The following is a 115,343-nucleotide window of genomic DNA, read 5'->3' as shown; positions in this document are numbered from 1 at the left end:
AGGTTTCATGAGAACCTCCCCGCTTTCACTTTTTGAATGGGATTCTATTTCTGTTTCAGTTCACCTGCCGCTCTGTCCAAGGCTTGTTTAGGCGTTTTTTGCTGAGATTTAAGTGCGTCGAACAACACGCTTCTGTTGACAAGGTCTGAAGCCTTGGCAAAATCCTCATGTAAATAAATCGGATTGATTTCATCCTTGATATCGAGCAGCACAGAAAAAATGCCTGTTCCGTTTTGGAAGTAATCCGTGTATTTGTTTTTCTCTTTCAATTCCTTGGAGCTCCAGACATCCCAGCGAAGCGGGTCAAACCCAAGTACGCTCCAGAGCTTTTTGTTTCCTTCTTTAGAGCCCTTCGCAAAGGCTAAAAACTCTTTTGCTAACTCAACATGCTTGGCTTGCTTCGGCACAACGGTTGCCGTACCGCCCAAACCTGCCGAGCGGTCGCCTCCCTCTTTCCATGCCGGGAGCGGCCTGATGGCAATCTTCCCTTTCAGATCAGGCATATAATCGATAAATCTTCCCATATACCAAATCGGCATGAGGACTGAAGCAGCTCCTCCTTGGTTCATAAAGCCGTAGTATTCTTCACTGTGATGCCCGCCGCCCGGCGCAGGAATCATCGTTTTATCATTGATCATGTCTTTTAAATATTGGAGTGTTTTTACGTTGGTGTCATTATTGAGGATCAGCTTGCCGTTTTTATCAAAATAGCCTGAGTTTTGCTGTGAAATCATAGATAAGAACGTTGCGGAATCATTTGTTTCCACCGTTCCCATCGGCTTCCCGGTCACTTTGCGCACTTTCTGTCCGGCTTTATGGTAATCATCCCATGTTTTAATATCGTCAGGATTGACGCCGGCTTTTTTCATCACATCCATGTTATAAAACATGACCGTTGTCCCTACATGTGTATCGAGTCCGTAAAGCTTTCCGTTTTTGCTGTACAGGGTCAGCCGCGCCTCAACGAATTTATCGCGGTCCTTTTCAATCAGCGGAGTCAAGTCGGCAAGCGGTATGTCAGAGCCCTTCAAAAAGTTTGAAAAACGGGCCAATTCGACATCGGCAATATCAGGGACGCCTTCTCCTGCAATTAAGGAGATAGACAAGTTATCGTGCATTTGTCCATACGGATAAACGACTGTATTCAGCTTAATTTTGCGGTCAGGATATTTTTCATTCCATTCCTTCACCATTTCTACATAGAACTGCTCATGAAGTCCGTTAAATGTCCAAAAGGTCAGCTCGGTTTCACCCGACTTCCCGGATGATCTTTCTGCTGAACACCCGGCAATGACTAATGTCAGCAGCATCATGAGCACAAGAAAACAGACAGTCATTTTTTTCATCTGCGTTACCCCTTCCATTCGAGGTGCGGGCTATTCATATAGACCATGGTTGATCAGCGTTTTGTTTTCATTAATGATTCTTAATCCGGTGCAGCGGTCTCTTAAGGTGTGCGCATGTCTGAAGGCCTTCTTGACGGAATCCTGCCCGACACCGATTTCGTCAAAATACGCAGGGCCTCCGGCTGATCTCAGCCAATCAGCCAGCACTTCTCCTTCCGGGAGAGTTTGATAAGCCGATTGGATGGCTTGCTGCCGGCTCGGTGAAAATTCGTTCAGCCCGTCATCCTGAGCGAGCTTTCTGTATGTGTCAGTTAATAAAACAGCTGCACAGCCCACCTTTGCCCCATGAAGAATCTGTGGCCGTTTTTTCTCCATTAATTCCATCTCAATCCAATGTGAAATATGATGCTCTCCGCCTGATGCCGGGCGGGAATGATCTAATGCCAGCATGACAAGCCCCGATACAAGTAAAGACTCCATCAAAACCCGTATGCCTGTTTCCGTTTTCATCGCAATGTCTTCTGTGTGTTCAATGCAGGCAGCAAGCGCCTCCTGAACGATCTTAGCTCCTGCAGGCGAATAAGGCTCACCGGCAAGATGCCGGGATATTTCCCAATCTGCTAAAGACGTGATTTTACCGAGCATGTCACCAAAGCCAGCCGCCACCATTGACTGCGGTGCCGCTTTTAATAGATCCAGATCAGCGAACAGCGCAGATGGGGCCTTCGTTTGAATGGTTGTTTTCGTGCCGTATAAAATAATCGGCGCCCCTGCTGATGTAAAACCGTCTACAGATGGAGCAGTCGGATAAGAAATAAACGGCAAATCTCTTTGAAACGCCGCAAAGCGGACGATATCATGAATCGTGCCCGAACCGACTGCGATCATGACATCCGTTGGTTGTTTCGTATGGACCAGCACATGAATGAGCGATCGTTCATCAGCTGTCACATCTCCGGCTTCATTTTCTGGAATGATTAGGCACTCGGCCTGAAATCCTGCTTGATTCAGTCGGTTTTCTAAATCAATTCCTACAATGCGGTGTGTATTCGCGTCGCAGACAAGGACAATATGTTGATTGTTTTTTCGTTTTACATAATCCAAAAGCGAATCAGCTGCTTGCTTACCGAGAACAATTTCTTCAACTTTTATAGGCAACGTCTTTTCTCCGGCGTGTTCAAAAGCACGCTGAACGTCAGCTGCGATACGATTCATATCAGAATCCCCTCCTCAGCCAATTTGGTTACATCCTTAATAGAATCCAGCACATAATCCGGCGTGTACAAACGCTGTTCACCCTGTTTCGCAGAACCAGTTAGCACTAAGGCGCTTTTCATGCCATAAAGCTTCCCCATCGCAATGTCAGATTCAATGCTGTCTCCTATAATCATGCATTCATGTGCGGACAGCCTCATTGCTGTACAGGCAGCCTCCGCCATCAGCCACGACGGTTTTCCGACAACAAGTTCAGTCTTCGCTTGTGCGGAAGCCTCTATCGCCCCAATCATTCCAGCCACATCAATGGCATTTCCGTCTTCGTTCGGAAAAGAGCGGTCTTTGTTTGTAGCGATGATACGAGCGCCGCCGGCAGCCGCTTGAAAGGCTTGATTTAAATCGTCGTACGTGAGCGTTTCATGAAGGGAGATCACGAGCCAATCCGCTTCCTTCGGTTCGTTCGCGTTCTGCACACCGGCCAGCCTAAGCTCGTCAACCAAGCCTTGCTCCCCAAGCACCCATACCTTTGAAAAACGATAATGTTTTTTCAGAAAAGCCGCTGTCACGCTTGATGACAGAACAATGTCGTTTACGTCCGTTTCAATCCCCGCGCCAAGAAGTTTTTTTCTGCACATGGCACGGGAGATATTCCCCCGGTTGCTTAAAAAGGCGATTTTCTTTCCCATTCTCCTAAGCGTTTTGATCGCTTCTCTTGCTCCTTCGATCAACTCATTTCCTCTGAATACAGTACCGTCCAAGTCAATCAGAATGCCAGCCGGTGACACAGGCGTATCATGACTGGCCATAATACGCATTTGCTCCGTGTTTTCGATAAAAATGCTTTTCATGCAGGACTGTATTGATTGGGGTTACATCCTTATTCAGCATAATGGAGTGATAGGCCATTTCGGCAACCGTTTCTAATACAACTGCGTTATGAATGGCATTTAAGGCGTCAGTGCCCCAGCAGAACGGTCCGTGATTATTCACGAGCACACCCGGCACCTGTTCGTAGTTATGATGCTGAAAGGTTTCCGCTATGACTTTTCCTGTATTCAGTTCGTAGTCATGAATGATTTCTTCATCATACATTTCTCGAGTACATGGAATCGCACTGTCAAAATAATCAGCATGGGTCGTGCCTAACGGAGGGATGTCTCTGCCCGATTGCGCCCAGCTTGTCGCCCATTGAGAATGGGTATGGACAATTCCCCCGATATTCGGAAAGGCTTTATATAAATAAACATGGGTAGGTGTATCTGAAGAAGGCTTAAGCGAGCCTTCGACGACCTCTCCATCAAGGTTCAAAACAACCAAGTCATCGGCTGTTAGGTCACTGTATTCGACTCCGCTAGGTTTGATGACAATTCTTTCTTTTTCACGGTCAATGCCGCTGACATTTCCCCACGTAAAGGTTACCAGCTGATGCTCTTGAAGCTTCAGGTTGGCAGCCAGCACTTCTTTTTTTAATGTTTCAAGCATGCTCCATCACCCTTTATCAATTCTTTTTGGCGGCAGATGAAAATTGAAGATTTTTGATCGTTTTCAGACGCTTCATGACATGGTTTTCTTTTCCGAAATAATGAACCAGCTCTTTATATTCAGCGTACAATTTTTCATAAACCGCGGCGTTTTCGGCATTTGGCGTATAAGTTATATCTTTCAGTTTTCCCATGTTCGCCGCTGCCTCTTTGATGTCATCGTAGCCGCCTTTTTCTTTGCCTGCTGCAAGCGCGCCGAAAATGGCAGATCCTAAGGCTGGTGCTTGCGGTGAACCAGAGATTTTAATGTCCATGTTTGTCACATCCGCATAAATCTGCATGACAAACGGGTTTTTCTCAGCTATTCCGCCGGCTGCGTATAGTTCCTCAATCGGAACACCGCTTTCTTTGAATGTTTCGATAATCATCCGGGTTCCGTAAGCTGTCGCTTCAACTAACGCTCTATAAATCTCTTCAGGCTTCGTCAGCAGGGTCATGCCAAGCAGCATCCCTGTTAAATCCGCATCGACAAGAGTTGAACGGTTTCCATTCCACCAATCTAAAGCAAGCAGGCCGCTTTCACCTGGTGCTTGATGGTTTGCTTTCTCACTCAGCAGCTCATGAACGCCAATGTTTTTTTCCTTTGCTTCCTCTTGATACGCTGGCGGGACACATGTTTTCACAAACCAGTCAAAATGATCGCCAACACAGGACTGCCCGGCTTCATATCCCGCATAGCCCGGGAGAATTCCGTTGTCCACAACGCCGCACATACCTGGAACGATATGCACCTCTTCACCAAGAAGAACATGGCACGTTGAAGTTCCCATAATCATCAGCATTTTCCCTGGCTCTGTAATGCCGACCGCCGGTACGGAAACATGAGCGTCCACATTGGCAACCGCAACAGCCGTTCCCGGGAGAAGCCCTGTCAGCTTTGCCATTTTTTCAGTCAGACTGCCGGCTTTTTCTCCTACTGAATGAATAGAACCTGACAATTTGTCCTTTGTAATCGTTTTCATTGAAGGGTTTAATTTCTCAAAAAAATCATCTGACGGATACCCCGCTTTTTCACTCCACATCGCTTTATACCCTGCGGTACAGTTGCTTCGCTTGAGCGAGCCGCACAGCTGGTACACGATCCAGTCCGCAGCCTCGATGATCCGGTCAGCCGCTTCATAAATGTGAGGCGCTTCCTCGGCAATTTGCATGACCTTTGGAATCATCCATTCTGATGAAATTTTTCCTCCGTACCGCTGTAAAAAAGCCTCTCCTTCTTCTTCCGCGATTTGATTGAGCCGATCAGCATGTTTTTGGGCCGCATGATGCTTCCAGAGCTTCACATAGCTGTGCGGCTCCTCTTCATATTCAGGCAGCATGCATAACGGCTGCCCGCTGCTGTCAATAGGAAGGATCGTACATGCCGTGAAATCAATTCCAATCCCGATAATGTCTTTCGGTTCAACGCCCGTCTGTTCGAGTAAAGACGGAATGGTTGTTTCCAAGACTTCGAGGTAATCAGCAGGGTGCTGCAGCGCCCAGTCACGCGGCAGCTTTTGACCCGTTTTTGGAAGGACGGTATCAATGACAGCATGCCTGTATTCTTTTACAGCAGCCGCAAGTTCCTCCCCTGTTTGGACATGAACGAGCACCGCTCTTCCTGATAAAGTTCCAAAATCAACCCCTATTGTGTAAGCCATGTGACATCCCCCTCTACTTTTGAAGCCGGTAAAGCGCCTCGTTCCATTTTAACTCGTGTTTCAGTTTATGAATTGTCGTATCACGGGAAATGAGAACACTTTCGATCCCCGCCATTTCCGCCCAATCAAGCATTTGCTCCGCTGTCAGTTCATAAGACAGGCAGGTATGGTGTGCACCGCCGGCTAAAATCCATGCCTCCGCTGCTGTTTTCAATGACGGCTCCGGCTTCCAGAGAACACGGGCAACCGGTAAATTCGGCATGTCTTTTTCAATTTCCTGGCCGTTGACTTCATTCAGCACAAGGCGGAAACGCCCGCCAATATCAACAATGCTAGCTTGAATGGCAGAACCGCTGATGCCGTTAAATACAAAACGCGCAGGGTCTTCTTTGCCGCCAATCGAAAGCGGATGAACCTCGATTTTCGGCTGATCCAAAGCGACAGTCGGACACACTTCAAGCATGTGAGAGCCCAGAATCATTTCATTTCCCGGTTCAAAATGGTACGTGTAATCTTCCATGAAGGAAGTTCTTTTTCCTTCAGCCATGATTTTCATCATCCGTACAAGGGCCGCTGTCTTCCAATCTCCTTCACCGGCAAACCCGTAGCCTTTCTCCATCAGGCGCTGAACGGCAAGTCCCGGCAGCTGTTTCATTCCGTGCAGCACTTCAAACGATGTCGTAAACGCTGTGTATCCGCCTTGCTCAAGAAAAGCGGTTAAGCCAAGTTCAATTTTCGCCTGTTCTTTAATGGACGCTACCTTTGCTTCGTCACGTTTTGTTTCCTCACTGATCACATATAGTCTGTCATACTCCGCATAAAGCGTGTCAACCTCGTCGTCCGTAATGCGATCCATCACTTCAACAAGATCCCCGATGCCATATCCGTCAACCTGCCAGCCAAATTGAATATGCGCTCCCACCTTGTCTCCGTCCGTTACCGCGACATGACGCATATTATCTCCAAATCTGGCAACCTTAATATGTCTGCTTTCATTTAATGCAGCCGCCGTATCCATCCACTGGGACATTTCTTTTTTCACTTCTTCATCATCCCAATAGCCGGCAATGACTTTTCGGCTAAGCCCCATTCTCGAGTTGATGTAACCGTACTCTCGATCGCCATGTGCGGATTGGTTGCTGTTCATAAAATCCATGTCAATCGTACTCCACGGGATATCGCGATTATATTGGGTATGCAAATGCATAAGCGGTTTTTGATAAGAGGAAAGGCCTTCTATCCACATTTTTGCAGGGGAAAATGTGTGCATCCATGTAATGATGCCAGCGCATGTCTCACTGTACTCCGCTTCTCTTAACAGCTCTCTGATGGTTTCCGGTGAAGTGACGACGGGCTTATGAGTGATTTTATATCTGGAAGAAACCCCGCTGAGCCCCTCACAAATGCTTTTAGCATGCTGATCTACCAGTTCCAGCGTCTCTTCCCCGTATAGGTGCTGGCTTCCTGTCACAAACCAGAATTCATAATCCTTTGTCTGAAGCATGTAAACTGCCCCTTTCTCATAAAATAAAACGCTTTCAATTATAAAAGATACGTACTAATAATAGATAATAAACCCATATTAAATATTTGTACGAACAATTTCATTATAGTAATTGACTATTATACTGTCAATCTTTTCTTTTAAAAAAAGCCGGGCTCTCCCCCCCGGCTTTTTGATTCAATAGGACGGCCAGCCCGAGCTCCAGTTCAAATCATTGATAAGAAGCTTCGGAATGCCGTTGTTATTGGCATCATAGGCATGGCGAACAAGAACGTTTCCATTTACAATATCCTGGCCTCCAGGTCCTTTCCATTGGTCATTGCCCGAATCCAAAATGGTGCCTCCGCCTTCGAGCATGCTTTTTCCGCTTTTATCAAGATAAGGGCCTGTAATGTTTTTAGATCTTCCGTAAGCAATTTTGTACGTACTGTTTACTCCAGCACAGCATTTATCAAATGAAACCATTAAATAGTAGTAACCATTTTGATACGTAAGAGTAGGAGCTTCTAAGGCATCGCCATTATTCGGTCTGGCTGCAATCGAATAGAGCGAGCCAGTAGGCTTCATCGTATTCTTATCAAGCTTGGTCAGCTTAATGCCGGTCCAAAACGAGCCGAACGCAAGCCACGGGTTGCCATCCTTGTCGAATGTCAGCTCCGGATCAATGGCGTTATAATTATTTGAGCTTGTCGAACGAATCACCAAGCCCTCGTCCTTCCAGCTCCCCGAACTAATGCTTGTGGAAGATGCCAGGCCAATGGCAGATGTATTGCTTCCAAAAGTAGAAACAGAATAATACAGCCAGTACTTTCCGTTATAGTATTGGATGTCCGGCGCCCATTGGTTTGGCTCGTAATTCGGCACATAATTGGACCACCACGATAGCGGTGTGCTAAAAATGGATTTTTGTACGGTCCAATTTTTAGCGTCTGAAGACTTCAACACCCGCAGTCCCCGTTCTTCCGTAAGCCCTGTTCCGAGCGCATACCATGAGCTCCCCTCTTTAATCATAGTCGGATCATGAAGGAGCTCATTGGATGCACCCCAAAATGCTGCCTCTGCAGGAGCAGCGGAAGTGAATATCAAACCTGCAGCCAGAGCAGCACTCGAAAAATGTAAGAAGCGTTTCCATGTTTTTTTCTTTTTCAATTTTGTTTAACCTCCTTTATATTAGAAAGCGCTTACAAATTAGATTGTTTATCCTCCCTTCCTGTCAAATCGAGCTGCGTGTCGTATATCGTCATGTTCAGGAAATTTTCGGTATCAACTTTATTGTAGTCACTATGTTGTAATTTGTACAGACAAAAAATAGAATCCGCCTCAATAGGCGGATTCTTCCGTATCTTTATTGGTACGTAATTTCGTCAACCATTTTTCGGTCTAACTTCTTAATGACTTCTGTAATTAACTTTACCGCGTTTTCATAATCATCACGATGCAGCATGGCCGCGTGCGTATGAATGTAGCGGGTTGCAATGGTAATGGACAGCGCAGGAACGCCATTTGCCGTCAAATGGATGGCACCCGAATCAGTTCCGCCGCCGGCAATGGCATCAAATTGGTACGGAATGCCGGCTTCCTCTGCAGTTGCTACAACTGCATCGCGCAAACCTTTGTGAGAGACCATAGATGCATCGTAAACGATAATCTGCGGGCCTTTGCCCATTTTGCTCTGCGCTTCCTTCTCAGAAATGCCAGGCGTGTCTCCTGCTATTCCTACATCAACACCAAACGCAATATCAGGCTGAATGGTGTGCGCAGCCGTTTTCGCTCCCCTCAGGCCGACTTCCTCCTGCACAGTTCCGACGCCATACACTATATTTGGATGATCTGTGTTTTGTAAGTTTCTTAACACATCAATTGCAATCGCACAGCCAATGCGGTTGTCCCACGCCTTTGCGAGTAGGAATTTTTCATTGTTCATGACCGTAAATTCAAAATGCGGAACGATCATATCTCCCGGGAGTACACCCCACTCCAAGGCTTCTTCCCGGCTTGAAGCTCCAATATCAATAAACATGTCTTTTATTTCCACTGATTTTTTTCTTGCTTCAGGAGACAAAATATGAGGCGGCTTAGATCCGATAACCCCTGTGATTTCTCCTTTTTTTGTGACAATGGTGACGCGCTGGGCAAGCATAACCTGAGCCCACCAGCCGCCAACGGTTTGAAAACGGATAAAGCCTTTATCTGTGATTTGTGTCACCATAAAGCCGACTTCATCCAAATGTCCGGCGATCATAATTTTCGGGCCGTTTTCTGCACCAGTTTTTTTGGCAATTAAACTGCCCAGGCGATCTGTTGTCACCTCATCAGCAAATGGTTCTATGTATGATTTCATCACTTGCCTTACTTCTCTTTCATTGCCCGGTATGCCTTTTGCATCTGTTAAATCTTTCAGCATGGTCAATGTTTCATCTAATTTTGCCATGTTCCAAACCCTCCTTCATCAGTCCTGCATTCTTATTATACAAAACATGGCGCTAACCATACGACTATTTCACTTGAAAATCGGGTATATGTTTTTACAGCTTTCTTTTAGAAAAAGTGAAACCTTTTTCTATGCTTTTCGTATTACATCAGATCATCACAATAAGGGAGGTGCCTTCACACAATGTTTGTCATGGTTCTAAGGATTATTTTGCTTGCACTTTTTGCTTATTGTATTTATGCCGTGGTCAAATATGTCGCGAATCCTAAGAGAAGGCTTAAGCTGGCCCAATCAAAAGAACATTTTTATATTATTGATGAACAAAACAATACCCGGAAGAATTTTCAGCTGACGTATAAAGGCGTGCTTTTTGAGGGAGAAAAACATATTCCTTCCAAGGATCATCCGCTGTTTATTCACACGATCTTTGTCTGGACAGAATCTCCTGAGAAGCTGAAACATTTCTCTGCAAAAGATTTTGAGAACATTGAAGAAAAAGTGCTGGAACGATATCCAAATTGTAAGATTGACTGGGACCAGCCCATTAAACTCGCAAAAAAAGCAGAAGAGCGTTAAACGCTTTTCTGCTTTTTATAAATCAAACGGGCTGTAGTAAATAGCGATGAGAATCGCTTCAATTACCAGAAGAAGCGGTACTCCATACTTAAAAGAAGCGTGTTTCGTTTTATGTCTGAAGGTTTGCATGCCAAGCCAGACACCGAGCGCTCCAAATACGATGGCTATCAGCCACAGCCGGTCTTCAGAAATTCTCCACTTGTGCTGCTGCGCTTTACGTTTGTCAAAGCCCATCACCCAAAAACCGCACAGATTAATCAACACCAAATAAGCAGCAATAATCATGTTGCCTCATCCTTTATATAGAAAAAGCCGCTCTGCTGGAGAGCGGCTCTATATGATTACTTGTTTAATTGAGCTTTAGCAGCATCAGCAAGCTGATTGAATGCAGTAAGATCGTTTACAGCAAGATCAGCAAGCATTTTACGGTTTACTTCGATACCAGAAAGCTTAAGACCGTGCATTAAACGGCTGTAAGAAAGGCCGTTCATGCGAGCAGCTGCGTTGATACGAGTGATCCAAAGTTTACGGAAATCACGTTTTTTCTGACGACGGTCACGGAAAGCATAGTTTCCAGATTTCATGACCTGCTGGTTAGCTACTTTGTATAATGTATGTTTTGAACCGAAATAACCTTTTGCTAATTTAAGAACCTTTTTACGACGCTTACGTGTAACAGTTCCGCCTTTTACTCTTGGCATTGAATTTCCCTCCTAATTGTTCCTTATCCGATTACTTGATGTTAGCAAGCATTTGTTTGATACGTTTGAAGTCTCCTGCGCTTACAACAGCACTCTTGCGAAGCTTACGCTTTTGCTTTTGAGATTTGTTGGCGAATAAGTGACTTGTGTACGCGTGAGAACGTTTTAACTTCCCAGAACCTGTCTTTTTAAAACGTTTAGCAGATCCGCGGTGAGTTTTCATTTTTGGCATGGGATTTCCTCCTTATTGCTTTTCGTTTTTCGGTGCGAGCATTAAGAACATGCTGCGGCCGTCCATTTTTGGTTTTGTTTCGACTGTCGCAACCTCAGCACATGCTTCGGAGAAACGGTCTAATACACGCTGACCGATTTCTTTATGAGTGATTGCGCGTCCTTTAAAGCGGATAGAAGCTTTCACTTTATCGCCTTTTTCAAGGAATTTAATCGCATTGCGCAATTTCGTGTTAAAGTCATGCTCATCGATTGTCGGACTTAACCGAACTTCTTTTAAGTTAATGATTTTTTGATTCTTGCGTGCTTCTTTTTCCTTTTTCTGCTGCTCAAATCGGAACTTACCGTAGTCCATGATTCGGCAGACAGGCGGTTTTGCATTCGCTGCAACTAACACAAGGTCAAGATTTGCGCGGCCGGCGATTTCAAGTGCTTCCTGACGGGACTTGATTCCAAGCTGGTCGCCATTTTGTCCGATTAAACGGACCTCACGTGCACGGATACCCTCATTAACCAATTGATCTTTGCTAATAATGAGCCACCTCCATAGTTTCTTCGAATTGATTCACAACTCATTTTGAATGCATTTTGCAGGCAAACAAAAAGTGTGGGCATTATAAAACACCCACACTACGAACATCTGTATCAATAAAAATGTACGGTCAACCTGCCAACTACATGCATGTGTCAATCAGGTGAGAAGCGGGTGCTTCTGCTTGTGATTTATATTCAATTCAATAACTATTCTACACAATACCGGATCTTTAGTCAAGGACGACTTATCCGGAACAACTTTTACATTGTAACATGGGTTTTCTATGAGCGCAAGAGAGAAAAAGAAAATCTTTCATCCCCACCCAGAATGCAAAGAACCAACCATTCCCCCTGATTTCGCAATTTACAACAAAACCACCGAAAGGAAGAAATGTAAAACAAAGTTAATCTCTGACCGATATAAGAAGCAGAAGGGAGCCTGACACATGAACAAACTGATACAGCTTGCTTTATTTTTTACATTGATATTAACCGGTTGCTCGAATAGCAGCACATCTTCCGAATCAAAAGTCGAAACTGTTAAGACAACTGCAGCATTTCCTCAAAAGGAGCTGGAGAAAGAGCTAAAAAAACTAAAACCCGTTTCATTAGACATGAAGTTCGAGAGTCCACTCGCTACTGAGTTAGGAAAGCGGAAGGCAAAAGAAGAAGCTGAAAAGCAAAGACAAATCGCCGCTGAGAAAAAGCTTGAAAAAGAGCGGGAGGCGAAACGAAAGAAACAGCAGGAGGAAAAAGCGGAGAGACAGCGATTAGCAGAGCAGCAGGCGGCAGAGAATCAGCGATTAGCGGAAGCAAAAAGACAAGCTGAACTTGAAAGACAGCGGCAGGCAGCAATCCAAAAAGAGCAGAAAGCGAATGCTGAGAAAAAGCGGCAGTCACAGGCACAACGGCAGCAGACTGAGGCACCCTCATCTAATAGTCAAGATCCACCATCTTCCTCGAGTCAGACAGATAAAACCATTCAACAGCCAGCTTCAGAGCTTCCTGATGACGATGGTTATGGTTATGAAGAACGAAAAAAGTGGCATGACGATCAAGTAGAATGGGGCATTAAACAAGGGTATATCGATCCCGAAGACGCACCATAAAATAAAAAAAGCCAAGGCATTCAGCCTTGGCTTATCCTCCGATCAGCTGCACAAACACAGGGATGACCAGAACCGTTACCACTCCTACTACGACAACAGCAATACTTGCCATCGCAGCTTCAACTTCTCCCATCTCAATCCCGACCGCTACACCAAGTGCATGTCCGGATGTTCCAAGAGCCAATCCTTTAGAAATCGGATTTTTCACTTTAAACACCTTCAAGAACAATGCTCCAAGCGCATATACGATGACAGCGTTAAAGATAACCGCAAAGGCTGTGATGTCGCTGATGCCCCCGATGCCTTTTGATAAAGGAAGCGCAATTGCCGTTGTAGCCGCCTGCGGAAGCATGCTTTTCATTACGGCCGAATCGAGATGAATGCCTTTAGCGAGCAAATAAACAATCGTGACAGAGCAGATAGAGCCGGCAATAATGGAGGCCATGATTTGCCACCAGTACTTTTTAAGCTTATCTCTTTGTTTGTACAAAGGAATTGCAAATGCGATCGTTGCCGGTTCAAGAAAAAACTTAATGATCTCTCCCCCGTTATTATAATCCGCGTAGGAAAAACCGCCGATTTTTAAAAATGCGATCCCCAGCACCATGGCAACAAACAAAGGAGTGAAAAGGAAGAAGCCTTTCGTTTTCTTAAATAAAAAGGTGCCGATGCCGAATGCAGCAAGTGATACGACAATCCCAAAATAAGGACTCATTGTGCTTTCCATGTGAAGAACCTCCTGTTTCCCTTAATGGTGAACGAGTTCGTTATTGTTCTGCGGGCTTTGCACTGTTTTTGTTTTCATGTCCGCTGCGGTTTTGCGTTTTCCGCTCAGCGACAGAATCAGCTGAGAAAACAATCCCGTAGCCCCCAGCAAAATAATCGTTGCGAGCAGAATGACAAGAACAATTTGCAGGCCGTATTGCTGCATCACACCAAGCGAATTCATAACAGATATACCTGATGGAACAAATAAAAATCCGATCAGAGAGGTCAAAGACGTTCCGAGCGTTTCCACTTGTTCCAGTTTAATGACTTTCAAACATAATAGGAGAAATAATAAGACCAACCCTACAACCGATGCCGGGATAGGTATTGGGACAATAGCGGCAATCATATTTGAAACCAGCATAATGACGGCAAAAATAAATGCTTGTGTTAAAAACCCGTACACTTTTTTAGCACTCATTTTCTTCACCTCTTTCTCTTTGGTACCCTCATTATAAATAAGAATCCCCTGTTATAAAGCGCTTACAAGATAACATGCCGTATAGCGGGTCTGAGTTGCAGAATCAAATGGCTGAAATGCAAAAAGCCGCCCATCAAATATGGAGCAGCTTTTTCAATTCCTTCGCATATGTCCGGCTGACCGGTATTTTCGATCCGTCTTTCATGATCAGATTATACGTTGAATTAAACCATGGCTGAATTTCTTTAATATATTCGGTATTCACGACAAAGCTCCGATGGACGCGGATAAAATCAGAATCCGGCAGCTTTTTCTCAATCACAACGAGTGTATCGCTGACCGTATAAGAATGATCGAAGGTTTTTACATTGACATGACCATCTTCTGTTCCGGCATAGATAATGTCCTTCGTATCCACAATCACAATCGATTCCCCCACAGATAGCGCGAGCTTGTGCTGGCCGGCATGGCTGTTTTGCTCTGTTTCTACAATATCCCGATTGACTTTTTTATATTTTTTCAGCGTTTGCTGAATTCTTTCTTCATCGAATGGCTTGGTTAAATAATCAAGAGCATCCACCTCAAACGCTTTGAGTGCATACTGGTCATACGCTGTCGCAAACACAACAGCAGGAGGATGCTTCATTTTCTTCAATCGCTTTGCGATATCAAAACCGTTTTCTCCGGATAAATCAACGTCTAGAAACAGCAAATCAGGTTTTTGATCCATCATTTGGTCAAAAGCGGATTCAATATTTTCCGCTTCATTGATTTCCATTTCCTCATTGGTCCGCTTAAGCAAGTAAGCCAGTTCATCCCTTGCCAGCATCTCATCATCAACTATTAACACCCTGAGCATGTTCTTCTCCCTCTTTCGTCTGTTGCATTGGCACTTGAAAGGAAACCTCTGTCCCTTTATGAACCTCACTGCTGATATGCAGTGCAGCCTGCTGTCCGAATAAACCGATCAGCCGCTGATTTAGGTTATAAAGCGCTGTACCGGTTCCCTCCTTAGACGGAAACGGTTTCTTTCCCAGTTCCGGCAAGACGTCCGGCGGAATTCCGCGTCCGTTATCCGCCACCTTCATATAGACGGATGCATCATCAGATAAGACACAGACTGTAACCTTGCATATGTCTTGTTTTTTCGGAAACGCGTGCCGAAGCGCGTTCTCGACAAGCACCTGCAAAACAAACGGAGGGATTTCAATCTGCTCCAGTCTTGTGTCGATATTAAGCTCAATTTTATATTTCCCGGGAAAACGCGCCTGTTCTAATGACAAATAGGCGTTAAGATGGTTCAGCTCCTTTGAGAGCGGGATCAGCAGCTGTCTCGCTCCTTGAAGGTTTGAACGAAAATAAACACTGAGCTGCAATAGGAGCTTACGGGTTTTTTCAACATCTGTACGGCATAGCGCAGAAATCGTGTTGATCGCATTAAATAAAAAATGCGGATTCACCTGTGCTTGAAGCGCTTTAATTTCAGCATCCTTGAGAAGTTTGCTTTGCAGCTCTGCTTCCCCAAGCTCAAGCTGTGTCGAAAACAGCATGGCCAGCCCCTCGGCAAGTTCCTCCTCTACCTGACTCAGGCCTGCCGGGCTTTTAAAGTACATTTTTAAGGTGCCGATTGTATTGCCGTTCGATGTCAGCGGCAGGACAATTGCAGCGTGCAAAGGGCATTCAGCATGCGTGCATTCAATCTCTTCCTGCGAAATCGCCTTCATAATATGCCCTGTTTTAATCACCTTTTTGGACAGGCCGGTGATCAAGCTTTTCGATGGGATGTGGTGATCCATTCCCGCACCGACATGCGCAAGGATCTTTTCTTTGTCAGTGAGAGACACCGCATCTGTTCCTGTCAGCTTATGGATAATAGCCGCTACACTTTTACAGGAGTTTTCATTTAATCCTTGGCGAAAAAATGGAAGTGTCTGATCAGCAATCGTCAGCACTCGATGCGTTTCGAGAGCTCTTGCCTGTTCTTCCTTGCGAATGATCGCTTGAATAATAGACAGAAAAATAAAACTGCCTGTTCCATTGATGAGTATCATCGGAATTCCGATCATGCTGACAAGCTCCCAAGCGTCACTGAACGGCTTTGCCATCAGCAAAATAATGACCATTTGCAGTGACTCCATGCCGATTCCCACAAGAGCGGCGATGCGCGGTGTCGGCATTCGATATCGCTTCGTAAAATACCTGCCGATCAAGCCTGCAAGAACACCCGCTAAAATAGATGATACGGCACAGCTTAAAGCCGTGCTGCCACCGAGTGAAAAACGATGCAGGCCCGCCAGTATGCCGATCCCAGCCCCTACAAACGGACCTCCGAGAAGGCCCCCGATTTCCACGCCCAAAATACGGGTATTCGCGATAGAGCCCGATGGATCTATCGTAAACACCCAGTCATTGTTTACAATCACATTTCTTTGAATTTCGATGCCTGTATAATTGCTGATGATGCTGAAAAGAGAAAAAATTGAAATTAAAATTGCTTTTCCTTTATAGCCGTCCTGATTCTGAAGAGCTTGTCTGAAAAGTTTCGTATGGGCGAGAATGAACCCTAATATAACAATAATCCCCACTCTCTCCAGCATCATAATCATTAAATGAATCATTCATGTCACCTGTTCTTTCCGTTTTCATTCTAGCATGTTTTCGTTTTACGGCTGACTGTTTTTTTAAAATCGTCTGAAAACATATTTCACAAGGCTTTTATCTATTGTAAAATAAAACATGAGCCTTTTGGCAGAAAGATTTGAATCTGAAGCAGAGGAGAAGATCATGAAAGCCGTATTTTTTGATTTAGATGATACACTACTTTGGGACGAAAAAAGCGTCAGAACAACATTTGCAGAAACTTGCTTACAGGCGGAGAAAAAATATGGCCTTGACCCTGAGGAATTCGAAGCAGCTGTTCGCGAAGCGGCGAGAGAATTGTACATGTCATATGAGACGTATCCATATACAGTGATGATCGGCATTAACCCGTTTGAAGGACTGTGGTCCAATTTCTCAGAGCCAATCAGTGAAGGCTTTCAAAAGCTGAACAAGATTGTGCCGGAGTACAGAAGAAATGCATGGACAAACGGACTGAAAGCGCTTGGAATCGATGATCCTGCATATGGCGAATACTTGGGAGAGTTTTTTGCGGCAGAGCGCAGAAAGCGCCCGTTTGTATATGATGAAACTTTTGCTGTACTCGACCAATTAAAAGGCAAGTATGAATTATTGCTTTTGACAAATGGCGATCCGAGTCTGCAAAAGGAGAAGCTTGCCGGCGTACCTGAGCTCGCTCCTTACTTCAATGAAATCGTCATCTCGGGCGCATTCGGCAAGGGCAAGCCGGATGTTTCAATTTTTGAACACTGCCTTAAGCTGATGAATATTGAAAAAGACGATGCCATCATGGTCGGCGATAATTTGAATACTGATATTTTAGGCGCTTCAAGAGCCGGAATCAAAACCGTTTGGATCAACCGGACGGATAAGAAAAACGAAACTGACGTAACGCCTGATTACATCATCAGCAGCCTTCATGATTTGTTTCCTATATTAGAGAAATAAAAAAGCATGATCTCTTCAACGAGATCATGCTTTTTATTTTATTTTTTCGCTTCAGCTACTGCCTTTTTCACAAACTCATCAAGTGAAATGGTTTCAGAGTTCTGTTCTCCGTATTTACGCACGTTTACCGCTCCGTTTTCTGCTTCTTGGTCACCGACCACCAGCATGTACGGGATTTTTTGCATTTGCGCTTCACGGATTTTGTATCCGATTTTTTCATCGCGGCTGTCGACTTCAACACGCAGGCCTTCACGTTGCAGGCGTTCCTGCACTTTTTTCGCGTAGTCTAAATGCACAGCCGGAGAAACCGGGATGACTTGGAACTGAACCGGTGCAAGCCATGTCGGCAGCGCGCCTTTGTGTTCTTCGATTAAGAAGGCAACAAAGCGTTCCATTGTTGAAACGACACCTCTGTGAATGACAACCGGACGGTGCTGCTTGCCGTCCTCACCGATGTATGTCAGGTCGAAACGTTCCGGCAATAAGAAATCAAGCTGAACCGTAGACAGTGTTTCTTCTTTTCCGATCGCAGTTTTCACCTGAACATCAAGTTTAGGGCCGTAGAATGCCGCTTCACCTTCTGCTTCGTAATAGTCGTGGCCGATTTCGTCCATTGCCTCTTTCAGCATGGATTGCGCTTTGTTCCACATTTCATCATCATCAAAATATTTCTCTGTATCTTCCGGATCGCGGTAAGACAGACGGAATGTGTAATCACTTAAACCGAAGTCTTCATATACATCCTGGATTAAACGGACTGTACGGATAAACTCATCCTTAATTTGATCCGGGCGCACAAAGATGTGTGCATCATTTAACGTCATTCCGCGTACCCGTTGAAGCCCTGACAGCGCACCTGACATTTCATAGCGGTGCATCGTTCCAAGCTCCGCAATACGAATCGGAAGCTCGCGGTAACTGTGAATGTCTTGTTTGTAAATCATCATATGGTGCGGACAGTTCATCGGACGCAATACAAGTGTTTCATTGTCCATTTCCATCGGAGGGAACATGCCTTCCTGATAATGGTCCCAATGCCCTGATGTTTCATACAGCTCTTTGCTGCCAAGCACAGGTGTGTATACGTGCTCATAGCCGAGGCTGATTTCTTTATCGACAATGTAACGCTCGATGACGCGGCGGATTGTCGCGCCTTTTGGCAGCCAAAGCGGCAGGCCTTGTCCGACTTTTTGAGAGTTAGCAAACAGCTTTAATTCTTTGCCGAGCTTTCTGTGGTCGCGTTCTTTCGCTTCTTCTAGCATACGAAGATGCTCTTCAAGATCAGCTTTTTTGAAGAAAGCTGTACCATATACGCGCTGAAGCATTTGGTTTTTGCTGTCGCCGCGCCAGTATGCGCCAGCAAGGCTTAACAGCTTAAATTCTTTGATTTTTCCGGTTGAAGGAACATGGACGCCGCGGCACAGGTCAAAGAATTCGCCTTGCTCATAGATCGAAACGGTTTCTCCTTCAGGAATCGCATCCAATAGTTCAAGCTTCAGGTCGTCGCCGATTTCCGCAAAACGGGCTTTCGCTTCTTCACGGCTGACTTCTTTTCGAACGATCGGAAGGTTCGCATTAACGATTTTTTTCATTTCTTTCTCGATTTTCGGCAGATCCTCCGGTGTAATCGCTTCGTCCATTTCTACATCGTAGTAAAACCCGTTTTCGATAACCGGACCGACGCCGAATTTAACATCCTTGTAGATGCGTTTAATCGCTTGAGCCAGCAAGTGAGCCGTACTGTGGCGCATAATTTGAAGACCTTCTTCTGAGCCTTCTGTAATGATTTCCACTGTACCGTCTTCATTGATCGGCGTTCTCAAATCGATTTCTTTTCCGTTCAGTTTTCCGGCTAATGACTTTTTCTTTAATCCCGGACTGATGGATGCCGCGATATCTTCTGTTGTTGTTCCTTTCGCAAACTCCTTGACTGCTCCATCAGGAAATGTGATTTTTACCATATCTGACATCTTTGTCACTCCTTTTTTTTGCATATAAAAACCCCGCCCCCTATGAAAGGGACGAGGTTGAATAAACGGAATCGTGGTTCCACCCTTTTTTCCGCAAAGCCAATACGGCACCTGCGGCTCTAAGCTCTGTAACGGGAGTTCCCGTCAGCCATTACTGTTCCTTTTCAAGAGGTTCACAGCTGAAGTTCAAAGGCGGTAAAGCGAATGGTCCTTAGCTGGGAAGCTTGCAGCCAGGGCTTCCCTCTCTTTGAGCCGGTATCATTCCTTCGTGTCCTTATCAATACGTGTGTCTTTCTTAATCTCCTATGTATTATAAATTGTTCAATCCAAAAAATCAACACGATCGCGTTTCCTTTTTTTAAACCGACAGCCTTATATAGACAGGCTGCCGGCCCTCATCCTTCCGAGTGCTTCACCGGTATTTCTGCATCTGTAAAAGCATGCAGCGGGAGCATTTCCACTCTCTCTTGAAATACGTTTTGAATGGTCCTTGCCATCATGTGCTCGGGCTGGTCGGTATAAAGCACGACTTCATCAGGCGCGATGGAAATCAGCGGCGCGAGCAAATGAGAATCAATATACATAGGATGATCCCGGACAAATCTTCTGTCTATGTATTTCATTTTTTCCCGTTCCGGCACATAGCGCAGCTCCCATAATGTAAAGGAACCATCATGGACAATATGCACTTTTTTGATTCGCGGCTGTTTGGCGTTCACATAGTCTCTGAGTGTTTGAATAAAGTTTTGATATTCCTGTTCCATCTTATATTCATCAATCGCTGCTTCTGTAATATCTCTCAGCTGCTTATAGTATGATCCAAGTCGGAAGGTCTGAAAGGAGCGAATGTAAAATACTCCTTCCTCTAAACAGATCGTTTGGAGTTCATCCAAAATAGATTGTTTCCGTGAAAGCTTCAGCGGCTCAAACGGAAGATCGTCTGCTTCACCTTCAATAATACTGTGTGCGAGCTGAAGGATTTGCTGCTGTTCATCCTGGTCCGTGAAACAATAAGTTTCCTCAATCAATGACAGCATATGCTCGTCTTCTTTGCATTCCAAAAAAAATTTGACCAGAATCGGCTCCATAAAACGCTGAATAGGAAAAGCCGGATTCGCTTTTTCAATCCCGATTTTTCGTATGCCTTCACGGACAATGATCTTGTTCCGATCGTCCGAATGCTGAATGAGATGTAAAAAAGCGGATGCATCATGGTCATCTTCAAAGATTATTTCAAGCATGTTTGTCCCCCCTTACGGCATCTGTTACAAGTATATGGGGGATGTTTTTAAAATAGACGTAAAGGTCACTGGCAAATCTTAATTTGATTCCTGGAACAAGTTTTGCATTTTCTTTCTGAAGATGAACGGCAATGAGATAAACACGATATACAAAGCGAGCACCATAAAGAAAGCGGGCAGATTGCCAGCCAAAAAGCTCGCACCCAGCACATTAAGCGCAATCGTCCCAGGGATGATTCCCACAGCCGTTGCGGCAAAATACGGCAGCGCTTTGACATTGGAAAGGCCTGCCGCATAGCTGACGAAATCAAAATTGATCGGCAGGATTCTCAAAAGAAAAATATAGAAAAATCCGTTATCCTCCATTTGCTTCTGAATGGCTTCAAGCCTTTCGTAATGCCCGTTCTTTTTCGCCGAAAACAAACCGGCCGCAAAAAACGAAACAGCTGAAGCGCACATCGAACCGAATAACGTATAAAGCGTGCCGAGAAGCGGGCCAAACGCAAGTCCGCCAGCTATTGAAATAACAGACACCGGAAATAAAACAAGTGGCCTTACGATGGATATCCCGATAAACATCAGAGGTGCAAAGACTCCGAACGACAATACCCATACCCTGATTTCTTTCGGCGATACATTCAAATACGTTTTATTTCCCCAATAGAGTAAACCAGCACCTGCAAGCACTGCCAGCCATTTGACAGCCGTTTTTCGTTTCATACCCTCAGTTCCTTCCCCTTTGAACCGCAGCAGTTACGGATGGCGGCGGTTTTCTCCGTCAAGGCGGATCGGAGCAGCCAAATATAATATCCGCTCCATTAATCTTGCTGCTTTTACTTCTTCCTTTTCCCCCCTTTGCGAATACGTAAAATGATGCTTCAGCTCGTCAGGTGAGAAATTAGAAGAAAAGAACGTTGGCAGCTGCTGGGACATTCTGTGCTGAAGCACCGTTCCGATGACTTCATCCCTTACCCAGCTTGTCATTGATTCTGCTCCGATGTCATCAAGCATCAATACGGGTGTGGTCTTTACCATATTGAGCTTCTCTTCCAATGTCTGGTCTTGCAGCGAATTTTTAAGCTCTCTCACAAATTCAGGCACATAGACAATCATGGAGGAGTACTCTTTTTCCGCCAGCTCATTGGCAATTGCAGCGAGCATAAACGTTTTTCCTACCCCAAATTTCCCGTATAAATATAATCCTTTCCCTTTTCCCGTCTCATTATAGCTTTTCAGGAAGTCTGTAACATGCTGAAACATCGCGAGCCTGCTCGGGTCACTGATATCAACTTGCTGGAACGTCGCTCCGAGAAGATCCTGCTGGATATACATGCTTTTCATAAGAGACTTTTGTTTCTTCTGCTGGTCGAGCTTCCGTTTGACTGGACATTCATAATACTCGATATCAATAGACCGCCCATTGACAACAAGCTTCGGATGGTAGCCCTCCAACAAATTGTTGCAGTTTTCATCTTCCGAACAATAGGAGCAATTCTTGCTTTGTTCAATATATTCATAAAGCTTATTTAAGCTCTTTTCGATCATTTTTTGGTCAATCATTTCTTCGTTTTCCTTCAAAAACGCTTGAACATCTTGATCTTTCATGACTTTTTCCTTCATTTGTTCAAGACGTTTTTGGAAATCCGGCCTGCCGGTTACGCCCTGCAGAGAACGGCCGATTGGTTCCATCTATTCCTTCACCTCGCATCTCTGTCTTTAATAGGCAGAGTATTTTTTCAGTTTTTGCATTTCTTCCATCATCTTTTTCTTCTGTTCTTCCAAATCCTGCGGATGCAGCTTCTGCTGTCCGGATTCTGAATCGGACGCTGTTTCCTTTTCTGTCATCCAATCAGGAAGCTTTTCTTCACGAATCACTTTTTGATTTCGTTTCGAAGACTTTGTTTTTCCTTCAGCCCATTCAAGATACTGGCGGTTTTCTTCTATTGCGAGCTTCATCGCTTCCCTGACCGTTTTTACCTTTTTGCGTGCCCAATGCGAAGCGATTTTTTGGATATAGTTTTTGGACAGCTTCATGTCGGTTTTCAGCATGACATAATAAATTAACACATTTGTGACGCCTGGCTCGAGCTTCTGTTCGAACATAATTTCTTCTATGATCTTCAAATCAGCTTTTGACGGCTCTGTTCCGTCAGCAATGTCCTGCAGAAGCTTCTTCGGGGAAATCGCCTCCAGCAATGCGATCAGCTTCCCATCCAAAGAATCCTCTTCTGCCGGTTTTTCGCCTTCACGCAGATGCACCGGCTGTGTTTTTTCCACCAAATCGGGCAGCTGTCCGTTTCTTTCAATTTGATACCAGTCGCTCGCCGCTTTTCTTAATGCCTCCGTCGTAATGACGTCACGCTCATCAATTGCGCTCATTACAACATTTTGCATTTGCAAAGGGTCAATTCCGTACAGATAAGAAAGCTTTTTGATTGTGTCCCGCACCTGCTGGGTCATCGCTTTTCTCGGTATCATCGTCTCAGAAAGTCCCGCTAAAAACAAATCAAAATCAAACACATCCTCCGTTATGGTGTAGGACGGAGACCGTCCGACAGAAGTATACTCGGTCCCCTCGGCAAGCCTTACCGTTTCCTCCATATCGGATGTGAGCTTCCATTCACTCGGCTGCAGCGATTCAAACGCATGATTAAACGGACGCGTAATGTCCTTCGCATCTTCTGAAATGGCCGGGTGCGTAAAAAATTGTTTTAATTGCTGATATTTCGTTTTTCCGACTCTATTATACAGAAAAACATTCAGCATTCCGTCTTCAAAAAATTCATTTGGTCTGAGCGGCGGAAGGAGTTCATATATAAAGAGGCGCTCCTGCCGCTCGGATTCTTTCATATATACTTTCAGCAATCCGATGCCCTCGAGCTTCCCCTGTTCCTGATGGATCGTTTTTAAGTTGGACTGTGTCATCCCCATCAGCTGTCTATGTGTGGACTCTCCGCCCCACAGACGGTTTTGTTCAAGCTCTCCCCACAATGTCATATAAAGAGAGAATGCAACAGGGCCGATTAAGGGCTGGTACAGTTGTGTAATAATTTGTCTGTCAATATCCTGCAGCATCGATCTGCTTTTAACCACATACGGGTCTACAGGCAGTACATCTTTCCAATAGTCAGCCATACATTCTCAAACCTTCCGAATTTGTTTCTACCTTTCATTTTACACCGTTTCTTATATCTATCAAATGCCAATTTTGCACATGAGAAAAGAGCTAGAAGAATCCTCTTAGCTCTTTTAACGCTCTTTCTTTATTAAGTCTTTTAATTCATCGATAAAGACGTTTATATCTTTAAACTGCCGATAGACGGACGCGAACCGCACATATGCGACTTCGTCAATCTTAGCCAGCCGGTCCATGACCATTTCTCCGACGAGCTCACTCTTCACCTCGGAGCAGCCTTGATTGCGAAGTTCTTTTTCAATATCAAAGCACATGTCTTCAAGCGTTTTGAGTGAAACAGGCCTTTTTTCACATGCTTTTATGAGCCCGCGCAGCATTTTTTCTCTGCTGAATTCCTCACGCACACCTTCTTTTTTCACGACGATGAGCGGGGTTTCCTCCACTTTCTCAAAGGTCGTAAACCGGTAGTGGCAGGATTCGCACTCGCGTCTTCGGCGAATCGACTTTCCGTCATCCACAGGCCGTGAATCAAGGACTCGTGTTCCGTTATGCTGGCATGAAGGACATTTCAATAAAATCAGCTCCCAACTATATCGTTCCCTGCAATGTATTTTCGGCAGCCTCCGCCTTTTAAAAATAGATGTGACAGCATCTGTCGGGAGAGCCGTTGTTAAATTTGTTTCTATAGCATTAGGTGGTTTGTGAAAATCTCCTTCTTATTTTACAAAAAAAATGAAAAAAGAAAAAGCTGACACTCTCGTTTCTTTATAAAAATAAAAGGAGCATAAGCTAAAAAGCGCATAATGGCTTTCTAGCTTCAGCTCCCTTTGTGTTCGCAATTTACTTTATAGTACTTTCGCTTGCGCCTGTTTAATTTGCACAGGCCCCATTCCTCTTGGTATTTCAATGTTTTCTCTTGTATCAGCATGTAATGCCTCTGCAATGTAATCAGCAGCGACATTAGGATCTAAGTCTCCACAAGTATAAACATCAATGCTCGCATATCCGTGCTCAGGAAAACTGTGAATCGTTAAGTGTGATTCAGAAATAATCACAACTCCGCTTACGCCTTGCGGTGCAAATTTGTGAAATGCAACCTCGCGCACCTCAGCACCTGATTTTAGAGCAGCATTTACAAACGTTTTTTCAATAAAATCCATGTCATTCAGCTTATCAAAATCGCATCCCCATAGCTCGGAGATAACGTGACGCCCCATTGTTTCCATAGTCATGGACCCCCCTTAACAAGAATTAAAAAGTGAAATTCCAACAACTGGGTCGGCCATTTACCACGGGGGAAAGTTAGTCCGGAGAGGTCCTAACCCTTTAAGTAATTCCGAAACAGTCTCAAGCAAGAAGTTCACGAAAAATAGTATACTGTGTTTAAGTCTAATTTGCAAGGTGCGTTTTTTCAGAAATATGTTGTTAAGGGTTTTTTCTTTAAAATGTGTCCATGACCTTATTTTATACAGCAGAAGGATGTTTCATTCGTGCCGCTACATGGCGGATCAGATCAACAACTCTGCAGGAGTAGCCCCATTCGTTGTCATACCACGCCAGCACCTTTACTTTCCTGTCTTCCATTACCATTGTTGTAAGCCCGTCAATGACCGCTGAATGCGGATTCGTATTATAATCAGTCGAAACGAGCGGTTCATCTGAGTAATCAAGTACACCGTACATCGACGTTTTGGCAGCGCGTTTAAATGCCTCGTTTACTTCTTCAGCCGTAACATCCGTTTTCAGATCAACAACGAGATCAACCAATGAGACGTTCGGAACAGGGACACGCAAGGCGAGGCCGTGAAGTTTTCCTTTCAGATGCGGCAGCACAAGCGAAAGCGCCTTTGCCGCTCCTGTTGTCGTCGGAATGATGGATTCACCGCAAGCCCGCGCCCGACGCAAATCTTTGTGCGGGTTATCAATATTTTTTTGGTCATTTGTATACGCATGAACTGTAGTCATCAGACCGCTCTCAATGCCAAACTCTTCATCCAGCACTTTTACAACAGGCGCAAGGCAGTTTGTCGTGCATGACGCATTTGAAATAATGACGTGGCGCTCAGCGTCAAATTGGTCCTCATTTACGCCCATCACAATGGTAACGTCTTCATTTTTTCCCGGAGCGGTCAAAATCACTTTTTTTGCGCCTGCTTCTATATGGCCCATCGCTTTATCTTTAGCATTAAACTTCCCTGTTGCTTCGACGACTATGTCAATATCATATTCCCGCCAAGGCAGCTGTTTTGGATCACGGCTGTTTAACAAAAGCACTTTCTTTCCATTTACGATCAGGCTGTCTTCACCAGCCACAACTTCTTTGTCGTATCTGCCGTGAATTGTGTCATACTTTATTAAATGAGCCAGCGTTTCTGCGGAATAGCTGGCGTTAATGGCCACTATTTGAATTTGATCGTCTAACATCGCTTTTCTAAAAACCATTCTTCCGATTCTTCCAAACCCGTTGATCGCTACTTTTACCTTCATGTTGGACACCCCTTATCAATTATGCCATCCTAATTTGTTGCTATCTAAAATTAGTATAACACATTAAAACGAATTCGCCAGTACATATTGATAAAAATCAACGATTATAACGCTAATTTATGATGCATCTTATGTTTTCTTGCACAGAATATCAGGCGTAAGAACCAAAAAGCAGCCAGCGCTCCGCACTGACTGCCCTCATGCTTTATGATTCCTGTTTTAACTTATCATTGAGCACACTTTCTTCTAGCACAGAAAATGTATCCCCGTACACTCTGTTAATATGATTCGCTCCCCAAGCACACAGCATATCTAAAATTCCTTCTAAGCTGCGGCCGTATTCGCTGAGCTCATATTCCACTTTGGGAGGAACTTGATTATATACGATTCGTTTAATGACACCGTCCGCTTCCAGCTCGCGCAGCTGCTGAGTCAGCATTTTTTGCGTGATGTTGGGCATTAGGCGTTTTAATTCGCTTGTGCGTTTTTTTCCGTGCGTCAGATGGCATAAAATGACGCATTTCCATTTCCCTCCAATCACTTCAAGAGTCGCTTCAACAGAAATGTTATATTTTTTCTTCTCCATACAATCCATTCTCCTCACAGGCACCAAAAAGTGACTATAGCACTTCAAAGTACGTACTTTTATTTCTTAACGATATGTTTCATAATCACATTTGCCAGCTGATTTGAATCTGCTCTTTTTTATTTATATAGCTTACTCGGCAGAATTTCAATCATACAACACATCTTACAAAGGAGGAACATCATGACTTCAGCCAAAAGCAGTATTCCTGCACTACTGGCTTTGGCCGTAAGTGCATTCGCAATAGGGACAACTGAATTTATCAGTGTCGGCCTTTTGCCGCTCATTGCTGATGACCTGCATATTCCAGTCACGACAGCAGGATTAACCGTTTCCCTTTATGCGCTCGGCGTTACATTTGGGGCACCTATATTAACTTCATTGACCTCAAGCATGTCACGTAAGACACTATTGCTTTGGATCATGTTTATTTTTATTGCCGGTAATACGATGGCAGCAACCGCTTCAAGCATCGGGATTTTACTAGCAGCACGTGTGATATCGGCATTTTCGCACGGTGTGTTTATGTCGATCGGTTCGACAATCGCAGCGGATATTGTCCCGGAGGATAAAAGGGCTAGCGCGATTTCAATTATGTTTACCGGCCTCACTGTGGCAACTGTAACCGGAGTTCCTTTTGGGACATTTATCGGCCAGCAGTTCGGCTGGCGTTTCGCCTTTATGGTCATTATCGCCGTCGGAATCATTGCTTTCATTACAAATGGCATTCTTGTACCGTCCAAATTACGAAAAGGGACGAAAACAACGATGCGGGATCAATTGAAGCTTGTGACAAACAGCCGGTTATTGCTTTTATTTGTCATTACAGCGCTTGGATACGGAGGAACATTCGTTGTGTTCACGTATCTGTCTCCCCTGCTTCAGGAAGTAACAGGCTTCAAAGCCGGGACTGTTGCAGTGATTCTGCTCGGATACGGAATAGCTATCGCGATCGGCAATATGATTGGCGGAAAGCTGTCAAACCGAAATCCGATTGCCGCTTTATTCTATATGTTTATCGTACAAGCAATCGTTCTATTCGTACTGACATTTACAGCCCCCTATCAAGCAGCAGGGCTCATTACCATTCTCTGTATGGGATTGCTGGCCTTTATGAACGTGCCTGGCCTTCAGGTGTATGTCGTCATGCTGGCTGAGCGTTTTGTCCCGAGTGCAGTTGACGTCGCATCCGCAATGAATATCGCTGCCTTTAATGCAGGAATCGCGCTTGGGTCATACCTTGGCGGTGTGATCACCGATTCAATCGGATTGATTCATACCGCTTGGATAGGCGGATTAATGGTGGTCGGTGCAGTCATTTTAACAGGCTGGAGCCGCTTAATGGAAAAACGAGATCGGCAGGAAGCCTGACAATTTTAAAGGAGGAAATGAACATGACAACACATTTACAAGCAAAAGCAACACTTCATAATGGGGTAGAAATGCCTTGGTTCGGCCTCGGCGTGTTCCAAGTGGAAGAAGGATCTGAACTGGTAAACGCAGTTAAAACTGCCATTGTTCACGGGTACCGCAGTATTGATACTGCAGCTATCTATGGAAATGAAGCTGGAGTCGGAGAAGGGATTCGGGAAGGCATTGAAAAAGCAGGCATTTCAAGAGAGGATCTGTTTATTACATCGAAAGTATGGAATGCGGATTTAGGCTACGAAGAAACACTCGCCGCATTTGAAACAAGCCTGTCCAAACTCGGTCTGGATTATTTGGATCTATACCTCATCCACTGGCCTGTAGAAGGAAAGTATAAAGAAGCTTGGAGAGCACTTGAAACGCTGTATAAAGAAGGCCGTATCAAAGCGATTGGCGTAAGCAACTTCCAAATTCACCATCTTGAAGATCTGATGACGGCAGCTGAAATCAAGCCTATGATTAACCAAGTGGAATTTCACCCGCGCCTCACACAAAAAGAGTTGATAAGATACTGCCAAAATCAGGGCATCCAAATGGAGGCTTGGTCACCTTTAATGCAGGGACAGCTTCTGGATCATCCTGTATTGGCTGACATCGCTCAAACATATAACAAATCTGTCGCACAAATTATCTTGCGCTGGGATCTGCAGCATGGCATCATTACGATTCCTAAATCAACGAAGGAACACCGAATTAAAGAAAACGCAAGCGTATTTGACTTTGAATTAACGCAGGATGACATGAACCGAATCGATGCACTGAATGAAAACTTGCGCGTCGGTCCTGATCCGGACAACTTTGATTTTTAATGGCAAAAAAACACCGTTCAATATGAACGGTGTTTTTTTGTATTATGCCCAGCTGTTCATGATTTCATCAAGCTGCCTTTTGGTCTCTTCAAGCGTGCCGCTGTTATCAATGACTTGATCTGCTCTTGCTGTTTTTTCCTCTAAGGGCATTTGAGAGCGGATACGGCTGACTGCTTCTTCTTCCGTCAGCTGATTGCGCTTCATCAGACGTTCCAGTTGAAGCTCTTTTGTCACACTGACCACAATAATTTTATCAACCAATGATTCCAATTTGCTTTCGAACAATAGCGGGATATCCAATACAACAAATGCCTCCCGATTTGCAACGGCTTCATCACGGCGATTGAGCATTTCCTGCCTGACTGCGGGATGAACAATTGCATTTAAAGCGAGACGTTTTTGTTCATTTGTAAATACCAGCGCTCCAAGCTTTTTTCTATCTATATCGCCATTTGAGAGCAGTACGTCTTCACCAAATTCGTCAATGATTTGCCGGTAGGCCGGCATCCCTTTTTCTACCGCTTGTTTTGCAATGATATCTGCATCTATAACTGTTATTCCTTTTTCAATCAGCATATTGGCTACCGTGCTTTTGCCGCTAGCTATTCCTCCCGTTAAACCAATGACTAAGGTCAAGAGATCCACTCCTTTTTACAATTTCCAGAGCCCAATCGTGATTAATAGAAGCCCCGGCAAAAACGCCATTTTATCGATCCATTTCCACTTAGACAGAAAATGGCCGGCATTGATTCCAATTGATACAAACAGCGAGCTCATGATTGCCACGGCGATGCTCATCACAATCGGTGAAAAACCGAGAATGGCTGCGCCTATACCTGCTCCAAAGGCATCAATCGATAAGGCAAATCCCAATAAGACCGCCTCAATTCCGTTGATCACACCCGATTTGTCGATATCCGCACTCATGGGTTTTCTCAAAATATGAATCACAATCCCTAATGACCGAACCTCTAAATTAAGCAGCGTTTTTTCATGCAATAGGTATTCTTTATCTTTTGCCGGTTTGAAGAATTGGTACAGAACCCACGCACCGATTCCAACCAATATCAAACCGCCAAGCTTCTCCGTCACATATACAGGAAAAAACTTCGTGAGAAAGCTTCCGATCAGCATGGATATAAACATGACAGCACCGGAACAGCAGGCGATAACCAAAATCGCTTTAAACGGTATTTTCATTTTTCTCAATCCGTACGTAAATCCGACTGAAAAACTGTCCAAGCTGACAGCCAACGCCAGCAGCAGTATAGAAACCATTTGCATATCCGTTTCTTCCTTTCTGTTGGTGCTCTTGTATCAGATGTGAAATGCCCGGGATTCATCACAATCATATATATGGGAAAGTGAAAAATCCGTGTTTCGAAAATGGCATCCTCCATTACAGAGTTACTGATATATGCACCGACAGCTTGGACGATGAAGCATTATGCTACTTTTTTTTCTGGCACTTTGCGCAAAAATGCGTGCCTCTTCCTCCAACGACAATTTTCGAAATCATCGTTCCGCAATTTTTGCATGGCTCGTCTTTTTTTCCGTACACAAAATGCTGCAGCTGGAACATTCCGATTTCCCCTTGGGAGTTGATATATGAACGGACTGTGCTTCCGCCCGCATCAATCGCCTCCTGCAGAGTGTTTTTGATTTCAGCGTGAAGGGTTTTGATTGTTTTATCTGATAATTGATTTGCTTTTGTCTCGGGATGGACACCCGCTCTGAAAAGAGCCTCATCCACATAAATGTTCCCTAGTCCAACTACCGTTTTTTGATCCAGTAGGGCAGTTTTGACAGCGCGGTTTGTTTTCGTAAGCCGTTCTTTTAAATACGCACTTGTAAATTCTTCTGCATCCGGCTCCGGCCCTAACTGAGAAAGCGGGAGCTCGCCCGCTTCTTCTCCCGGTTTAAATAAGTGCATGGTTCCAAATTTCCGCACATCCCTGTACCGAAGCTGGGTTCCATCCGTCATCGTGAATATGACATGCACGTGTTTATCGTCAGGCTCCTCGGCTTGATGAAGACCGTATTTTCCTTCCATTCGTAGGTGAGAAACCATAACATAATGATCTAAATGAAACAGTAAAAACTTTCCTCGTCTTCCGATGGACTGTATCGTTTCTCCTGCTAGTTTTCGCGCAAATTCCTCCGGTTCGGCAGGCCGTTTGATGATATTCGGCCATCTGATCTCTACCGATTTGATTGTTTTTCCCTTTACAAGCCCGGTCAGAGTGCGCCGGACCGTCTCAACCTCTGGTAATTCCGGCACATCCATCACTTCCTATCTCTGTTTATTTCGCATCGTACCAAGATGGGCCTGATGCAAAGTCCACCTTTAACGGCACATCTAATGCAAGCGCATGCTCCATCACTTCTGGAACAAGCTTTTCAAGAATTTCAATTTCTTCCTGCGGTGCCTCAAAAATCAATTCATCGTGTACTTGAAGCAGAAGCCTTGCTTTCAACTGTTTTTCTTTCAGCTTGGCAGCCATGTCAATCATGGCTTTTTTGATAATATCAGCGGCGCTTCCTTGAATCGGCGTATTCATGGCAGTCCGCTCCGCAAAACTTCGGATATTAAAGTTCCGGCTCGTCAGCTCAGGGATGTAGCGGCGGCGATGCATAAGCGTTGTTACGTATCCTTTTTGCTTCGCTTCCTGTACTGAATCTTCCATGTACGCTTTTACGCCTTGGAAGCTTTCCAGATAGCGGTCGATAAATGCTCCCGCTTCCTTCCGAGTAATGCCGAGGTTCTGTGACAGACCGTAATCGCTGATCCCGTAAACAATGCCAAAGTTGACCGCTTTCGCCTGGCGTCTCATCGCAGATGTCACTTCATCCTTAGCGACATGGAACACATCCATTGCCGTTTTCGTGTGAATATCCATATCATTTGTAAAAGCTTCGATCAGATTTTCATCCTTTGAAATATGGGCAAGCACCCGCAGCTCGATTTGTGAATAATCGGCTGCAAAAATGAGCCAGTCTTTTTCAGACGGCACAAAAGCTTGGCGAATTTTCCGCCCTTCCTCAAGCCTGATCGGAATGTTTTGCAGGTTCGGATCAGTCGAGCTGAGACGGCCAGTTTGCGTTAAGGCCTGGTTAAATCGCGTGTGCACTTTATGCGAATCCGGTCTCGTCACCTTTAAAAGCCCTTCGATATATGTTGATTGAAGCTTGCCAATTTGTCTGTACTGTAAAATATAGTCGACAATATCATGCTTGTCAGCCAGCTTTTCAAGCACATCGGCAGACGTAGAATAGCCTGTTTTCGTTTTCTTTACGACAGGAAGGCCGATCTTTTCAAATAAGATGACGCCTAGCTGTTTCGGAGAATTGATGTTAAACGGCTCTCCCGCAATCTCATGGATTTTTTCTTCGTATTCCTTCAGCTTCGCACCCAGTTCTTCACCCATCCGTTTTAAACGGTCAACATCGACCTTGACGCCAGTTGATTCCATTTCGCCGAGAATAAGCGCAAGAGGCATTTCCAGCTCTTCAAACAGTTCAAGCTGGTCGTTGTTTTCCAGCTCCTGAACGAGCTTTTCCCGAAGGCTTTGAATCGCTAACGCTTTTCGGCCAAGGTGCTCAGACAGTACGTCTTCTGACGGCACTGCTCGTTTTGCTCCTTTTCCATAAACTGATTCATCACTTGAAACGATATGCAGGCCGTAATCCTTAGCCACACTCGCAACGTCGTCATATGAATTGCCCGGGTTGATGATATAAGCCGCAAGGAGCGTATCAAACTCGGCTCCTTTCAGCTCAATGCCCTGCCAGCGCAAAGCGACAACAGCCCGCTTGCTGTCGAAGACCCATTTCTTCTGATCGTCATTTTCCACCCATTCTTTAAACACCTCAGACTCAACGGCAGTGTCTTTCGGAATGAAATAAGCTCCCGTTTCATTTACGATCGAAAATCCGAGGATCGGCTCTTCATGATAATTATCGCCAATCTGTTCAACGACAAATGCGGATGGAGAAACCAATATATCGCTTGTCACGTCTGTGACTGTTTTGACATTAATGTCTTCCAACGATTGATCCTGTTCTGCTTCTGCACTGTCTTCTCCAAGCCGTTCAAGAAGCGTGTTGAAGCCAAGATCTTTAAAGATGGCAATGACCTGTTCACGATTAAAGCCCTGATATTCCAGGCCGGAAACAGATACCTCAATCGGAGCATCCGTCATAATTGTCGCAAGCTCCTTGCTCATCAATGCCTGATCCTTAAACTCCTCAAGCTTTTCCTTCAATTTCTTTCCGCTCACCTCGTCAATGGACTCCAGCAGCTTTTCAACGGAATCAAATTGTTTTAAAAGCTTAATCGCAGTCTTTTCTCCGACGCCGGGCACACCCGGAATATTATCTGAGGAATCGCCCATCAGACCCTTCATGTCAATGATTTGTTCAGGCGTAAGCCCATATTTCTCTTTGACATGCTCCGGTGTGTAAAATTCAACATCGGTAATTCCCTTTCTCGTAATGGCAACTGTCGTTTTGTCCGTTGCCAGCTGGGTTAAATCCTTATCTCCTGAGAAAACCTTAACTTCAAATCCGTCTTTTTCAGCCGATTTGGCCAGTGTGCCGATAATATCATCCGCTTCATATTGTTCCAGTTCATAGCGGCTGATCTGGTAGGCATCCAGCAGCTCGCGGATAAACGGCATTTGTTCGGAAAGCTCAGGCGGGGTTTTCTGTCTGCCGCCTTTATATTCTTTAAATGTGCCGTGACGAAATGTTGTTTTCCCGGCATCAAACGCAACCAGCATGTGCGTCGGTTTTTCATCCTCAAGCATTTTCATCAAAATCATCGCAAAGCCGTATACAGCATTCGTATGAACACCTTTATCATTGCTTAACAGCGGCAATGCAAAAAACGCCCGGTAAGCCAGACTGTTTCCGTCTACAAGCACTAATTTTTTTCGTTCCGTCATTCAATTTCCTCCTAAGAAGCCTCAGGCTTCCATTCATCTCTTACATAGTCATTAGCTCCTCTTATTTTAACAAAGTTCAATTTGAAAGGAAAATACGTGAACTATAAGAGAAGACACAAAAAAGGACGGGAACACAAATAGGTTCCCGCCGTCAAAATTGGCTCCTTGGATGAAGGGGTTCTACTACATCCTACCAGCATAGGTTTAACAGTGCATGAAGATATTGTTAAACCTTTGTAAACATTAGTCGGACTTTTCAGCGGCCCGTTTCAGCGTCACGGTAAAGACAGTTCCCCGTCCAAGCTCGCTTGTGACATCAATTTTCCCTTCATGAGCCTCTATTAAATGCTTGACAATCGCAAGGCCGAGCCCTGTTCCGCCCGAATTCCTGCTTCTGTCTTTATCTACGCGGTAAAAGCGTTCAAAGATGCGCGGAATTTCTTCTTTCTGAATTCCGATTCCAGAATCGGCAATCTCAATCTGAATGTCTTTTTCTCTGGGCTTTACATTGATAGCCACGGAGCCCCCCTCAGGCGTGTAGGTTAATGCATTGTTTACGAGATTAAGAAATACCTGTTTCAGCCTGTACGGGTCACCAGATACATATTGAGGGTCTTTCGGGACATTCAGGTGCAAGGAGATGCCTTTCTCACCCGCCTTATGCTTCAGAAGCGTTTCAATCTCACCAAGCATTTTGGCCGGCTCAAACGTTTCGATACTGAGCGTGAAATTTTGCTGCTCGATTTTTGAGAGATCGAGCAAATCCTGAACCAAAGACTGAAGCCTTTCGCTTTCCTTAAGAATAATAGAGAGAAATTCAGAAAGCGCCTCTTTGTCTTCCATCGCCCCGTCCAATAACGTCTCCGTAAACCCTTTTATGGACGTAATCGGTGTTTTCAGCTCATGAGAAACATTGGCCACAAAATCCTTCCTCATCTGCTCTAATTTCTTCGTTTCCGTCATGTCATGGAAAACAAGCACAATTCCTTTCCATTCATCGTCCGGCCCCATAATCGGAACGCCGTCCACTTCAAAATAACGCCGTTCTATTTTGATCGGCAGTCTTAACAGTTTGCATTTCTTTGTCTCCGTCATAAAAATGTCTTCGACAAGCTGGATCACTTCTTCATGTTCAAATGCATCGTGATAAAGACGGCGCAGCATATGATTCGGATTGATATGAAACTGCTTGGCGTAAGATCTGTTTACGAGATTAATAAAGCCTCTTCCGTCGATCATAATCAGCCCGGAGCCAATGTTTTCAATGACTGTCAGCAGCCGATCCCGCTGCATTTCCTGCGTTCGCGTCATTTCCATCAGATCAATGGCAAGGCTGTTCATCGCATGTCCTAGCTTATCAGAACGCCTAATATAGCCGCCGTACGTCCGTGCATCGTAGTTGCCCTTAGAGAGTTCTGTGGCTACATTTGTCGCTGACTCAATTGACCTTTTATAACGTGAAGTCATGCTGGAATAAAAATAAACAATGACGATAAATGCGGTACAAAGACTGGCCGTCAGCATCCCCCACAATTCGCCTTTTAAGCCGTCGCTTTTTTCAGAGGCGGAAAGCAGCACATATCCTGTTTTTTCACCTTCGCTTCTAAGTGAAAGTCCGTAATAAAGCTTGTTATCTGTTGCTGACAGAATACCCTCATGGCCAGAAACAAGCGCCTGCACCTTTTGGGAATCAGCCGATCTCCCGTTTGACCCATACAGCACCTTGCCGTCTGTATCAATAACGGATGCGCTCACATCAAGCGCGCCGCCTGCATCTTTAATGATTTTCTCATTTGCTTGATTATTCAGATTGCCGGCATCAAGAAGCGAAGCCAAGTATTTTGCTTCTTTTTCAATGTGTTCTTCTGCTTTCCTTTGATCAGATGTTTCAAAAAGCTGCTGTAAAAACAGCCCGAGAACACAAAACACCAGAATCATACAGACAACGAATATAGAAAAAAGGCGCACACGGTATTTATTCATTCATTTTTGGCTCCTCCAGTTTATACCCCAATCCCCTAATCGTTTTAATGTAGATCGGTTTTTTGGTATTGTTTTCAATTTTGTCGCGAAGATGGCTGATGTGCACATCAACAATTCTCGTATCTCCGGCAAAATCATAATTCCAGACTGCGCTCAGCAGCAGGTCTCTTGTCAGAACTCTGCCTTTATGTCTGCCTAAATAGAGCAGCAGTTCGAATTCTTTCGGTGTCAGTTCAAGCTGACTTTCTTTAAAGTACGCTTCATAATGATCAGGCAGGATTTTCAGATCGCCAATTACGATCTGGCCTTCCATTTCATCATTCTTCATCTCACTAGAGGGCGCAGCCATTTCCGAACGCCTTAAAATCGCTTTTACTCTCGCATTTACTTCCCTTGGACTGAACGGCTTGGTCATATAATCATCAGCACCGAGCTCAAGCCCTAATACTTTGTCGAATTCCTCATCCTTCGCTGTCAGCATTAAAATGGGAAACAGCAGTTTTTGCTGTCTCAGCTGCTTGCATACTTCGATTCCGTCCAATTTTGGAAGCATCACATCAAGCACAATCAAATCAGGCTTCTCTGTTTCCGCTTTTTTGAGTGCTTCTTCCCCATCCGAGGCGGTAATGACATCATAGCCTGACCGTTCCAAATTGTACTGTAAAAGAGTAACAATAGATTCTTCATCATCCACAACTAAAATTTTCTTGTTCATGCTGTGCCTCCAGTATTATAATTCCCCGACATCCTATTTCTCTATTTTATGTCATCTTAACATGTTTCATGATTTTATTTTAGCGAAAGCAGGACATTCCGACAATTCGCCTTTTACATCATTTTTAAAAGAAATATAGATGTCAATGATAACGCTTTCATTTATAGTAAAAAGAGAAAGGCTGTATTAAGCAAGCCTTTCTCTCTTTTTATTAGGATAATACTTTCATGACATTTTTGACAGATTCAACTGATTTATTCAGCTGCGCTCTTTCATAGTCTGTCAGTTCAAGTTCAATGATTTGCTCAAGACCGTTGCCGCCTACAATTGTAGGAACACCAAGGTAGATGCCTTCATAGCCGTATTCCCCTTCAAGATAAGCAATTGTAGGAAGGACGCGGCGCTGATCTTTCAAGATCGCTTCGACCATTTCTGTCAGAGAAGCCGCAGGCGCATAATACGCGCTTCCGTTTCCAAGAAGATTCACGATTTCGCCTCCGCCTTTTCTAGTGCGCTCCACAATTGCGTCAATCCGTTCTTTCGGAATAAGAGTTTCAAGCGGGATACCGCCAGCATAAGAATAACGCACAAGCGGCACCATATCGTCACCGTGTCCGCCGAGTACGAAACCAGTCACATCTTTCACTGACAGGTTTAATTCCTCTGCCACAAATGTTCTGAATCTTGCCGTATCAAGCACACCGGACTGGCCGATTACACGCTCTTTAGGGAAGCCTGATTCTTTGTACACCGCGTATGTCATTGCATCAACAGGATTTGTCAGCACCACAATAATAGAGTCAGGAGAATATTTCACGATTTCCCGCGTAACGCTTCTCATAATCTTTTCGTTTGTAGAGACCAGATCATCTCTGCTCATACCAGGTTTTCTTGCGATACCGGCTGTAATGACAACAATGTCAGAGCCAGCTGTATCCTCGTAATTGGATGTTCCCGTAATTTTTGCGTCAAAGCCTTGAACCGGGCTTGCTTCAAGCATATCAAGCGCTTTTCCCTTTGTCGGGTTCTCCAATTGCGGAATGTCAACAAGAACAACGTCTGCCAGCTCTTTTTGAGCGATTAAAAATGCAGTTGTAGCTCCGGTAAAACCTGCTCCGATAACAGAAACTTTTTTACGAGTATTTCCCATGTCTCTCTTCTCCTTTATGGCTAGTTTTAGGCTTTTTCCTTGCTTAGTCCATGTTTTTGATCAGTTCTTCTCCGAACTCTGAACATTTCACTTCAGTCGCGCCGTCCATTAATCTAGCAAAATCGTAAGTTACGACTTTAGAAGCGATTGTTTTTTCCATAGATTTGATAACCAAATCAGCCGCTTCGTTCCATCCTAAATGCTCAAGAAGCAGAACGCCTGAAAGAATAACCGAAGATGGGTTTACTTTATCAAGGCCTGCATATTTAGGAGCCGTTCCGTGCGTCGCCTCGAAAATAGCATGTCCTGTTTCGTAGTTGATGTTCGCTCCAGGAGCAATGCCGATTCCGCCGACTTGCGCAGCAAGAGCATCAGAAATGTAATCTCCGTTCAAGTTCATTGTCGCAACGACATCAAACTCGTTTGGACGCGTTAAGATCTGCTGAAGGAAAATGTCAGCAATGCTGTCTTTGATAATGATTTTTCCTGCTGCTTCCGCTTCGCTTTGCGCTTTGTTGGCAGCGTCTTTTCCTTCTTCTTCAGCAATGCGGTCATATTGAGCCCATGTGAAGACTTTATCTCCGTATTCTTTTTCAGCAAGTTCATAGCCCCAGTTTTTGAAGGCGCCTTCTGTGAACTTCATGATGTTTCCTTTGTGAACAAGCGTTACAGATTTGCGGCCATGCTCGATCGCATAATCAATGGCAGCTCTAACCAAGCGGCTTGTTCCTTCTTCTGAAACAGGCTTAATGCCGATACCTGATGTCTCAGGGAAACGGATTTTGTTGACGTTTAACTCATTTTGAAGGAAGCTGATAAGCTTTTGCACTTCTTCAGAGCCTTTTGCATACTCGATGCCTGCGTAAATATCTTCTGTATTTTCACGGAAGATGACCATATCAGTATCTTCAGGGCGTTTTACCGGTGACGGCACTCCAGTAAAGTATCTTACAGGTCTTAAGCAGACGAATAGGTCAAGCTCTTGTCTGAGCGCTACGTTCAAAGAACGGATACCGCCGCCGACAGGTGTCGTTAACGGGCCTTTAATCGCGATGAAATATTCGCGGATCACATCTAATGTTTCAGCAGGGAGCCACTCACCTGTTTTATTATAAGCCTTTTCTCCGGCGTAAACTTCTTTCCATGTAATTTTCTTTTCGCCTTTGTATGCTTTTTCTACTGCTGCTTCCAAAACCTTCGAAGCCGCGTTCCAAATATCAGGACCGGTTCCGTCTCCTTCGATAAATGGGATAATCGGGTTGTTTGGTACGTTTAATACTCCGTTAGAGACTGTAATTTTTTCACCTTGTGCCACAATAAAAACCTCCCAGTATGTAATTCATATTTAGAAAACATTTTATTTTTCTTATATAGAAAACAAAATGATTTTTCCCAACATTCAATTTAAAGTGTAACCCAATTTTGATGTTCTGAACAAGAGGCTAACCTCATTGACGCAAGCCAGCCTCCAATGGTTCTTTAGGCTCTTTCTTCAATCGGAACGAATTTTTGTTTGTCAGGGCCTGTGTAATCTGCCCGCGGGCGGATCAGACGGTTGTTGTCATACTGCTCAAGAATATGAGCGAGCCAGCCGGACATTCTGCTTACAGCAAAAATCGGTGTAAACAAATCATGGTCAATACCGAGGCTGTGATATACAGAAGCCGAATAGAAATCAACGTTAGGCGGAAGCTTTTTCTCTGATGTGACGATGTCTTCTATACGAATCGACATCTCATACCATTTGCTTTCGCCTGTCAGGTTGGTCAGGCGCTTGCTCATTTCTTTCAGATGCTTCGCGCGCGGATCACCATGCTTATACACACGGTGGCCGAATCCCATGATTTTTTCTTTCTTTTCAAGTTTAGCGCGGATGTACGGCTCAGCATTTTCCACTTCACCGATTTCTGTCAGCATTTTCATAACGCCTTCATTCGCTCCGCCGTGAAGAGGCCCTTTCAGCGCGCCGATTGCTGCAGTAATGCCTGAATAGATGTCAGAAAGTGTTGCGACGCAGACCCTCGCTGTGAACGTTGACGCGTTCAGCTCATGGTCAGCATGTAAAATCAATGCTTTGTTGAAGGCTTCAACTTCAATTGGTGAAGGCTCTTCACCGTTTAATGTGTAAAGAAAATTCTCCGCAATACCGTAATCTTCTCTCGGTTCAACAGGCTCAAGACCCTTGCGAATTCTGGAAAACGCTGCAACCAGGCCAGGCACCTTTGCCTGAAGGCGGATCGCCTTTCTGTAGTTGGCTTCCGGGTTCATGGTATCAGCCTCGCTGTCAAGCAGGCCTAGTAATGAAATTGCTGTCCGAAGAGCAGCCATGGGATGAACATTTTCGAGGGAATAAGATTTGAAGTGCTCAATAATTTCTTGCGGAACGGCAGCTTCCTTTGCAAGCTGCTGCTTTAACTCTTCAAGCTCTTTTTTGTTTGGCAGCCTTAGATGCCAAAGCAAGTAGATGATTTCTTCAAAATTTGCATTCTCTGTCAAATCATCGATATCATACCCCACATATGTAAGGGTATCATCAATAATAGAACTAACAGATGATGTTGTTGCTACAACCCCTTCAAGACCGCGTGTCGCTGTCATATATAACATCTCCTTTTCAATAAATTTCCCCTTTAAGAGTGTTGTAAAAACATGAGGCTTACTTAAAAAGCACGATGCAAGTATTTCTCTCCCCCAAAAAGAAAATGCTTACATTTTACTGGCTGCTGGTACTAAAACTCTTTGCTTATGAAAGAACATAACAAATTCTTATAAGCTTATTTAAGTTTAAGCCTATTCTCATTATAAACAATAATCAGACATTTGTTAAATGTTTACCTATAATTTTTTTTTTCATTCTGTGATTTCCCCGAAAAAACGCCTTTATTTGCGGGTTTTTGCATACAAAAAAAAGCGGCTTTAAGGCCGCTTTTTTTTTATGAAGTGAACAGTTTTACGATCTGCATGGCTAAATAAGCAATCCCCGCTCCGATCAGCGGTCCCACCGCAACTCCTCCAAAAAGCGCGACTGCAAGAATGGTCCCGATCACGAGAGCAGTTGTAATATGCGGATCATTTTCAAGCAGGGTCAGGCCGTTTTTTGCAATCAGCGCCACTGCGATCCCCGCTCCAAGGGCGATCCATGCGTAGGAAGACCGCATTGCTTCTCCAAGCTGCTTAAATCCGATTTCTCCCGTGGCAATCGGGACAAGAACGGCGATGGTAATAATGGTCACACCCCAGTTAATGCCTTTTGACTGGATGGTCGGAAATAATTTCTGATCAAGCCCAACCATTTTGATGATCAAAAGGACGGATACAGCAAAGAGCAATGATTGGTTTTTTGCGATAAGTGCGATAGCCAAGAGTAAAATTAAAAATAAATTCGCTTGTGTAAACACATGCCATCCCTCCTTTAAGATGAATGTATTCATATTCAGCAACAGCGTGAATACATATAAAAAATAGGACATGCTGACGAGAGGAGGACCGTTTTCGTGAATCAATCTTATATCACTATTTTTTTCAGAACCCTCTTTGTCATATCAATGACCGCAGGGTCGATAGCTGCGGCCTATTATTCGTTTCCGTTAACTTATCCGTTCCTGATCGCCCTTATTCTTTCATCAGTGATTCATCCTGTTGTCGATTATTTGGACAAAGTGACAGGATTCCCCCGAACGATAAATGTTCTGAGCGTTCTTGCTTTTTTTCTGCTCGCAGCCTTCGGCGTCCTTACCATTCTGGTAGCCGAAATCGTAACGGGAACAGCCTATCTAGCAAAAACGCTGCCTCCGCATATCAGCACGTTTATTTCATATTGCGAAAAATTGTTTACAACACATATTCAGCCGCTCTATAACGAGTTAACTCTTTTGTTTCAAGAATTGGAAACGAACCAGCAGGCTTCCATCGTCACTCATATCCAGACACTCGGTGATTCTGCCGCTAAAAATGCCGGGCTCCTGCTGTCCCACATTCTAGAGATGATCCCGAGATTTTTCACTCTTCTTCCCAATACGGCGGCGGTTCTGATTTTTTCTCTTCTGGCAACCTTTTTTATGACAAAGGATTGGCACAAGCTGAAAGCCATGCTTGTTTTAATTCTGCCGGATCGTGTGACAGCTAACAGCAAAGCAATCAGCAGCGAATTAAAAAAAGCAATGACTGGTTTTATCAAAGCACAAGCCGTCCTCGTTTTCATCACGATGGTGATTGTATTTATCGGCCTTTCTCTCTTAAAGGTTGAACACGCCGCAACAATTGCTTTTTTAATCGGGCTTGTAGATCTTCTCCCTTACTTAGGTGCCGGCTCCGTATTTGTGCCCTGGATTTTGTATTTATCGATTACGGGCCAGCTGCCCCAAGCGATCGGAATTGGTATCCTGTACCTCGTCGTTCTTATTCAGCGGCAGCTGACAGAGCCCAAGATACTAAGTAAATCTATCGGGATCGATCCGCTGGCAACACTCATCGCCCTGTTTGCCGGCTTTAAATTATTCGGGTTTTTAGGACTGATTGCTGGACCGGCTGTACTCGTCATCATCCAAGCTTTCATCACAACAGGCGCATTAAAAGAAATATGGTCCTATATCACCGTTCAGCAAAAATAAAACGGCAGCCGTTTTTTCATGGCTGCCGTTTTTTATTTGATGATGATCCGCTTATTCTTCGACATTCCTCTCAGCCATTTGAACAGAATCGGCTTACACCAGCCGCGGGTAAACGGGATAAGAAGACAGGCGCCGGCCAAATCTGATAAAAAGCCCGGAAGCATCAGCAATAGACCGCCAATGAAAATGCACAGACCGTCAGCAATCGCTTCCCCCGGCATTTTGCCATATTGAAGATCACGCTGAACCTTATAATACACTTCGGTTCCTTGTTTTTTTGCAGCTGCTGCGCCGATAATGCCAGTCAGAATCATGAATAGAACTGTCGGTAAAATGCCAATCAGCTTGCCTAAAAATAGGAATATGCCGATTTCTATTGCCGGAAACACAATAAAAAGCAAAAACAAAAATCTCATATCCAAGCCCCCCACACGTGTAACACGTTCTGTTCAACAAAAGGCATGATAAAGAGAAAAGGAAGGGATTCCCCTTCCATTTTCACCTGTAATTAAAGAACGCTCGCACGGCCTTGATAGACTGCGCCTCTGGAAGCGTCAACTGTAATATCCTGGCCATCTGTCAAAATAGATGTCGCATTTTCCAGACCCACGATAACCGGGATGCCAAGGCTTAATCCGACTACCGCAGCATGGCTAGTCAAGCCGCCTTCTTCTGTAATGAGAGCAGACGCTTTTTCAAGGGATGCAATCATATCACGGTCAGTGCTTTTGGTAACAAGTACCGCACCGTCAGTCATTTTTCGCTCAGCTTCTTTTGCATTTTGTGCAACGACAACCGGACCGTAAGCTGATTTGCGTCCAATGCCTTGGCCTTTAGCGATGATATCGCCGACAGTATGAACCTTCATTAAGTTTGTAGTGCCGGACTCACCGACAGTGCCTGCTGTAATAACGATAAGATCGCCGTGTTTTACAATTCCGCTGTTCAATGATTTTTGGACAGCATCCTCAAGCATCTCATCTGTTGAGCTCGCATTTTGGCCGCTTTCCGCGAATACGCCAGATACGAGGGCAAGCTTTCTGGAAATAGAGTCATTTACAGTAACCGCAACAATCGGAGCCTGCGGACGGTATTTTGCAATCATACGTGCTGTATGGCCGCTTTCTGTCGGCGTTACGATCGCAGCAGCATTCAGGTTAATCGCCGTATGCGCGACAGATTGTCCAATTGCGTCTGTAATTGTCATGCCCACTTGATCTCTGCGTTTTGAGAGAATTTCTTTATAATTTAAAGCTTCTTCAGAACGGGAGGCGATGTTATGCATTGTTTGAACTGCTTCAACCGGATAGCTTCCGGCAGCAGTTTCACCAGATAGCATGATCGCATCTGTTCCGTCGAAGATCGCGTTTGCAACGTCACTTGCTTCCGCACGAGTCGGACGCGGGTTGCGCTGCATGCTGTCAAGCATTTGTGTCGCTGTAATAACAGGTTTGCCCAGCGCGTTGCATTTTTTGATCAGTTCTTTTTGCACAAGTGGCACTTCTTCAGCTGGAATTTCCACACCTAAGTCTCCGCGTGCCACCATTAAGCCGTCAGACACTTCGAGAATCGCATCGATGTTGTCAACGCCCTCCTGGTTTTCGATTTTAGGGATGATTTGAATATCCTGAGCGTTGTGCTCTTCAAGAAGCTCACGGATTTCGAGCACATCCGTAGAACGTCGAATGAAAGATGGTGCGATGAAGTCTACTCCTTGCTCAATACCGAAAACGATGTCTCGCGCATCCTTTTCAGTAATACCCGGAAGATTGACACTTACGCCCGGTACGTTAACACCTTTTTTATTTTTGAGTGTTCCGTTGTTTAATACTTTTGTTTTGATTTCGCGTTTAGCGGCATCTACATCAAGTACCTCAAGACCGATAAGGCCGTCATCTAACAGAATCGTTGAACCTTGTTCAACGTCATGGACTAAACCTTCATATGTCACTGAAATTTTATCTGTTGTTCCTACAACCTCGTCCATTGAAATAATGAGCTCTTTGCCTGTTTCAAGCTCAATACCGCCGTTTTCCATTGTATGTGTGCGGATTTCAGGACCTTTTGTATCAAGCAGAATTCCAACGTTCTTGCCAAGTTTTTTACTTGCTTCGCGGATATTTTTAATTCTTGCACCGTGTTCCTCAAAATCTCCGTGAGAAAAGTTTAATCGAGCCACGTTCATTCCTGACTCCATTAATTTCGTAAGCATTTCAATACTTTCACTTGCCGGACCGATGGTACAAACAATTTTAGTTTTTCTCATTTGGTTCACTTCCTTCTGAAATCTTCAGCCTTCAGCTGTACATTAGATAGACAGTTCTTTTGAAAGCTGATACATGTTTTGCTCAACTGTGTGTTTTGTCTCCAGTATTTCTATAATATCATGGTCTACAAGCTTATTGTTTTGTATACCTACACAGCGTCCGCCTTTTCCTTCAAGCAGCAGTTCAACTGCATATGCGCCGAGACGGCTTGCTAACACACGGTCAGCAGCACTCGGAGAACCTCCGCGCTGGATATGGCCCAATACAGATACCCTAGTTTCAAGATTTGTTTCTTCTTCGATGCGTTTCCCGAATTCAACACCGCTGCCTACACCTTCGGCAACAATAATAATACTGTGCTTCTTGCCGCGTTCGTGGCCGCGTTTTAAGCGGGCAATGATTTCGTGCATGTCATAGTCTGCCTCAGGGATTAAGATCGATTCCGCGCCCCCTGCAAGACCGGCCCACAATGCGATATCGCCGGCATGACGGCCCATTACTTCGATTACATATGTACGTTCATGAGAAGTCGCTGTATCGCGAATCTTATCAATTGCGTCAATTACTGTATTTAAAGCTGTATCGAAACCGATTGTAAAATCAGTGCCCGGAATGTCATTATCAATTGTACCCGGTACACCTACACATGGAAACCCGTGTTCCGTTAATTTTTTCGCACCCATATACGAACCGTCTCCGCCGATAACAACAAGGCCTTCAATACCTAGCTTCTTCAAGTTAGCTATCCCTTTTTCACGACCTTCAACTGTTTTGAATTCAGGACATCTTGCCGTATAAAGCTTAGTTCCTCCACGATGTATAATATCGCCTACTGATCCGAGTTCAAGCTTTTCAATCTTTCCGCTGATCAATCCCGCGTATCCGTTGTAAATACCGTAAATTTCAACGTCATGATAGATCGCTTTTCTGACTACTGCGCGAACTGCTGCGTTCATTCCCGGGGAATCCCCGCCGCTCGTTAATACCCCTATACGTTTCATTCTCCATTCACCTCAGCAACATATATGATTAAACATAACATGATCATTGCCCTAAAAACAATGAAAAGGGATCTCCATCCTCCCTATGAAACCTTACCTATTATACAATTAAATAAATTGTTTTTAAATAAAATTTAAGGAATGTCACAAAAAATAAACGTGAGCCAAAGGCTTCACGTTTATTTAGTTTACCCCGATATATTGATCTTCAACCGAGACTTTGCCAATTGCTTTATATTTTTCATAGCGCTGCTGAACTAATTCTTCTTCGCTCAGCTTCAGCAAAGTTTTTAACGATTGTTTAAGGGTTTCGTCCATATAGCTTGCCTGCAGCTTCACATCATGGTGCGCTCCGCCTTTTACTTCTTTAATCATATGATCTATAATACCTAATTCTTTTAAATCCGGCGCAGTGATTTTCATTGTTTCTGCTGCTTTTTTAGCAAGACTGGAGTCCTTCCATAAAAGTGCCGCGGCACCTTCCGGAGAAATAACAGAATAAGTAGAGTTTTCCAGCATATGCAAGTGATTGCCTACACCCAGACCAAGGGCTCCGCCGCTTCCGCCTTCACCGATGACGATGCAGATAACAGGCACTCGAAGGCCGGCCATCTCAAACAGGTTTTTGGCAATAGCTTCACTTTGTCCTCTTTCTTCAGCTGCTCGTCCAGGGTATGCCCCCTTCGTATCAATAAAACAGATAATCGGTCTGTTAAATTTGTCAGCCTGTTTCATCAGACGAAGCGCTTTTCTGTAGCCTTCAGGATGCGGCATCCCAAAATTGCGGACCAGGTTTTCCTTCGTGTCTTTGCCGCGCTGATGCCCGATTACCGTTATAGGGAGGCCGTGGAACTTCGCAATACCGCCAACAATGGCTTCATCGTCCCCGTACGCTCTGTCTCCGTGACATTCAAAAAAGTCGGTAAACAGGTGTTCGATATAATCAAGAGTTGTCGGACGGTCCGCCAGACGCGCAATTTGAACCCGGTCCCATGGCTTCAGATTTTTGTAAATATCATCCTGAAGCTTAGCGAGACGGTCTTCGAGCCGTTCGATTTCCGCACTTAGATCCATATCGGAATCTTGGGTGAATTTTTTTAGTTCGGCGATTTTGGTTTGCAGTTCAATCACCGGTTTTTCAAATTCTAATCTTGGAGCCACTCAATGTCACCTCCTGTTTGATGCATATCCAGCAGATTTTCTAACGTTTTTTTCATATCGTCGCGATGAATAACCGCATCAAGCTGTCCATGTTTTAATAAAAATTCAGCCGTTTGGAAGTCCTCAGGCAGTTTTTCTCCTATTGTCTGTTCAATAATCCGTCTTCCGGCAAAACCGATCAGCGCGCCAGGTTCAGCGAAATTGTAATCTCCAAGGGATGCAAAGCTTGCTGATACGCCCCCGGTAGTCGGATGCGTCATTACTGAAATAATAAGACCCTGTTCTTCACTGAACAGTTTTAACGCAGAGCTTGTCTTAGCCATCTGCATCAAACTTAATACGCCTTCCTGCATTCTAGCGCCGCCTGAAGCCGTAAAAATAATAAACGGAACTTTATCAGCTTTTGCTTTTTCAATCGCAAGCGTGATTTTTTCACCGACGACTGAACCCATGCTGCCCATTCTGAATGAAGAGTCCATGACGGCGACAACAGCCGGGTGTCCGCCGATGGTGCCTTTGCCTGTCACAACAGCCTCGTTTAAGGATGTTTTCTCGCGATCTTTTTCAAGCTTTTCCAGATATCCCGGGAAACCAAGCGGATTTTCCGAGAGCATTCCCTGATTGAATTCCTCAAAGGATTGTTCATCCATCAAGCTTTCGATACGCTGTTTTGCGTTCATTGGGAAATGATAATCGCAGTTCATGCATACCCGCATATTTTTATCCAACTCTTTAGTGAGCATGATTTTTTTACACTTAGGACATTTTGTCATAATGCCTTCCGGAACATCGTGCTTCGCTTGATCAGACGGTACGGAAGCATACTTTTTCTTTTTCGTGAATATATCCTTTAACAAATGATTACCTCCCTTTTGTGAAGGGTTCTCTTCACCGCATGTCATCAAACAGATAGACTTGCTAATAACTTTACCGAAACTATTGTACTTTTTTTGTCAAACGCTGTCATCCTCAATTCGACAACTTTTTATTCGATGACGTGCTCGGAAAGGCTTGTATGAAATCAGATAAGGTCTTGAAACGACAAGGTTGACAGCGCATTCAAAAATAATGTTAAACCCGGCTGAAATTTTTTTAAGGCTAGCCCCCTAAAAAAATTTCAGCCGTCAGTTTAACTTGAGAACAGCGCGCCGGTCTCCGCCAACGCGCTGCCATTTTTGGAATGAATTAAAATTATTCACCAATAATCGTAAGTTTTCTTGTTTTTTCTGCGACTTCCTCAGGGTCAACAGTGATTCTTGCAACACCTGTTTCCATCGCAGCTTTTGCCACAGCCTTCGCAACAGCAGGCGCAACACGTTTATCAAACGGTGCAGGGATGACATAATCTGCGCTAAGCTCATCTTCTGAAACCAGTGAAGCAATGGCTTCAACCGCTGCGATTTTCATTTCCTCGTTAATATGAGTGGCACGCACATCAAGTGCTCCGCGGAAAATACCAGGGAATGCAAGAACATTGTTTACTTGGTTCGGGAAGTCAGAACGGCCAGTTCCGATAACGCTTGCTCCGGCTTCACGCGCATCTTCCGGCATGATTTCCGGATTTGGATTTGCCATTGCAAAGATAATTGGATCTTTTGCCATGCTTTGAACCATTTCTTTTGTTAACGCGCCTGCTACAGAGACACCGATAAATACGTCAGCATCAACGATGACATCTTTCAGAGAACCGTCTTTGCGATCTTGGTTCGTGAACTTCGCCACTTCATTTTTGACATCGTTCATGCCGTTCGGGCGCCCTTCATAAATGGCCCCTTTGGAATCGCACATCACAATGTCGCGAACGCCATAATGATGAAGAAGCTTGATAATCGCAATGCCAGCCGCACCCGCCCCGTTTGCGACAACTTTAATGGATGACATGGATTTTCCAGACAGTTTCAGCGCGTTCACAAGACCTGCTACGGTTACAATGGCAGTACCGTGCTGATCATCATGGAAAACCGGGATGTTTGTTTCTTTTTTGAGGCGCTCTTCAATGATAAAGCAGTTTGGCGCTGCAATATCTTCAAGGTTGACGCCGCCAAATGTCGGTTCCAGCAATTTTACAGTTTCAACGATTTTATCAACATCGTTTGTGTTTAAAGCAATCGGGAACGCATCTACGCCCGCAAAGCTTTTGAAAAGAACTGCTTTCCCTTCCATAACAGGAAGCGCCGCTTCAGGGCCGATGTTTCCAAGGCCAAGCACAGCTGTACCGTCAGTTACAACTGCTACCATATTCCCCTTCATTGTATAATCATATACTTTGTTAATGTCTTCATGAATATCCTTACACGGTTCTGCAACACCCGGAGAATACGCGAGGCTTAGATCTTTCGCATTTCTGACCTCTACTTTTGATTTAGACTCCAGTTTCCCCTGGTTGACTTTATGCAGGTGTAATGCTTCTTCTCTTAATGACATTCTCCTAAACACTCCTTATGGATATTTTTTGATTCGTATACTGCTGCGTTGATTGCTGCATTCTGCGGAGTAAATCTATCTGAATATTTAAACAGGATCACATAATTGCTCCAATTGTATAACAAAAAGCGAATCGTTACCACTGTTTTAAAACGACGTTTTTTTGACCCAACAGCTCTTTTAAGCGATATAACACCTGGTGATCTGCATTGATATGGAACGACTCAGGTAGCTTAATCGTCTGTTTTTGCCTTTCATAATAGAGATAAACGCCTGTTTCCCCTTTATGCTCCAGCAAAATGCGCTTAATCTTTGCCAGGATCTCCTGGCTGTGCTGACTGCTTTCTATTTTTATATAAACCGAAGGCGCTTTTTCTGCATCCATATTTTCTAATAATTCTGCCCGGGACATGATGAATTGGATCTTATCTTGTCTAACTTCACATTTCCCCGCTGTGAACAAAAGAGCGCCTTCTCTTAAAACGGGAGAAAGCTGTCTGAATTGTTCAGGGAAGACTACGGCTTCTATCTCGCCGGTTTCATCACTGAGCGTTAAAAACGCCATGTTTTGACCTGTTTTCGTCCGAATCGTTTTGATCTTCGACAGCAGAACGCCTAGTGAAAGCTGCCTTTTGACTGCCCGTTGAGCCTGCAGAATGGAGACCGCTCCTTGCGCAGTGAGCTGTTTTCGGAAGGCGGAGAGGGGATGATTTGAAAAATAAATGCCGAGCGTTTCCTTTTCAAATGCAAGTAAATCCACTAGCGGAAGCTCTTCCGTTTCCACATACTTCGGCTTAATTGAAAACGATTCATCTAAAAACAATCCCATTTGGTCATCGTCCGCGGCGAATAGCTCAGCATGTTCCAAAGCAACATCAATGGATGCGAGCAGCGTGGCCCGGTTTTGGCCGAATTCGTCCATCGCACCAGAAAAGATAAGTGCTTCAAGCATTTTGCGATTTACGCTTTTTGACGGCACGCGAAAGCAGAAATCGAAAAGATCTTCAAATGGTTTCTCTTTTCTTGCTTTATATATATCTTTGACTGCTGAGACGCCTACACTTTTTATTGCGCGGAGGCTGTATCTGACAGATCCGTTTTCAACTGTAAACGGAAAACTGCTTTTATTCACTGACGGAGGAAGGATACGAATCCCGCTCCCCTTTGCTTCGTAAAGATATTGAGAGATTTTATCCTCATTGCCAATGACGCTTGTCAGCAATCCGCACATAAAATATAACGGATAATGAGCTTTCAAATACGCAAGCTGGCACCCGATCATGCTGTATGCCACCGCATGGCTTCGGTTAAAGCCATAGTTTGCGAATTTGACGATTAAATCGTAGACCTCATTTGCAGTGTCTACAGAATACTCCTTTTTTAAGCACCCTTCAACAAAATGGCTTCGCTCTCTGTCCAGGATTTCTTTTTTCTTTTTGCTGACCGCCCTTCTCAATAGGTCCGCTTCGCCTAAAGAAAACCCTGCCATACGGGAAGCAATCATCATAATTTGTTCCTGATACACAATGACGCCATATGTATCTTCCAAAATGCTCCTTAAATCTTCATGAGGATAATGAACAGGCGCCCGGCCGTGTTTACGGTCGATAAATAACGGAATATTTTCCATCGGACCCGGCCGATACAGTGCATTGACCGCCACAATATCTTCTAGGCCCGAAGGTTTTAGCCGTTTCAAGACGCTTCTCATCCCTGCAGATTCAAGCTGGAAAATGCCTGTCGTATCCCCTTTTGACAGCAAGGAGAACGTTTTGTCATCGCTGTAGGAAATACTTGAAAGATCTATTTTAATATTTTCTTCTTTTTCAATCATTGAAGTGATGGATTCAATAAGTGTCAGGTTCCTCAAACCTAAGAAATCCATTTTCAAAAGGCCTAAGTCTTCAAGATGGTCCATCGCGTATTGCGTTAAATAGATCCCTTCATGCCCTTCTTGAAGCGGAACAACATCTGTTAACGGTTCTTCACTCAGGACAACGCCCGCTGCGTGGGTTGATGCATGCCTTGGCAGCCCTTCTATTTTCCGGGCAATTGAATAGACTTGCTGAAGCAGGCTTGACTCCCGAAGCCGCTTATCCAGCTGCGGTGACTGCTGTCTCGCTTCATCCAGCGTCATTCCCGGTCTTGAAGGAATGAGTTTTGCAAGCTGATCTGCCTCCTTCGGGCTGACGCCGAATACTCTGCCGACGTCCCGGAGCGCCGCCTTTGCCGCAAGTGTTCCAAAGGTGATAATCTGTGCGACGTGCATTGCACCGTATTTCTGCTGAACATATTGAATGACTTCATCCCTTCTAGTATCGGGAAAGTCAATATCAATATCCGGCATGCTGACGCGCTCGGGATTTAAAAATCTTTCAAACAGAAGGTGATGCTTAATCGGGTCAACATCTGTGATATACAGCACATATGCGACAAGAGAACCTGCCGCAGAACCCCTTCCTGGTCCTGTAACAATCCCTTTTTCATGGGCGTGCTTCATAAAATCCCACACGATCAGAAAGTAATCGCTGAACTTCATCCGCTTGATGACATCAAGCTCATATTGAAGACGGCGAAGGTATCGTTCATTAGGCTTGCCGAAACGGCTGCGGAGTCCCTCCATACAGATATCCGTTAAATAATCATCAGCGGACGTTCCGTCTGGGGTCGGAAAAGACGGTAGACGGGTCTGCCCGAGACTGACGTCAACCCGGCATTGTTCCGCGATCTCTACAGAAGCTTGCAGTGCCCTGGGATGCTCTCGATAAATGTTTTGCATTTCTTCGAGTGGTTTCAAATCGAGATCAGGCAAATCTTCAGCGGGTGCATCCGTCAGTTTTTCCCCCGCTTTAATCGCTTTCAAACAACGGTAGGCAGCCTTATCTTCCTTCCTTATGTAATGCACATCGCCTGTGGCCGTAACAGGGATACCCGTTTCTTCTGACAGCTTTAGAATCTGCTCAGACAAGACTTGATTCCCTTTAAAAGGCTGATAGGAGAAATAAAAAGCTCCCTTTCCGAATATAGACTGAAATTCCAGCGAGGCTTGAGCAGCCTGTTCGAACAGCCCTCCTTCAAGAAGCGTTTCAATATATCCTTTTTCGCCGGGCGTTATTGCGATAATCCCTTCTCGATAACTGTGAAGCCATTTCGGCTTCAGTCCGCCTTTTGATTTAGATTGCAGAACGCTGCTGATTTTCAGCAGGTTTTGATAGCCTGTATTTGATTTTGCCAGCAGGACGAGCGGGTATGCTTCAAGTTCGCTGTCATCTGTAAAAACAGAAGCCGTCAAACCGATTATTGGGTTGATCCCTCTCGCCTTGCAAGCTTTATAAAATTGAATAGCTCCGTACATGACATGATCATCTGTCAGCGCCAAAGACGCATATCCGAGCCTGTCAGCTTCACTGACGAGCTCTTCCACAGCCGCGGCGCTGTTTAGCAGGCTATACCCGCTATGCACTTGCAGGTGAACAAAAGACATGCTATCACCTCTTTCTCATTACGATTCATTTCTTCCCTCATTATAAGGCCGGTTTCCAAAAGAAACAAATGTTCTTTTTTGACTCATCATCATACTTGTCCTGAAAGCTCAATATGATATAAAAGGTGAGGTGATAAAGATGGATCAGGAAGCAGGATTTATGGTGAATTTTATCAATAGCTACTTCATTGCGTTAGGGGTGCTGATCGGGGGCGCACTCATTGGAGGGCTCGGAGCATATTTGGCAGGCGAACCCCCGCTTACAGCCATTACAAAGCTTGCCAACCGGTTAAAAATATGGGCGCTTGTCGCAGCTATCGGAGGCACCTTTGATGCGGTATACAGCTTTGAACGCGGCATACTCGAAGGCAATACGAGAGATATCTTTAAACAGCTTCTTTTAATTATTTCGGCCATGGGAGGCGCGCAAAGCGGCTGGCTTATTATATCATGGCTGACCCAGGAGCATCTTTCTTCATGAGGGTCCCCCAGCATTACAAAAAACCGGGATGGCAGCGTTTTTTCGCGGGAATGATGTGCGGAGCCGCAATTAGCTGGTTCTTTTTCCTGTTTACTTACGGAACATTCCAAGAGGAGCAAGTCAGCCTCATCGAAAAGCAAAAAGAGCATGTTAAAGACTTGAACAATCAAATTTCGATCTATCAGGAAGACCTCCATAAACTGAATGAAGATAATAAAAGAAAACTGCTGATTCAAAGCGTCAGCGTCAAATTGCTGAATGGGGATAAATATAAAATATCACAGCCGGATAAAACGAAATTCGAGGAGCATGTAAAGGATGATATTTCAGAGGTGATTACAAAAGACATAGAGAGCGTCTATCAAACAAAGGATCTCTTGAAGCGGACAATTGAAAATAAAGTCTATATGATCAATGAAAAAAAATACGAGGCAACCGTCAGAGAATTGATTATTTATACGAGGCTGACAGTGGAACTTGAAATATCTTTCGCCACATAATTATGGATTTTTTTTAAATTCTCCAAACTTCTGTCGCTTTTTCCCATTCTTTTTTATAAACTATATGTGAGGCTTAATGGCGAAAGGAAGGAGGAAGGGAAATGGAGGTTTACAGTGACCGTCAGTTAGCAAAAGATCAAGCAGCCCGTCTCAGACAAGGTTTTTCTGCATATGCCGAAACAAACTCACTCGCTTCCCTCATCAAAAAAGAACTTCAATCACACAATCTCCAAGTCTACGAGGACCTTACTGATTTCGGCTGCTGGTTCATCCCCGTCACAGATGAACACTAAGAGAGAGGGTCTCCCCTCTACTCGTGTTCTTTACATAATGTTTCCAGATCAGCTAAAATCCGATCAGCTTCATCCCAGCTGTAAATAGAGGCGCCTGAAGCTAACGGATGCCCTCCGCCGTTATATTTCCGGGCAAGTCCGTTAATGACAGGCCCCTTCGAACGGAATCTGACTCTGATTTGATCGTCTTCTTCTACGAAAAACACCCAGGCGCGAATACCTGAGATATTGCCGAGCGTCCCGACAAGCTGCGACGCTTCAGAAGCCGTTGTGCCGAATTTTTCAAGCGTATCCTTTTTGATGAAAACAGAAGCCGCCCCGTTTTCGGACAAAGACACATTTTGAAAGATAAAGCCGTTAAGCTTCACCACATTCAGTTTTGTTTCATACAATTGATTAAATAACTCTGAGGAAGAGAATGGATACTGAATGAGCTCGCCTGCATATTTTAATGTTTTTTCCGTGGTATTCGGAAATAAAAAGCGTCCGGTATCTCCAACAATGCCGGCGTAGATCAGCTCTGCCGCTTTCGTATTCAGCTTCCAGCCGTGCTCTTTTCCTTCTAAATACAGCTCGTAAATCATTTCACTTACTGAGCTGGCGCTTGTATCGACCCAGAGAAGGTCACCGTATGGATCTTCGTTCGGATGGTGGTCGATTTTCATTAGTTTGGCGCCTGAAGGATAACGCTGATCGTCGATTCTTTCCTGATTTGCCGTATCGCAGACAATGACAAGTGCGCCTTCATATGTTTCATTGTCCACCTCATCAAGGGAATATAAGAAAGAGAGGGACGGTTCAGGCGTGCCGACCGCAAAAATATTTTTTTCAGGATATGTTTCACGCAGGATTTCCGTAAGCCCGCACTGTGATCCGTAGGCATCCGGATCAGGACGCACATGTCTATGTAAGATAATCGTGTCATATAATGATATGGTTCTGATCAATTCTGTTTTCATTTGATACTCCTTTATTGTTTTTATTCATTAAATCACATTCTCTGCCGACGGAAAAGAAAAATAACGTCAAAACCAAGCCCGTTTTTGTATAAAATGGGTTTGTAAACTTTTACGATGGAGGATTTCATTTATGCTGGTTCTTGTTTTTTTGATTGGGCTTTCCGCCTGCTTTTATGTGTACTATAAAGTAAAAGGCGTACGGGCAAAGCCATCTTTGGCAAAAGAAATCTATTCAGCAAAATCAAGCATGGCCTTAGGGTCACTAGTCCTGTTCTACGGGCTTAACCAAATGATATTATTCCATTCAGTATTAACGTTAGTAATCGGCGGTATCTTTATCGTCATAGGAGCAGGAAGCGCTTGGGCAGGTTATAAAGCCTTCAGGCATTACAATCCCCTTCACGCCAAAGAAGCTGAAAGAGATCACGCGTAAGGGGCGCCTGAACGTCCCTTAGCTTCTTTCCATCAGCTGAACCATCAGCATCGCTTTAGACACGATATGACCTTGGCTGTGCACTTCCACTTCCATTTTCCCAAACTTTCTGCCGGCCTCCAAGATGCGAGGTTTGACTTCGATGACTGATTCCATCTGCACAGGCTTCAAAAAGAAGATGGTAATGCTCTCTATGACGAGTTCGCCGCGTTTTTTCGAGCGCAAAAATCGGTTTGCCGCTTGCGTCAAAATAGTCGTAAATACGCCATAAGAAATGGTTCCAAGCTGATTTGTCATTTGCGGCGTGACTTCATACTCGTAAACCGTTTGATCTTCTTTATCATCACCCTCATCTTTAAACCCCCTTGAAACGATATCATCAAGCTTCTCCCCGACCTGCGGCTGCTTTTGAATCATTTGAAGAGCTTTCAATACGTCTTGGCGGCTGATCATGCCGATGAGTTTTTGGTGGCCGTCAGTGACGGGAAGCACTTCGATCCCTTCCCATACCATCATTTGCGCAGCTGAAGCGACAGATGTTTTCCCAATAACCGTGACGGGATTTTTGGTCATAACTTTTTCTATAGATGCATTTCGGTCATGGCCAGCAATATCTTTTGATGTCAGAATGCCATGGATTTTCATTTGATCGTCGACAACCGGGAAGCGGCCGTGCCCCGTTTCAAAATTTTTCTCATACCATTTTTCAAGTTTATCCTTAGGCGAAAGATATACCGTGCGGTCAGCAGGTGTTAGGATGTCCTCCACCAAAACAATTTCTTTTTTGATCAGCTGGTCATATATTGCCCGGTTAATCATCGCGGCAACTGTAAAGGTGTCATAGCTCGTGGATAAAATCGGCAGTTCAAGCTCATCTGCCAGCTGCACAATGCTGTCATCCGTGTTAAAGCCCCCGGTCACCAATACGGCCGCGCCCGCTTCAAGCGCCTGCCTGTGTGCATTGATTCTGTTTCCGACAATCAAAAGATTCCCCGCTGCGGTGTAACGCATCATCGCGTCAAGCTCCATCGCGCCGATGACGAATTTATTCAATGTCTTATGGAGCCCTGCCCTGCCTCCGAGCACTTGTCCGTCTATAACATTTACAACCTCTGCATAGGTAAGCTTTTCAATGTTCTCTTTTTTCTTTTGTTCAATTCTGATTGTGCCCACACGTTCAATCGTGCTGACAAACCCTTTATTCTCTGCTTCCTTGATCGCTCTGTACGCGGTTCCTTCGCTTACTTTCATTTCCTTTGCAATTCTTCGGACAGAAATTTTTTCACCGACAGGCAGTGAATCGATATACGTTAAAATTTGTTCATGCTTCGTTGCCAAGCCTTTCACCTCTAAGGACAGTCTTCTTGTTTTTATTATAAGGTTTCAAAGGATTTATACGCAATGAGGCTGGAAAATAAAAAAGAAGCCCGACCGGCTTCTTACAGCGTTGATTTCGTTCCAGTCAAGCGCAAGGACCTCGTGGCTCCTTTTACATCGTAAAGCGGAAAAACCCTTTATTTTTCTTTTAAATGGACATCAACCGCTGTCTTAACAATATTTCGATTCCCTATTTTAGATAAAACAAATAAAACTGCGAATAGCCATATCGCCCCTATGGCCGTATAGATCAATGGATAAACAGCTGTGTTTGTGATCCATTCACTGATTAATGTTCTGGCATTTACCAGAATAATAAATCCTCCTACAAGTACACCCATCAATTGCGGATGAAACTTCTGCACCAGCCATGCTGCGATAGGGGCAGCGATAATTCCGCCGGCCATTAGTGAAAACACCCATAACCAATTGACGTCCTCCCATCCTAATGAAATAAGAAAACCGGCAGTTGCAGATACGGCGATGGCAAATTCACTTGTGTCTACAGTCCCGACAACTTTCCTCGGGCTCAAGCCTTTGCGGGATAATAAAATCGGAGTGGTCACCGGCCCCCAGCCGCCTCCGCCTGTGGCATCTGCAAAACCAGCGATCACTCCCAATGGGATGGATTGTTTTCGGTTTAACGGCACATGCTTCTTCTCAAGAGCCGGCTTATACTGAAATAAAAACCTGATCAATACATATCCGCCCAGAAGGAGCAAAAACAAAGAAATATAGGGTTTCGCCACATCTCCAGGTAATTGGCTGAGGAATGCCGCGCCTAAAAAAGCGCCTATAGAGCCGGGAATGACAAGCTGATAAACGGTTTGTTTGTCAACATTGCCAAATTTAATATGCGACACTCCCGATGCGGCAGTCGTTACGACTTCCGCTAAATGGACAGAAGCCGAAGCCACAGCAGGTGTGATGCCAAACGCCAATAACAAAGAAGTTGAGGTAACCCCATAAGCCATACCTAACGAACCGTCTATTAACTGCGACAATAAACCAATAAATGCAAAAACGATTAATTTCTTCATCAGAACACCCCATCTATATCAATCAGATATTTTTGATTCTTCATTCGAATCTAACAATCTCTTAGCGCTTTCATATAAAAAATAAGAGGCTTTGATAATGGCAGTTTCATCAATTGTAAATGCAGGGTGGTGCCAATCATGATCACCGTCTGTTCCAAAAAACGCAAAGGATCCCGGAATATGCTCAAGATAATAAGCAAAATCTTCCCCCGCGGTTGATGGGGCGGGATCAATGACTTGAAGTTTCGCTTTATGCGCAGCGTCTCGCACCAGCCCCGTTATTCCCTCATCATTACAAAGCGGCGGCGGTCCGGAATGCCACTTCACAATTGCCTTTAACGAGAAAGCGGCAGAAATCTGCTCTGTGACTGCCAAAAAACGCTGTTTCACTTGATCACGAACCTCTGAATCAAATGTACGAACAGTGCCCTCAATGACAACTGTATCCGGAATGACATTCCAAGTGCTGCCGCCGTTGATTTTCCCTACGGTTAAAATCGCGCTTTGCAGCGGGTTTACATTTCTGCTCACAATCGTTTGCAGGGCGACAATAAGCTGAGAAGCGCCGACAATTGGATCAAAACCATTATGCGGCAATGCTGCATGAGCACCTTTCCCTTCTATCTCTACTTTAAATCGGTCAACAGCAGCCATAAGCGGGCCTATTTTTAACCCTACAGTCCCAACCGCGATATCCGGTTTATTATGAAGTCCAATAACCGCATCAATGCCATCCAGTTGGCCGTCCTCTATCACTTTTGCAGCGCCTGCACCCGCTTCCTCTGCCGGCTGAAATAATAAACGAATCTTCCCTTTCAGACTGTCTTGATTTTCCTTCAATAAAAAGGCCGCACCAAGAAGCGCTGCCGTATGAAAATCATGACCGCACGCATGCATGATCCCTTTATGTTTAGAGGCATAAGGCAATCCTGTTTTTTCTTCAATTGGCAAGGCGTCAATATCAGCCCTCAAAGCAATCGCCGGACCTTCTGACTCCCCTGCTATGTCTGCGAACACACCCGTTTTTAGAGCAGTAGGGCGAATCTGTATCCCCTTTTCTTTAAGGCATTTTTTTATAAAAGCAGTTGTTTCACATTCTTCTTTTGACAGTTCAGGATATTGGTGCAGGTGCTGGCGAATGCCGATGAGCTGCTTTTCTAGCGTTGAGAGATTTACGGGATTAGACTCCTCTTTCAACGTCAGGATGTCATTTCCTGTAGTCTGATATGGATAGGAGCCTTCTATATTTCTCCAATAATCCAAAGACATATGTTCCGCTCCTTTCCCTATCCCAATATATTTTTTTCAGACTCTTCAACATAAGATGAAATAAATCGGTTCAATTTATCAGCAAGACCGCCCGCCCCAAATCTTATATACTTGCTGGAAACTTTCGGATTATCTTCTTTCAAAAAGCTTAAAAAAGATAAAATATAAATGCGCCTGTAAGCTACTTGTGTAATTCCGTACTCAAAAAACCAGTTATCAATAACATTGTATACGCCTCGGTTGACGCCATATAGGTTGTTACATTTCTTGTAAAAGCAGAGATCCGGAAGATTTAACTCCTGATGGGAAAGCAGGCTTTCTTTTTTGTTCGGTGCCATAATCCCAATCAGCTCAAAGCGTTTTGCAACGTACGAAATATCCTTTTTAATTTGCTTTGTTAACGACTCCAAAGAATCAAACCTTCTTTCTTCTCTAATTTTAAAGAGAATGCTGCATTCGATTTTTTCTCCATAGATGTCTCTATGAAAGTCAAACAAAAAAATCTCCAATGTCTTTTCAAGGTTAGAGCCCACCGTCGGTTTCACACCGATATTCATAACCCCTAAATGAAATTGATGATTGACTGTCGCCAGAACCCCATAAACTCCATTACGCAGCCCATGCATTTTTGCATCTACATTTGCCGTTGGGAATCCAAGCTTTCTGCCTAATTGTTTTCCTTTCACAACCGTACCGGCAATGATCGTCAAAAAAGTCAGCCTCCCCTCTCAGCTTCCGCATTCGATCTGACGAAACCTATTGATGTGATGAATGTAAAACGGATTGATGCTGCGGAATGCCAAGACCGAGATTTTCCCGCAATGTCCCGCCGCGATAATCTTGACGATAAAGCCCTCTTTCTTGAAGAATCGGAATCACCTTTTCTACAAAAGCATCAAGTGTTCCCGGTATATCCGACCCAATGATAAACCCATCCGCCGCCTCAGCGTTGAACCAAGTTTCAATTAAGGATGCGACACGCTCTGGTGTGCCGATAAATAGAGGCCGTGGAAAAGCCATTTCCTGTGCTACCTCCCGCAATGACAGATTTCTGGCTTTTGCTTCTCTCTTAATCCGGTCTGTTGTGCTTTGAAACGCATTCTTTCCCACATCGCCAATATCGGGAAATGGCTCATCCAACGGGTAAACACTCAGATCATAATCATCAAAAAAACGGGCCAAATAAGTAACAGCATTTTCAATCGGTATCAATTCTGCAAATTCACGATACTTCTTTTCCGCCTCTTCTTCCGTATCTGCCACAATCGGGCTGATCCCTGGAAAAATCCGCACACTTGAAGGATCACGCCCTTCATCAACAGCTCGCCTTTTCACATCCGCATAAAACGCTTTTGTCTCTTCTAATGAATTGGAATGGGTAAAAATCGCATCCGCATTTTTAGCAGCAAACTGCCGGCCTGTTTCTGATGAACCCGCTTGAAACACTACAGGCTCTCCCTGCTTAGAGCGCCCGATATTCAAGGGCCCCTCTACTTGAAAATACTTTCCTTTATGATTCAGGCGATGAAGCTTCGCCGGATCGAAAAACTGCCCTGTTTTCTTATTGTGTATAAATGCGTCATGCTCCCAGGAATTCCACAGCCCGCGCACAACATCCAAATGCTCCTGTGCGATCTCGTAACGTTCAGTGTGTTCTGGCAAATTAGACTTACTATGGTTGCGCGCCGCTCCTTCCTGCGGAGAAGTAACAAGATTCCAGCCTGCCCTGCCCCCGCTGATATGGTCCAGCGACATCAATTGTCTGGAGATAGTGAATGGCTCAGTAAAAGATGTAGAGAACGTCCCTACTAAACCAATATTTTTGGTAACCGATTCCAGCGCAGATAAAATGGTGATCGGTTCAAAACGGTTTAAAAAATGAGGAATCGATTTTTCAGAAATAAATAAGCCGTCTGCAATGAAAATAAAACTAAACAAGCCTTTTTCGGCTGTTTGCGCCTTTTTCATGTAAAATTCAATATTCGTGCTGGCCGAGGGATCAACATCGGGATGACGCCAGCCATCAGTTGTTCCTCCGACACCGTGAATCATGGCTCCAAACTGAATAAAATCTGAACGTGTCATCTTTTTGCCTCCTTTATCTGTGCATGATTAGCAAGTGCAAGATCAAGGTGTTCAATGCCGATTTCAGTTATCCCTTGATAATGATTGCCGCGCCCGATTTCTACCACAGGCACATGACGTACCCCATATTTCACCTGTAAAATATCTCGAAGTTCCTCTTTCTCTGAAACATCGATATTTTGGAACGGGAACCCTGTTTCATTCAAATAATTCTTGACTTCCTCACAATACGAACAGCCTTTTTTACTCCAAACCACAATGTTCAAAACATCACTCATTCTTCTGTCCCTCCTTAACGTTTTGCAGCTAAAACTGCATCAATCAGCAGCTGATAAGACAGCTGTTTTTCTACAGCATTTTTGATCGGTGTAAAAATAACAAAATCATTGATTTTGTATGTGCCTGATAAACGTGTTAATTCTTCTGCCACTTCTTCCTTTGTTCCGGCAATAATCCCGGTTTTTTGCACGATGATGTCATAGGGCTCTGTGACGTTTTCCAGATAGGCCTCAGCTTGTTCGCGGGAACCGACGTTGACCTTACGCCCGTCTTTGAAAACCACTTTTATCGATTCACGCGACACAATATGTTTTTCCGCTTCTTCTTTTGTATGTGCCGCAAAAACAGCGGGGGCAAGATGAAATTCAGCCTCAGATCCTGGCGGGAGATGCGCGTCAAATGCTCGGCGGGCTTCCTTCAGCACTTCCTCTTCACCGTTAATAAAGTAAGCAAAGACAAAAGAGATTCCCAGTTTTGCAGCCGAAATGGCACTCTTTGTGCTTCCTCCCAATAGAAAAATACCCGGCTTCCGATCAACCTGCGGCCTAGGACGCAATGCAGCATAGCGGTGGGTATCAGGAAAATCGTCCCGAACGAAATGAGTAAGCTCCTCCAGTTTTTCATCAAACTGACGCACCGGTTTTTTATATTCAGCCTGCAGCGCGTCTGTGGACAGCTGAAACCCGCCGGGCGCTTTGCCCACTCCAAGATCTATACGGCCGGGAGCTAACGCTGATAGAAGATGGAATTGCTCCGCCACTTTATAAGAGCTGTAATGCTGCAGCATCACTCCGCCTGATGCTAAACGAATTTTTCTTGTGCTTGCAGCAAGATAGCCTAAAAGAACCTCGGGTGCAGACCCTGCAATCTCATCATTGTTGTGATGTTCGGCCACCCAAAATCGGTGATATCCACACTCTTCAGCCATTTGTGCCAATCTCACTGTATGCTGTAATGTATCAGCTGCTGTCTCCCCTTCACCAATCAAGCTTTGGTCTAAAATACTTAAGCGGATCATATCACCGGCTCCTTTATGTGTTCTTTTGGTTCAAATAAATATTCCGGCGAAACACGGCGGAGAAACTGCCTCGTTCTGTCTTTTTTGGTATGGCGGAAGACTTCCTCCGGGGTTCCTTGTTCAACAATGACTCCTTCATCCATAAAAACAACTTGATCAGAGACCCTTCTTGCAAACTCCATTTCATGTGTAACAACAATCATGGTGGCTCCGGTTTTCACGATTTCCAGCATTACCTCAAGCACTTCACCGACCAGCTCCGGGTCAAGCGCTGCCGTCGGCTCATCGAACAGCAGCACATCAGGATGAATGGCAAGCGCCCTTGCTATCCCGACCCTCTGCTTTTGTCCTCCCGATAACTGACTCGGATAAGCATTCAATTTATCTTGAAGCCCGACCTTTCTCAGTTCATTTTCCGCTACGGCATACGCGTCTTGTTTTCTCATTTTCCGGGCAATCGTCAAGCCCTCCATGACATTTTCAATTACCGTTTTGTGAGCAAACAGGTGGTATTGCTGAAATACCATTGCCGTCTGTTTTCTGAGCCAGTGAACCTCTTTTTTGGACGGAAAGCTGCAATTAATCACTTTGTCATGTATAGAAATGATCCCTTCGTCTGGACGTTCTAATAAATTCAGGCACCGTAAAAAGGTGGTTTTCCCTGATCCGCTCGGCCCGATAATCGTCACAACTTCTCCCTTGCGTACCGTGAGATTTATCCCTTTTAATACATGGTGGATGCCAAACTGTTTATGGATATTCTTAATCTCAATCATAAAGTGCCTCCTTGAAATCTGGCTGCCTTTCTCTCTAATACTCCATTTACGGATTCTAGGATAAGAGTCAGCACCCAATAGATAATCGCTGCTCCGATAAACGCTTCTAAAAATGCATAATTATCAGAAGCAACGATAGTCGCCGTCCCTGTAATCTCTGGGACAGCCACTATAGCCGCGATAGAGGTGGTATGCAAAAAGCCGATACCCAAATTTGTGAAGTTTGGGATGGAAATCATCAGCGCCTGCGGCAATATTACACGCCGAAAGGTTTGGCTGTGTGTCAAGCCGATTGAATAAGCCGCTTCGACCTGTCCGGTATCCATCGCCAGAATGCCTGACCGGATGATTTCTGTGAGGTAAGCTCCGGCAGTTAAAGACAAGGCCATGATGACAAACATGGAGACCGGTATCTCATTGGCGGACCAGCCGAGATGAAAAAAACTGCTGACTTGATCTGCAACAGGCGGTATCCCTAAATAAATCAACATAATGTGAAGAATTGCAGGTGTACTTCGAAAGAAAGACACATAAAACCTTGAGCAAGCCACCAAGCCCTTAATTCTAAAAATTCTAACAATTATATTTCCAAGAGCCACGAGAAATCCAAACACAATCGGCAAAACAGCCATCATCAATGTCAGAGGAATGGTCTTTACCATTTCTTTCATGGCGGAAACGATAAATGGAAAGTCAAATTGCAATCTTCTCCCCCCTCATCCGAAGAAATATATCAATGTATGTTCATGTCAAAAACAGTAACAATCCTTGTTTGATTCTTCTTGATTCGTTTTTCTGCCACTCGAAAGAACCATTCGAATAAAACTGCAACAGCATAATAAACAATCGATAGCGCAATGTAAACTTCAAGAGAATGGTTGCTTGAGGTAATCAGTGTTTGGCCCCTTCCGGACATATCCATAACACCTATTGAAAAAGCTAGAGATGTATCTTTTAAAGAACTGATCACCATGTTTCCCATATTCGGAAACGCCTGGACAAGTGCCTGGGGCAGAACGATTCGCCTGAAGGCCTGACTACCGCTTAAGCCAATACTGTACGCCGCTTCCGTTTGGCCTTTATCTACACTGCCCACCCCCGCTCGAAAGATTTCTGCGGCTGCCGCTGCATTGCTTAACGCGTAGGTTGCGACAGCAGCATAAAACGGGTCCATTTTTGATGTATCAATCCCGATAAGCCTCGTAAGCGCCGGGATTCCGTAAAACACGATGAAAAGCTGCACCATGATAGGCGTTCCCCTGAAAAACGAGATATACACTTTTGCCAATTGATTTACAATTGGAATATTGTAGATGCGGGGCAGTGCCAGAAAGAGTCCTAATACAAAACCGAAAAGCAAGGACAGTGTTAAAATGTATAATGTAACCGGTAAATAAGCGGTTAACGTCGGCACAAAATCTCCAATCATGTTCATATCAAACGCTTTTTCCATCACTGCTCCCTCTCTTTTTACCTAATACTGCTCTTTGGAATAGTCGTCACCAAGCCATTTCAAACTGAGCCTTTTCAGCGTTCCGTCATCAATGATTTCCTGTAAGGCTTTATCAATATCGTCACTTAACGTTTGTTCATTTTTGTTAAACATAAAATACACTTTGGCATTTGAAAGCACATGACCGACGGTTTTTTCTTTAATAGCGCTCGTCTTGTTTTGAAAGTCTACTGCAAAAGGCGTTGAGATCGTTGCGTCCGCACGCCCCGATTTCAGCTGATTCGCAGTCTCATTTGCGCCTTGGCCCTCATAGGCAATCTCAAACGGCCGTCCATTATCCTCATTCCATTTTTTCAGTACAAGCGCTCCGTTGGAGGTTGCACTCGTAATCACCCGTTTTCCTTTTAAGTCTTCAATTCCACGGATCGTATCGTTATTTTGAAGCACAGTAATTTTTAAAGGAAAATGGTTGTAAGCAACCTTGTTAAACAGAAATTTTTTCTCACGCTCTTTGCTTTTCTCCATTTGATGTGCCACGATATCGACTTTATGCTGTCCGAGGCTGACAAGCAGGTTGGAAAATTCCATCGTTTTAAATGTGAATTTATAATGTGGCAGGCGCTTATCAAGCTCTTTGATCAGTTCGACATCATAACCGGTTAAATCGCCTTTTTCATCGATAAAGCAAATATTCGGAAATTGGGTTCCAGTTCCGACCGTGATTGTCTGTACCTTCTTTTGCCCGGCTCCCGTCGTTTGACTGCCTGCACCGCAAGCTGACAGAACTGTTATAAGCGAAAATAATATTGCCATGAATGCTGCTTTCGTTTTCATCTCATCGCCCCATTTATTTTTCAAAACTTGATTTTGAATAATCTGCCCCGAGCCATTTTCGGCTTAGTTTTTTTAGCGTTCCTTTTTTCTCCAGCTTTTTAATCGCTTGATCCGTGTCATCCGCCAAGGTTTGGCTGCCTTTATTAAACATAAAGTACACCTCGGTATCTAATAACACGTCACCGACTGTCTTTTGGCGGAAGGCGTGCGTTTTATTCTGAAAATCGACGGCAAACGGTGTAGCTATCGTTGCATCTGCGCGCCCGGTTTCAATTTGATTGGCGGTGTCATTGCTTCCCTGTCCCGCATATTTCAAATGAATCGGGCTGCCGTGCGTTTTGTTGTACTTTGTAATATAATCTGCCGCATTTGACGTGGCGCCAACTATGACTGTTTTTCCGTGTAAGTCTTTTAATGTATGAATCTTGTGATTATCCTCTTTCACCGTGATGTACATCGGCGAGTAGTTATATGGGACTTTATGATACAAAAAACGCTTTTCTCGTTCTTTATTTTTGGCCATATTGTGCGCAATCACATCAATTTTTTTATTTCCGAGACTCGTCAGCAAATTTGAGAAATCCATCGTTTTAAATTCAAATGTATATTGAGGCAACTCCTTATCGATGGCTTTCATCACTTCAATGTCATACCCGGTCAAATCGCCTTTTTCATCTAAAAACGCAATATTCGGAAAATCTGTTCCGGTGCCGACTATGACCGTTTGAGCCTGACGATCTGTTTTGTTATTTGTTTGCGAACATCCCCCGCCAAGTAATGCAAACACTGACAGCAGCAAAACCAATCCTTTACGCTTATTCATAGGCTGCCTCACATCATGCCCAGCTGGGCGCACCTAAAAGCGTTGGGTTAAATCGTTCCGGAATCAAAACCTTGTGCATCATCACACCTATGTCCCCGTCCTTTTCCTGCTCAAAATACACTTCATACCCTCTCCTTCTGTACATGTCAGCAAGCCACGGATGCTTGCGCGCCGATGTGCCGAGTGTCAGCGCAGGAGCCTTCAGCATATCTCGAAGCACTTTTTCTTCAACATACGTAAGCAGCTTACTTCCGGCGCCTTGCCCTTTATATTCCGGCAGTGTCGCAAACCACCACACAAACGGATATTTTGAAGGAGGCGTCTCACTTTCCCACGGGAACCTGATTGTAATCGTTGAAATCAGCTTCCCATCCCGCTCCAGCACAATCGCTGAATGATGTTCAATATTTTCTGATACCATTTGGATATCAGCTCTCGTGGATGGCCAATCAATATCCAGCTGCCGAATGGGCTGAAATGCGCTGTTAACCAGTTTCAACAGCTCCGGTGCATCTTCAACAGTTGCCAGTCGAAAAATGTCCTCACTCATTTTTGTCACTCCTCTTCACAATATATATAATTCCTATTTGTTTACTAAGCTTTTATTGTTTATACTATAAAGCATACTCTGATCTTTGACTAATCAAAAAAAGTAAACCTTCACTTCAGTATTTTTAATGATGAAAAACAGGAGGGAACACATTGGAGTTACGCTCAATCAAAACGTTTCATACGATTGTAAAATTTGGAAGCTTCTATAAAGCTGCAGAAATACTCAACTACTCGCAGCCGACGATATCGATGCGTATGAAGCAATTGGAGCAGGATTTAGGCGTACTGCTGTTTGAAAGAGGAAAAAGCCTGCAGTTGACAAAAGCAGGGAAACTTTTTTATGAACGAACAGGAGATCTTTTGATACAATACGAGGCGCTTAAACACAACCTCTCCGACTTAAAGGAAGAAGAGGCAGGCATTATCAACATAGGGGTTTCAGAGCCGACCGCCAGTCTGATATTCCCCAAGATTTTAAAGGATTTCTTAAAGGATTACCCAAAGATAACGGTTAATATCAAGGTTGATGACGCCAATACCTGCAGTCAAAAGCTTTTAGACGGGACGATTGATTTTGCAGTCTGCGGCGAGCCGGAGCTGATTCTTGAAAATTACTACCATCCATTTTTTTATGACACATTAAATGTGATTGTATCTGATCAACATCCGCTCGCTGAGAAGAAGGCTGTCCATTTGTCTGATTTAGCAGAAGAGCGCTTCATATTTACGCCCGCCAATTGCCCCATTCGCTTACAAATTGAACAGCACTTACATAGAGAACTCGGGAATCGCTACAAAAAAATGGAGCTCACAAGCAGCATGTCACATGAATATTACGTACGTGAAAACATCGGAATTTCAATCTTTACCAGCACCGCACATTCTAAACCGTTCAACGGCACTAAAGTCATTCCAATTCTAAACCTGGATATCACCCCGCCCATAGGGCTGTTGACAAATCAAAAAGAAGATCATTTTGACCGCGCCACGAAGGACTTGATCGCCCGGATAACCAAACGTTTTCAGCAGCACAGCAAAGAATTGGAAGGAACCTCTGATAAGACCATTACAGGATAACTGAAAAAATAAAAACCACCTCCTGATTCATCAGGAGATGGTTTCACGGTTTAAAGCTCGATCGTCTCACCGACCGACATGACTTTGCCGACTCCGCCCGGCAGGCTGTCAGCGAATGCTTCTGGGTCTTGTTCGATGACCGGGAATGTATTGTAATGCACCGGCACGACCTGTTTTGCGCGCAGCCATTCAGCGGCAAGCTTGGCGTCTTCAGGCCCCATCGTAAAGTTATCGCCAATCGGCAGGAAAGCAAGGTCGATATGATTCAATTCGCCAATGAGTTTCATATCAGAGAAAAGAGCCGTATCGCCCGCGTGGAAAATCGTTTTATCTTCTACAGTCAGCAAAATACCGGCAGGCATGCCTGTGTAAGTGATCGTTTTGTTTTCTTCATCTGTGATGGCTGATCCATGAAAGGCCTGTGTGAGCTTCACTTTTCCAAAATCGAACTGGCGGGAGCCGCCAATATGCATTGGATGAACATTCAAGCCTTTCCAGCCTAAGTACACAGCGAGCTCATTCGGGGCTATAACTAACGCGTTATTTTGCTTGGCGATTTGTTCAGTATCACCGACATGGTCATTGTGGCCGTGCGTTAGTAAGATGACATCCGCTTTTACATCCTCCGGCTTTATATCCGTTAATGAATTCCCTGTTAAAAACGGATCAAAAATAATATGATGGTCCTTCGTTTCCACTGTGATTACAGAATGTCCGTGATATGTCACTTTCATTTCTTTCACCTCGTCACATGATTTTGATTTTTTTATTTTCCCTTTTTAAAAAGCTGAAAACTTATGTTGTTTGATTCTTGTTAATGACATTGAGGCCTCCGGTGGCTTCAATGACAGTCCCTGTCACAAGGTCTGAGTTCTCCTCACACAAGAAAGCGATAATCCTGGCGATATCCTCGCCTGTACCGGATCTTCCTATCGGCGTTTTTTCTTTGCCGATTCGCATTCTGGCTTCCTCTATCGATGCTTCTTTCATGTCGCCGACAATGTCTCCCGGGCAAACCATGTTGGCGGTTATGCCGAATTCGGCTTCTTCAATGGCAATTGTCTTCGTCAAAGAAGCCAAGCCCACTTTCGCAGCGCCAAATGCCGATCGGTGAAGCCAGCCGGGCGCGTGAGCCGCACCTTGGAATCCGTACGTAATGATGCGTCCAAATTGCTGTTTTCTCATAATAGGAATAACCGCTTTGAATAAATGAAAGACGGCGCTTAAATTTCCTTCCAGCATGCCATACCATTCATCATCAGTATAATCGGCTAACTTTTTACGTTCAAATATGTATGGTCCCGCGTTGTTAATCAAAAAGTCGATCCTTCCGAAGCGGTTTAAGGCAGCCTCTGCAATACGCAGCAGATCTTCTTTTTTGGTGACATCACCTTTTACAAATTGCAGCCGGTCAAGACAATCGGGACAGGCTTCCTTCAGGCGGCTGACTGCCTCCTCATCCTGTCTGTAATTGACTGTTACTGAATACCCCTTTGCAAGCAACGTTTCAGTCACTTTGCGGCCTAAACCCTTCGAACCGGCAGTAATTAAAGCATGTCGCACATGAATACCTCCCAAAGCAACGTCGCCGCTTTCAATAAAGTGTTTCTTCTTCTACTTTACTATAAAAGGCTTGCAATATCACTTTTTACACTTTGGCATACAAAAAAAGCTGCCTGTATAGACAGCTTATTCTGCAGGAGATGAAGACTCCTGATCAGGCATATCGACATAACCGCTTTGATATGCTTCTGAAATGAGCCTTGTTGTCTCCTGGCTTTCTTGTTCATCATAAATATAGCGTTCCGGTTCTTTTTTCATCATTCTGCCTCCCATCATTATAGAGGTAGGTTGGCTATAATGACGGGATTTTATGAAGGAAATTTTAACAAACTCCAGCTGCCACGCAAGCTTTCGCTTTTTCAAGCGCCTGCTTTACCTGTTTGAATCCGGTGCCCCCGGCGCTCATTCTTTTTTCAACTGCGTAGTAAGGGTCTAACACAGTGTAAATATCTTCTTCGAATAGTGTGCTCGCCTGCTGAAACTCACCAAACGGCATATCGCTTAAATAGATCCCTCTTTCGATGCATGTGTACACAAGTTTCCCGACCACTTCATGCGCTTCTCTGAACGGCATTCCCTTTTTAGCTAAATAATCCGCCAGTTCCGTCGCATTTGAAAAGTCTTGTTTTGTCGCTTGCTTCATGACGTCTTTGTTTACAGTCATTGTTTGGATCATGCCTGTGAAGATTTGCAGGCTGCCCTCCACCGTTTTCACCGTGTCAAACATGCCCTCTTTGTCTTCCTGCAGATCTTTGTTGTAAGCGAGCGGAAGTCCTTTCATGATCGTAAACAGCCCCATCATATCGCCGTATACGCGTCCTGTTTTGCCGCGGATCAGCTCCGCCATATCAGGATTTTTCTTTTGCGGCATCATGCTGCTCCCTGTTGCGTACGTATCGTCAAGCTCGATGAATTTAAACTCCTGCGAGCACCATAAAATGATTTCTTCAGAGAAACGGGATAGGTGCATCATCAGCATACTGCTGTTGCTTAAAAACTCCAAAATGAAGTCTCTGTCGCTGACGCCGTCCAAGCTGTTTTCATAAATGGCATCAAAGCCGAGCAGTTCTGCTGAATAATCACGGTCAATTGGGAAGGTTGTTCCCGCGAGCGCCCCGCAGCCGAGCGGAGATTTGTTAATCCGCTTCATCGAATCCTGAAAACGCTCCTTGTCGCGCTCAAGCATCCAGAAATACGCAAGCAGATGGTGAGCGAATGAAATCGGCTGTGCGCGCTGCAAATGTGTGTAGCCAGGGAGAATTGTTTCGATGTTCGCTTCCGCCTTTTCAATCAGCGCACTTTGGAATGCCTCAATCAGCTCGATGATGTGGCCGACATGATTCTTCAAGTATAAATGCATGTCAGTCGCCACCTGATCATTCCGGCTTCTGCCGGTATGCAGCTTGCCGCCAAGAGGACCGATTTCGTCAATGAGCATTTTCTCAATGTTCAAATGAATATCCTCATAATCGACTGAGAATTCCAATGCTCCCTCCTCTGCTTTTTGCAAAAGGGTATTCAGGCCCTCTCGGATTTTCAGCTCTTCTTCTGCTGTCAGAATACCGCATTTTTTCAGCATGGCAGCATGTGCGAGAGACCCTGTAATGTCTTCAGCAACTAAATGTTGGTCAAATGATATGGACGCGCCGAACTCGTCGACCCATTTTTCCGGTGTTTTTTGAAATCGGCCTCCCCAAAGCTTCTTCATGCTTTAATCTGCTCCTTCTTTTTCACGATGCTGTTCACTTTTGTCGGAAGTCCCCAAAGCTCGATAAATCCGATTGCTGCATGGTGATCAAATGCATCGTCTTTTGTATATGTTGCAAGTTTTTCATCATATAGAGAGTATTCCGATTTACGTCCTTCTACAATTGCATGGCCTTTAAACAGCTTCACGCGGACAATGCCTGTGACATGCTTTTGCGTTTCTTTTAAGAAAGCGTGCAGCGCGTCTTTTAACGGCGAGAACCATAAGCCGTTATAAATGATTTCTGACATTTTTTGCTCGATAATCGGTTTAAAGTGGGCTACCTCTTTCACCAGTGTCAAATCTTCTAATTCTTTATGCGCTTTGATCAGTGTCATCGCACCAGGGCATTCGTATACTTCCCGGGATTTAATGCCGACGAGGCGGTTTTCCACGTGGTCGATACGTCCGACACCGTGCGCCCCCGCCATTTCATTCAGCTTCAAGATCAGCTCAGAAAGCGAGTAGGAAACACCGTCAATGGAGACAGGCACGCCCTGTTCAAATGCAATTTCAATCACTTCCGGCGTGTCCGGCGTTTTTTCCAGCGGAGCTGTTAAATCGTATGCACCTTCTGGCGGTGCCGCCCATGGATCTTCTAAAATGCCGCACTCATTGGCGCGTCCCCAGAGGTTTTGGTCGATAGAATACGGGCTGTCAAGATTGATCGGAATCGGAATGCCGCGGCTAGCCGCATATTCAATTTCTTCTTCACGTGACCACTGCCATTCGCGAACCGGCGCGATGACTTCAAGGTCAGGGTTTAATGATTTAATGGAGACTTCAAAACGAACCTGGTCATTTCCTTTCCCTGTGCATCCGTGGGCAATCGCCTGTGCATCTTCTTTTTCCGCAATTTCAACCAGTTTTTTCGCGATCAGCGGTCGAGATAATGCCGAAACAAGCGGGTATTTTCCTTCATACATCGTGTGGGCCTGCAAAGAAATAAGCGCGTAGTCCTGTGCAAATTCTTCTTTTGCATCGATCACGTAGGAGTTTGTCGCGCCGACTTCAAGCGCTTTCTGCTGAACAAATGCCAAATCTTTGCCCTCACCGACATCCAGGCAGCAGGCGATGACATTATATCCTTGCTCCTGAAGCCATTTTATTGCGACGGAAGTATCAAGACCTCCTGAGTATGCTAATACGACTTTTTTCTGTTCTGACATGATAAAATTCCCCTTTCAACCGTGTTTCTATTTTGTATAAAAATAAATTATATTTAATAAAAATACATTTTGTATGTATACACTTTAACAAGTACGTTTCGTTTTTTCAAGCCTTTTATAAAAAAAACTTCACCTAAATTTCAGGTGAAGTTTCGTAGTATTTATTCATTTACTTGTCTTTTCTGATTTCTCTGACCACATGCGCAAGTTCGGGAATAATCAGCTTATTCATTGCCAGCTTTACCGCGCCGCTTGAGCCTGGCGTTGAGAAAACAGCGGTATGCTGAATGACGCCGGCAGTTGCTCTCGACATGATTGCGGCAGAGCCGATATCCTCTGTATAACTCAGCATCCTGAATATTTCTCCAAAGCCGGGCAGTTCTTTCGAAAAAAGCGGCGTTATGGCTTCAATTGTGACATCCCGATCTGCTATGCCTGTCCCTCCGTTTAAGAGTACCGCGTCTGTCTGTTCATCCATGCAGCCCGCAAGCACTGACCGCTGCAAAGCATCCTTTTCGTCTTTTACAATTTCATATGCAGCAATATGATGACCGGCTTCTTCTAAAAATGAGATCATCAGCTTGCCGCTTTTATCGGTTTCCTCTGTCCTCGTGTCACTGACAGTAATCACTTTGCACCGAACGATATCGGGAGCTTCTTGTTTATGCTCTTGAACGCTCATTGGCCCACCTCTTTTATGTTTTCTGTCTGTCACTATCATGCATCAACAAAAAAGCACATTCAAGAGAATGTGCTTTCATGCGATTTATTTTGCTAAACGAACAACGTCGCGCGCAATCATGACTTCTTCATCAGTTGGAATGATCATGACTTTTACCGGAGAATGCGGATAGCTGATGAAAGCTTCCTCGCCGCGCACGTTATTAAGCGCAGGGTCCCAGTATACGCCCATGAATTCTAAACCGCGAAGAACGCGTTCTCTGACTTCCACACTGTTTTCACCGATACCGGCAGTAAAGATGATCGCATCGACACCGCTCATTCTTGCAGCGTAAGAACCGATGTATTTGTGGATTCTGCTTGCGAATACTTCAAGAGCCGTTTCCGCGCGCTCATTTCCTTCTTTCGTTGCTTCAACGATGTCACGAAGATCGCTTGAGAAACCGGAAATGCCGAGCAGTCCGCTTTTTTTGTTTAATGTATTCAATACTTCGTCAGCCGTTTGGCCTGTTTTCTCCATGATGTATGGAATCAGGGCAGGGTCGATGTTTCCAGAGCGTGTACCCATTGCTACACCGGCAAGCGGCGTAAAGCCCATGGATGTGTCAATTGATTTTCCGCCTTCAACAGCGGCAATACTTGCTCCGTTTCCAAGGTGGCAGGAAATCAGGCGCAAGTCTTTTAACGGACGGCCGAGAAGCTCTGCCGCACGCTCAGTTACATATTTATGTGAAGTGCCGTGGAAGCCGTATTTACGGATGCCGAATTTTTCATAGTATTCATACGGCAGGCTGTACAGGTAAGACTGCTCAGGCATTGTTTGGTGGAATGCCGTATCAAATACAGCTACCGCAGGAACATTTGGAAGCACTTCTTTGAACGCTTTAATTCCAACGATATTTGCCGGATTGTGAAGCGGTGCCAATTCAGAAATATCTTCGATTTCCTTAATGGTTTCATCCGTTAATAAAACAGAATCGCTGAATTTTTCTCCGCCGTGAACGACACGATGGCCAATTCCGTCAATTTCATTCAAGTCTTTAATAATGCCGAATTCCGTTAACTTATTCAGCAGCATTTTAACAGCTACCGCATGATCTGGAATATCAGTTACTTCTGTATTTTTTTCGCCGTTCACAGAAATTGTGAATACGCTGTCGGCGATACCGATTCGTTCAACTAAACCCTTCGTTAAAACGGTTTCTGAAGGCATTTCGAAAAGCTGAAATTTCAAAGACGAGCTTCCTGCGTTAATTGCAATAATTTTGGACATGATTGACGCTCCTTTATACTCTGTATCAACAACTTCGTTTTTCGTACTTTTTTCCCGGTGAATATCAACATCTTCTCCGAAAAATATCTGACTTTTCCATTTAAACATTGTCATGTCGGCTTTTCAAGTCAACTTGCGTATTGATAACGCTTACAATAAGAAGTCGTTATTTTCAGACACATTCCCTATAGGTTTTGTATTGATGAACGCTTACAATTTGCGGTTTTTCCCTCTGTATTTTGTGTTTCAAAGCTGGATTCAATTCGTCAAGTCCGGTCTTCAAAAGCATAAATAAAAGCAGCTTAGGCATCGACCTCATACGGCTGCCTAAGCTGCTTTTAAAACACTTACTTTTCTTTTTTAAACCATTCATCAAATTGAGCCATCATATCAAGCATCGCCTTTTGATTGGAGAAAGACGGAAGATTCGCAAGCAGAATTTGCCCCGGCGCTTTCGTATTCTCTCCTTGTTTCTGAAGCACAAGGATGCTTTTGGCATGAGCTTCGTCTTTAAAAATAGATTTTGGCAGCTGCAACAGTGCGTTGATATGAACCTTATCTTTGAAAAACTGTTTCAGCTTGCCGCTTTGGGAGCTCTCAAACAAATGATTCGGAATCATAAAAAATAAGTAGCCGCCCGGTTTGGTATGCTTGACGCTCTGTTCAATAAACAGATGATGAGCGAAGGAATGGCCTTCGTCAGCTTTGAGCTCAAACGCTTCTGCTCCTTCGTCATTCGGATAATAGCCGACTGGCAGATCACAAATGACCGTGTCAACTGGATCGATAAACAACGGCTCAAGGCTGTCCTGGTGGAAAAGCTCAAGCTCTTTTTTCAGAAGGTTCGCTTGGGCATAGGCGATCTTCAAGAGCACATCATCAATTTCAATGCCAAAGCTGTTTGCCGTTTTTTCAGACAGCTGGTTCAGCACGGTAAACAGAAGGTTCCCAGTTCCCAAGGCTGGATCAAGAATGGTCAGTTCCTTTTTGTCCGCCATAAACTTATTCACCAAATAGCTGATGAAAAGCCCGATCGTATCCGGCGTCATTTGTCTGTTTGGATGGGAGATATCTTTCATTCCTTTAAGGACGGCAAGCTGAAAAGCCTTGCGTACCCACTCATGCTCATACGTGCCGAATTCCGCTTTTTCAAGCAGAGCCTGAAGATGTTTGGTTTTCTGATCAGCAGGCAGTTTCAGCTGATCCGTTTTTTCAAGAAAATACATTTCTCCTGCTTCGGCCAGCGCCTCTATATATGAAATCTGCAATTCATTCTTTATCATAATCGCGGCTTCGTTTAACAGCTCATACACCGCACCTACATGGTCTTTTTGCATATTGTGTTCCTCCTTGCCATGAAAAAAGCTCCGGCGGCAGCCTGGAGCTTTTTTCCCTGCTTACTTCACTAATGCCTTAGCAGCCTCAATTGGCTTTTCATAGTTCGGGTGGTTTGTTGCTTCGCTTACATATTCAGCGTAAACGACTTTTCCGTTCTCATCAAGGACAAATACGGAACGCGCAAGCAGACGAAGTTCTTTAATATACACACCGAACGCTTCGCCAAATGACATATCTCTGTGGTCAGACAGTGTTTCCACTTTGTCAATTCCGTTAGCGCCGCACCAGCGCGCTTGCGCGAATGGAAGATCTGCACTGATTGTGTAGACGTTGACATCTCCAAGCTTTGCAGCTTCTTCGTTAAAACGGCGTGTTTGTGCATCACAAACACCTGTATCAATTGAAGGGATAACAGAAATAATCGTTACCTTTCCTTTCATGTCAGCTAACGATTTTTCTTCAAGGCTGTTAGTCAGCACTGTGAAATCAGGAGCTTGATCTCCTACCTTCACTTCTTGTCCGACAAGTGTAACCGGACCGCCTTTGAATGTAATTTCAGCCATTATAATTCCTCCCTTTTGTATGTATGTCTCTATCATAGTAAAGTTTCCTGCAAACTGCAAAGTTTATGCCAAAAAAAAGTTAACTGCGGCCAGCGCAGTTAACCTTTTTTAATAGTTCATATTGTTCATTTGGTTTTGATTTTGGCCCTGGCCTTGGTTTTTGTTATTTTTCTTGAACATTTGCTGGATGCGTTCGAGTGTTTGAGGGGCTGCGTCTAAAATTTTCTCTATTAAATGGGTATTTTCATCTAAATGAAGCATTCTGATGCCTGTCGATCCGACAATTAAAAACGCGATCGGCGTAATGGACACACCGCCCCCGCTTCCGCCTCCGAAAGGAAGTTTCTGTTCTCTTGTCTCATCGTCTTCCGATTTCTTTTCGGCCGGCTTTCCGCCAAACTCGCTTCCGCCTGCGGCGAATCCGAATCCAACTTTAGAAACAGTTAAAATCACACTTCCATCAGGCGTTTCTACTGGATCTCCGATGATGGTGTTAACATCAATCATTTCCTTCAAGTTTTCCATTGCGGTTTTCATTAACCCTTGGATGGGATGGTCTGCCATATACGCTTCCTCCTTAAACTGATGAATCATTCTTTGAAGTCATTCTAGCCGACGGATTCTTCTTTAATACGGATAGCTCCCGTCCGTATTTGACGAATTTGAAAGCTGCAAGCATAGCATGTCCAAAGCGAAAAAAGAATATACACTGAAAATGGGTCTTGGAAACAGGGACTTGAAACGACGGGATCACCTCATAGACAGGTTTATTCACAAAGTCCAGGTGGTCGTAGAGCATTGCTGCGATACCGCCCTTCACACCCCATACAGCACCTGTTAACACACCTGTCACTGCCGCGTCCTGAATTCCGATTACTGTAACCCATTCTAGTTTTGTGATATGTAAATGCGCGAGAAAAGACGCGCTGATTTTTCGCAGTCTGGTGACCTGATGCAAAAGCATTTCGATTTTATTAATGCTTTGCTGCACATCGTTTTGTGTAATTTTTTTCTTTCCGCTGCTTTTTTTCATTTTAGATTCAGTTTTTTGTTTGATATCCACTGTTCCGTCTTCTTTGTTCACCTTAATCGCCGGGATTGTTTTTTTGATCCTTATAAGGCCAAACAGCGCCGTAATCTTCAAAGTCAATTTGTCATTATCAGCGGCATGAAGATACTCCAGCGCGACATGGATTTTCATTCTGAGAAGCAGTACGATCCCTATGAGAATAAGAATGGCTGTCAGTACATACACCATATTCTTCACTTCCTCTAGGAGCATTATCGCCAATTCCTAAAAAAATAAACCCGGACAGAGGTCCGGGTTATCGGTTATTTGCGGTATAATTTTTCATGCACCACGGTGGTATCCGCGATGTAATCATGAATCCCTTGTTTTGTAGGTGAAAAAGCAACAACGATATATAAAATCCAAATCTTATCAATATACCGTCCCACCACTTCACGAAAAATCACTGTACTCCATGTCAGCTTGCTATCTTGCTTCACAGAAACCACTTTGAGGCCGAACACCATTTTACCAAGCGTCTGCCTGAAGTATTTTGTCATTAGTGCGAAATAGGCAAGATACACAATAAGCGTTGTCACACTGTAGGCCGAGAAGGTAAACATGCCAGATGTTTTCGGCAGATCCAATACGGTAAAGAGGGGAGAAACGAGTAAATGGTTTAATCCCCATATCACGAGCCAATCAAGCAGGAAAGCCCAGAAACGAACCCAAAAGCCAGCATAGGCATGTGTCAGCTGCTCCGCTTCTTGCGGGCCTTTGATGTCATTGCGCTCTAACTCTTCATATGTCGCGTCCATTATTGTTCCCTCCTACTTCGCATAGAGATACATCATTCTCGGCGAACCGGATTGCGATAGAATTTCTCTCATATTCAAAAAATCAATTTCACTTTTAAACATTTTGTTCGCACCCATAGAAAACAGTGAGCCTAATCCGAAGCTTTCCTCATAAGAAATGACAGAGGCGTTTTTCAAATCCTTGTGATCCTTTTTCATCGCCGTAATGGTATCGTCATAAAAACCAAGCTCATCAACGAGGTTCAGTTTTTTTGCCTGCCGTCCGTCATACACGCGGCCGTCCGCAATTTTCTTTACCTCTGCTTTCGGCATGCTGCGCCCTTTTGAAATGACATCAACAAAGCCTTCATACGAATTATCAACCATTGATTGCATGATGTTTTTTTCTTCTTTCGTCATCTCACGGGAAGGAGACATAATGTCCTTATGGGCCCCGCTCTTAATCGTTTCAAAAGAAATGCCAAGCTTATCGGCAAGCTTTGAATAATTGACGCTTTCCATAATGACGCCGAGTGACCCGGTCAGGGTTTCTGGTGTCGCAAAAATCTTATCAGCCGCTGTTGAGATGTAATAGCCTCCTGATGCTGCCATCGAACCCATTGACACGTAAATCGGTTTTTTCGTTTCTTTCTTGATTTCTTCCAGTTTCTTATGTATTTCAGCACTTTCATACACTCCGCCACCCGGAGAATTCACCTTCAGAACGATACCTTTGACCGTCTTGTCATCTTTTGCGCGCTCAAGGTTTTTTAAGAACGTTCTGTGGTTATATCCGTCTGCACCAAGCAGACTGCTTGAGTCCCCATTATCCTGAATGGTGCCGCTGACCTCTAATACGGCAATTTTACTTGAGAGACTGCCGTTTTCCAGCGTCTTTTCCTGCGATTCATCCGTCAGTGATGTGAGATCCGTTTGAGCGCCTTTGACGCTTTCAAAGAAACTCATAGAGATGCTGACGATAATAGACACGCCGAAAATCCCCAGAGCAATCACTAATGCAATCCATCTTTTTGCATTCATTTTTTCTCCTCCTTTTTCCTAAACTCTCTCATTATACGATTCAATATGAAAAATGTTTCACTTCATGAGAAAGCTCCGGCTTAACGGGCTGCCGGCAAACGTGGTACACTTATGGCCAAAGGTATTTTATCACAAATACTGGATGGCAGAAAAACTTAAATATGACAGCAAAGGGGAAATGGGATATGACCGATCAACGCCGTAATGTTTATTTTTTTCACAAACAGGATCAGGAAACGAACGAACAAGCCCGCTCGTTAACACAATTAGCGGAAGAGCATGGATTTACCGTTGTGAACCAGCACTCAGACGCCAACATTATCGCTAGCATTGGCGGGGACGGCACATTTTTGCAGGCAGTCAGAAAGACGAATTTTCGTGACGACTGCTTGTACGTCGGCATTACCAAAAAGGGGAAAGCTCATTTATATTGCGACTTTCATAGTGATGAGCGAGAAAAAATGGTCGATGCAATGACGTTTGAACAAATTGAAGTGAGAAAATACCCGCTGATTGAAGTGACAGTGGATCAAGCCAGTCCTTTTCACTGCTTAAACGAGGTATCCATCCGCTCAAGCATCATTAAAACCTTTGTGATGGACGTGCTGATTGACGATCTGCACTTTGAAACGTTTAGAGGTGACGGAATGATTATCTCAACGCCTACAGGGAGTACCGCCTATAACAAGTCTGTTGCAGGAGCTGTTGTTGATCCATTGCTTCCATGCATGCAGGTATCAGAGCTTGCATCCCTTAACAATAATACCTACCGGACACTCGGCTCGCCATTTGTCCTCAGCTCTGACCGAAAGCTGACCCTTCGTGTGGTGCAGGACGGCAACGAACACCCAATCATCGGCTTGGACAATGAAGCACTCAGCACGAGAAATGTGAAAACGATCGAAATCAAACTGTCTAATAAGAAAATCAAAACAGTCAAACTAAAGGACAATTCATTTTGGGAAAAAGTGAAGCGTACTTTTTTATAGAAAATAAGGACAGGCTGCTGCCTGTCCTTTTATGATTTCTCATATACAATCTGGCCGTTTATCACGGTTTTTTTAATATCTAAAAGATGAAGCTGTGCGGGGTCAATGGCAAACGGATCACCACTGAGAACTGTAAAATCCGCGTCATAGCCTTCCGCAATTTTTCCGCGTGACTTCTCTTTATAAATGATACCGGCGCTACCTTCTGTATAAAGCTTTATCGCTTCATATACAGGTAAACATTCACTTTCATTATAGCTTGGCCCGTTTTGCTCATGACTGCTTTTACGGAGGACCGCGGACTGGATCCCTAGAAGCGGATCAACAGGCTCAATCGGGGCGTCTGAACCGCCCGCGCATAAAATGCCTTTAGATATGAGTGTTTTCCAGGCAAATGCAGTCTTCATCCGGTCTTTTCCGAGACGGTCAATGACCCACGGAAAGTCGCTTGCAACGAAATGCGGCTGAAGATCAAGTGCGATCGGCATGCGTGCTGCTCTCTCGATTAATTCGTTATCAAGCACTTGGGCATGAATAAGCCGATCATGCCGGCCGTTTTTGGGCGGATGCTTTTCAATTGCGTTCAGCACTTTTTCAAAAGCAAGATCACCGATTGCATGAACAGCAACCTCCATCCCTTTTTCTCTCGCTTTGCGAATGAGCCGGCCAAGGGTTTCGTCATCATGAACCTGAACACCATTTGTTGATGGATCATCCTGATATGGTTCTTTCAATAAAGCCGTTCTCCCGCCAAGCGCCCCGTCCGCAAAGATTTTCATCGCACCAAACTCCACATACGGGCCAGACGGTTTCTCCAGCTGCTCCCATCGATCGACCGCTTCATGATGAACGAGCAAATGGCAGCGAAACGGATACTTTCCGCTAGAAACAGCTTTCTCATAAGCTTTTATCGGCACCGAAACATCACCATAATAGGACAAGTCTTCCGAATGACCGCCCGTCAGGCCTTTTGTCCAGCAATCCTTTATTGCAGCCGTTAATGCCTCATCAACATAGTGCTGGGAGAATGGCGGGACAGCCTTCAGAATCAAATCCTGCGCCTTATCAAACAGGAGTCCGGTCGGCTCGCCATTTGCATCTTTTACGATGACTCCGCCGTCAGGGTCAGGAGTATTTCTTGAAATTCCCGCTGCTTGAAGAGCCGCAGAATTGACAGCTATTGCATGCCGGCATATACGCTTGAGCAAGACAGGCCTGTCAGGAAACAGGCGATCAAGATCATGCTTAGTCAAGTAGTCAGGTGTCTCAAACTGATTTTCATTCCAGCCCTCTCCAATGAGCCAATCATTTTTAGGAAGCTGCCGACCTCTTTCCTTCGCAGCCTGTAAAATTGCATCTTTCGACGTCAGTGCGGACAGATCGAGCTGAAGCTGTTTCTCACCGTGGCCGATCAAATGTAGATGGCTGTCAACAAACCCGGGGAACATCACTGCTCCGTTCAGGCTGATTTCTTCTGTTTCCGGCGACCCGTACTTTTCCTTCAAACGTTCGTAGCTGCCGGTGCCTTTTATGACACCATCCTCAACATAAACTGCCTCAGTCCGATCGCCTTCTTTGAGCATCGTATAAATGAAACCGCCGTGCCATATCGCCTTCATCCACGTTCACTCTCTTTCTTTACGCCTTTTTATTGGCTTTGAGCTGTTCTTCACGTTTTCTTAATTCCACTCGTCTGATTTTTGCAGAAGCCGTTTTCGGCAGGCTTTCCACAAATTCAATTTCTCTAGGATATTTGTATGGAGCGGTAATCGTCTTCACATGGTTTTGCAGCGTTTTGACAAGCTCATCACTGCGTTTTTCATGATTTTGCAGGACAACATATGCCTTTACGATGGAGCCTCTGATTTCATCAGGGCTTGCGACAACAGCACATTCTTTTACTTCTGGATGCTTAACAAGCGCGTCTTCCACCTCGAAAGGCCCGATCGTATAGCCGGAGCTGATAATAATATCGTCATTTCGGCTTTCAAACCAGAAGTAACCTTCCTCATCTTTTCTTGCTCTGTCTCCCGTTAGGAAATAATCGCCGCGAATTTGTGTTTTCATTCTTTCCGGATCTTTAAAATACTCTTTAAAGAGCGCAGGCGTACTGAGGTGAACAGCGATATCGCCAACCTCACCAGATTTGCAGATTTCACCGTCTTCATTTATGATCTCCACCTGGTTTCCCGGTGTCGGTTTTCCCATGCTTCCCGGTTTAATAGGCGTATCTTTCAAAACACCAACCAAAAGCGTGCTTTCTGTTTGGCCATATCCGTCCCGTACCTTAATGCCAAAGTGCTTTTGGAAAACATCAATGACTTCACGGTTGAGCGGCTCACCTGCGGAAACAGCACTGTGCAGGGCAGAAAGATCAAAGCGGTCCAAGCCCTCGACCTTCGCCATTAAGCGGTATTCTGTCGGCGTACAGCAGAAAACATTGATTTTGTAGCGATTTAAAAGCTCTAGATATTTTTCTGCTTTGAATCTGCCGTGGTACACAAAACCGGTTGCTCCGCTGCCAAGCACCGCTAAAAACGGACTCCATACCCACTTTTGCCAGCCAGGGGCAGCAGTTGCCCAGACGATATCCTTTTCAGAAATATCAAGCCAAGCGCCGGCAGAAGTTTTTAAATGAGCAAATGCCCATCCATGTGTATGTACAACACCTTTCGGCTGACCTGTTGTCCCGGATGTATAAGATAAGAAAGCCATATCATCTCTTGTTGTGTCAGCTGTTTTAAATTGGCTTCCGTCCGCTTCAATTGATAAGAGGTTTTTCCAGCCGGCATCATTTTCACCAATAGACAGTGTAATCAGTTTGTCAGCCGTACTGACATCCCGGAAAGCGCCAATAAATTCTGAGTAGACGATGGCGCCTTTTACCTCTGCATGTTCAATCCGGTATTCAAGATCTTTCGCGCGAAGCATTTCGGAGCACGGAATGACAACCATCCCTGATTTCAGGATAGCCAAATAAACAGCATAGGCTTCAAGCACCCGCGGTACCATTACAATCAGCTTGTCTCCCTTTTTAAATCCAAGGTCAGCTAAGGCCGCTCCGATTTTATTTGTTTCTTCCATCAGCTTTTCATACGACCAAGATTCTTGCTTGCCCGACTCGTCCTCCCACAGAAGAGCGGTTTTTTGTCCAGCAGCACTGAACTTTTCCATTTCATTCACTAAATTATATTGCATAGGGGCAATTAAATCTTCACGTTTTAACACGAACAACTCCTCACTTTCTCCACCCATTATACATAAATACAGGCTCTTTCCGTAAGGATATGCCTAAAAACAACCTCTGTAAACATAGATTTTATAGGCCGCTGGTCCTTTTTTATATGTAAAAAATGAAAAGGAGTGGGGATTCCCCCACTCCAAAGCCATTATGTGAAATTGTAAATTAGAATTGTCCTCCGCCCATGTTTTGTTGAGCAAAAGATACAAGACGTTTTGTGATCTCTCCTCCAACAGAACCGTTAGCGCGAGAAGTTGTGTCTGCTCCAAGGTTTACACCGAATTCAGAAGCGATTTCTAATTTCATTTGGTCGATAGCTTGAGCAGCTCCTGGTACTAGAAGTTGGTTACTGCTGTTACCGTTTTGACTGTTTTGTGCCATGTGTCTCACCTCCTTGTGAGTATAGAATGTGTCAAAACACATGGCTTCATTCAGAAAAACTTTGGTAATTGTATACAGGAGCTGAAAATTGATTTAAAAGAGTTCAGCGAATTTATCGTTAGCTTCTTGTTCGCTATACAGGGTCATTGTCTCAATGTTATCTACCGCTTCTTGAATATACGGCTCGAAATCAACAAAGCTTTCAAAGTGTTCAATTTTCTCTTTTTTAGGGCGTGTTTTCGGGCTTGGCGGTGTAAAGATCGTGCAGCAGTCTTCAAACGGCTGAATGCTTGTCTCATATGTGCCAATTTCCCGTGATTTTTCGATGATTTCTGTTTTGTCCATGGCGATTAGCGGACGCAAAATCGGTGTTGACGTCACCGCATTAATTGCATACATGCTTTCAAGCGTTTGGCTCGCTACCTGACCGAGGCTTTCTCCCGTAATAATGGCAAGCCCGTTTCTCTTTTCTCTGATTCTGTCGGCGATCTGAAGCATGAGGCGGCGGGTTGCCGTCATTGTGTAATTTTCAGGAATTTGTTTTTGGATGAGCTCTTGCGTTTTTGTAAATGGAACAATATGAAGTGTCATACTTCCCCCAAAACGGGACAGACATTTCGCCAGATCCATTACCTTTTGCTTTGCGCGCTCACTCGTGTATGGCGGGCTGAAGAAATGAACAGCTTCTACCGACAGTCCCCGTTTCATCGCATAAAAACCGGCCACAGGGCTGTCAAAACCGCCAGAAAGCATCAGCATCGCTTTTCCTGCTGAACCAACTGGCAGACCGCCTGCACCTTTTTCATCACGAATTGTCAAAAATGTTGCTTCTTCCCTGATTTCGATTCTGAGCGGGATGTCTGGGTTGCGAACATCGACCGTCAATCCTTCTGTATTTCGCAAAATATGGCCGCCGATTTCAGCGTTCATCTGGTTTGTATCTAATTCAAATTGCTTATACGCTCTCTTTGTCGCGACTTTAAACGTATCACCTGGTTTATACTGATCTTTGATAGCCTTTAGAGCGGTTTCCTTAATATCATCAAGGCGGCTGTCACACTTAATTGCCAGGCTGAAGCTTTGAATGCCAAACACTTGCTTTAAATGAGGAAAAAGAGCCTCAGGATCCTCTCCATTTAATGTAATCGTCATACGATCCCTGTTGGAAAAGTATTTTAAATTCGGATAGTCTTTCAAAACGAGTCTGATGTTTTGTTTTAAGCGCTCAATAAAGCTTTTTCTGTTTTTGCCTTTGGTCGAAATTTCCCCAAAACGAATTAATATATGATCGTAATTCATGTTCTACCTCATCATTTCCCTTAATTTTTTGATGCCAGGACGAAGCGCGTTCATAAACGGTTCTGCCACATCGCTTGTCTGGCTGTAATTTAAACTGATTCTGATGCTGCTTCCGGCAATCTGCTCTCCTTTGCCCATCTCTAAGAGAACTTTACTGGGCTTATGTTCTTTTGCTGAGCAAGCCGATGTTGTGGAGACGAAAATACCCTGTTCCTCAAGCATGTGTAAAAGCACTTCCGCTTTAATCCCCGGTACAGAGAAATTAATAATGTGCGGCGCGCTATTCATTTGAGGCGTGTTGATAACGACGCCCTCAATTTCTCTCAGCCTTTTCATAAACAATTCCTTTGCGGCAGTCATCGTGTCAAGCCGTGTGTCAAAATCTGCAGAGGCAAGATTAATGGCCTTGGCAAGCGAAACCGCACCAGCAGTATGTTCTGTTCCGGCCCGTATGCCTTTTTGCTGAGAGCCTCCCGTTATGAGCGGAATAAGGCGTGTTCCTTCTTTTACAATAAGTGCGCCTGTCCCCTTCAGCCCGTGAAATTTATGCCCGGAAATTGAACACAGATCAATCCCGGCCTTTTCAATTGCCAAGGGCACTTTATAGATGCCCTGCACATAATCGACGTGAAACAAAATGTTCGGGTGCTTCTTCAGCACTTCTCCTGCCGCTTCAATCGGCTGCACGGAACCGACTTCATTGTTCACATGCATCATGCTGACAAGCACAGTATCGGGACGGATGGCTGCTTTTAGTTCTTCAATAGAAACAAAACCGTCTTCATTCACAGAAAGATAAGTGATATCAAACCCGAACAACTCTTTCAGCTGTTCTAACGATTCCGTAACGGATGGATGTTCAATAGAAGTGGCAATGATATGTTTGCCTGTTTTTATCTTGGACAAAGCCGCTCCTTTTAAAGCCGCATTATTGGCTTCTGTGGCGCCTGACGTAAATACAATATCATATTTTTTTAGGCCTAAGGACCTTTTGATTTGATTTTTGGCTGCTTGAAGCAGCTGTTCCGTTTCGGCTCCATATCGGTGCAAAGATGAAGGATTGCCAAAGTATCGGCTGCTTGTCTGTTCATATACGTTCAAGACTTCATTGTAAGGCTTCGTCGTTGAACTATTATCTAAATATATCATCTTTTTTACTCCTTTATGAAAGCGGTACAAGGTATGATATTTATGTTACCATAACAAAATTTAATAGAAAATTACGAAAAACTAGTATTGACTTCTAATTTTTTTACCATATAATAAGATTTGTTCGTTTCGTCATATTATCTGACAATTAATTGACAGAATATTTTAACATAATTATTAGGAGGATTTTTTTCATGAAACACTCACTGCCTGTCAAAGATACCATTATTATTGGCTTCATGCTATTTGCGTTATTCTTTGGAGCAGGAAATATGATTTATCCGCCGGAACTTGGACAAGCAGCCGGACACAACGTCTGGAAGGCCATCGGCGGATTTTTACTGACAGGGGTAGGCCTGCCGCTTCTCGGCATTATCGCCATCGCATTAACCGGTAAGGACGCTAAAGGCCTTGCTGACAAAGCGCACCCTGTTTTCGGCACAATCTTTACTGTCGTGCTTTATTTATCAATCGGACCATTATTCGCCATCCCGAGAACAGGAACTGTTTCATATGAAATTGGCGCTGTTCCGTTTTTGACTGGCGTACCAGAAAGACTTTCTTTATTAATATTTACACTTATCTTTTTCGGCGTTACGTACTATTTAGCGTTAAACCCATCCAAGGTTGTCGATCGAGTCGGAAAAATTCTGACTCCCATCAAATTCACAATTATTTTAATCATTGTTCTCAAAGCCATCTTCACGCCGATGGGCGGATTGGGCGCCGTGACAGAAGCATATAAAGGAACACCGGTTTTTAAAGGATTTTTAGAAGGCTATAAAACAATGGACGCACTTGCTTCAATTGTATTTGGCGTTGTCGTTGTAAATGCTGTAAAAAGCAAAGGCGTTACACAGTCTAAAGCTCTTGCTGCAGCCTGCATTAAAGCAGGTGTGATTGCCGCTTTAGGGCTGACTTTCATTTATGTATCCCTTGCTTATTTAGGTGCAACAAGCACAAATGCCATCGGTCCTGTTGGTGAAGGAGCTAAAATTTTGTCTGCGTCTTCCCATTATTTATTCGGTTCATTAGGCAACATCGTACTCGGAGCAGCGATTACAGTCGCATGTTTAACAACAAGCATCGGCCTTGTCACATCTTGCGGCCAATATTTTTCAAAACTTATTCCGGCATTATCATATAAAATTGTCGTTACGATTGTCACGTTATTCAGCTTGATCATTGCGAATTTCGGACTCGCGCAAATTATCGCGTTTTCTGTTCCTATTTTATCAGCTATCTATCCGCTTGCCATTGTCATTATCGTTCTTTCCTTCATCGATAAGATCTTTAAAGAAAGACGCGAAGTGTACATCGCATGCTTGATCGGCACAGGACTTTTCAGTATTTTAGACGGTATCAAAGCAGCCGGTTTTTCACTTGGATCTTTAGATGCGTTTCTAAATGCGAATCTTCCTCTTTACAGCCTCGGCATCGGCTGGGTACTTCCAGGAATCGTCGGAGCGGTTATCGGCTATGTGCTGACCTTATTCATCGGACCATCCAAACAGCTTAATGAAATAAGTTAATGTCACAGAACGCCTGCGTTATTGCGCAGGCGTTTTGTAATGAAAAAAAGAGCCTGCTCATTACACTGCGGGCTCTTTTTCATGGTCGTGATTATCTAAGCGGATATGTCAGCTTTGATTTTTTCAACTGCACCTGGCGCAGCCTTTTCTACAGCGGCAGCTGCAATTTCATAAGAGTCGTCATAATCAAAAGCATAAAAACGTCTTTCCGCTTCTTTCAGCTGTTCAGATAAAATGTGATTTTGGCTTCTGAACCGGTTTCCGAACTGAATGATTTTTTCAATGAGGATGACCTGCTCGACAAGTTCCTCTGATTCCCGGCTTGCCCTGTTGACGATATCTTCTGCTTGTTTCAAATGGGCTCCGGCTTCTTCCATATTTAATGGAAGTTCGTTTAGTTGATTGACTGTTTCTTGAATATGATGATGCGCGTTCTCCAGCATCTCTTGAATATGGCTCGGGATGCCTGGGATGTTGCTAGTCTTCAGCAGTCTTGCTGTCTCAGAAATTGTTTTTTTCAAATTGCTGAGCGTCTCCCTCGCCTGAAGCTCTTCTTTTCTCAGCGCTTGCAGATTTTCACGATACTCGGCATGCTCTTTTTTCACTTCTTCAATTTGCTTCTCTATTGAAGCAACTTCTTCTACTAAAAGTGAGTAGGCGACATGCTCTGCATCGAGCTTATCTTTAACGGATGATAGCAGCTTCCCAATTTCATCAAGGCGCTTTTCAAAAGCCTGCTGTTTGCCGAGCTCACCGGCTGTCAGCCTGTAGCTTTCCTTCACCAGCTCAGTTTCCGCTTTCGTATGCTCTTTCTCTTCTTTAAGCTTGTCGTAAGCAATAATCAATTCAGGCATTTTGCTTAGTACGGATTGACCAGCTTCAACTTCGCCCTCCAGCTGCTGATAAACAGATTGAATATTTTCGTCAATGAGCTGCAGGATTGCGGATGCTTCATCAATATCCAGCTCAGTCATCAGGACATGTTCCGCTCGTTTCAGCTGGTTTGACAGATTTTCTAATTCCTTATCAAGCTGGATATGCTCAAGCTTGTACCCTTTTTCTTTCATTTCGCCATAGCCATCCTTGAGCTTTGCAATCTGTCCGGGCACCGTCTGTTTACAGTCAGCTAACAGCTTCGGCACATCATCTATGTATGACTGAAGCCGTTCAAGATTGCGGTCCTGCTCAAGCAGTACTTTTCGTGCAGTAATATAGTTTCCGCCTTCTGTTTCTTCTTCAAATTGTTTGATGCCGCTCCAAATTTCGTCCAGATCCTTTTCAAGGCTGTCATAAAGCTCCCCGTAAAGGTGGCTGTAAGCCAGCAGGTTTTTTCGAGATTTCGAATAGCGCTCCCTCACCTGTTCAATCTCTTCACGGCTCTTTTCCTCACTTGTGACAAGATCGCTGATTTCCCGAAGAATCTTTTCAATGCTTGATTCAGCCGCTGTCAGCAGGTCATCGATATGAACGAGCACTTGATTGGCCTTTTTAAACCGGTATTTGTCTGCATTTTCCTCGGCATCATAAAGGAGCTCTTCAACTTTCGGCATGTGGGCTGTGACAATCTCGTCCCATTCTTCACGCCACTTCTCAAAGAACTCTTCTGTCTGACCCGTCATTTTTAAATGTTTTATTTTAGACATTTCTTCCACGATCGACCGATTCAGAATTTCAATCTTCCACGATTCCAGCCGGTCGATTTCGGCGTAGATTTTTTTCCTGAAAAAGTAGCCTGCCGCAAACAGCGCAAGCAGTACAATTAATAATCCAATGACAAACTCCATAATGAGCCCCCTTGCTGTTTACCTTAATCTGTCAGGGTGTTTTATTTATTCAGAAAGATTTCAGGATATGTATTGAGAAAAACTGTCGTTTTCATTGTTATTATGATACCATGTAACAAACATTTTTTGACCAGAAATCAAAAACTTTTTGTGCAAAATCGGCAGGATTTGACTATTTTTTCATGGGGTGACATCAATGCAAAAGCGAGACGGACATATTCACACACCATTTTGCCCTCACGGCTCCAATGACACACTCAGACAATATGCAGAAGAAGCCTTAAAAAAAGGGTTCGAATCGATTACTTTTACCGAACACGCCCCATTGCCGCCCTCTTTTACCGATCCCACGCCGCTGAAAGACAGCGCGATGGCGCAAGCTTCTTTGGAACGCTATATTTATGAAATTTCCGGATTAAAAAAAGAATATCGCGGACAGCTTAGCATACGGGCAGGGCTTGAAGTCGATTATATCGCTGAATTTGAAGACGAAATTACATTATTCCTGGACACATACGGGCATTATTTAGATGACAGCATCTTATCCGTTCATTTTTTGCGCACAGACTCTTCCTATCTATGCCTTGATTATGACGAGCATACCTTCAAAGAGCTGATTTCAGCCTGCGGAAGCATTGAAGCTGTATACGAACAATATTACCGGAGTATCTATTCTTCCATTGTAGCATCTCTCGGCATTTATAAGCCAAAAAGAGTCGGTCACATCACACTCGTCCAAAAATTCATCAAGCTGTTTCCATACAGCATGTCAGAGCATATTCGCGGCCTCGTTTCCCTGTGCTTAAATGCCATTGAAGAAAACGGAATGGAGCTCGACTTCAATACTTCCGGCTTAAGAAAAACTTACGCTGGCGGTATTTATATCGAGGATTGGATGCTGAATGAAGCGAAGCAAAAGAAGATCCCGCTTGTGTTTGGGTCTGATGCCCATCAAGCGGGAGATGTCGGATATGCGTATGAGGCGTTTTTGGAACGGTGCTAGTTGGTGAGCGCCACGTCTCCTGTCCGGAAGACGCTTCTGATCCAAATCTTGATTTCTTCAAAATACATTTTATAAAAATACGGCTCGTGCGGCTGCATGTAGAGTACTTCTGAAATATATTGAGGCTGGAGATAGGGCATCATCAAGAGAGATTTTAATTGGAGAATAAAATGAGGCAGCGGCAGCGTTAAATATTCACGCTGTTTTTCTCCTTCCTCAATGATCAGCTGAAAGATATACTTTTCCTTCATTAGATATGTCGACATAATTTCCCTGATTAATGTGGAGTCAATTGTGACTTCCCGGTAGACAAAACGAGTTAATTGACGATGATTATGCTGATAGGATAAAATATCGAAAACCAATTGAAGAAGCTGTTCCTGCGTGCTTTGAGAAGAGATACTGCTTGCCGCTGTTTCAAGCGTTTTGCTGTAGCCTTCGTAAAACTCTGAAACTAAGTGTTCCATCAAGCCTCCTTTGCCTTTAAAATAGTAGGAGATGTGCGCAACATTTACATCAGCTGACTTTGCGATTTCACGGACAGACGTGCCAGAAAATCCTTTTTGGTTAAAAAGCATGACAGCAGATTCAATAATTTTGTCTTTGGTGCTTACTTTCATACGGCTCACTCCTTCCTCTTGATACTATTCAAGCAGAAAGCCGCTGTTCCTGTAAGAACTTATCGACAAATGCCGGCAGAAAAGCCGGAACTTTGTTTTATATTATAGAAAAAGTGAGGGTTTTCCATGTTCCATGTCGAAAAACAATCTGGAGATAGAGAAAAAGACTATCAGCTTCTGCTAAAACAGCTCGAAGCCATGACCGAAGACGAAACAGATCAAATAGCTAACTATGCAAATGCCTCAGCACTGCTGTATCATTCGCTGCCTGAAGTCAACTGGGCGGGTTTCTATTTTGCCAAAGAAGAGGATGGACAGCTTGTGTTAGGTCCGTTCCAAGGCCTGCCGGCATGTGTTCGGATTCCTTTCGGCAGAGGGGTTTGCGGCACAGCGTACGCAAACGGAAAAGTGGAACGTGTTGAGGATGTAAACGCGTTTCCTGGACATATCGCCTGCGATGCAGCGTCTCAATCAGAAATTGTGCTTCCGATTCGTGTAGACGGAAAAATTGTCGGCGTCTTGGACATCGACAGCCCAGTGAAAAACCGTTTCGACGAAATTGATGAAAAATACTTAACTCAATTTGCCGAAACGCTAGAAAAAGCGTTAGCGCAGTAATATAAAAGCCCAAAACTGATATCGTTTTGGGCTTTTTTTATTTTATTGAGTCATGAATCATCAAGCGGTTTTTCCCGCTCCGTTTCGCGCTGTAGAGCGCTTCATCTGCCTCATGCACAAGCTCTTTCAGCGACTTTTTTGTTTCTGTCGTCCAGCAGGATATACCGCAGGAAATGGTTACCTCGGGTTTCGTATTTTTTCTGACCGCATAAACCAGTCGCTCAGTAATCCGTTTCCCCACTGCAACCGGCACATTTGGCAAATAAATCGCCAGCTCCTCGCCTCCCCAGCGGGCACCGACATCATGCTTTCGGATGTTGCTTTTAATCACTGAAGCGACTTGAATTAAAATCTCGTCCCCAGTCTGATGGCCGTACGTATCATTTACATTTTTAAAATTATCAATATCAACAAGAATAAAAACACCCTTTTGGTGGATTTTCATGCTGTATTGAATTTTTTCATCTAAATACACTCGTGAATACAGTTCAGTCAGCTGATCTGTTTTCACAAGGTGCTCAAGACGGTCGCGAAGCATTGAATTGGTTACAGCCAGTGTCGCGTGATGAATCAGCGCCTGAAACAGCTTGTACATTTCAAATGTAAAAGCGTACAGCTCCTGTTTCAATAAAACCGCAAAGCCCAGAAGCCGGTCGTTTTGAATCATCGGAGCAGCCATCAGCGAGCCGTACCCCGCCTTCCCAAAAACAGACTGGCCATTCCCGATGAAAACCCCTTTTTCACCTTCATACAGCTTTTCTTTCAGCTCATTATAAAAATCTGACGGCTTCGCTTCTTTAAAAAATGCTGTGCTGCCTGGAAGCAATGTTAGGTTTTCAAAATGGTCTATATGAAAAAATCCCACTTCTTCTGCCTGAAACGATTCTGCCATTCTCACAGCCAGATCATTCATTGTATCAGTCAGTGTCAGCCGCTGATTCAGGCGGCGTGATGTTTCATTAATCAATTCCAAATTTGCGATGCTTGCTTTGGATTGTTCGTAGAGCTGGGCATTTTCAAACGCTTTTCCCGCCGCGTTTGCTAACAGCGACATTTCATCAAGGCAGGCATCAGTAAGAAAGCTGTCACCCGTTCCCTCAGCCTTCAACACCCCGTATGTGCCCTGCTGTCCTTTGATCGGAATATAGGCGACAGATTCATTTTTCCGCAAAATGTCTCCGGACAAATACACTTTGAGCGCAAAGGAATCGGATTTTTCCCCTTCCATATACAGCTCTTTTGCAGGAATCCCTAAACATTGGTCTTGATCGTGCGATATAAATAAAGAAAACTCAAAAAGAGAAAATGTGCTGGTCAAGCTTTCTAAAAGCTGCTTCAGCACATCTGTCTGATCAAGCAGTGAATGGAACAGCTCTGTCATTTTGTATATCTTTTTTTGGTAGATCGTTTTGTTATAGAGTCTTTCCTGTTTCATCGACTGGTTTAAAAATGAAGCAACCACGTCCGGAAGCCCCTCAGGAATCTCTTCATCCTGCCTGCACGCAAGATGGAAACGCCTGCCGGAGCCGTCCTCAATCAGATAACATGAAGTGTTTATTTTTGAAGCGGAAAAACGCGCTTCACCATCTGCCAGTTTTGTCACAAAGTCTGATGATGACGGTGTAAGCGAAACACAAAGGGTTGAAAAATAGGTTTGAATAGCCGAAGTCAGCCATATTAAAGAGTCGGTGAATGTGACTTTTTCAGATTTGGTTAATAAAAAATCGAGCATATGATAATGAAAGGCGGATAATTGATCTTTAGTTTGTTCTACCATGTTTTTATCACCTAAAAGTTTACCACTAATTTTTGTTTATTATATCATAAACGTTGAAGCAATAATGGAGGAATGGTTGACTTCAAGACAAATAAATTATATAATGACCTTTGTGTGAAATATTGCAGCCTTTTTGTTCAGCTTCTATGTTTTCATTTTGTTCCTTATCAATAAGGTGTATCGTGTAACTCTCTGCTGCTGGAGCGAGGATACATGAAAACAAAATGTGCATGGTCGAATAGAGCAGACGGTTTTTATTTTCCACAAAAATAAAACCAAAGGAGGAGTCACATTATGGCTCGCTATACAGGTCCATCTTGGAAACTGTCTCGCCGTCTAGGAATCTCTCTTAGCGGTACAGGAAAAGAATTAGAAAAACGCCCTTACGCTCCAGGTCCACACGGCCCAGGACAACGTAAAAAATTATCAGAATACGGTTTGCAATTGCAAGAAAAGCAAAAGCTTCGTCACATGTACGGTGTAAACGAACGTCAATTCCGCACTTTGTTTGACAAAGCTGGCAAACTAGCTGGTAAACACGGTGAAAACTTCATGATTCTTTTAGATTCTCGTCTTGATAACGTTGTGTACAAGCTAGGTTTAGCACGTACTCGCCGTCAAGCTCGCCAATTGGTTAACCACGGTCACATTCTTGTAGACGGAAGCCGCGTTGACATCCCGTCTTACCTTGTGAAACCTGGTCAAACAATCGGTGTTCGCGAAAAATCAAGAAACCTTTCTATCATCAAAGAATCTGTTGAAGTGAACAACTTCGTTCCTGAATACCTTACTTTCGACGCTGAAAAGCTTGAAGGTACTTTCACTCGTCTTCCTGAGCGTTCTGAACTTGCTCCGGAAATTAACGAAGCGCTTATCGTTGAGTTCTACTCTCGTTAATCGTTTTAAAAACCCCTGCCGCTATGCGGTCGGGGTTTTTTTATCGTCTGTTTCGTCATTCGCCTCTTGCTGGCCAACACTATCTTGCGCCTGCTGATCCCAGTAATCCTGCTGCAGCCGTTCTTTTGCAATCGTACACATGAGATTCACACTTTAGCGCTCCTTTCATTTAAAAGGTGGTGATTGGTCGTGTTTACCCTATCTAATATACTCTTTTCCTTTCATTCCTATGCGGTAAACAAAAAGATCCTTTGCCTTCAGTGGCAAAGGATCTTTTTCTTATTTATACGTCACAAGGAAGTATTTTTTCTTCCCGCGGCGCAGAACAGTAAATTGGTTTTCGATACGGTCTTCACCTGATAGGGTATAATTTATTTCCGTCTGGCGTTCACCGTTAATGTAAACAGCTCCGTTTTGAATGTCTTCACGCGCTTGGCGTTTAGAAGGAGATAATGTAGATTGCACCAACACATCTACAAGTGAAAGCTCTTGGGTGCTGTCAACTTCCATAGAAGGAACATCTTTAAAGCCTACTTTTACGTCTTGAGCAGAAAGCTCTTTAATATTGCCGCTGAACAGCGCTTGGGAGATGTTGATGGCTTGCTCCAGCGCCTCGCGTCCGTGAACAAGTGATGTCACTTCTTCTGCCAGGCGTTTTTGCGCTTCACGTTTTTCTGGCGCCGTTTCTGTTTTTTCAGCGTATGCTTCAATTTCCTCTTTTGAAAGGAACGTAAAGTATTTCAAGTATTTGACAACGTCACGGTCGTCTGTGTTGATCCAGAATTGATAGAATTCATATGGCGATGTTTTTTCTTTATCAAGCCAGATCGCGCCGCCTTCCGTTTTTCCGAACTTCGTGCCGTCTGCTTTTGTGACAAGCGGAATCGTTAGGCCGAACGCTTTTGCTCCTTCTTCTTCTGATTTTCTGATCAGTTCAAGACCCGCTGTGATATTGCCCCACTGATCGCTTCCGCCGATTTGCAGTTTACAGTTTTTGTCTCTGTAAAGATTTAAGAAATCATAAGATTGAAGAATCATGTAGCTGAATTCCGTGTACGAGATGCCGGATTCAATTCTTGAGCTAACCGTATCTTTTGCCAGCATGTAATTGATGCCGAAATTTTTACCAACGTCACGAAGGAAATCGATCACATTCATTTTGCCGATCCAGTCAAAGTTGTTCGCGATGACAGCTGGGTTTTCTGCTGCTTCAAAATCTAGAAATCTGGACAGCTGGTTTTTGATTTTTTGGGACCATTCGGATACGATGTCAGCAGTGTTTAATGTACGCTCTGCTTTTTTTCCGCTTGGATCACCGATGAGGCCCGTCGCGCCCCCCACAAGCGCAATCGGATGATGCCCTGCAAGCTGAAAACGGCGAAGTGTTAAAATAGGCAGCAGGTGTCCGATATGCAAGCTGTCTGCTGTCGGGTCAAAGCCTGAGTACAAGCGGATTTTTTCTTGATTCAGCTGTTTATTTAACCCTTCTTCATCTGTCATTTGCTGAATCAATCCGCGGAAGGATAAGTCTTCAAGTAAGTTAGTCATAAGATAAAGCTCCTTTTTTGATTAAAATAAAAAACGCCCCTTCGTTTACACGAAGGGACGATTGATTATCGCGGTACCACCCTACTAATAAGAGAATGCAAACATTCGTCTTATCACTTTGCCTGATAACGGATCAGGTCCGTTCTTTCACTACTGAAAGCCTGGGCGGCTTTGTTTGCAAAAGCGGTTCATGAGTGTATTCGATATATCCGTCTGTGCTGATTTTCACCGGCCATCAGCTCTCTGGAACGTAAGGATATTCTACTTGTCTCAATCTTTACCTTTTCATATGAAGCTATATCATTTTTAACATAAATAAAATCCTGTGTCAACGCCGCCTTTTAATCCTCCATTGTTGACAGATCTCCAGCCGGAAGATTAAGCTCCCATGCCTTCAGCACGCGTCTCATGATCTTTCCGCTTCGGGTTTTCGGAAGCTTATCTTTAAATTCGATCTCGCGCGGAGCCGCATGGGCTGCAAGACCCTGCTTTACAAATAGGCGGATCTCTTCTTTCAGTTTATCAGACGGCTCAAATCCTTCCCTGAGTGCAATAAAGGCTTTAATGATTTCTCCACGCACCGGGTCAGGCTTTCCGATTACGCCTGCTTCTGCAATAGCCGGATGTTCGACAAGCTTGCTTTCCACTTCAAATGGGCCGACGCGCTCACCGGAGGTCATGATGACGTCATCAACTCTGCCTTGGAACCAAAAGTATCCCTCTTCATCCATGTAAGCAGAATCCCCAGACACATACCAGCCGCCCGGCATGAAATACGATTCATACTTTTCAGGGTTATTCCAAATGGTATGCATCATGGAAGGCCAGCCCTTTTTGATGGCGAGATTGCCCATTCGGTATGGCGGTAGCTCGTTGCCTTGATTGTCAACGATCGCTGCCTCCACTCCTGGAATCGGCTTACCCATTGAACCCGGTTTAATATCCATGCAAGGATAGTTGCAGATGAGCTGACTGCCCGTTTCTGTCATCCACCATGTATCATGAATTCGTTTGTTAAAAACTTTATGTCCCCATCTGATGACTTCCGGATTTAGCGGCTCACCGACACTGAGCACATGCCGGAGTGAAGTTAGATCATATTTCGCAGCCATTTCATCTCCCGCTCCCATCAGCATCCGAAAAGCGGTCGGCGCGCTGTACCAGACATTGACGCCAAGCTGTTCAATCGTTCCATACCAGCTTTCCGGGCTGAAACGTCCGCCGACGATGACATTTGTCGCTCCGTTCAGCCACGGTGCAAAAATGCCATATACCGTACCTGTCACCCAGCCTGGATCAGCCGTGCACCAATAAATGTCTTCTTCCTTTAAATCAAGGACCCACTTTCCTGTTTGATATTGCTGAATCATCGCTTCATGGACATGCAGCACGCCCTTTGGCGTACCAGTGGAACCTGATGTATAGTGAAGCAGAAAGCCGTCTTTTTTATCCATCCATTCGATATCCAGTCTTGTGCTTTCCTGTTTCGCTGCTTCATCATAATTGATGATATTCGTGCCGCTCTCAGCCTCTCCCCCGACTACAAAGACATGCTGCAAGTGAGGCAGTTTGTCTACCGGTATTCTCTCCAGCAGCTCAGGCGTTGTGACAACAACCTTTGCCTCACTGTTTTCAAGCCGGTCTTTCACCGCTCCCTCCATAAATGCTTCGAACAGCGGCCCGGCGATGGCGCCAATTTTGATTACGCCAAGCATAATAAAATAAAGCTCGGGTGATCTCGGCATAAAAATAAAAACGCGGTCCCCTTTTTCCACATTTCCATACCGTCTCAGCACATTCCCGGCTCTGTTTGATTCTTCCTTCATTTCTTTAAATGTGTATTTTTCATCCCTTTTTGCGTCTTTATAATAAAGCGCTACTTTGTTTTTTCGAAACGATTCGGCATGGCGGTCAATCGCTTCATACGCCGCATTCAGTTTCCCTGTCTCATGCCAAGAGAAATGTTTCTCTGCCTCGGCCCAATCAAAATGCCGGTACGTTTCTTCAAAGTTTTTTAAGTTATGATCCCCCTCTATTGCTGGTAACGCTTTCAAATTCATGCCCAAACATCCCCCTTTGCTGAAGTTGTCACAATTATTATAGTATATATTCATATTCTTCTCAATTTTTAAAATATAAACCATGTTGAAAACGCTTTATAATTTGGTATTCTTAAAGAAGGCATGTATTTTTATAAGAATTGATGGGACGGTGAATTAGTGGAACATCATAAAACATACCATTCAGCAAACATCAAAACAGCAACCGGCTCTATACTGATAGAAGGGCCTGTCTCTCCAGAGGATTTGGCAGGTTATGAGTTTCATAAAGATTTAACCGCATTTCGCCCGCCTCGCGAGCAGCATGAAGCGCTAGTCGACATTGCAGGCCTTCCCGAAGGGCGCATTATTATTGCCAGAGACGGCCGAACCATTGTCGGCTATGTCACGTATTTATATCCTGACCCGCTCGAAAGATGGTCTGAAGGAAATATGGAGGATTTGATTGAGCTCGGAGCCATCGAAGTAGCGCCGGACTATCGGGGATGCGCTGTCGGAAAGACACTCCTGACCGTCAGCATGATGGATGAACAAATGGAAAACTACATTGTGATGACGACAGAATATTACTGGCATTGGGATTTAAAAGGGATGAAAAAAGATGTGTGGGAATACAGAAAGATCATGGAAAAGATGATGAATGCAGGCGGATTGGTCTGGTTTGCAACGGATGAGCCGGAGATCAGCTCCCACCCTGCAAACTGTCTGATGGCCCGCATCGGAAAAAACGTCAGCCAAGAATCAATTGAGCAATTTGACAGGCTCCGTTTTTATCATCGTTATATGTATTAACTGACACTGGCAAAGGGGAAAAAATAATGATTGTTGAGCAAATCATGAAAAGAGATGTCATTACATTAACGAAGACGGATACGCTTGAAACAGCAATATGCAAACTGAAGGAATTCCATATCAGGCATCTGCCTGTTGTAGATGAAGAACGACACGTGATCGGCATGATTACAGACAGAGACATGAAACAGGCCAGCCCGAGTATTTTTGAAGAAAACAAACGAAGCCTATTTCTCACACGAAGCGTAGATTCAATTATGAAAAAAGATGTTGTCTGCGCCCACCCGTTAGATTTTGTCGAAGAAATATCAGCCGTGTTCTACGAGCATGGCATCGGCTGCCTTCCAGTGGTACACCATCAAAAATTAATAGGCATTTTAACAAAAACCGATTTGCTGCGGACGTTTGTCAAATTGACAGGCGCTGACCAGCCGGGATCGCAAATTGAGATAAAAGTAAACGACATCACCAAAAGCCTCGCTGAGATCAGCAGTCTTTGCCAAGACCTTCAAGTGAAAATATTAAGCGTGCTTGTTTATCCGCATGACGATCCCGGTGTAAAAGTGCTTGTATTCCGTGTAAAAACGATGAATCCGCTGCCGTTTTTGCAGGCATTACAAAGAAATGGACACCACGTCGTATGGCCGTCAGAGCAAAGGGACCTGCTATGAGAGACAGTGTATTTATCTATTCTCCATCCTACCAAACTTATATGTTTCATCAGGAGCATCCCTTTAATCAGCAGCGGGTTCTGTTAACATATGATTTGCTTAAGACGATCAATGCCTTTGATGATGGAGACATTGTCACCCCCAGACTCGCTTCAGAAGAGGAGCTTTCCCTTGTCCACACGGACGATTACATTCAGGCCGTAAAGCTTGCGGGCGCCGGAAAGCTTCCCGCTGAAGAAGGAGAAAGCTACGGGCTCGGCACTGAAGACACACCCGTCTTTGCCGGCATGCACGAAGCGGCATCACTCTTGGTCGGCGGCACTTTAACGGCCGCAGACTGGGTCATGTCAGGACAAGCCCTGCATGCGGCAAACCTTGGCGGAGGGCTTCATCATGGCTTTCGCGGGCGAGCATCGGGGTTCTGCATTTACAACGACAGCGCTGTGGCGATTCAATATATCCAGAAAAAATATAGCGCCAGAGTGCTTTATATTGATACCGACGCCCACCACGGGGACGGTGTGCAATTTACATTTTACGATAATCCTGACGTTTGCACGCTGTCCATTCATGAAACAGGAAGGTATTTATTCCCTGGAACCGGTCAGATCCAAGAAAAAGGCAGCGGAAAAGGATATGGCTATTCCTTTAATATCCCGCTTGACGCTTTTACAGAGGATGATTCTTTTCTTGAGGCTTACCGGACAGCAGCTTCAGAAGTCGCCGCTTATTTCAAGCCCGATGTCATTATCAGCCAAAACGGCGCCGATGCCCATTACTACGACCCGCTGACGCATTTATCAGCAACAATCAATATATACGAAGAAATCCCCCGTCTTGCACACACTTTGGCTCATCAATATTGCGGAGGGAAATGGATTGCAGTCGGAGGCGGCGGATATGATATTTGGCGTGTCGTGCCCCGCGCCTGGGCCAGAATATGGCTTGAAATGAAGGGAATTGATCCGGGACACGAGATCCCGCCGGAATGGATCGCTAAATGGCAAAAACAATGCCCCGTCGCTCTTCCGTCGAGCTGGAGCGATCCGGCTGATTTATATCCTCCGATTCCCCGCAAGCCTGAAATCACAGAAAAAAATGCCCAAACTGTCAGCAAAGCATTATATGCGATACGTTCAGAACAGCAAAGAACAAAGTAAAAAACGACCTTACGAAGAGGTCGTTTTTGATTTTTTAATCACTATTTCCACACGCCGATTTTCCTTCATGTGTTCATTTGTCTTGTTATCCTTCACCGGCTTTGTATCCGCATAACCGACAGCAATAAAGCGCTTGGAGGGAAGCTTCTCTTTTGACGTGAAGTATTGAATCACTCCACTTGCCCGTGCTGCTGATAGCTCCCAATTCGACGGGTATCGGTATGTCGAAATGTTTCGGCTGTCTGTATGCCCCTCCACCTGAATGTCATTTGGAATTGTTTGAAGAAGAACGGCAATTTGGTGAAGAAGTGTTTCGGCATTTTTCAGCACCTTTGCCTCACCTGTATCAAACAGCACAGCCTCCTGAAGAACGAGCACGACACCGCGTTCATCCCGTTTGGCTGTCATTTGGGCCTTCAAATGATTGTCTTTTATATATGTATTTACTTTCTTGAGAAGCTGATCCTGCTGATCCTCTTGCTTCTTCGTATCAGATGCGGATGTATTCTTTTTTTCTATGGAAGTTTGGTCCGGCTGAAGCCCGTTGCCTTCCTTCTGGATCGAGTCCACTGCAGCTTTGAATTTTTGCAGATCGATTTGGGACATCGAAAAGAGTAAAATAAAGAACACAAGGATCAAGGTAATCAGATCTGTAAAGGTTACCATCCAGCTGGATGAAGATTGACTGTTTTTTCCGCTTCCATTCCTTCTTTCAAAACGTTCTCTTCTAAGCTTCATGTACAGATCCCTTTTTTGTTTTTACTTGTTTTGGCTGCTTCTGCCATTCTTCCCGTGAGCTGAAAACGACCAGCTGACTTTCAAGGTTGCGCGGGTTTTTTCCGGATTGAACACCGATAATCCCTTCCACCATTACCTGCTTGATGAAAATTTCACTTTCTGTTTTCTCTTCAAGCTTAGCCGCGATCGGGTTGAAGACCATATTTGCCAGTAATGAACCATATAAAGTCGTCAGAAGCGCAATGGCCATGTTTGGTCCGAGCATATGCGGGTCATTTAAGTTTTTGAGCATCAGCACAAGCCCGACGAGTGTTCCGATCATTCCCCATGCCGGAGCGAATTCTCCCGCTTTTTCAAAAACTCGCCGCCCTTTGCGGTGCCGTTCCTCCATTGCTGCGATTTCTGAATCCATGACGAGCCGAATCGTTTCTTCATCCCAGCCGTCAATCGCTAAAAGCAGCCCTTTTTTCAAGAATGGATCTTTGATTTCCCGAGCCTGATCATCCAATGATAAAAGCCCGTGTTTTCGCGCGTGATCGGAAAGGGAGACAAAGGTTTTCACAAGATCTTTCACATTGTCTTCCTGGCGGATGAATGCCTGCTTTAACACAGAGGGCGCTTTTTTCAGCTCTCTTGGCGGAAAACTGATAAAAACAGCCGCGCAAAGTCCCCCTGTTACGATGAAGAAAGAGGTCAGATCAAGAAAAGAGCGGAAACCGCTTACTCCCGATCCCGAAATAATCCCGATAACAATAATAATCGTTCCTAACACAAATCCAACAGGTGTAAGATAATCAAAACGTTTCATCATTTCTCCCCATGAAAAAAGCAAGAATTCACCATAAAGGTGAAGCTTGCTCTTAGTTTTTCTTATGACTTGGTTGACTTTCTTAGCTCTATACGGTGCGGCAGTTCGACGATATGCTCTTCAACCGGCTCTTTATTCATGAGCTTCGTCAGCAGTCTCATCGCAACGGCGCCAATATCATATGTCGGCTGAACAACTGTTGAAAGCTGCGGACGAACCATGAGGCTTAATCTTGTATTATCAAAGCCGATAATGTCGAGATCCTCCGGAATGGATAAGCCCTGATCCTGAGCGGCATGGATAATGCCGAGTGCCATTTCATCAGTTGCAGAAAGAATGGCTGTCGGTTTTTTATCCAGGCTCATCAGATGCTGCAGTGCTTCGAGTCCGGAATCATATGTGTAATCCCCTTCAGCTACAAATTGTTCATTAAACGGAAGGTTCGCTTCTTCAAGCGCACGTTTGTAGCCTTGGAGTTTTTTCGAACGGTTGATCGGCTCTGCCATTGGTCCGGAAACGAACGCGATGTCTGTATGTCCTTTATCAACCAAAAGCTTCACGGCATCATAAATCGCCTGTTCGTAATCGATAGCGACTGACGGTGTTTCCTCCTGCTCTTCTACAGAAGCGGCAAGTACAATCGGCACTGGGGAACGCTTAAATTCCGCCACATGCTCGTCCGTAATGTTTCCGCCCATAAACACGATGCCGTCCACTTGTTTGCCGAGCATTGTGTTTAACAAGTGCAGCTCTTTCTCCATGTTTTGGTCAGAGTTACTCAAAATAATATTGTATTTGTACATTGTCGCGATATCTTCAATTCCGCGCGCAAGCTCTGAATAGAAAATGCTTGAGATATCAGGAATGATGACACCTACAGTTGTTGTTTTTTTACTTGCCAGTCCTCTTGCCACCGCGTTTGGACGGTAACCGAGACGTTCAATGGCTTCCAAGACTTTTTTCCTCGTTGTCGGTTTTACATTCGGGTTGCCGTTCACGACACGGGAAACGGTTGCCATGCTTACATTAGCTTCTCTCGCTACATCGTAGATCGTAATATTGCTCATCCTAAAACCACTCCTTTTACTGGATACACTTATCCTTATCTATAGCATAAACACTTTATGTAGAGAAATGTCATAATGTCCGAATTTATGTCGTTTATGATTTGTAAGCGTAAGTCAGTAGTGTACATTATTTTTCATTATTCATCAAATTTAATTACTTCTCATGAAATTATACACGTTTTTATAGATGATGAAAACGTATACTTGGTTTTTATAACTAAATAAACGAGAAAGCATAAAAAAAGGCCGCAGGCGCGGCCTTTTGGATTGTTCAATTAAGCGTTGACTTTCACCATTGGCTTCAGTTCATTCAGCCATTTTTCGAATTCAGGAATCGCCATTTGCTGAGCAGAGTCAGAAAGTGCGACTGACGGATCAGGGTGAACCTCAGCCATTACGCCATCTGCACCGATCGCTAAAGCGGCTTTAGCTGTCGGAAGCAAGAGGTCACGGCGGCCTGTTGAATGCGTAACATCAACAAACACTGGCAAATGCGTTTCTTGTTTCAAAATCGGCACAGCTGAAATATCCAGCGTGTTTCTCGTTGCTGTTTCATATGTTCTGATTCCGCGCTCACAAAGGATAATTTGGTCATTTCCTTGTGACATGATGTATTCAGCAGCATTGATGAATTCAGAGATCGTTGCAGCAAGACCGCGCTTCAGAAGCACTGGCTTTTTCACTGCGCCGGCCGCTTTCAGCAATTCGAAGTTTTGCATGTTGCGCGCTCCGATTTGAATGACATCAATGTAGTCCAGCGCTTCTTCGATATGAGCCGGAGTTACGATTTCACTGATAACCGCCAGATCAAATTCATCCGCTACACGTTTTAAAATTTGAAGGCCTTCAACACCAAGCCCTTGGAAATCGTATGGGCTCGTACGAGGCTTAAAGGCTCCACCGCGCAAAATTTTAATCCCTTGTTTTTTCGCAGCTGCAGCGACTTCAGCTACCTGCTCATAGCTCTCTACCGCACATGGGCCGACAATGAATCTTTGCTGGCCGTCTCCGATTTTTTCGCCTTTGATATCAACAATTGTATCTTCAGGTTTTTTCTTGCGGGAGACAAGCAGCGCTTTGCTGTGATCTTCTTCCTGAAGCTCTAAACCGGCTTTGAATATCTCTTTAAAAATGTGCTGGATGGTTGAATTTTCGAACGGCCCGTCATTGTTTTCAATGATATTGTTTAACATCGTGCGTTCTCTGACAGGGTCAAATCGGTTCACACCCTGTGCTTCCTTCGCTTTACCGATCTCTTTTACAACATTTCCGCGTTCGTTGATTAATTTTAAAATTTGTAGGTTTAATTCGTCTGCTTTCTGCCTTAAAAGCTCTAACTCTGTGTTGCTCATTTTTTTCATCCTTTCCCTGCACATTCATTTTTTATTTTGTAGTTATCATGCATCTTACTATAAGTAATTCCAAATGGAAATACTGAAATACAAAAAATTTTATAAAAACTCTACTTTATTACCCAAACGCTTTTAAGTGATAAAGTAATCTATGAAGCTATCCTACATGATGTGAGGGCAATGTTCAAGGGTTTTTTACAAAAAAAAGCGCCAGATGATATCTGGACGCTTTTTTCTATGACAAATGCTGCTCAATAGCGGCTTCTGTAATTTGTGAATGTGAGGTATGCCATTTCACTTCACCGTTCTGAATGATGAATATCTGAGGGCTTTCATGCTTGACCCCATATGTTTCTGCAATGAAATTTGACAGCGGCCGGGCTTCTTGTACTTGAAGATAGTAAGCCGGCACATCCTCATGCTGATTTGCAAAGGCATCAAACTCATGAAATGCTGCCTGGCTGATCGGGCATGTGGTGCTGTGTTTAAAGAAGACAAAAGTGCCTTCCTGTTCTGCAATCCGTTTAAATTCTTCCTCAGATTGAATAAGCTGTTTAGCCATGACTCAAGCTCTTCCTTCCCTGCTCAGCGATTCAACTGCTCAGCCTGTTTTTGTGCATCTTTCAGTTCGTCTTTTACATCTTCTTTCGTCTGGAGGACTTGATCTTTTGTTTCATCAGCTGCCTGCATCGCTTCTTCCCTCATATCTTGAATTGCAGTCGATGAATCCGTTTTGTCAGATTTGGAACGGTCTCTTAAATCCTTTACCTTGTTCATGATTTGCCCAGACTGATCCGCTACAAGCTGTGTGATGTTGGAAGTTTTGTCTTTTGCGATGCTGACATATTGCGTGCCTTTTTCCTTCGCATCTGCCGTCATTTTATCAGTTTTGTCCCGTAAAGCAACAGCTTGGCTGCCGAGATCGTCGCGAAGTTCTTTGCCTGATTTAGGCGCTAGAAAAAGAGCTGTAGTGGCACCGATGATTCCCCCGATTAAAGTTCCGATTAAAAAATCTTTACTATTAATTCCATCTTTGCTCATCATTATTCCTCCTCTTAGTATTTTTTTCTCTTACAGGGCTGATTTTTTCTTTTGCTTCCATTTCTCCCAAATTTCCATTGCTGCTTGACTCCATGTGACAACTTGATTGATCTTATCTTGATTTTCTCTAACTGATGCCGATACAGACCCTGCCGCTTGTTTCATGGATGTATTGAACTGCTGTACAGAAGCTCCCACTCCTTGAACAGCATGAACGACCGTATTCAGCTTTTCTGATTTTTCCTGAATATCTTCAGCCAGGCGGTTGGTCTTATGTAAAAGCTCGGCTGTTTCAGTTGTGATGCCCTTCATTTGTCCCTCCAGCCCTTCAAGAGTGGATGCGACGTTTTTTAGTGTCAGCTGCAGTGACTTCAATGTTTTAGACAAGTAGATCACTAATACGAAAAATGCAACTGCGATGAGTGCAACGCTCAAATAAAGAATAATAATCATCTCAAACCTCCTTGCTGCAGGATATACTGCTGTTTACCCGTTTTCTTCAATCATAAACATGTGTACTGGGCTGTATACATACTATTCTCCGTTATGTAAGAAAATCCTTTAATAAGCTTTCCCATCAGATAAATAAAAAGCAGTGAGATCACTGCTTTTTATTATGCCATGACGTTTTCGTAGGCTCTCATATATTTTTGGATATCTCCTGCTCCCATAAAGATGAGAACGGCTTTATCATGAGCTTTTAAAACAGATGTGTCATCTTCTTCAATCAGCTTGGCATTATGAATTTTTCCCTGGAGATCACCGATCGTCAGCTTTCCGGCATTCTCACGGGCTGAGCCGAAAATATCGCATAAATACACACAGTCAGCGCCGCTCAGGCTTTCTGCAAATTCGTCAAGGAACTGCTGCGTCCGTGTAAATGTATGAGGCTGAAATACCGCGACAATTTCCCGATCAGGATATTTCTGTCTTGCCGCCTCAATTGTCACTTTTATTTCTGTCGGATGATGAGCATAGTCATCGATCAGCACTTGATCCCCAAGCTGCTTCTCATTGAATCTGCGTTTGACGCCCCCAAAAGATTTGAGAGCATGCTTAATGATGCTGGAATCAATTTCTTCATAATGGCATAACGCAATGACCGCCAATGAGTTTAATACATTGTGGTGGCCGTACGCAGGAATATAAAACGTATCATAGAATGTATTGCGGACAAAGACATCAAAAGTTGTCCCTTCCGTGCTTTTTACGATGTTTCTGGCTTGAAAATCATTTTCTTCCCCCGTGCCATAATACACAACCGGGACGTTTGCATGGATTTTCGGCAGATGCTCATCGTCTCCGCAGGCAATAATGCCTTTGTTGACTTGAAGAGCCATCTCTTGGAAAGCGTCAAATACATCGTCAATGCTTGAGAAGTAATCAGGGTGATCAAAATCAATATTCGTCATAATCGCATAATCTGGCTGATAGCTTAAGAAATGGCGGCGGTATTCGCACGCTTCAAACACAAAGTATTCGCTGTTTTCATTTCCCTGGCCTGTTCCGTCTCCGATTAAGAAAGACGTCGGTTTTGCGTTTTGGATCACGTGAGCCAGCAGACCCGTAGTCGACGTTTTGCCGTGTGCGCCCGTAACGGCAACACTCGTGAATTTTTTCATGTAGTCGCCTAAAAACTTATGATAACGTATCACCGGAATTCCCTCAGACATCGCTTTTTCTATTTCAGGATGCGTGTCTGGGAATGCGTTTCCGGCGATGACTGTCATGCCGGGTTTAATATTCTCCGCGCTAAAAGGAAGAACCGTAATATTTCTTTTTTCAAGCGCTGTTTGCGTAAAAATAAATTTTTCGATATCCGATCCTTGGACAGTATATCCATTATCATGAAGTATTTGGGCAAGCGGACTCATACCGGTCCCTTTTATTCCAACAAAATGATAAACAGTCATAATTGTACCTCCAACAAACGTCTATCTGTTCCCCAGTATATGACGCTCATTTCAATTTGCGACCGCGGCGGCTGAAAAGCCTCCCTTAGCGGCGTATTTTATATGTTTTGTTATGTTTAGTATCAGGTTATTTCTTTCCGATTAAACCCAGATATCAAGATTTGTCTATGCACAGCTGCTGTAAAGCGGCATAGCTGTTAAATGCTCTAAACACTATCATACCATGTTTGGTGTGAAAATGAACCCATATTATTCGTTTATTAAATCACTTGCTGTGATCAGAACCTCCCGAGGCTTGCTTCCTTTTGCCTCAGAGATCATGCCTTCCGCTTCCATCATGTCGATCAGCCTTGCCGCACGATTGTAACCGATTCTGAATCTTCTTTGCAGGCTTGAAGTGCTCGCACTGTTTTGCTCTACAACAAACTCACACGCTTCGTAAAACAGTTCGTCCTCTTCTTTCAGGGCTGATCCTTGTCTTACGAGCTCTTCTTGTTCAAATAAATAGGTCGGCGGCATTTGGCTTCTGACGTGGGAAACGACGCGGTCGATTTCCCGGTCTGACACAAAGTTACCTTGCAGACGAACCGGTTTTCCCGAGCCGTTTTCCAAAAAGAGCATATCCCCTTTTCCGAGAAGCTTTTCTGCACCGGCTATGTCAATAATTGTTCGGGAATCAACCTGGCTTGAGACAGAAAAGGCGATTCTCGTTGGGATATTCGCCTTAATCAGTCCTGTTATGACATCAACTGACGGACGCTGAGTTGCGACGAGAAGATGGATACCGCACGCTCTGGCTTTTTGGGCGATCCGCGCAATGCTTTCTTCCACATCGTTTGGAGCCACCATCATCAAATCTGCAAGCTCATCAATAATGACAACTAAATATGGCAGCTTTTCACCCATTTGGTGTTCAGCCGTTAATTGATTAAAGCGGTCAATGTCGCGGACACCTGAATGGGCAAAAAGCTCATAGCGGCGCTCCATTTCCTCAACGACCCATTTTAAAGCAGCGGTAGCCGCTTTGGCGTCAGTAATGACCGGGCTGACGAGGTGAGGAATTTTATTGTAAGGGGCCAGCTCTACCATTTTCGGATCAATCAGCAGCACCTTTACCTCACTTGGGTCAGCTTTATAAAGCAGGCTGACTAATATTGTATTGATGCATACGCTTTTTCCGGAGCCTGTAGCGCCGGCAATCAAGCCATGCGGCATTTTCTTCAAGTCGATAACGACAGGATTTCCCGAAATATCTAATCCCAGCGCAGCTGTGAGCGGTGACTTGCTTGTCCTGAAAGCTGAGCTGCGAATCATCTGGCGCAAATCAACCACCTTGCTCGTGCGGTTCGGCACTTCTATTCCGATCGTGTTTTTCCCCGGAATCGGCGCTTCAATCCGAATATCTCTCGCTGAGAGACTGAGTTTAATATCATCGGACAAGTTGGTGATTTTATTCACCTTTACACCTGGTTCAGGATGCACTTCAAATCTCGTGACAGACGGACCCTGGGTTACATGGACCACATTGGCGCGGACATTGAAGTTTTTCAAGGTTAAATCAAGAAGCTGACGCTGTTCTTCGATCCACGCAGTATCGTCCTGAACTTGCGCTGGCGGGACATCAAGCAGTGCAACATTCGGAAATGCATAGCTGCCGCGGCGCTCCTCTGCTTTTTGCTGTTTATGCGTATCTCTTTTCAGCATCATCACATTAAAAGGAACGGATGGCCCTTTTTGAGAAGATGCGCTTTGTTCAGTCCTTTTCTCCTGTACACCAGGCCTTTTTTTCGGCTCTTCTGAAGCTTCGCGAGGTTTTTCTGCGCGAATTCCCTGCCGATTTTCAAGAGGTGCAGTAAACGATTTGGAACCCTGCTCCAAGCGTTCAGTTTTCTCAAGCTCTGTATGGCTGTCTGGCTGAACATCTATCTTCGTTTCCTGAGCCTCTCCCAGGGTGTCATAATGATTATTTATTATGCTTTCTGATGGCTCTTCTGATTCTTTTGCCACAGTTTCTGCTTGAGCCAGAGCCTCTGATGAATACTCATGATCAGTCAATAAAGGCTCTTCCTGACGAATGTCCATTTGTTCTTCTTGAACGAACGGGGACTCAGCACCTTCTGCCGCGTATTCATGATGATTGTATACTGGGCTGTCTGACGGGTCTTTTGCTTTTTCATCCTCAGATACTGCCTCTGTCTGAGATTCAGGAGCTGTTTGCTCTTCATCAAGTTCAGCGGAGAAAACAGGCTCTTCAAATTTCTCTGACTGCTGCTCCCTTTGTTCTTCCTCAGCCGCTGCAGGCTCTTCGCGGCCTACTTCACTGTCTGAAAGCCCTTCAGCCGCCGTATCTGTGAGCATCTCAGGCGGTGTTTGCTCTTCGGCATGTTCAGCTGGGAAGGAAGGCTCCTCTTTTTCCGGCTGTTGAACGCCTGACTCAAATGGCACTTTGTTACCTGACGGCTCGGCTGGCCGTTTCGCCAGCGCCTCATCATGCTCCGTATCCTTTCTGTTTAAAACGCCAGAAGGCTGTTTTTCAAATTGGGTATCCGGGAAGAAAGGACTTTCTTTTTTGGAATGCGCCTGTGTGTCTGAAGCAGGATAGCCGCGTTCACGTTCGATCTCTTCTGACAGCAGTGTTACCTTCTCTTTTACCGATTTATCCGGTTCGTTCAATGTTTCAGAAGGCTTTTTCGGCACATCCTTTTTAACAGATGGTTTTTGATTGAATCCATAGACAGGAGAAGGGATATTTGTCGGTTTAAACGGTTTCTTCGCCGGCTCTGCTGCTTGATATGTATGCTGCTCTTCTTCATTTCTGGGACGCTCTCTGTAAGGTGCAGCACTTGGACGAGGAGCGGATTTCGGTTCGTCCGATGGTGTGCGGCGCCTTCTCAGGTCATGATTTTTGTATCCGTCAGGCACGACTGGAAAACGGAATTTGCCTTTTGGATATTCATAATATATTTTAGGATCTTCCAATCTTTTTAATTGTCCTTCAGGATGATGTACTTCTTGTTGCTGCGGAATTTGAGCGGGTTTTGTCTCCCGTTCAGCATCCTCTTCGCTTTCGCCTAAAAACAAATCAAAAAATTTATGAAGCCAACTCATAATTTATCTCTAACTCCCTTATAGTTTTCTGGGACGGTTTTTAGTATACCACTGCTGGTCGGCCCAGAAAAGATTAAGCTATCAGCAGAAACAAAGCCGCTAAACAAGGGCTTAGCGGCTTTTCACATGATTCGTTTTTTTTGGCGGATTTATGGGAGTCTAAAACTGAAATGCGTCTCCTGCCTCATAGTCTCCTTCTAACACAAGGATTCCTTTTTCAGCAGGGGCATCCGGCAAATCAAGCTCTTTCGCTGAGCAGATCATCCCGCTTGACGGAACGCCGCGAAGCTCTGCATCCTTAATGACAAGTCCGCTAGGCATCACAGCACCGACTTTGGCAACGATAACTTTTTGGCCTTTGTCAACGTTAGGCGCGCCGCAGACGATCTGAAGCGTTTCTTCTCCTACGTTGACTTTACATACGCTTAATTTATCCGCATTCGGATGTTTTTCTTTTGATTCTACATACCCCACAACAAACTTCGGAGATAAATCAACGACTAATGTTTCTTCAACGCCGTTTCTGTTTAAAATCTCATTCACATCTTGCACGAATGTTTCTGAGAGCGCAACAGGGCCGTTTTCATCAATGGTCAAGTAAGAAGACGCGTTGAAAATGTTGAAGCCCGTTGTTTCTTTTGTTTCGTTATTGAAAATTTTGACGACGTCGCCGTGTTTTTCATAGCCTAATTGTTCGCGTGTCACATCTTGAAGAGAGATCAGGAGCGTGTCTCCCACACCTTCTTTATTATAAAAAGCGTTCATAAGTAAAAATCCTTTCTAATCCTTTTTCGGACGGCTTTTCGCCAGGATAAACACCGGTTCCAGCTTTCCTTCATTGTATAAAAATGAAAGGGCGGTAATCGGGACGGTGCCGCCTGCAAAGAAGCTCATCGACATTTGTCCTAGAATATCATACCCCGATTCATTCCGGATGTCAGCAAGAATCAAAACGTCCTGATGAGGAACAGAGATCGCCAGCTCCCCTTCTGCATGCTGCTTATACTCATTTAAGATCGCTTCGTTCAAAATCCGGCTTGCGTCGTATCCGTCGTTTGCCCTGAAGAAATAAAAGTAATTGCCGGCAACCGTATCCTCTTTGACAACCGTCGGCAGGGAACGGAGATTAAATGCGGCCGTCTCTCTGATCCGCTCTTTTGTCCAGTTTTCTTTCTCAAGCATGCGCTGGTCAATTAAACGGTAGGTTTTCCCGAGATCGAGCGCGTAATAAATTCTTGTCTCTGCGGTATGATCGTCATAAATGAGCGGGATATCTTCGCTGGACTTGTCCGGGAAAGAAGTCGAGCGGATGACCGGATAAATGCGAGTTTCTTTCCCGGTCATTTCCTGAGCCTTCCCTTCCATTGCCGTCATCGCTTCGGAGACATAGTACACGATCTCATCAATGGCTTCGTCTTTTTTCAGTTCCCATTTTGCAATAATCGGCGGCAAATCGAGTGTAATCCCTTTTTTAGTCGTTTGATCCTCAACACGGAGGGTGTCTTTTTCTCTGTCAAACAGAAAGGAGCGATTCTCGTGCTGAAGGCGCTGTTTCAGTATATCTGACAGCTTCCTTGAGGTCATTTTCAAACCGATGTCCTCCTTTACGCTTTAGCGAGAGAGTCTGTTAAAAACTGTTCAATTTCTTCTTTTGTTTTACGGTCTTTGCTCACAAAACGATTTACTTCTTTTCCTTCATTAAACACCACAAAGCTTGGGATTCCGTAAATTTCCCACTCTGCACATGTATCAATGAATTTGTCACGGTCTACGTAGTAGTAGGTGAATTCAGGGAAATTCGCTTCCAGTTCAGGCAGGAAAGGCTCTACAAAACGGCAATCCGGGCACCAATCGGCTGAAAACATAAATACAGACCAATCATCCTTTACCGCTTTTTCCAGCTCTTGAGTTGATTCAATTTTTTTCATTTCATATCCCTCCAGTTGTTTATGTTCTTACATGTTTTTTATCGATACTCGTCCATTTGGATCATACCAAACTGCTTGAGGCAAAACCACTTATATGCAACGAATGAATATGTAAGATTGGCTTTCCCATTATCATTATCATATTTTATTTGCATTATCAAGCTCGTTTCGTTTAACATCGTGTACATGAGGGTAAAATTTACAGATGGACATACATAAGGAGGGATTTTTAATATGGAGTTTATCGTCTATTTAGCAGGAGAAATCCACAGCAATTGGCGCGAGGAAATTAAAGAGAAAACAAAATCACTGAAGCTCCCGATTACGTTTGTTGGCCCGATGGAGAATCATGACCGCTCAGACAATATTGGTGAAGAAATTATGGGCGTACAGCCAAATGCCGTTTTAAAGGATGACAAAGCCTCTGACATCAACAACTTCAAAACCGCCGTCCTGATGAATAAAGCAGACTTTGTGATCGCCCTGTTTGGCGAAAAGTACAAACAGTGGAACACGGCAATGGATGCATCATATGCGATCGCAAAAGGAAAACCCCTGATTATCATCCGGCCGGAATCGCTCCACCATCCTTTAAAAGAGCTTTCCAATAAAGCGAATATTACGGTTGAAACCGTTAACCAAGCCATTAAGGCCCTTTCCTATCTATTTGAAACAGAATAAGAAAAAAGCTTGTCGATCCGGGCTTACTGCTCGTTCAACAAGCTTTTATGAAACCTACATATTTTCTTTAATTGCATCCACCGTCTGCTTATCGCAGGCTGTTACAAGTTTGATGAGCATTTCTTTAGCAGCAGCATAATCATCAATATGAATGATAGAAGCGTTTGTATGAATATATCGGGAACATATTCCGATAACCGCTGACGGCACACCGCTGTTCGAAATATGAACCTTGCCTGCGTCTGTTCCCCCGCCAGATACAAAATATTGATATGGAATATCATGCGTTTCAGCCATATCAAGAACGAATTCCCTCATTCCGCGATGCATGACTGTCGTTCTGTCAAGAATGCGCAGCAAAAAGCCTTTTCCAAGCTGGCCGAATTCATTTTTGTCTCCGCTCATATCGTTTGCCGGGCTGGCGTCAAGGGCGAAAAACAAGTCCGGTTTAATCATATGAGAAGCCGTCTGCGCGCCCCTTAGCCCTACTTCTTCCTGAACCGTTGCACCCGCATAGAGTGTATTCGGAAGCTCTTTACCGTGTAATTCCTTCAGAAGTTCAATGCTTAAGCCGCATCCATATCTGTTATCCCATGCTTTTGATAAAATTTTCTTTTCATTCGCCATCGTCGTAAACGGACAAACAGGCACGATCTGCTGTCCCGGTTTAATGCCGATTTTGATGGCGTCTTCCTTATCATCCGCTCCAATGTCGATCATCATGTTTTTGATATCCATCGGACGGTTTCGCTGCGCATCTGTCAATAAATGCGGCGGTATGCTTGAAATCACACCCGGAACCGGCCCGTTATCTGTTTGAATTTCAACCCGCTGCGCAAGCAAAACTTGGCTCCACCAGCCTCCGAGCGTCTGGAATCTGAGCAGCCCGTTGTCTGTAATGGATGTCACCATGAAGCCGACTTCGTCCATGTGCCCGGCTACCATAATTCTCGGTGCGTCCTCTGCGCCTCGTCTGACTCCGAAAACACTTCCCAGTCTGTCCTGAACGATGTCATCGGCATATTTGGCTAGCTCCTGCTTCATAAAAGCACGAACCTGATGCTCATTGCCCGGCGCGCCGGGAAGCTGCGTCAGTGTTTGGAAAAGCGCTTTCGTTTCTTGATTCATGTTTTCCCCTCATTTCTATGTAGTCCTTTTATTTTATTAGAAACATATGAAGTTTTCCAAGCACCCTGACCCAATCTGCTCGATCAGCCGCGTATTGCTTAACAGGATTTGGCTGTTTCTGTATAATGAAAAGTACGATCAACCAGGAGGTGCTTTATTTTGAAATTGCGTCATCTTCTTTTAGGAGCAGGACTTGGAATTTGTGCGGCTGTCGTTGTGAAACAATATGTGATGAAGCCTTATATTTCTTCAGAAAAAGCGCTTCGCATTGTAAAGTCTGCTTTTAAGCAGCGGGGCCCGATTGACGGATCATGGATTTACACCCAGCCGGAGCCTTACAATATTAACGGAGAAACGGTACAGGTATACAAAACCGGCATTACACGATCAGCTTTCGGAGAATTAGAACAGTATGAAGTCATGGTGGATGCGAAAACGGGAGAAATTGTTGATGTCATTGATACAATCGCCTCTTAACACCGGACAAGCAAAAAATAGAAGCCGCTGCCTACGCAGCGGCTCAGCTTGTAGAGAAAACGGTGTTTTTTTCTACAAGCTTTTTTGTTTTGGGCTGTTTCTTTACATATTCATCTGATTTCAGGTGCAGAAAAAGCACTCCCACATGCCTAGCCTTGCTTGGCTAGGT

The 115,343-nt window shown here is 44.3% G+C and carries 116 protein-coding genes, 1 pseudogene and 2 other annotated features (1 of these 119 running past the window's edge); of the genes and pseudogenes, 21 read left to right on the top strand and 96 right to left on the bottom strand.

From position 1 onward, the window contains the following. The 9 genes from WA279_RS00585 to WA279_RS00545 form a co-directional block, all read right to left on the bottom strand. Positions 1-9, bottom strand: the 5' portion of a protein-coding gene (locus WA279_RS00585) for a carbohydrate ABC transporter permease (protein ID WP_003229507.1). The gene continues 933 nt to the left of window position 1, outside the view; only the first 9 of its 942 coding nucleotides appear in the window; it begins with the start codon at positions 7-9; its stop codon lies off the left edge, out of view. Between the two features lie 35 nt (positions 10-44). Continuing rightward, the gene (locus tag WA279_RS00580; protein ID WP_336153852.1) at positions 45-1,346 is read right to left on the bottom strand and encodes an ABC transporter substrate-binding protein; all 1,302 of its coding nucleotides are present in this window, start codon (positions 1,344-1,346) and stop codon (positions 45-47) included. A 30-nt stretch (positions 1,347-1,376) separates the two neighbouring features. Continuing rightward, positions 1,377-2,561, bottom strand: coding sequence for a sn-glycerol-1-phosphate dehydrogenase (gene egsA, locus WA279_RS00575; RefSeq protein WP_336153851.1), 1,185 nt, complete (start codon positions 2,559-2,561; stop codon positions 1,377-1,379). Beyond that, positions 2,558-3,376: a sugar-phosphatase AraL gene (gene araL / locus WA279_RS00570; protein WP_336154390.1), complete on the bottom strand. Its 819-nt coding sequence runs from the start codon at positions 3,374-3,376 to the stop codon at positions 2,558-2,560. Before araL ends, egsA begins: the two co-directional genes overlap by 4 nt. Next, positions 3,354-4,043: an L-ribulose-5-phosphate 4-epimerase gene (gene araD, locus WA279_RS00565; RefSeq protein ID WP_003229501.1), complete on the bottom strand. Its 690-nt coding sequence runs from the start codon at positions 4,041-4,043 to the stop codon at positions 3,354-3,356. Before araD ends, araL begins: the two co-directional genes overlap by 23 nt. Before the next feature lie 16 nt (positions 4,044-4,059). Next, positions 4,060-5,742, bottom strand: a complete 1,683-nt coding sequence (araB, locus tag WA279_RS00560) for a ribulokinase (protein ID WP_015251499.1) — start codon at positions 5,740-5,742, stop codon at positions 4,060-4,062. Between the two features lie 13 nt (positions 5,743-5,755). Then, a complete protein-coding gene (gene araA, locus WA279_RS00555) occupies positions 5,756-7,246 on the bottom strand; it encodes an L-arabinose isomerase (RefSeq protein WP_336153850.1) in 1,491 nt (496 codons plus the stop codon). A 177-nt stretch (positions 7,247-7,423) separates the two neighbouring features. After that, the gene (gene abnA / locus WA279_RS00550; RefSeq protein ID WP_336153848.1) at positions 7,424-8,395 is read right to left on the bottom strand and encodes an arabinan endo-1,5-alpha-L-arabinosidase AbnA; all 972 of its coding nucleotides are present in this window, start codon (positions 8,393-8,395) and stop codon (positions 7,424-7,426) included. A gap of 196 nt (positions 8,396-8,591) precedes the next feature. Then, the gene (locus WA279_RS00545; RefSeq protein ID WP_134156536.1) at positions 8,592-9,677 is read right to left on the bottom strand and encodes a M42 family metallopeptidase; all 1,086 of its coding nucleotides are present in this window, start codon (positions 9,675-9,677) and stop codon (positions 8,592-8,594) included. 183 nt (positions 9,678-9,860) lie between these two features. On the opposite strand from WA279_RS00545, the gene ysdB reads away from it, so the two are divergent. Next, positions 9,861-10,253: a sigma W pathway protein YsdB gene (ysdB, locus tag WA279_RS00540; protein ID WP_003229493.1), complete on the top strand. Its 393-nt coding sequence runs from the start codon at positions 9,861-9,863 to the stop codon at positions 10,251-10,253. A gap of 15 nt (positions 10,254-10,268) precedes the next feature. On the opposite strand, the gene WA279_RS00535 is transcribed toward ysdB, so the two are convergent. The 4 genes from WA279_RS00535 to infC are packed head-to-tail and all read right to left on the bottom strand — an operon-like array spanning position 10,269 to position 11,720. Continuing rightward, complete coding sequence (locus WA279_RS00535) at positions 10,269-10,538, bottom strand: DUF1294 domain-containing protein (RefSeq protein WP_101169783.1); 270 nt, start codon at positions 10,536-10,538, stop codon at positions 10,269-10,271. A 56-nt stretch (positions 10,539-10,594) separates the two neighbouring features. Next, a complete protein-coding gene (gene rplT / locus WA279_RS00530) occupies positions 10,595-10,954 on the bottom strand; it encodes a 50S ribosomal protein L20 (protein ID WP_003222420.1) in 360 nt (119 codons plus the stop codon). Between the two features lie 31 nt (positions 10,955-10,985). Further along, complete coding sequence (rpmI, locus tag WA279_RS00525) at positions 10,986-11,186, bottom strand: 50S ribosomal protein L35 (RefSeq protein WP_003222418.1); 201 nt, start codon at positions 11,184-11,186, stop codon at positions 10,986-10,988. 12 nt (positions 11,187-11,198) lie between these two features. Then, positions 11,199-11,720, bottom strand: a complete 522-nt coding sequence (gene infC / locus WA279_RS00520) for a translation initiation factor IF-3 (RefSeq protein WP_010886591.1) — start codon at positions 11,718-11,720, stop codon at positions 11,199-11,201. Positions 11,721-11,778: 58 nt separating this feature from the next. Further along, positions 11,779-11,909, bottom strand: a sequence feature (ribosomal protein L20 leader region). Positions 11,910-12,165: 256 nt separating this feature from the next. Between infC and WA279_RS00515 the strand changes: the two genes are divergently transcribed. After that, complete coding sequence (locus WA279_RS00515; RefSeq protein ID WP_160831706.1) at positions 12,166-12,828, top strand: hypothetical protein; 663 nt, start codon at positions 12,166-12,168, stop codon at positions 12,826-12,828. Between the two features lie 31 nt (positions 12,829-12,859). On the opposite strand, the gene lrgB is transcribed toward WA279_RS00515, so the two are convergent. The 4 genes from lrgB to lytS all read right to left on the bottom strand — a co-directional run bounded on the left by lrgB (position 12,860) and on the right by lytS (position 16,635). Then, the gene (gene lrgB, locus WA279_RS00510) at positions 12,860-13,555 is read right to left on the bottom strand and encodes an antiholin-like protein LrgB (protein WP_003229482.1); all 696 of its coding nucleotides are present in this window, start codon (positions 13,553-13,555) and stop codon (positions 12,860-12,862) included. Between the two features lie 21 nt (positions 13,556-13,576). Then, the gene (lrgA, locus tag WA279_RS00505; protein ID WP_014477620.1) at positions 13,577-14,017 is read right to left on the bottom strand and encodes an antiholin-like murein hydrolase modulator LrgA; all 441 of its coding nucleotides are present in this window, start codon (positions 14,015-14,017) and stop codon (positions 13,577-13,579) included. Positions 14,018-14,150: 133 nt separating this feature from the next. Next, positions 14,151-14,876 carry a two-component system response regulator LytT gene (gene lytT / locus WA279_RS00500; RefSeq protein ID WP_015251493.1) on the bottom strand — a complete coding sequence of 242 codons (726 nt, stop codon included), beginning with the start codon at positions 14,874-14,876 and terminating at the stop codon, positions 14,151-14,153. Continuing rightward, positions 14,854-16,635, bottom strand: coding sequence for a two-component system sensor histidine kinase LytS (lytS, locus tag WA279_RS00495; protein WP_336153843.1), 1,782 nt, complete (start codon positions 16,633-16,635; stop codon positions 14,854-14,856). The genes lytT and lytS overlap by 23 nt, the downstream gene beginning before the upstream one ends. Before the next feature lie 166 nt (positions 16,636-16,801). Between lytS and WA279_RS00490 the strand changes: the two genes are divergently transcribed. Beyond that, positions 16,802-17,584: an HAD family hydrolase gene (locus WA279_RS00490; protein ID WP_032726370.1), complete on the top strand. Its 783-nt coding sequence runs from the start codon at positions 16,802-16,804 to the stop codon at positions 17,582-17,584. Positions 17,585-17,622: 38 nt separating this feature from the next. Here WA279_RS00490 and thrS read toward each other — a convergent pair whose 3' ends face one another. From thrS to WA279_RS00445, 9 genes are all read right to left on the bottom strand, one after another. After that, on the bottom strand, positions 17,623-19,554 hold the full coding sequence (gene thrS / locus WA279_RS00485) for a threonine--tRNA ligase (protein ID WP_014480529.1): 1,932 nt from the start codon (positions 19,552-19,554) through the stop codon (positions 17,623-17,625). Positions 19,555-19,949: 395 nt separating this feature from the next. Continuing rightward, positions 19,950-20,795, bottom strand: a complete 846-nt coding sequence (gene ytxC, locus WA279_RS00480) for a putative sporulation protein YtxC (protein WP_336153839.1) — start codon at positions 20,793-20,795, stop codon at positions 19,950-19,952. 78 nt (positions 20,796-20,873) lie between these two features. Further along, the gene (locus tag WA279_RS00475) at positions 20,874-21,515 is read right to left on the bottom strand and encodes a TVP38/TMEM64 family protein (RefSeq protein ID WP_003229468.1); all 642 of its coding nucleotides are present in this window, start codon (positions 21,513-21,515) and stop codon (positions 20,874-20,876) included. A 33-nt stretch (positions 21,516-21,548) separates the two neighbouring features. After that, positions 21,549-22,484 (bottom strand): primosomal protein DnaI, encoded by a 936-nt coding sequence (gene dnaI, locus WA279_RS00470; protein ID WP_336153837.1) that lies wholly within the window; start codon positions 22,482-22,484, stop codon positions 21,549-21,551. Between the two features lie 27 nt (positions 22,485-22,511). Next, positions 22,512-23,930 carry a replication initiation membrane attachment protein DnaB gene (gene dnaB / locus WA279_RS00465; RefSeq protein ID WP_336153835.1) on the bottom strand — a complete coding sequence of 473 codons (1,419 nt, stop codon included), beginning with the start codon at positions 23,928-23,930 and terminating at the stop codon, positions 22,512-22,514. 114 nt (positions 23,931-24,044) lie between these two features. Continuing rightward, positions 24,045-24,503, bottom strand: a complete 459-nt coding sequence (gene nrdR / locus WA279_RS00460; protein ID WP_003223586.1) for a transcriptional regulator NrdR — start codon at positions 24,501-24,503, stop codon at positions 24,045-24,047. A 273-nt stretch (positions 24,504-24,776) separates the two neighbouring features. Then, positions 24,777-25,157 carry an adenosylmethionine decarboxylase gene (gene speD, locus WA279_RS00455; protein ID WP_003223584.1) on the bottom strand — a complete coding sequence of 127 codons (381 nt, stop codon included), beginning with the start codon at positions 25,155-25,157 and terminating at the stop codon, positions 24,777-24,779. 238 nt (positions 25,158-25,395) lie between these two features. Then, positions 25,396-26,418, bottom strand: a complete 1,023-nt coding sequence (locus tag WA279_RS00450) for a glyceraldehyde-3-phosphate dehydrogenase (RefSeq protein ID WP_072173604.1) — start codon at positions 26,416-26,418, stop codon at positions 25,396-25,398. Between the two features lie 205 nt (positions 26,419-26,623). After that, positions 26,624-27,004 (bottom strand): winged helix-turn-helix transcriptional regulator, encoded by a 381-nt coding sequence (locus WA279_RS00445; RefSeq protein ID WP_021480292.1) that lies wholly within the window; start codon positions 27,002-27,004, stop codon positions 26,624-26,626. Positions 27,005-27,187: 183 nt separating this feature from the next. On the opposite strand from WA279_RS00445, the gene WA279_RS00440 reads away from it, so the two are divergent. Both WA279_RS00440 and ytbE read left to right on the top strand, forming a co-directional pair. Next, entirely contained in the window at positions 27,188-28,375 is a 1,188-nt protein-coding gene (locus tag WA279_RS00440) for an MFS transporter (RefSeq protein WP_072175322.1), read from the top strand. A 23-nt stretch (positions 28,376-28,398) separates the two neighbouring features. Continuing rightward, complete coding sequence (gene ytbE / locus WA279_RS00435; RefSeq protein WP_181217332.1) at positions 28,399-29,241, top strand: aldo/keto reductase YtbE; 843 nt, start codon at positions 28,399-28,401, stop codon at positions 29,239-29,241. Between the two features lie 42 nt (positions 29,242-29,283). On the opposite strand, the gene coaE is transcribed toward ytbE, so the two are convergent. The 10 genes and pseudogenes from coaE to WA279_RS00385 form a co-directional block, all read right to left on the bottom strand. After that, a complete protein-coding gene (coaE, locus tag WA279_RS00430; protein WP_251187613.1) occupies positions 29,284-29,877 on the bottom strand; it encodes a dephospho-CoA kinase in 594 nt (197 codons plus the stop codon). A gap of 15 nt (positions 29,878-29,892) precedes the next feature. Continuing rightward, positions 29,893-30,543: pseudogene (gene ytaF, locus WA279_RS00425) on the bottom strand (sporulation membrane protein YtaF); the annotation flags it as partial. Positions 30,544-30,691: 148 nt separating this feature from the next. After that, the gene (gene mutM / locus WA279_RS00420) at positions 30,692-31,522 is read right to left on the bottom strand and encodes a DNA-formamidopyrimidine glycosylase (protein WP_283933660.1); all 831 of its coding nucleotides are present in this window, start codon (positions 31,520-31,522) and stop codon (positions 30,692-30,694) included. A gap of 22 nt (positions 31,523-31,544) precedes the next feature. Then, on the bottom strand, positions 31,545-34,187 hold the full coding sequence (polA, locus tag WA279_RS00415; RefSeq protein WP_336153825.1) for a DNA polymerase I: 2,643 nt from the start codon (positions 34,185-34,187) through the stop codon (positions 31,545-31,547). Between the two features lie 243 nt (positions 34,188-34,430). Further along, positions 34,431-36,170, bottom strand: a complete 1,740-nt coding sequence (gene phoR, locus WA279_RS00410) for a sensory box histidine kinase PhoR (RefSeq protein ID WP_336153823.1) — start codon at positions 36,168-36,170, stop codon at positions 34,431-34,433. Beyond that, complete coding sequence (gene phoP, locus WA279_RS00405) at positions 36,163-36,885, bottom strand: two-component system response regulator PhoP (RefSeq protein ID WP_336153821.1); 723 nt, start codon at positions 36,883-36,885, stop codon at positions 36,163-36,165. Before phoP ends, phoR begins: the two co-directional genes overlap by 8 nt. A gap of 211 nt (positions 36,886-37,096) precedes the next feature. Further along, complete coding sequence (mdh, locus tag WA279_RS00400; protein ID WP_003237775.1) at positions 37,097-38,035, bottom strand: malate dehydrogenase; 939 nt, start codon at positions 38,033-38,035, stop codon at positions 37,097-37,099. Positions 38,036-38,078: 43 nt separating this feature from the next. Next, a complete protein-coding gene (icd, locus tag WA279_RS00395; protein ID WP_014477637.1) occupies positions 38,079-39,350 on the bottom strand; it encodes an NADP-dependent isocitrate dehydrogenase in 1,272 nt (423 codons plus the stop codon). A 164-nt stretch (positions 39,351-39,514) separates the two neighbouring features. Then, positions 39,515-40,633 (bottom strand): citrate synthase, encoded by a 1,119-nt coding sequence (gene citZ / locus WA279_RS00390; protein ID WP_336153817.1) that lies wholly within the window; start codon positions 40,631-40,633, stop codon positions 39,515-39,517. Between the two features lie 335 nt (positions 40,634-40,968). Beyond that, positions 40,969-41,433, bottom strand: a complete 465-nt coding sequence (locus tag WA279_RS00385; RefSeq protein WP_336153815.1) for a DUF441 domain-containing protein — start codon at positions 41,431-41,433, stop codon at positions 40,969-40,971. Between the two features lie 96 nt (positions 41,434-41,529). Here WA279_RS00385 and ytvI point away from each other — a divergent pair, with 96 nt between their 5' ends. Beyond that, positions 41,530-42,645, top strand: a complete 1,116-nt coding sequence (gene ytvI, locus WA279_RS00380) for a sporulation integral membrane protein YtvI (protein WP_336153813.1) — start codon at positions 41,530-41,532, stop codon at positions 42,643-42,645. A gap of 32 nt (positions 42,646-42,677) precedes the next feature. Here ytvI and WA279_RS00375 read toward each other — a convergent pair whose 3' ends face one another. The 7 genes from WA279_RS00375 to dnaE all read right to left on the bottom strand — a co-directional run bounded on the left by WA279_RS00375 (position 42,678) and on the right by dnaE (position 52,982). Beyond that, positions 42,678-43,061, bottom strand: coding sequence for an FxsA family protein (locus WA279_RS00375; protein ID WP_015251477.1), 384 nt, complete (start codon positions 43,059-43,061; stop codon positions 42,678-42,680). Between the two features lie 92 nt (positions 43,062-43,153). Continuing rightward, positions 43,154-44,911, bottom strand: coding sequence for a pyruvate kinase (pyk, locus tag WA279_RS00370; RefSeq protein ID WP_336153812.1), 1,758 nt, complete (start codon positions 44,909-44,911; stop codon positions 43,154-43,156). A gap of 42 nt (positions 44,912-44,953) precedes the next feature. Beyond that, a complete protein-coding gene (pfkA, locus tag WA279_RS00365; protein ID WP_336153810.1) occupies positions 44,954-45,913 on the bottom strand; it encodes a 6-phosphofructokinase in 960 nt (319 codons plus the stop codon). A gap of 183 nt (positions 45,914-46,096) precedes the next feature. After that, the gene (accA, locus tag WA279_RS00360) at positions 46,097-47,074 is read right to left on the bottom strand and encodes an acetyl-CoA carboxylase carboxyl transferase subunit alpha (RefSeq protein WP_336153809.1); all 978 of its coding nucleotides are present in this window, start codon (positions 47,072-47,074) and stop codon (positions 46,097-46,099) included. Next, the gene (gene accD, locus WA279_RS00355; protein ID WP_003223544.1) at positions 47,059-47,931 is read right to left on the bottom strand and encodes an acetyl-CoA carboxylase, carboxyltransferase subunit beta; all 873 of its coding nucleotides are present in this window, start codon (positions 47,929-47,931) and stop codon (positions 47,059-47,061) included. The genes accA and accD overlap by 16 nt, the downstream gene beginning before the upstream one ends. Positions 47,932-48,265: 334 nt before the next feature. Next, the gene (gene maeB / locus WA279_RS00350) at positions 48,266-49,498 is read right to left on the bottom strand and encodes an NADP-dependent malic enzyme (RefSeq protein WP_014664951.1); all 1,233 of its coding nucleotides are present in this window, start codon (positions 49,496-49,498) and stop codon (positions 48,266-48,268) included. Positions 49,499-49,634: 136 nt separating this feature from the next. Next, positions 49,635-52,982, bottom strand: coding sequence for a DNA polymerase III subunit alpha (gene dnaE, locus WA279_RS00345; protein WP_336153808.1), 3,348 nt, complete (start codon positions 52,980-52,982; stop codon positions 49,635-49,637). A gap of 139 nt (positions 52,983-53,121) precedes the next feature. Between dnaE and ytrH the strand changes: the two genes are divergently transcribed. From ytrH to WA279_RS00330, 3 genes are all read left to right on the top strand, one after another. Next, positions 53,122-53,463, top strand: a complete 342-nt coding sequence (gene ytrH, locus WA279_RS00340) for a sporulation membrane protein YtrH (RefSeq protein ID WP_003229410.1) — start codon at positions 53,122-53,124, stop codon at positions 53,461-53,463. Further along, on the top strand, positions 53,460-53,963 hold the full coding sequence (ytrI, locus tag WA279_RS00335; RefSeq protein WP_015251473.1) for a sporulation membrane protein YtrI: 504 nt from the start codon (positions 53,460-53,462) through the stop codon (positions 53,961-53,963). The genes ytrH and ytrI overlap by 4 nt, the downstream gene beginning before the upstream one ends. Before the next feature lie 101 nt (positions 53,964-54,064). Then, entirely contained in the window at positions 54,065-54,256 is a 192-nt protein-coding gene (locus WA279_RS00330) for a hypothetical protein (RefSeq protein ID WP_003229407.1), read from the top strand. A gap of 17 nt (positions 54,257-54,273) precedes the next feature. Here the strand turns inward: WA279_RS00330 and nrnA are convergent, their stop codons facing one another. Beyond that, entirely contained in the window at positions 54,274-55,215 is a 942-nt protein-coding gene (gene nrnA / locus WA279_RS00325; RefSeq protein ID WP_004398971.1) for a bifunctional oligoribonuclease/PAP phosphatase NrnA, read from the bottom strand. A 130-nt stretch (positions 55,216-55,345) separates the two neighbouring features. Here nrnA and WA279_RS00320 point away from each other — a divergent pair, with 130 nt between their 5' ends. Beyond that, on the top strand, positions 55,346-55,648 hold the full coding sequence (locus tag WA279_RS00320) for a YtpI family protein (RefSeq protein WP_133954453.1): 303 nt from the start codon (positions 55,346-55,348) through the stop codon (positions 55,646-55,648). A gap of 18 nt (positions 55,649-55,666) precedes the next feature. On the opposite strand, the gene WA279_RS00315 is transcribed toward WA279_RS00320, so the two are convergent. From WA279_RS00315 to snaA, 13 genes are all read right to left on the bottom strand, one after another. Beyond that, complete coding sequence (locus tag WA279_RS00315) at positions 55,667-56,986, bottom strand: CBS domain-containing protein (protein ID WP_004398641.1); 1,320 nt, start codon at positions 56,984-56,986, stop codon at positions 55,667-55,669. A 176-nt stretch (positions 56,987-57,162) separates the two neighbouring features. Beyond that, a complete protein-coding gene (locus WA279_RS00310; protein ID WP_128738112.1) occupies positions 57,163-58,065 on the bottom strand; it encodes a sulfite exporter TauE/SafE family protein in 903 nt (300 codons plus the stop codon). A gap of 18 nt (positions 58,066-58,083) precedes the next feature. After that, positions 58,084-59,334 (bottom strand): S-alkyl-N-acetyl-metabolite deacetylase SndA, encoded by a 1,251-nt coding sequence (gene sndA, locus WA279_RS00305; RefSeq protein ID WP_336153804.1) that lies wholly within the window; start codon positions 59,332-59,334, stop codon positions 58,084-58,086. 17 nt (positions 59,335-59,351) lie between these two features. Then, positions 59,352-60,044, bottom strand: coding sequence for an RNA-binding riboflavin kinase RibR (gene ribR / locus WA279_RS00300; RefSeq protein WP_336153802.1), 693 nt, complete (start codon positions 60,042-60,044; stop codon positions 59,352-59,354). Between the two features lie 46 nt (positions 60,045-60,090). Beyond that, the gene (locus WA279_RS00295; protein WP_336153800.1) at positions 60,091-61,419 is read right to left on the bottom strand and encodes an LLM class flavin-dependent oxidoreductase; all 1,329 of its coding nucleotides are present in this window, start codon (positions 61,417-61,419) and stop codon (positions 60,091-60,093) included. Then, positions 61,416-61,697, bottom strand: a complete 282-nt coding sequence (locus WA279_RS00290; RefSeq protein ID WP_123372919.1) for a glutaredoxin family protein — start codon at positions 61,695-61,697, stop codon at positions 61,416-61,418. Before WA279_RS00290 ends, WA279_RS00295 begins: the two co-directional genes overlap by 4 nt. A 14-nt stretch (positions 61,698-61,711) precedes the next feature. Further along, positions 61,712-62,716 carry an LLM class flavin-dependent oxidoreductase gene (locus WA279_RS00285; protein ID WP_336153799.1) on the bottom strand — a complete coding sequence of 335 codons (1,005 nt, stop codon included), beginning with the start codon at positions 62,714-62,716 and terminating at the stop codon, positions 61,712-61,714. Then, a complete protein-coding gene (gene tcyN, locus WA279_RS00280) occupies positions 62,713-63,492 on the bottom strand; it encodes a sulfur-containing amino-acid ABC transporter ATP-binding protein TcyN (RefSeq protein ID WP_003229383.1) in 780 nt (259 codons plus the stop codon). The genes WA279_RS00285 and tcyN overlap by 4 nt, the downstream gene beginning before the upstream one ends. Then, positions 63,489-64,196, bottom strand: a complete 708-nt coding sequence (tcyM, locus tag WA279_RS00275; RefSeq protein ID WP_336153797.1) for a sulfur-containing amino acid ABC transporter permease TcyM — start codon at positions 64,194-64,196, stop codon at positions 63,489-63,491. Before tcyM ends, tcyN begins: the two co-directional genes overlap by 4 nt. A gap of 29 nt (positions 64,197-64,225) precedes the next feature. After that, on the bottom strand, positions 64,226-64,945 hold the full coding sequence (gene tcyL, locus WA279_RS00270; RefSeq protein ID WP_336153795.1) for a sulfur-containing amino acid ABC transporter permease TcyL: 720 nt from the start codon (positions 64,943-64,945) through the stop codon (positions 64,226-64,228). 21 nt (positions 64,946-64,966) lie between these two features. Beyond that, positions 64,967-65,779 carry a sulfur-containing amino acid ABC transporter substrate-binding protein TcyK gene (tcyK, locus tag WA279_RS00265; RefSeq protein WP_024572165.1) on the bottom strand — a complete coding sequence of 271 codons (813 nt, stop codon included), beginning with the start codon at positions 65,777-65,779 and terminating at the stop codon, positions 64,967-64,969. A gap of 13 nt (positions 65,780-65,792) precedes the next feature. After that, positions 65,793-66,602 carry a sulfur-containing amino acid ABC transporter substrate-binding protein TcyJ gene (gene tcyJ, locus WA279_RS00260; protein ID WP_336153792.1) on the bottom strand — a complete coding sequence of 270 codons (810 nt, stop codon included), beginning with the start codon at positions 66,600-66,602 and terminating at the stop codon, positions 65,793-65,795. A gap of 13 nt (positions 66,603-66,615) precedes the next feature. Then, the gene (gene snaA / locus WA279_RS00255) at positions 66,616-67,152 is read right to left on the bottom strand and encodes an N-acetyltransferase SnaA (protein WP_160244741.1); all 537 of its coding nucleotides are present in this window, start codon (positions 67,150-67,152) and stop codon (positions 66,616-66,618) included. Positions 67,153-67,304: 152 nt separating this feature from the next. On the opposite strand from snaA, the gene ytlI reads away from it, so the two are divergent. Then, positions 67,305-68,231 (top strand): LysR family transcriptional regulator YtlI, encoded by a 927-nt coding sequence (ytlI, locus tag WA279_RS00250; RefSeq protein ID WP_336153790.1) that lies wholly within the window; start codon positions 67,305-67,307, stop codon positions 68,229-68,231. A gap of 50 nt (positions 68,232-68,281) precedes the next feature. Here ytlI and WA279_RS00245 read toward each other — a convergent pair whose 3' ends face one another. From WA279_RS00245 to sppA, 14 genes are all read right to left on the bottom strand, one after another. Further along, positions 68,282-68,965, bottom strand: coding sequence for a metal-dependent hydrolase (locus WA279_RS00245; RefSeq protein ID WP_003245964.1), 684 nt, complete (start codon positions 68,963-68,965; stop codon positions 68,282-68,284). 61 nt (positions 68,966-69,026) lie between these two features. Then, positions 69,027-69,794, bottom strand: a complete 768-nt coding sequence (locus WA279_RS00240; RefSeq protein WP_004398521.1) for an SDR family oxidoreductase — start codon at positions 69,792-69,794, stop codon at positions 69,027-69,029. A 126-nt stretch (positions 69,795-69,920) separates the two neighbouring features. Continuing rightward, positions 69,921-70,052: a hypothetical protein gene (locus WA279_RS00235; RefSeq protein WP_009967976.1), complete on the bottom strand. Its 132-nt coding sequence runs from the start codon at positions 70,050-70,052 to the stop codon at positions 69,921-69,923. 64 nt (positions 70,053-70,116) lie between these two features. Beyond that, positions 70,117-71,502, bottom strand: a complete 1,386-nt coding sequence (gene argH, locus WA279_RS00230; RefSeq protein WP_049141025.1) for an argininosuccinate lyase — start codon at positions 71,500-71,502, stop codon at positions 70,117-70,119. Then, complete coding sequence (locus tag WA279_RS00225) at positions 71,499-72,710, bottom strand: argininosuccinate synthase (RefSeq protein WP_003229357.1); 1,212 nt, start codon at positions 72,708-72,710, stop codon at positions 71,499-71,501. Before WA279_RS00225 ends, argH begins: the two co-directional genes overlap by 4 nt. Positions 72,711-72,879: 169 nt before the next feature. Continuing rightward, complete coding sequence (locus WA279_RS00220) at positions 72,880-73,392, bottom strand: MogA/MoaB family molybdenum cofactor biosynthesis protein (RefSeq protein ID WP_003229354.1); 513 nt, start codon at positions 73,390-73,392, stop codon at positions 72,880-72,882. Between the two features lie 84 nt (positions 73,393-73,476). Continuing rightward, on the bottom strand, positions 73,477-74,664 hold the full coding sequence (locus WA279_RS00215) for an acetate kinase (protein ID WP_003223511.1): 1,188 nt from the start codon (positions 74,662-74,664) through the stop codon (positions 73,477-73,479). A 172-nt stretch (positions 74,665-74,836) separates the two neighbouring features. Then, positions 74,837-75,040: a hypothetical protein gene (locus tag WA279_RS00210; protein WP_123372909.1), complete on the bottom strand. Its 204-nt coding sequence runs from the start codon at positions 75,038-75,040 to the stop codon at positions 74,837-74,839. Continuing rightward, positions 75,012-76,001 (bottom strand): class I SAM-dependent methyltransferase, encoded by a 990-nt coding sequence (locus tag WA279_RS00205; protein WP_042974972.1) that lies wholly within the window; start codon positions 75,999-76,001, stop codon positions 75,012-75,014. Before WA279_RS00205 ends, WA279_RS00210 begins: the two co-directional genes overlap by 29 nt. A 60-nt stretch (positions 76,002-76,061) precedes the next feature. Continuing rightward, the gene (tpx, locus tag WA279_RS00200) at positions 76,062-76,565 is read right to left on the bottom strand and encodes a thiol peroxidase (RefSeq protein ID WP_003223506.1); all 504 of its coding nucleotides are present in this window, start codon (positions 76,563-76,565) and stop codon (positions 76,062-76,064) included. 108 nt (positions 76,566-76,673) lie between these two features. Continuing rightward, complete coding sequence (ytfJ, locus tag WA279_RS00195; protein WP_003223504.1) at positions 76,674-77,129, bottom strand: GerW family sporulation protein; 456 nt, start codon at positions 77,127-77,129, stop codon at positions 76,674-76,676. Between the two features lie 13 nt (positions 77,130-77,142). Continuing rightward, positions 77,143-77,823 (bottom strand): DUF2953 domain-containing protein, encoded by a 681-nt coding sequence (locus WA279_RS00190; protein WP_015483561.1) that lies wholly within the window; start codon positions 77,821-77,823, stop codon positions 77,143-77,145. 74 nt (positions 77,824-77,897) lie between these two features. Beyond that, positions 77,898-78,392, bottom strand: coding sequence for an RDD family protein (locus WA279_RS00185; protein ID WP_014477652.1), 495 nt, complete (start codon positions 78,390-78,392; stop codon positions 77,898-77,900). Positions 78,393-78,404: 12 nt separating this feature from the next. Continuing rightward, positions 78,405-79,412 (bottom strand): signal peptide peptidase SppA, encoded by a 1,008-nt coding sequence (gene sppA / locus WA279_RS00180; protein WP_021480310.1) that lies wholly within the window; start codon positions 79,410-79,412, stop codon positions 78,405-78,407. A 185-nt stretch (positions 79,413-79,597) separates the two neighbouring features. On the opposite strand from sppA, the gene WA279_RS00175 reads away from it, so the two are divergent. After that, positions 79,598-80,401, top strand: coding sequence for an NAD kinase (locus tag WA279_RS00175; RefSeq protein WP_004399091.1), 804 nt, complete (start codon positions 79,598-79,600; stop codon positions 80,399-80,401). Between the two features lie 29 nt (positions 80,402-80,430). Here WA279_RS00175 and WA279_RS00170 read toward each other — a convergent pair whose 3' ends face one another. The 5 genes from WA279_RS00170 to WA279_RS00150 all read right to left on the bottom strand — a co-directional run bounded on the left by WA279_RS00170 (position 80,431) and on the right by WA279_RS00150 (position 86,471). Continuing rightward, positions 80,431-82,020, bottom strand: coding sequence for an amidohydrolase (locus tag WA279_RS00170; RefSeq protein ID WP_336153781.1), 1,590 nt, complete (start codon positions 82,018-82,020; stop codon positions 80,431-80,433). Between the two features lie 19 nt (positions 82,021-82,039). Further along, on the bottom strand, positions 82,040-83,629 hold the full coding sequence (mbcS, locus tag WA279_RS00165) for an acyl-CoA synthetase MbcS (RefSeq protein WP_336153780.1): 1,590 nt from the start codon (positions 83,627-83,629) through the stop codon (positions 82,040-82,042). Between the two features lie 178 nt (positions 83,630-83,807). Beyond that, positions 83,808-84,023: an alpha/beta-type small acid-soluble spore protein gene (locus tag WA279_RS00160; RefSeq protein WP_010329658.1), complete on the bottom strand. Its 216-nt coding sequence runs from the start codon at positions 84,021-84,023 to the stop codon at positions 83,808-83,810. Positions 84,024-84,116: 93 nt separating this feature from the next. Further along, positions 84,117-85,322 carry a tRNA uracil 4-sulfurtransferase ThiI gene (thiI, locus tag WA279_RS00155; RefSeq protein ID WP_160244735.1) on the bottom strand — a complete coding sequence of 402 codons (1,206 nt, stop codon included), beginning with the start codon at positions 85,320-85,322 and terminating at the stop codon, positions 84,117-84,119. 3 nt (positions 85,323-85,325) lie between these two features. Next, entirely contained in the window at positions 85,326-86,471 is a 1,146-nt protein-coding gene (locus WA279_RS00150) for a cysteine desulfurase family protein (protein WP_336153776.1), read from the bottom strand. A 194-nt stretch (positions 86,472-86,665) separates the two neighbouring features. On the opposite strand from WA279_RS00150, the gene brnQ reads away from it, so the two are divergent. Then, on the top strand, positions 86,666-88,003 hold the full coding sequence (gene brnQ, locus WA279_RS00145; RefSeq protein WP_017695726.1) for a branched-chain amino acid transport system II carrier protein: 1,338 nt from the start codon (positions 86,666-86,668) through the stop codon (positions 88,001-88,003). A gap of 95 nt (positions 88,004-88,098) precedes the next feature. Here brnQ and ezrA read toward each other — a convergent pair whose 3' ends face one another. Next, the gene (ezrA, locus tag WA279_RS00140; protein WP_003229320.1) at positions 88,099-89,787 is read right to left on the bottom strand and encodes a septation ring formation regulator EzrA; all 1,689 of its coding nucleotides are present in this window, start codon (positions 89,785-89,787) and stop codon (positions 88,099-88,101) included. Positions 89,788-89,983: 196 nt separating this feature from the next. Here ezrA and hisJ point away from each other — a divergent pair, with 196 nt between their 5' ends. Further along, a complete protein-coding gene (hisJ, locus tag WA279_RS00135) occupies positions 89,984-90,790 on the top strand; it encodes a histidinol-phosphatase HisJ (RefSeq protein WP_336153773.1) in 807 nt (268 codons plus the stop codon). Here the strand turns inward: hisJ and refZ are convergent. Then, a complete protein-coding gene (gene refZ, locus WA279_RS00130; RefSeq protein WP_327828211.1) occupies positions 90,787-91,410 on the bottom strand; it encodes a transcriptional regulator RefZ in 624 nt (207 codons plus the stop codon). The two genes, hisJ and refZ, sit on opposite strands and share 4 nt — an antisense overlap. A 126-nt stretch (positions 91,411-91,536) precedes the next feature. Between refZ and WA279_RS00125 the strand changes: the two genes are divergently transcribed. Further along, the gene (locus WA279_RS00125) at positions 91,537-92,028 is read left to right on the top strand and encodes a GAF domain-containing protein (protein ID WP_336153769.1); all 492 of its coding nucleotides are present in this window, start codon (positions 91,537-91,539) and stop codon (positions 92,026-92,028) included. A gap of 37 nt (positions 92,029-92,065) precedes the next feature. On the opposite strand, the gene WA279_RS00120 is transcribed toward WA279_RS00125, so the two are convergent. Next, complete coding sequence (locus WA279_RS00120) at positions 92,066-93,805, bottom strand: diguanylate cyclase domain-containing protein (RefSeq protein ID WP_336153768.1); 1,740 nt, start codon at positions 93,803-93,805, stop codon at positions 92,066-92,068. 294 nt (positions 93,806-94,099) lie between these two features. On the opposite strand from WA279_RS00120, the gene rpsD reads away from it, so the two are divergent. Beyond that, complete coding sequence (rpsD, locus tag WA279_RS00115; protein ID WP_003229304.1) at positions 94,100-94,702, top strand: 30S ribosomal protein S4; 603 nt, start codon at positions 94,100-94,102, stop codon at positions 94,700-94,702. A 21-nt stretch (positions 94,703-94,723) separates the two neighbouring features. On the opposite strand, the gene sr7p is transcribed toward rpsD, so the two are convergent. From sr7p to acsA, 3 genes are all read right to left on the bottom strand, one after another. Continuing rightward, positions 94,724-94,852: a small protein SR7P gene (sr7p, locus tag WA279_RS00110; protein WP_015714524.1), complete on the bottom strand. Its 129-nt coding sequence runs from the start codon at positions 94,850-94,852 to the stop codon at positions 94,724-94,726. A gap of 129 nt (positions 94,853-94,981) precedes the next feature. Next, positions 94,982-96,250 (bottom strand): tyrosine--tRNA ligase, encoded by a 1,269-nt coding sequence (gene tyrS / locus WA279_RS00105; protein ID WP_336153765.1) that lies wholly within the window; start codon positions 96,248-96,250, stop codon positions 94,982-94,984. A 50-nt stretch (positions 96,251-96,300) separates the two neighbouring features. Then, positions 96,301-96,537: a binding site (T-box leader), on the bottom strand. 54 nt (positions 96,538-96,591) lie between these two features. After that, positions 96,592-98,310 carry an acetate--CoA ligase gene (acsA, locus tag WA279_RS00100; RefSeq protein ID WP_336153763.1) on the bottom strand — a complete coding sequence of 573 codons (1,719 nt, stop codon included), beginning with the start codon at positions 98,308-98,310 and terminating at the stop codon, positions 96,592-96,594. 159 nt (positions 98,311-98,469) lie between these two features. Between acsA and acuA the strand changes: the two genes are divergently transcribed. From acuA to WA279_RS00085, 3 genes are read left to right on the top strand one after another with little or no spacing between them, the layout of a single operon-like run. Beyond that, on the top strand, positions 98,470-99,102 hold the full coding sequence (gene acuA / locus WA279_RS00095; RefSeq protein WP_014477669.1) for an acetoin utilization protein acetyltransferase AcuA: 633 nt from the start codon (positions 98,470-98,472) through the stop codon (positions 99,100-99,102). 26 nt (positions 99,103-99,128) lie between these two features. Then, on the top strand, positions 99,129-99,773 hold the full coding sequence (locus WA279_RS00090; RefSeq protein ID WP_003229294.1) for an acetoin utilization AcuB family protein: 645 nt from the start codon (positions 99,129-99,131) through the stop codon (positions 99,771-99,773). Then, positions 99,770-100,933, top strand: coding sequence for an acetoin utilization protein AcuC (locus tag WA279_RS00085; RefSeq protein WP_123372899.1), 1,164 nt, complete (start codon positions 99,770-99,772; stop codon positions 100,931-100,933). The genes WA279_RS00090 and WA279_RS00085 overlap by 4 nt, the downstream gene beginning before the upstream one ends. A 9-nt stretch (positions 100,934-100,942) precedes the next feature. Here WA279_RS00085 and motS read toward each other — a convergent pair whose 3' ends face one another. The 13 genes from motS to WA279_RS00020 all read right to left on the bottom strand — a co-directional run bounded on the left by motS (position 100,943) and on the right by WA279_RS00020 (position 113,043). Continuing rightward, positions 100,943-101,671 (bottom strand): flagellar motor protein MotS, encoded by a 729-nt coding sequence (gene motS / locus WA279_RS00080; protein WP_335388772.1) that lies wholly within the window; start codon positions 101,669-101,671, stop codon positions 100,943-100,945. Continuing rightward, entirely contained in the window at positions 101,661-102,479 is an 819-nt protein-coding gene (motP, locus tag WA279_RS00075) for a flagellar motor protein MotP (RefSeq protein WP_014477672.1), read from the bottom strand. Before motP ends, motS begins: the two co-directional genes overlap by 11 nt. A 62-nt stretch (positions 102,480-102,541) precedes the next feature. Next, complete coding sequence (ccpA, locus tag WA279_RS00070; protein WP_003229285.1) at positions 102,542-103,546, bottom strand: catabolite control protein A; 1,005 nt, start codon at positions 103,544-103,546, stop codon at positions 102,542-102,544. Positions 103,547-103,821: 275 nt separating this feature from the next. Beyond that, on the bottom strand, positions 103,822-104,898 hold the full coding sequence (locus WA279_RS00065; protein ID WP_003223454.1) for a bifunctional 3-deoxy-7-phosphoheptulonate synthase/chorismate mutase: 1,077 nt from the start codon (positions 104,896-104,898) through the stop codon (positions 103,822-103,824). A gap of 235 nt (positions 104,899-105,133) precedes the next feature. After that, positions 105,134-105,460, bottom strand: a complete 327-nt coding sequence (ytxJ, locus tag WA279_RS00060) for a bacillithiol system redox-active protein YtxJ (RefSeq protein ID WP_336153758.1) — start codon at positions 105,458-105,460, stop codon at positions 105,134-105,136. A 23-nt stretch (positions 105,461-105,483) separates the two neighbouring features. After that, a complete protein-coding gene (locus tag WA279_RS00055) occupies positions 105,484-105,939 on the bottom strand; it encodes a YtxH domain-containing protein (RefSeq protein WP_336153756.1) in 456 nt (151 codons plus the stop codon). Between the two features lie 30 nt (positions 105,940-105,969). Next, positions 105,970-106,392, bottom strand: coding sequence for a DUF948 domain-containing protein (locus WA279_RS00050; RefSeq protein WP_327845041.1), 423 nt, complete (start codon positions 106,390-106,392; stop codon positions 105,970-105,972). Between the two features lie 161 nt (positions 106,393-106,553). Continuing rightward, entirely contained in the window at positions 106,554-107,852 is a 1,299-nt protein-coding gene (murC, locus tag WA279_RS00045; RefSeq protein WP_038429473.1) for a UDP-N-acetylmuramate--L-alanine ligase, read from the bottom strand. Between the two features lie 249 nt (positions 107,853-108,101). Further along, the gene (gene sftA, locus WA279_RS00040; protein ID WP_336153749.1) at positions 108,102-110,960 is read right to left on the bottom strand and encodes a DNA translocase SftA; all 2,859 of its coding nucleotides are present in this window, start codon (positions 110,958-110,960) and stop codon (positions 108,102-108,104) included. Positions 110,961-111,119: 159 nt separating this feature from the next. Further along, positions 111,120-111,725, bottom strand: coding sequence for a YtpR family tRNA-binding protein (gene ytpR, locus WA279_RS00035; RefSeq protein WP_336153747.1), 606 nt, complete (start codon positions 111,723-111,725; stop codon positions 111,120-111,122). 15 nt (positions 111,726-111,740) lie between these two features. Then, positions 111,741-112,550, bottom strand: a complete 810-nt coding sequence (locus tag WA279_RS00030) for a DUF1444 domain-containing protein (protein ID WP_009967991.1) — start codon at positions 112,548-112,550, stop codon at positions 111,741-111,743. 14 nt (positions 112,551-112,564) lie between these two features. Further along, the gene (locus WA279_RS00025) at positions 112,565-112,888 is read right to left on the bottom strand and encodes a thioredoxin family protein (protein ID WP_003229265.1); all 324 of its coding nucleotides are present in this window, start codon (positions 112,886-112,888) and stop codon (positions 112,565-112,567) included. Positions 112,889-112,926: 38 nt separating this feature from the next. Next, positions 112,927-113,043 carry a hypothetical protein gene (locus WA279_RS00020; protein WP_004399150.1) on the bottom strand — a complete coding sequence of 39 codons (117 nt, stop codon included), beginning with the start codon at positions 113,041-113,043 and terminating at the stop codon, positions 112,927-112,929. Positions 113,044-113,122: 79 nt separating this feature from the next. On the opposite strand from WA279_RS00020, the gene WA279_RS00015 reads away from it, so the two are divergent. Beyond that, complete coding sequence (locus WA279_RS00015) at positions 113,123-113,569, top strand: YtoQ family protein (protein WP_336153746.1); 447 nt, start codon at positions 113,123-113,125, stop codon at positions 113,567-113,569. A gap of 54 nt (positions 113,570-113,623) precedes the next feature. On the opposite strand, the gene WA279_RS00010 is transcribed toward WA279_RS00015, so the two are convergent. Beyond that, the gene (locus WA279_RS00010; protein ID WP_014480574.1) at positions 113,624-114,697 is read right to left on the bottom strand and encodes a M42 family metallopeptidase; all 1,074 of its coding nucleotides are present in this window, start codon (positions 114,695-114,697) and stop codon (positions 113,624-113,626) included. Between the two features lie 159 nt (positions 114,698-114,856). Here WA279_RS00010 and WA279_RS00005 point away from each other — a divergent pair, with 159 nt between their 5' ends. After that, positions 114,857-115,174: a PepSY domain-containing protein gene (locus WA279_RS00005; protein ID WP_014480575.1), complete on the top strand. Its 318-nt coding sequence runs from the start codon at positions 114,857-114,859 to the stop codon at positions 115,172-115,174. The last annotated feature ends 169 nt before the right edge of the window (positions 115,175-115,343 follow it).

The organism is Bacillus sp. 204(2023) (genome assembly GCF_037027505.1).
GTDB lineage: Bacteria > Bacillota > Bacilli > Bacillales > Bacillaceae > Bacillus > Bacillus subtilis.
This window is presented reverse-complemented; position numbering and strand designations above follow the sequence as displayed.

Excerpts from the sequence above, each read along its gene's own strand:
- WA279_RS00580 (WP_336153852.1), bottom strand. The coding sequence starts at position 1,346 with ATGAAAAAAATGACTGTCTGTTTTCTTGTGCTCATGATGCTGCTGACA.
- WA279_RS00010 (WP_014480574.1), bottom strand. The coding sequence starts at position 114,697 with ATGAATCAAGAAACGAAAGCGCTTTTCCAAACACTGACGCAGCTTCCC.
- ytxC (WP_336153839.1), bottom strand. The coding sequence starts at position 20,795 with ATGCTTGAAATAATCTTTGAAGATGACCATGATGCATCCGCTTTTTTA.
- WA279_RS00290 (WP_123372919.1), bottom strand. The coding sequence starts at position 61,697 with ATGAGTGATGTTTTGAACATTGTGGTTTGGAGTAAAAAAGGCTGTTCG.
- argH (WP_049141025.1), bottom strand. The coding sequence starts at position 71,502 with ATGAAGAAGCTTTGGGGAGGCCGATTTCAAAAAACACCGGAAAAATGG.
- rplT (WP_003222420.1), bottom strand. The coding sequence starts at position 10,954 with ATGCCAAGAGTAAAAGGCGGAACTGTTACACGTAAGCGTCGTAAAAAG.
- acsA (WP_336153763.1), bottom strand. The coding sequence starts at position 98,310 with ATGAATTTGAAAGCGTTACCAGCAATAGAGGGGGATCATAACTTAAAA.
- WA279_RS00205 (WP_042974972.1), bottom strand. The coding sequence starts at position 76,001 with ATGCAAAAAGACCATGTAGGTGCGGTGTATGAGCTGTTAAACGAAGCC.
- WA279_RS00310 (WP_128738112.1), bottom strand. The coding sequence starts at position 58,065 with ATGAAGAAATTAATCGTTTTTGCATTTATTGGTTTATTGTCGCAGTTA.
- tcyJ (WP_336153792.1), bottom strand. The coding sequence starts at position 66,602 with ATGAATAAGCGTAAAGGATTGGTTTTGCTGCTGTCAGTGTTTGCATTA.
- murC (WP_038429473.1), bottom strand. The coding sequence starts at position 107,852 with ATGACTGTTTATCATTTTGTTGGAATAAAAGGGACCGGTATGAGTCCG.
- rpsD (WP_003229304.1), top strand. The coding sequence starts at position 94,100 with ATGGCTCGCTATACAGGTCCATCTTGGAAACTGTCTCGCCGTCTAGGA.
- WA279_RS00450 (WP_072173604.1), bottom strand. The coding sequence starts at position 26,418 with ATGAAGGTAAAAGTAGCGATCAACGGGTTTGGAAGAATCGGAAGAATG.
- ytrI (WP_015251473.1), top strand. The coding sequence starts at position 53,460 with ATGAGGGTCCCCCAGCATTACAAAAAACCGGGATGGCAGCGTTTTTTC.
- dnaE (WP_336153808.1), bottom strand. The coding sequence starts at position 52,982 with ATGTCTTTTGTTCACCTGCAAGTGCATAGCGGGTATAGCCTGCTAAAC.
- phoP (WP_336153821.1), bottom strand. The coding sequence starts at position 36,885 with ATGAACAAGAAAATTTTAGTTGTGGATGATGAAGAATCTATTGTTACT.
- WA279_RS00375 (WP_015251477.1), bottom strand. The coding sequence starts at position 43,061 with ATGAGATTTTTGTTTTTGCTTTTTATTGTGTTTCCGGCAATAGAAATC.
- tcyK (WP_024572165.1), bottom strand. The coding sequence starts at position 65,779 with ATGAAAACGAAAGCAGCATTCATGGCAATATTATTTTCGCTTATAACA.
- lytS (WP_336153843.1), bottom strand. The coding sequence starts at position 16,635 with ATGATTCATTTAATGATTATGATGCTGGAGAGAGTGGGGATTATTGTT.
- citZ (WP_336153817.1), bottom strand. The coding sequence starts at position 40,633 with ATGACAGCGACACGCGGTCTTGAAGGGGTTGTAGCAACAACATCATCT.
- WA279_RS00545 (WP_134156536.1), bottom strand. The coding sequence starts at position 9,677 with ATGGCAAAATTAGATGAAACATTGACCATGCTGAAAGATTTAACAGAT.
- WA279_RS00025 (WP_003229265.1), bottom strand. The coding sequence starts at position 112,888 with ATGAAAAAAATTGAATCAACTCAAGAGCTGGAAAAAGCGGTAAAGGAT.
- maeB (WP_014664951.1), bottom strand. The coding sequence starts at position 49,498 with ATGTCATTAAGAGAAGAAGCATTACACCTGCATAAAGTCAACCAGGGG.
- WA279_RS00120 (WP_336153768.1), bottom strand. The coding sequence starts at position 93,805 with ATGGTAGAACAAACTAAAGATCAATTATCCGCCTTTCATTATCATATG.
- araD (WP_003229501.1), bottom strand. The coding sequence starts at position 4,043 with ATGCTTGAAACATTAAAAAAAGAAGTGCTGGCTGCCAACCTGAAGCTT.
- sppA (WP_021480310.1), bottom strand. The coding sequence starts at position 79,412 with ATGAATGCAAAAAGATGGATTGCATTAGTGATTGCTCTGGGGATTTTC.
- tpx (WP_003223506.1), bottom strand. The coding sequence starts at position 76,565 with ATGGCTGAAATTACATTCAAAGGCGGTCCGGTTACACTTGTCGGACAA.
- ezrA (WP_003229320.1), bottom strand. The coding sequence starts at position 89,787 with ATGGAGTTTGTCATTGGATTATTAATTGTACTGCTTGCGCTGTTTGCG.
- tcyL (WP_336153795.1), bottom strand. The coding sequence starts at position 64,945 with ATGGAAAAAGCGTTTGATATGAACATGATTGGAGATTTTGTGCCGACG.
- phoR (WP_336153823.1), bottom strand. The coding sequence starts at position 36,170 with ATGAATAAATACCGTGTGCGCCTTTTTTCTATATTCGTTGTCTGTATG.
- ytxJ (WP_336153758.1), bottom strand. The coding sequence starts at position 105,460 with ATGGCTAAACAGCTTATTCAATCTGAGGAAGAATTTAAACGGATTGCA.
- tcyN (WP_003229383.1), bottom strand. The coding sequence starts at position 63,492 with ATGATTGAGATTAAGAATATCCATAAACAGTTTGGCATCCACCATGTA.
- pyk (WP_336153812.1), bottom strand. The coding sequence starts at position 44,911 with ATGAGAAAAACTAAAATTGTTTGTACCATCGGTCCGGCAAGTGAAAGT.
- WA279_RS00490 (WP_032726370.1), top strand. The coding sequence starts at position 16,802 with ATGAAAGCCGTATTTTTTGATTTAGATGATACACTACTTTGGGACGAA.
- WA279_RS00515 (WP_160831706.1), top strand. The coding sequence starts at position 12,166 with ATGAACAAACTGATACAGCTTGCTTTATTTTTTACATTGATATTAACC.
- WA279_RS00090 (WP_003229294.1), top strand. The coding sequence starts at position 99,129 with ATGATTGTTGAGCAAATCATGAAAAGAGATGTCATTACATTAACGAAG.
- WA279_RS00445 (WP_021480292.1), bottom strand. The coding sequence starts at position 27,004 with ATGGAGAAGAAAAAATATAACATTTCTGTTGAAGCGACTCTTGAAGTG.
- WA279_RS00065 (WP_003223454.1), bottom strand. The coding sequence starts at position 104,898 with ATGAGCAACACAGAGTTAGAGCTTTTAAGGCAGAAAGCAGACGAATTA.
- lrgA (WP_014477620.1), bottom strand. The coding sequence starts at position 14,017 with ATGAGTGCTAAAAAAGTGTACGGGTTTTTAACACAAGCATTTATTTTT.
- thrS (WP_014480529.1), bottom strand. The coding sequence starts at position 19,554 with ATGTCAGATATGGTAAAAATCACATTTCCTGATGGAGCAGTCAAGGAG.
- lrgB (WP_003229482.1), bottom strand. The coding sequence starts at position 13,555 with ATGGAAAGCACAATGAGTCCTTATTTTGGGATTGTCGTATCACTTGCT.
- araL (WP_336154390.1), bottom strand. The coding sequence starts at position 3,376 with ATGCGTATTATGGCCAGTCATGATACGCCTGTGTCACCGGCTGGCATT.
- refZ (WP_327828211.1), bottom strand. The coding sequence starts at position 91,410 with ATGAAAGTAAGCACCAAAGACAAAATTATTGAATCTGCTGTCATGCTT.
- WA279_RS00215 (WP_003223511.1), bottom strand. The coding sequence starts at position 74,664 with ATGTCCAAAATTATTGCAATTAACGCAGGAAGCTCGTCTTTGAAATTT.
- dnaB (WP_336153835.1), bottom strand. The coding sequence starts at position 23,930 with ATGGCTGACTATTGGAAAGATGTACTGCCTGTAGACCCGTATGTGGTT.
- araB (WP_015251499.1), bottom strand. The coding sequence starts at position 5,742 with ATGGCTTACACAATAGGGGTTGATTTTGGAACTTTATCAGGAAGAGCG.
- WA279_RS00185 (WP_014477652.1), bottom strand. The coding sequence starts at position 78,392 with ATGGACGCGACATATGAAGAGTTAGAGCGCAATGACATCAAAGGCCCG.
- ytpR (WP_336153747.1), bottom strand. The coding sequence starts at position 111,725 with ATGAACGCTTTTTATAATAAAGAAGGTGTGGGAGACACGCTCCTGATC.
- brnQ (WP_017695726.1), top strand. The coding sequence starts at position 86,666 with ATGAAACACTCACTGCCTGTCAAAGATACCATTATTATTGGCTTCATG.
- speD (WP_003223584.1), bottom strand. The coding sequence starts at position 25,157 with ATGGAAACAATGGGGCGTCACGTTATCTCCGAGCTATGGGGATGCGAT.
- lytT (WP_015251493.1), bottom strand. The coding sequence starts at position 14,876 with ATGCTCAGGGTGTTAATAGTTGATGATGAGATGCTGGCAAGGGATGAA.
- WA279_RS00125 (WP_336153769.1), top strand. The coding sequence starts at position 91,537 with ATGTTCCATGTCGAAAAACAATCTGGAGATAGAGAAAAAGACTATCAG.
- nrnA (WP_004398971.1), bottom strand. The coding sequence starts at position 55,215 with ATGAAAACAGAATTGATCAGAACCATATCATTATATGACACGATTATC.
- WA279_RS00220 (WP_003229354.1), bottom strand. The coding sequence starts at position 73,392 with ATGAGCGTTCAAGAGCATAAACAAGAAGCTCCCGATATCGTTCGGTGC.
- WA279_RS00190 (WP_015483561.1), bottom strand. The coding sequence starts at position 77,823 with ATGGTGTATGTACTGACAGCCATTCTTATTCTCATAGGGATCGTACTG.
- WA279_RS00330 (WP_003229407.1), top strand. The coding sequence starts at position 54,065 with ATGGAGGTTTACAGTGACCGTCAGTTAGCAAAAGATCAAGCAGCCCGT.
- WA279_RS00085 (WP_123372899.1), top strand. The coding sequence starts at position 99,770 with ATGAGAGACAGTGTATTTATCTATTCTCCATCCTACCAAACTTATATG.
- WA279_RS00295 (WP_336153800.1), bottom strand. The coding sequence starts at position 61,419 with ATGACACGTTCAGATTTTATTCAGTTTGGAGCCATGATTCACGGTGTC.
- sndA (WP_336153804.1), bottom strand. The coding sequence starts at position 59,334 with ATGTCTTTGGATTATTGGAGAAATATAGAAGGCTCCTATCCATATCAG.
- motS (WP_335388772.1), bottom strand. The coding sequence starts at position 101,671 with ATGAAGCTTAGAAGAGAACGTTTTGAAAGAAGGAATGGAAGCGGAAAA.
- WA279_RS00235 (WP_009967976.1), bottom strand. The coding sequence starts at position 70,052 with ATGAAAAAAGAACCGGAACGCTATATTTATGATGAACAAGAAAGCCAG.
- ysdB (WP_003229493.1), top strand. The coding sequence starts at position 9,861 with ATGTTTGTCATGGTTCTAAGGATTATTTTGCTTGCACTTTTTGCTTAT.
- WA279_RS00535 (WP_101169783.1), bottom strand. The coding sequence starts at position 10,538 with ATGATTATTGCTGCTTATTTGGTGTTGATTAATCTGTGCGGTTTTTGG.
- egsA (WP_336153851.1), bottom strand. The coding sequence starts at position 2,561 with ATGAATCGTATCGCAGCTGACGTTCAGCGTGCTTTTGAACACGCCGGA.
- WA279_RS00285 (WP_336153799.1), bottom strand. The coding sequence starts at position 62,716 with ATGATCCGCTTAAGTATTTTAGACCAAAGCTTGATTGGTGAAGGGGAG.
- WA279_RS00015 (WP_336153746.1), top strand. The coding sequence starts at position 113,123 with ATGGAGTTTATCGTCTATTTAGCAGGAGAAATCCACAGCAATTGGCGC.
- hisJ (WP_336153773.1), top strand. The coding sequence starts at position 89,984 with ATGCAAAAGCGAGACGGACATATTCACACACCATTTTGCCCTCACGGC.
- WA279_RS00055 (WP_336153756.1), bottom strand. The coding sequence starts at position 105,939 with ATGAGCAAAGATGGAATTAATAGTAAAGATTTTTTAATCGGAACTTTA.
- dnaI (WP_336153837.1), bottom strand. The coding sequence starts at position 22,484 with ATGGAACCAATCGGCCGTTCTCTGCAGGGCGTAACCGGCAGGCCGGAT.
- WA279_RS00050 (WP_327845041.1), bottom strand. The coding sequence starts at position 106,392 with ATGATTATTATTCTTTATTTGAGCGTTGCACTCATCGCAGTTGCATTT.
- motP (WP_014477672.1), bottom strand. The coding sequence starts at position 102,479 with ATGAAACGTTTTGATTATCTTACACCTGTTGGATTTGTGTTAGGAACG.
- rpmI (WP_003222418.1), bottom strand. The coding sequence starts at position 11,186 with ATGCCAAAAATGAAAACTCACCGCGGATCTGCTAAACGTTTTAAAAAG.
- WA279_RS00160 (WP_010329658.1), bottom strand. The coding sequence starts at position 84,023 with ATGGCACAAAACAGTCAAAACGGTAACAGCAGTAACCAACTTCTAGTA.
- polA (WP_336153825.1), bottom strand. The coding sequence starts at position 34,187 with ATGACGGAACGAAAAAAATTAGTGCTTGTAGACGGAAACAGTCTGGCT.
- pfkA (WP_336153810.1), bottom strand. The coding sequence starts at position 45,913 with ATGAAACGTATAGGGGTATTAACGAGCGGCGGGGATTCCCCGGGAATG.
- ytbE (WP_181217332.1), top strand. The coding sequence starts at position 28,399 with ATGACAACACATTTACAAGCAAAAGCAACACTTCATAATGGGGTAGAA.
- sftA (WP_336153749.1), bottom strand. The coding sequence starts at position 110,960 with ATGAGTTGGCTTCATAAATTTTTTGATTTGTTTTTAGGCGAAAGCGAA.
- mdh (WP_003237775.1), bottom strand. The coding sequence starts at position 38,035 with ATGGGAAATACTCGTAAAAAAGTTTCTGTTATCGGAGCAGGTTTTACC.
- araA (WP_336153850.1), bottom strand. The coding sequence starts at position 7,246 with ATGCTTCAGACAAAGGATTATGAATTCTGGTTTGTGACAGGAAGCCAG.
- WA279_RS00150 (WP_336153776.1), bottom strand. The coding sequence starts at position 86,471 with ATGATATATTTAGATAATAGTTCAACGACGAAGCCTTACAATGAAGTC.
- WA279_RS00320 (WP_133954453.1), top strand. The coding sequence starts at position 55,346 with ATGCTGGTTCTTGTTTTTTTGATTGGGCTTTCCGCCTGCTTTTATGTG.
- WA279_RS00245 (WP_003245964.1), bottom strand. The coding sequence starts at position 68,965 with ATGAAAGTGACATATCACGGACATTCTGTAATCACAGTGGAAACGAAG.
- ytrH (WP_003229410.1), top strand. The coding sequence starts at position 53,122 with ATGGATCAGGAAGCAGGATTTATGGTGAATTTTATCAATAGCTACTTC.
- thiI (WP_160244735.1), bottom strand. The coding sequence starts at position 85,322 with ATGAATTACGATCATATATTAATTCGTTTTGGGGAAATTTCGACCAAA.
- ccpA (WP_003229285.1), bottom strand. The coding sequence starts at position 103,546 with ATGAGCAATATTACGATCTACGATGTAGCGAGAGAAGCTAATGTAAGC.
- WA279_RS00170 (WP_336153781.1), bottom strand. The coding sequence starts at position 82,020 with ATGAAGGCGATATGGCACGGCGGTTTCATTTATACGATGCTCAAAGAA.
- tyrS (WP_336153765.1), bottom strand. The coding sequence starts at position 96,250 with ATGACTAACTTACTTGAAGACTTATCCTTCCGCGGATTGATTCAGCAA.
- WA279_RS00475 (WP_003229468.1), bottom strand. The coding sequence starts at position 21,515 with ATGAAACGAAAAACGGCTGTCAAATGGCTGGCAGTGCTTGCAGGTGCT.
- WA279_RS00225 (WP_003229357.1), bottom strand. The coding sequence starts at position 72,710 with ATGTCAGAACAGAAAAAAGTCGTATTAGCATACTCAGGAGGTCTTGAT.
- ytfJ (WP_003223504.1), bottom strand. The coding sequence starts at position 77,129 with ATGGCAGACCATCCCATCCAAGGGTTAATGAAAACCGCAATGGAAAAC.
- snaA (WP_160244741.1), bottom strand. The coding sequence starts at position 67,152 with ATGAGTGAGGACATTTTTCGACTGGCAACTGTTGAAGATGCACCGGAG.
- WA279_RS00175 (WP_004399091.1), top strand. The coding sequence starts at position 79,598 with ATGACCGATCAACGCCGTAATGTTTATTTTTTTCACAAACAGGATCAG.
- WA279_RS00440 (WP_072175322.1), top strand. The coding sequence starts at position 27,188 with ATGACTTCAGCCAAAAGCAGTATTCCTGCACTACTGGCTTTGGCCGTA.
- WA279_RS00020 (WP_004399150.1), bottom strand. The coding sequence starts at position 113,043 with ATGCAAATAAAATATGATAATGATAATGGGAAAGCCAATCTTACATAT.